Consider the following 112,485-nt stretch of genomic DNA (forward strand, 5'->3'; position numbering starts at 1 on the left):
TAGTGAAACGATGCATCGCCGATGGTAGTGTGGAGCTTCTCCATGTGAGAGTAGGTCATCGTCAAGATTAAATTCCGAAACCCCTATCTGCGTATGCAGGTAGGGGTTTTGTCTTTATATGGCCGAAAAAACAGGTCAAATAAAAAGGGCTTGTCTCGTATCGAGGCAAGCCCTTTTCGTATGGCGCGAAGTAATCAGTCGCCGGTGTACTCACAGCCGCTGGTACAGGTCTCGTGGATACGAACCTTGCTCAGCTCCGGCAGCAGCGGTTTGACCTGTTCCCAGATCCATTTGGCGATCACTTCACTGGTCGGGTTTTCCAGGCCAGGAATGTCGTTGAGGTAGTTGTGATCCAGCTGCTCATAAAGCGGCTTGAAGATGGCCTTGATTTCGGAGAAATCGCGAATCCAGCCGGTATGAGGATCCAGCTGGCCGGTGAGGTGCAGGGCGACCTTGAAGGAGTGGCCATGCAGACGACCGCATTTGTGACCGGCGGGGACGTTCGGCAGGCGGTGTGCCGATTCAAACGTAAACTCTTTGAAGATTTCCAAGGTATCTATAACTCTGAGAACCAATGCTGGCGCGCAGTTTACCAGCAAGGTCACTTCAGTGGTTGCAGATGGTCGCCCAACCTGCCGGTCTCCACCAGCTCGAGAAACGCGTCACCCAGCCGTTGGCTCTCGCTCATTGCTGTGTGCCAGTAACGCTGGCGACTGGAAGCATCGCCCATGAAACGTTTGAAGTCGCTGCGGTCTGGCAGCTTGCCGTATGGCAGGCGCGCCAGGTATTGCGCTGATGGAGCGAGCAGCAGGACGTCTTGTAGTCGGTCAGCGTCGCCGCGTCGCCATGGCAATGCCTTGTCGAACCAGCCCGGGATCACCTTGTCGGTGAAGTGCGGGTACAGAACGATGTCTTCGCCGCTGTAGGGCAGGTCGAGGTGATAGTCGAGCAGGCCGCCGTCGCGATAGGTTCCTGGCCCTGCGCCCGGGATGTCCCGTACACCTTCCATGACCATCGGGATCGAGCCCGACGCCAGTAATGCATGGCGCAGGTTGCTGCTGGCCAGCGGCAGATAACGTGACGGGAAATCTATCAGCGGCTGCAACGGCGGCGCGCTGCGGGCGTCGTGCAGGATGATGCGTTCGAAGTGTCGCGCCAGCCGTGGTCGGCCGATCAGGTTGTCGGCGATCACCGAGGGCAAGCCGATACCCAGCCGCCCGCGATGGTCATCGGCAAGTAAGCCGTGGCTCTTCACCACAACGATATTGAGCCGGTAAAGCGGGTTATCGAGGATGCTGGCATCACGGCCCTCCAGCAGGTCGTCGAGCATGCGCTGGCAGCTCAGGCTGACTTCGCCTTGAGTCACGCCCTTGGCGAAGTCCTGGGCCGTATAGAGGTCGCCGAGTCGGCGGAGGGCCTGGGCCGGGTCGGGCAGACAGGCGCTGGCGAAGCGCCAGGAACCGATCGAGGCGCCAATCAGCGCGCGCTCGCGTGGCGCACTTGGCAGCCACTGACCGAACAACGCCAGATCCAGCCCCTGTATGCCCAGTGCCTTTGGCCCGCCAGCAGCGCCGGGCAGCACACCGACGTCAGCGGGCGCCAGGCCGCGTTGACGGATGCGGGCAAGGGCACGTTTACCGGCCTTCAGGGTCAGCGCGGGGTATTTGATCTGGATGGCGGTCATGCGGGCCTCACTGTGTCGAGGGTGCGAGTATAGAGAATCGCTGCGACCTTGCGCGCCAAGACGGTGCGTCCAAGCGGCGCTATCATGTCGCCAGCTATTTTCAGGTTCAATTAAGTTCGACTGGGTAACATTTCCCACGTACCCAACCGAACCTCAATGGAGAAATACGATGAAGACCCTGACTGCCCTGTTCGCAACCGCTGCCCTGGCCTTGAGCGCAAACGCGGCGATGGCCAAGGATGTGCGCACCGACGAAGTGGTGAAACTGGTCCAGACCAAGCAGATCCAGTCGCTGGACGAACTCAACCAGAAAGCGCTCGCCAAGCACCCCGGCGCCACGATCAAAGACACCGAGCTGGAAGATGTCTACGGCCGTTACGTCTACAAGGTCGAACTGCGTGATGCGCAGAACGTCGAGTGGGATGTGGATCTGGACGCCAAGACCGGTGAAGTGCTCAAGGATGTCCAGGACCGCTGATGATCCGGCTTTCGCAAACGGCACGCTGGACACTGCTTGCGCTACTGGCCTTCTGCTCGCTGGCCATGGCCCGCGACCTTGACCAGGATGAAGCCCTGCAGTTGCGTCGAGAAGGGGTGATCCTCCCGCTCGAGCAACTGCTGCAATCGGCCCTGGGACGCTATCCCGGGGCGCGTTTGCTGGAGGCGGAGCTGGAAGAGGACGACGATGAATACGTCTACGAGGTCGAGTTGCTGACTGTCGAAGGCGTGGTGCGGGAAATCAAGTTGCATGCCGCCAGCGGTGTCCTGCTCAAAGATGAGGAAGATGATTGATGCGTTTGCTACTGGTCGAGGACAACGTCTCGCTGGCTGACGAACTGACCGACAGCCTGCAACGCCAAGGCTACGCGGTGGACTGGCTGGCCGATGGCCGTGACGCGGTGTATCAGGGCAGCAGTGAGCCCTATGACCTGATCGTGCTCGACCTCGGCCTGCCCGGCATCCCCGGTCTTGAAGTGCTGAAGCAATGGCGCGCCGGTGGCCTGGTGATACCGGTGCTGATCCTCACCGCGCGCGGCTCGTGGGCCGACCGCATCGAAGGGCTCAAGGCCGGCGCCGATGACTACCTGAGCAAGCCATTCCACCCCGAAGAGCTGCAATTGCGTATCCAGTCGTTGCTACGCCGAGCGCGAGGCCTGGCCAATCAGCCGACCCTGGAAGCCTCCGGCCTGCATCTGGACGAAGGGCGCCAGTGTGTGACCCGTGAAGGCGAGGACGTGCAACTGACCGCCGCTGAATTTCGCCTGTTGCGCTACTTTATGCTGCACCCGCAGCAGATCCTTTCGAAAAGCCATTTGGCCGAACACCTGTACAACGGCGAAACCGAACGTGATTCCAATGTCCTCGAAGTTCATGTCAACCACTTGCGTCGCAAGCTGGGCCGCGGCGTGATCGAAACCCACCGGGGCCAGGGCTACCGCTTCGGTGGGGTGGCGTGAGGTCCATTCAGTCGCGCCTCAGCCTCGGCCTGGCCGGGGTGCTGATCGTCGTGGGCTTGGCCCTGGCTCAGGTCAGCCTCTGGCTGTTCGAGGTGGGCTTGCAGCGTTATCTCGAGGCCGGGCTGCGTAAGGAAAGCGAGAACCTGCTGGTCGCCCTGGTCCATGGTCACGACGGTGTCGAGCTGGATCAGCAGCGGATTTCCGCCGCCTACAACCGGCAATTCTCTGGCTATTACTTCCGCATCGATTTCGACGGAAAGACCTGGCGCTCCCGCTCGCTGTGGGATATGGAGATGCCCAAACCGGAGACACCCGGGCTGCACGACGGCTTCGAACTCGGCCCGCGAGGCCAGCAGTTGCTGGTGTTGCGGGCTGACTACCGGCGTCAAGGTCAGGCGATGTCCATCAGCGTCGCCCAGGATTACACGCCGATGCGCGACAGCTTCCGGCGATTGCAACAGATCGGCCTCGGCCTCGGGCTGTTGGCCCTGATGCTGGTGTTGGTGTTGCAGCGCGTCATCGTCAAGCGCTCGCTGAATCCGCTCGAGCGTGCCCGCGAGCAGATCGCGCAGTTGCAGCAGGGCAAGCGCTCGCAACTGGACACAGAGGTGCCAAGCGAACTCGAGCCGCTAGTGGCGCAGGTCAACCACCTGCTGGCCCATACCGAAGACAGCCTGCGCCGTTCCCGCAACGCGCTGGGCAATCTCGGGCACGCCTTGAAGACGCCGCTCGCCGTGTTGCTCAGCCTCGCTGCCAGTGAGCGCCTGCGGGAAGTGCCGGGGTTGTCCGCGCAGATGCGCGAGCAACTGGAGCAGATCCAGCAGCGTTTGAGCCGCGAACTGAACCGCGCCCGGCTGGCCGGCGATGCGTTGCCGGGCGCGCATTTCGATTGCGATGCGGAACTGCCCGGCCTGCTGTCCACGCTGGGAATGATCCATGGCGACGGGCTGTCGATCCGGCAGGATGTGCCAGCCGGCCTGTCGTTGCCGTGGGACCGTGAAGACCTGCTGGAGCTGCTCGGCAACCTGCTGGACAACGCCTGCAAATGGGCGGACAGCGAAGTCTGCCTGAGCATCAGCCAGACGCCGGATCACTACCGGCTGTGTATCGATGACGACGGCCCGGGTATTCCCGAGGACGCTCGGCAGGGCGTGCTGGAGCGCGGTGCGCGGCTGGATGAGCAGATCGATGGCCACGGCCTCGGCCTGGGCATCGTGCGCGACATCGTCGAAGCCTGGCATGGCCGGATGGACCTGGAGGGGAGTGCGCTTGGCGGGTTGCGGGTGCGTATCGAGCTGCCGCGCCGGGCCGGGCGCTGAGCCCTGCCGGCGCGGCATACAGATCAAACCTGGAAGTGGTCCATCAGGCTTTGCTGCTGGTTGGCCAGGCTGTTCAGTGACTGGCTGACCCGGGCCGATTCATCGGCCTGATGAGACAGCGACTCGGTGACGTCACGGATGGTCGCGACGTTGCTGCTGATCTCCTCGGCCACCGCGCTCTGTTCTTCAGCGGCACTGGCGATCTGCAGGTTCATGTCAGTGATGACCGTCACCGCTTCGCCAATCTGCCGAAGCGCGCTCACCGCCTGACCGACCTGCTCGACACTTCCCTGGGCCTGGCGATGGCTGCTGTCCATCGCACCGACCACTTCGCGGGTACCGGCCTGCAACTGCTCGATCACATGGCGGGTTTCTTCCACCGATTCCTGAGTGCGCTGCGCGAGGTTGCGGACCTCGTCGGCGACCACCGCGAAGCCGCGCCCGGCCTCGCCGGCGCGGGCCGCCTCGATGGCGGCGTTGAGCGCGAGGAGGTTGGTCTGTTCGGCGATCGAGCGGATCACTTCCAGTACCGAACCGATCTTCTCGCTGTTTTCCGCCAGGCCTTCGACCTGATTCATCGCGGTACTCATGTTGGCGGCCAGGGCGTCGATGCTGCTGGTGGTCTGGTTGATCACCGCCAGGCCCTGGCGGGTGGCCTGATCGACGTCGCGGGCGGCTTGCGCGGCCTGCGCGGCGCTGCGGGCCACGTCATGGGCGGTGGCGCTCATTTCGTGGGAGGCGGTGGCCACCTGATCGACCTGGCGGTATTGCTGTTCCATGCCAGCGCTGGTCTGGCTGGCGATTGCCGAAGATTGGTCGGCGGTGCTGCGCGCGGCGTGCACCGAGCGTTTCACTTCAGCGATGGTCGGTTGCAGCTTGTCCAGGAAGCGGTTGAACCAGCCGGCCAGTTCACCGAGTTCGTCCTGCTTGTTGTAGGCCAGGCGGCTGGCCAGGTCGCCGTCGCCGCTGGCGATTTCGCGCAGGCGGTGGGCGACGTGGAGGATCGGCCGGGTCACGCCGCGGGCCATCAGCCAGATCAACAGCAGGCCGACCACCGCGGCCAGCACGCCAAGCGCCAGTTCGATCAGCGTGCCGTTGGTGTTGCGTTGGTCGAGTTCCTGCTTGAGGGTTTCGGCGGGGCCGATCAGTGCGCTTTCCGGCACGTCCAGCAGCACGCCCCAGGGCTTGGCGCCCGGGGTGGGGGCGAAGGAGGCGAGGATTTTCAAGCGGCCGTCGTTCTGAATGCTGTGCAGCACCGTGCCGTCGGCCATCAGGCGTACCAGTTCGGCGCCGTTGCGGCTGTCGATCTGTTCGTAGCGCTGGGCCAGCTTGCTGGCGTCCGGGCTGTAGCCGGCCAGCAGGCCTGCGGGGCTGAGGATGCCGATCTGGGTCTGGCCGCCGTAGAGGTTGGCGCTGGCCTGTTTGCTCATGGCTTGCAGGCTGTTCAGGTTGATGTCGATGGAGAGGGTGGCGATCACCTTCTCGGCGACGATCAGCGGGAACACGATGCTGGTCATCAGCACCTGCTGGCCGTCGATTTCGTAGAAATACGGTTCGGTCACGCAGGTCTTGCGGGTGGTGCGCGGGCACACCGACCAGGTGTTGGCCGGCTCGCCGCTCGGGCCGATGGTGGTGTCGGCCATGTCACGCTCGGGCAGTGCCATGGAGGTCAGCTTGCCCGGGGTCGGTTGCGACCAGTACAGGGCGAAGCGGCCAGTTTCGTTGCCGCCGATGGCCTCCTGGCCGGCGAACAGTTCGTCCTTGCCATCCAGCGCGTTGGGCTCGAACACCAGCGACAGGCCGAGCAGGTCGGGGTTGGCCTGCAGCGCCGAGCGCACCTGGCGGGTCATGTCTTCGCGCAGGTCGAAGGCGTCGAGGAAGCGCTTTTCCGCCTGTTCGCGCAGGAACAACACCTGGCGCGAGAAGCCGGCGCCATATTGATAAGCGTCCATGAACTGGCGGCGGATGTTCAGTGCCTGGACTTCGCCCTGGGACTCGATACGGCCCTGGGCCGCCTCGGTGAGCATGTGCATGCTGCTGGCCTTGACCAGCTCCGTTGTATGTTCCATGCGGTACAACGAAAGACCCACCAGCAGTGTGACGATGCCCGCGAGGCACAATCCGGCCAGCGAGGTGATCTTCCATTGAATGGAAAGTTGTCTGAACAACATCGGCGAAATCCTTTGGACCAAAAGAGATAGACACTGCCGACTGTAACGGCAATGTGTGAACTTTCTTTATTCAAACGTTCAATTGAAATGCGCCGTTTTCGTTCATTCAGGCGACCCTCGCACCAGGATGAGGCGCCGCGCTTTGACATCCGGGGGGGCCTCCGTCAGAGTGTGCGCCTTCCAAAAACATACCGTCATTCGGTCAGTGCCTGAGGGCAAAACTGTCGCCGACGTACCCGCTTTTTGTCCGTTTCAAGAGGTTCACAGAATGAATGCAGTCATTGCCGCGGTCGGCATCATGCTGATACTGAGTCTGTCCCGCGTGCATGTGGTCATTGCCCTGATCGTCGGCGCGCTGGTCGGCGGCCTGGTGGGCGGGCTGGGTATCGAGGCCACGCTCAAGGCCTTCAACGGTGGCCTTGGCGGCGGCGCTACCGTGGCGCTGTCCTACGCCTTGCTCGGCGCTTTCGCCGTGGCTATCGCCAAATCCGGCCTGGCCCACGCCCTGGCCGATCGCGCCCTGGCGATGTTCCACGGGCAGAGCGAAGGCAACGGTGCCCGGGTGAAGTGGCTGCTGGTCGGGCTGATGCTGGTGGTGGCGATTTCCTCGCAGAACCTTCTGCCAATCCACATCGCCTTTATTCCGTTGCTGGTGCCGCCACTGCTCTATGTGCTGACGCGCCTGCAGATCGATCGCCGGCTGGTGGCATGTGTCATCACCTTCGGCCTGATCACGCCGTACATGTTCCTGCCGGTGGGCTTCGGCAATATCTTCCTCAACGAAATCCTGCTGGCCAATGTGGCCCGCAGCGGCGTGGACGTCAGTGGCGTCAATGTCACCCATGCCATGGCGATTCCGGCGGCGGGCATGCTCGCTGGCCTGCTGATCGCAGTGTTTTTCAGCTACCGCAAGAAGCGCGTCTACGACCTGGAAAAGATCGAGCAGGTGGAGCAGGTGGCGGTCAGCTACAACCCGCTGACCCTGCTGGTAGCGGGCTGTGCCATCGCCGCGGCGTTCATCATTCAGTTGTGGCTGGACTCAATGATCATCGGCGCCATGGCCGGGTTCCTGATTTTCTCGGCCTCCGGCATCGTGCGCTGGAAGGACACCGACGACCTGTTCACCGAAGGCATGAAAATGATGGCGATGATCGGCTTCATCATGATTGCCGCGTCCGGTTTCGCCGAGGTGATGAAGGCGACCGGCGAGGTGAAGACGCTGGTGGAGGCGTCCGCGGCGTGGATCGACCACAGCAAGGGTGTCGGCGCGTTGCTGATGCTGCTGGTGGGCCTGCTGGTGACCATGGGCATCGGTTCGTCGTTCTCCACCGTGCCGATTCTCGCGGCGATCTTCGTGCCGCTGTGCGTGCAACTGGGCTTCGATCCGATCGCCATCGTGTGCATCGTCGGCACCGCTGGCGCCTTGGGTGATGCCGGCTCGCCCGCGTCCGACTCGACCCTCGGCCCGACCTCGGGGCTGAACGTCGACGGCCAGCACCATCACATCTGGGACACGGTGGTACCGACCTTCATCCATTACAACCTGCCATTGCTGGCGGCGGGATGGGTGGCGGCGATGGTCTTGTAAGCAGGATGCGGAACAGGGCGGGGCGCGAGGCTCAGCCCTTTTTCGGCGGCGGGGAGATGCGGTTGAGGACGGTGTTGCCGTCCTTGTCCTGGGTCAGGTAGACCGGCAGTACCTTGGGCAGGCTGCGCACCAGACGGTTGACGTCGTTGGTGTTGTAGATGCCGCTGATGCGCACGTTGCCGGTGCTGGCATCGGCCAGGCGCAGCGGGCTTTCCAGGTAGCGGTTGATCAGCGGCAGGGCCTGGTCGAGGGTGAGGTTGTCGATCACCAGCTTGCCGCTGCGCCACGACAGGCTGGAGTCGTTGGCGTAGGTCTGGTTCAGGCTCGGTTCAAGATCGCCGGTGGTATAGCTGGCCTGCATGCCCGGGCCGAGGCGGTAGCCGCTGCCGGGCTTGAAGCTCTCGCTACTGACCAGCACCGAACCTTCCACCAGTGTCACCTTGACCTGGTCACGGTATTTCCAGACGTTGAACTGGGTGCCGGTCACCTGCGTCTGGCCGTTGCCGGCGCGGACGATGAACGGGTGGCCGGTGTCGTGATGGACCTTGAAGAACGCCTCGCCCTTGACCAGGGTCACCCGGCGCTCGTCCTTGTAATGGGTGTAGCGCAGTGAGGTGCCGAGGTTCAGTTCGACTTCGCTGCCGTCGCCCAGGGTGACGGTCCTGCGGGCGTCGGTGGTTTTTTCCGACTGGTAGTCGTTGGGCAACCAGCCTTGTTCCCAGCCGATCCAGGCGCCGACCGGCAGCGCCAGCAGGGTGATCACTGCTGCCGACGCGTAGTGACGCATGCGCTGGGGCTGTGGTCTGGGCTTGATCGGCAGGTGCAGAATCTGTGCGGGGGTGGCTCGCGGCAGGTGATCGGCAGTGACCCAGATCTCCTGCATGGCTTCGTATTCCTGCAGGTGAAGCGGGTTGGCGGCCAGCCATTGTTCGAATTCGGCGAGTTCTTGCGCGGTGCAGTCCTCAGCGTGCAAGCGCATGCACCAATGCGCGGCGGCATCGGTGATGGCATTCAATTCGGCGTCGCTGGGGCTGACCTGATTCATTGATACTCCCGGTTTTGCGCAATTCTAACCCCGCCGGGTAGGCGGGGAGAACCGAGATCATGGCGAATCACTATCAGTTGTGAGATTTATTCGCAGGAAATCACCTACAAAAACGATTTTCTCCGCACAAACCGACCAACGGTCGCAAGACTACGGCAAGCCGCCACTTGCCGTAGTGCGTGCAGTTCAGAACTGTTCGGCGGCCAGTTGGAACAGGCTGTCGCTACCCGCCTGAATGCTCGCCTGCAACGACAGAACCCGTGGCAGCAAACGCTCGAAGTAGAACGTCGCCGTGGCCAGCTTGGCGCCATAGAAGTCCGGCTCGTCGGCGTGATGCGCGCGGGCGGTAGCGGCCATGCGCGACCACATGTAGGCGTAGGCGACGTAACCGAACAAATGCAGGTACTCCATCGACGCCGCACCCACGGCATTGGCGTCCTGGCTGGCCTGCTCGCGCACCCACTGGCTGGTGCTTTCCAGCCGCTCCAGGGCGCCCAGCACCTGCGCGGCGAACGGCGGTTCGCTTTCGCAGAAGGTACGGATTTCTGCCGCCAGCAACGCCAGCGACTGGCCGCCGTCGGCCACCACCTTGCGCCCCAGCAGGTCCAGCGCCTGGATGCCGTTGGTGCCTTCGTAGATCTGCGCGATACGCACATCCCGCACCAGTTGCTCCTGGCCCCACTCGCGGATGTAGCCGTGGCCGCCGAAGACCTGCTGGCCGAGCACGCAGCTCTCAAGACCGGTGTCGGTGAAGAACGCCTTGGCCACTGGCGTCAGCAGTGCGACGAGGCGTTGCGCCGCCTCGCGCTCGGCGGCGTCTTCGGTGTACTTGGCGGTGTCCAGTTGCTGGCCGACGTACGTGGCGAAGGCGCGGCCACCTTCGGTCAGGGCGCGCATGCTCAGCAGCATGCGGCGCACATCGGGGTGGACGATGATCGGGTCGGCGATCTTGTCCTTCGCCTGCGGGCCGGTGGCGGCGCGGCTTTGCAGGCGATCGCGGGCATAGCGCGCGGCATTCTGGTACGAGGCCTCGGCGCAGCCGATGCCCTGGATGCCGATGGACAGACGCTCGTAATTCATCATGGTGAACATCGCCGCCAGGCCACGGTTCGGCTCGCCGACCAGGTAGCCGACGGCGCCGTCGAAGTTCATCACGCAGGTGGCCGATGCCTTGATGCCCATCTTGTGCTCGACCGAGCCGCAACTGACCGCGTTGTCCACGCCCAGGCTGCCGTCGTCGGCGACGATGCGCTTGGGCACCAGGAACAATGAGATGCCCTTCGGTCCGGCGGGGGCGTCCGGCAGTTTGGCCAGCACCAGGTGGATGATGTTGTCGGTGAGGTCCTGGTCGCCGCCGGTGATGAAAATCTTGGTGCCGCTGATGGCGTAGCTGCCGTCGATCAGCGGCTCCGCCTTGCTGCGGATGATCCCCAGGTCGGTGCCGGCGTGGGGTTCGGTCAGGCACATGGTGCCGGCCCACTCGCCGCTGTACAGCCGCGGCAGGTACAGGGCGCGCAGTTCGTCGCTGGCGTGGGCGTCGATCGCCAGGCAGCAGCCGGCACTCAGCGCCGAATACAGGCTGAAGCTGCAGTTGGCGGCGTAGAGCATTTCCTCGAACTGCACCGCGAGCATCTTCGGCATGCCCATGCCGCCGTGCTCCGGGTTGCCGGCGAGGCCGACCCAGCCGCCTTCGCGGTAGGTCTGCCAGGCCTGCTTGAAGCCCGCGGGCGTGGTGACCTGGCCCGCCTCGAAGCCGACCCCCTGTTCGTCGCCGCTGCGGTTGAGCGGGGCGATCAGTTGGCCGGTGATTTTCGCCGCCTCTTCAAGGATCGCGTCGGCGGTCTCGCCATCGACACTGGCCGCCAGCGCGGGCAGCCGTGCCCATTGGGCCGGGCCCTGGAACACCTCGTGGAGGACGAAACGCATGTCGCGCAGCGGGGCATTGAATTCAGGCATCGTGGTTCTCGTTGGAATGAGTAAGAGGGATCAGAGCGCCTTGGCCCAGTCGCGCAACAGGTACTTCTGGATCTTGCCGGTGGAGGTCTTCGGCAGCTCGCGGAACACCACCGTCTTGGGCAGCTTGAAGCCGGCCAGGTGTTCGCGGCAGAAGGCGATGATCTCGGCCTCGCGGGTGTCTTCGCAGCCGGCCTTGAGGGTGATGTAGGCGCACGGCGTCTCGCCCCATTTTTCGTCCGGCCGGGCCACTACTGCGGCTTCCAGCACCGCGGGATGACGGTAGAGGACGTCTTCGACTTCGATGGTGGAGATGTTCTCGCCGCCGGAAATGATGATGTCCTTGAGTCGGTCCTTGATCTCGACGTAGCCGTCCGGGTGGCAGACGGCGAGGTCGCCGGTGTGGAACCAGCCGCCGCGGAAGGCTTCGGCGGTGGCTTCGGGGTTCTTAAGGTAGCCCTTCATCACCGTGTTGCCGCGCATGAAGATCTCGCCCAGGGTGTTGCCGTCGCGGGCCACCGGTTCGAGGGTTTGCGGATCGGCGACCATCAGGCCTTCGAGGGTGGCGTAGCGCACGCCCTGGCGTGACTTGATCCGCGCCCGTTCCTGCAGCGGCTTTTCATCCCATTCGGCATGCCAGGCGCAGACGGTCACCGGGCCATACACCTCGGTCAGCCCATAGACGTGGGTGACCTTGATGCCCATTTCTTCCACGGCGCCGATGACTTTGGCCGGCGGCGCGGCGCCGGCGACCATGGCGTTGACCGGGTGATCGATCGCCGCCTTGGCCGAGTCAGGCATGTTGATCAGCGCATTGAGAACGATCGGCGCGCCGCACAGGTGAGTGACCTGGTGTTCGCGGATCAGCGTAAGAATCTTCTGCGGATCGACCCGGCGCAGGAACACATGCGTGCCGGCCAGCGCGGTGACGGTCCACGGGTAGCACCAGCCATTGCAGTGGAACATCGGCAGGGTCCACAGGTAGACCGGATGGTTGCCCATCGCCCAGGTCATCTGGTTGCCCAGCGAGTTGAGGTAGGCGCCGCGGTGGTGATAGACCACGCCCTTGGGGTTGCCGGTGGTGCCGGAGGTGTAGTTCAGCGAGATCGCCTGCCACTCGTCCTCGGGCCAGTGCCAGGCGAACGCCGGGTCGCCCTCGGCGAGAAACGCCTCGTAGTCCAGTTCGCTGACGGCGCTGCCTTCGCCGTATTCCGGGTCATCGACATCGATCACCAACGGCGGATGAGCCATGAGTTTCAGCGCGGCGCTGATGACCTTGTGGAATTCGCGGTCGGTGATCAGCACCTTGGCTTCGCCGTGTTCGAGCATGAAGGCGATGGCCTCGGCGTCGAGGCGAACATTGAGGGCGTTGAGCACCGCGCCGATCATCGGCACGCCGAAGTGCGCTTCGAGCATGGCCGGGATGTTCGGCAGCATGACCGCCACCGTATCGCCCTGACCGATGCCGCGGCCCGCCAGGGCACTGGCCAGGCGGCGGCTGCGCTGGTAGGTTTCCTGCCAGTTGCGGCGGATCGAACCGTGGATCACGGCGGGGTACTGGCCGTAGACCGCGGCGGTACGTTCGATGAAGCTCAGGGGGGTGAGGGCGACGTGGTTGACGGGGGCGGGCTGCAGGCCCTGAGAGAAGATCGACATGGAAAGCATGGTCCTGTGCAGGAGGCAGCCGCGTCGGGACGCATGCTGAAACCTCCGATGGCTGATTGTTAGCTCTGATCAGGTTTCATGGAGCAGATTCACGGGGACTGCTCCGGTGGTGCATTTTTACGCTGTTCGCCATGTTACCTGGAAGATAGACTATAGCAATATGGTACAAATACTATAAAAATCCCGGAGCAGACGCTTTGATCGCCATCCCCTCGGCCTTGCTCGACAAGGACCCGCAGCCCAGTTTGCTTCTTGATGCCGGTGCCACCCTGCGCGCGGCCAACCCCGCCATGCTCGAACAGCTCAACGGCTGGCCACCGCAGAGCCTGGCCGTGTTGCTGCCGGCTAATCATGCCGCGCTGGTCAGTGCCTGCCTCAGTCAGCAGCGGGCGATCAGCGATGTCGAGAGCCAGGCCGGCGAGCGCATTCTGCTCTGGACCTTTATCCCCGCCAGCGCCGATCTGGTTATTGCCCGGTGCCGCGACGCCACCGTCGAACGCCGTGCCGAACGCGAGGCCAGCCAGGCCCGCCGCCTGTACCGGCTGATCACCGAGAACACCACCGACCTGATTTCCCGGCACACGCCCGACGGCTGCTTTCTCGACGCGTCGCCGGCGTCTTATCGCCTGCTCGGCTACTGGCCGGAAGAGCTGCGCGGGGTTGCGGTGCAGTCGCTGTTCCATCCCCAGGACCGCCAGCAATTCCTGCAACAAGCGGCGCAGGCGCTGGAGAAAGACGGCTACCAGACCATGACCTGCCGGGTGCGCCACCGCGATGGCCGCGACCTGTGGTTCGAGATCGCCAGCCGGGCGATCCGCGAAACCTACACCGGCGCGGTGGTGGAAATCGTCAGCGTCTCGCGGGACATCAGCGTGCGCATCGAGGCGCAGGAAAACCGCAGGCGGCTGGCTGAAGTTGTCGAGGCCAACACCGACCTGGTGCTGTTCACCGACCCGGACGGGCGCCTGACCTACCTCAATCGTTCGGCGCGGCGCGCCCTCGGCTTGATGGACGTGGACGCGGTGCCGCTGCTGCGCCAACTGCTCGACGAAGACGCCCAGCAGCGCCTGGATGACGAAGGCTGGCTGTGCGCCGAGCGCGACGGTGTCTGGCAGTGCGAGGCGCGGCTGGCGCCATACGACGGTGGCGCGGCGTTTCCGGTGTCGCTGGTGTTGCTGGCGCACAGCGCCGCTGGCGGCGAGCGCTATTACTCGCTGGTCGCCCGCGACATGACCGAGCGCGAGCTGCGCGAAACCCAGCAACGTCGCCACCAGGACGAACTGGCCCACACCGCGCGGCTGGTGACCCTCGGCGAACTGGCCTCGGGTATCGCCCACGAGATCAACCAGCCGCTGGCGTCGGTGCTCAACTACGCCGCCGCCAGCCAGCGCTACCTGCATGCGCTGGACCGTGATCCGCAGGCGGCGGGCCGGGTTGCCCAGGGTTTGCAGCGTATCAGCGAACAGGCAACCCACGCCGCCGAAGTGATCAAGCGCCTGCGCGCCTTCCTGCGCAAGGAGCCGCGGCGCCTGCAGGCGCTGTCGGTCGCGCAGGTGGCGCGCGAGGCGGTGCGCCTGTGTGCCTGGGAAGCCAATCACGCGCAGGTGACGATCGAGCAGCGAATGACGGACAATCTGCCGCCGGTCTACGCCGACCGGGTGCTGCTGGAGCAGGTGCTGCTCAATCTGCTGCGCAACGCCATCGACGCCAACCGCGAGAAACAGCCGGGCCAGCCGTCGCGGATCGTGCTCAGCGGTAAGCAGGAGGGCGGTTGGCTGCTGATCGAGGTGATCGATCAGGGACCGGGCGTGGCGCAGGACCGGCTGGACGGGATCTTCACCCCGTTCACCACCAGCAAGCCCGAAGGGCTGGGCCTCGGCCTGAGCATGAGCCGCAGCATCGTCGAAGGCTTTGGCGGCACCTTGCAGGCCGGCCCGAGCGAGGGCGGCGGATTGATTTTGAGCTGTCGGCTGGCGCCGGCGGCAAGTGTTTGAACAAGGGGATTTTCATGCAGGATCCGAAGGTCTATGTGGTCGACGACGACCAGGGCATGCTCGACTCCACGGTCTGGCTGCTCGAATCCGTCGGCCTCAAGGCGCTGCCCTTCACCAGTGGCCAGGCGTTTCTCGATGCCTGCGAGGGCGACTTGCCGGCCTGCGTGCTGCTCGACGTGCGCATGCCCGGCATGGGCGGGTTGAGTGTTCAGGAAGCGCTGCGCGCGCGTGGCGTTGACCTGCCGGTGATCTTCGTCAGTGGCCACGCCGACGTGCCCATCGTGGTGCGGGCATTCAAGGCCGGCGCCTGCGATTTCATCGAAAAGCCCTACAACGACCAGTTGCTGCTGGACAGCGTCCAGGAAGCCTTGGGCCGGTCATCGAAAGTTCAGGTGGGAAGCCGCCAGCGTGACACGGTGCAGGCGCGGATCGACAGCCTCACCCCGCGCGAGCGGGACGTGTTCCTGCCGCTGGTGCAGGGCTACACCAACCGCGAGATTGCCGAGCAACTCGAGGTCAGCGTGAAAACCGTGGATTTGTACCGGTCGCGGGTGATGAAGCGAATGCAGGCCGAGCATCTGCCCGATCTGGTGGGGATGGCGATTGCCTGTTCGCTGGTGGATCCGTTGCAGTTGCGGTGAGACATCAGGGCCTCATCGCGGTTTTGCCGCGATAAGGCCCGAATAGTCAGAAACGATCTTCAGCTCAAGGCCGGCGACCCAGCAGCAACCCCACCACCAGCCCGAAGCCCGCCGAAATCGCCACGGTCTGCCACGGATGGCCGCCAATGTAGGTCTCGGTGGCGTCCACCACCGGCTTGACCTGATCGCGCACGCTGCCTACCGCGTTACTTGCCTGCTTGAGTTTGAGCTGCAATTGCGCGCGCAGGGTCTCGGCTTCTTCGCCGACCAGCGCAGCGCTCTCGTTGAGCAGCTTTTCCGATTCTTCGATCAGTGCCTGCAAGTCACTGAACGCTTGATCCTTGATTTGCTCGCTTTCGCTGTGCAGGGTGCTTTTCCTCGCCATGAATACTTCCTCGGGTAAGTGATGGACCTACTGAATGGAGTGTCCGTCTGTACGGAAAGTTGCAGTGGTTTGCCGGGCGTCGGCGGCTACAGTGTAAGATAGCGGCCATTTTCACGCGGCAGGAATTACCCCATGAGTTTCAATCTGGCCAACAAGAGCTTCGCCGAGCGGGCGGAGATCGAGGATGAGAAAGCGCGGCTGTTCGAGCTGTGGCAGACCAACCTGGCCAAGGCCAAGGGCGAAGCGGCCCGCATGATTGGCGAGAAGCCGCGGCGCAAGGGCAAGTGGGCCGAGTGGGTGCGCGCGGAGCTGGACAGCATGACGCCGCCGGAATTCGCCAACATGGTGCGCAGCGAGATCAACAAGCTGATGGCCGCGGCCAGCGCCGGGAAGTCCTGATCCAGGCCACATGCCTCAGGCTATTCAGCACTCTTGAGACCGGGCGCGCCCTGCGATCGGTCTCGACACCCCTCCTGACATCCGACAAAAAAGCCAGACCGCCTCGCTCAGGATTGAAATTCGGACACATTATGAAAGATACTGTTTCTCATTAACGTCCGATAACTTCTCCCACCGGCGATCCTCCTTCCCATGCTGACGTCTCCCGTGTCCGGGCTGCTGGCCAGTTTCCAGGAACACTACGATGAGCTGCTGCAGTTCCTGACCCGGCGCATGAACGACCGCCAGCGCGCGGCCGATGTCGCCCAGGAAACCTACCTCAAGTTGGTGAAGATCGAGCAGCAGGCGCTGCCGGTGCTGCATGCGCGCAGTTTCATTTTCCGCGTCGCCGGCAATCTGGCGATCGACACCTTGCGCCGCGAGCAGCGTCAGGAAAGCAACCTCGGCGACAGCGACGCCGCCGCGCAAATGGCTTGTCCGGCACCGGCGCCCGAAGCGGCGCTGCTGGCCCGAGAGCGTCTGGAAATCCTCGATGAAGCCTTGTTGCAACTGTCGGAAAACGCCCGTCAGGCGCTGTTGCTCAATCGCGTCGAGGGCCTGACCCAGGCGCAGATTGCACAACGACTGGGCGTTTCCGAGAGCATGGTGGCAAAATACATCGGCCAGGCCCTGCGCCATTGCCGGGACTGGCTCAAGCACAACCATGACTGAAGCCTCCATGTCCGAACCGCAGCCACTGACCGACCTTTCCGACGATGCCATCGACTGGCAGGTCCTGTTGCATTCGGGCAACGCCAGCCAGGCCGACCGTGAGCGCTACCAGCGCTGGCGCGGGCTCAGCGCCGAGCATCTGGCCGCCGCCGAAGAGGCCGAAGCGCTGTGGGGCGATCTCGGTCACACCCAGGCCGCGGCGCAACTGCCAAAGGCCCCCCGTCGTCGCCACTGGGGTTCGGCCATCGCCGCCTCGCTGCTGGCGGCGATGCTCGGCTACGGTGGCTGGCAGCAGGCCCCGGCGCTGCTGGCCGATTACCACACCAGCACCGGCGAGCGGCGCACCATCACCCTGGAAGATGGCTCGAAGGTCACCCTCAACAGTGCCAGCGCGCTGTCGGTGAATTTCAGCGGCGAGCGCCGCACGGTGTCGCTCAAGGCGGGCGAGGCGTTGTTCGAACCGGCCGCGGACCCGCGCCCCTTCGTGGTAGACAGCGGCGCCGAGGCGGTGCAGGGCAGCGACGCGGTGTTCAGCGTGCGGCGGCAGGGTAGCGGCAACAGTGTGGTGGTCAGCCGTGGCGAAGCGCAGGTTGGCGAGCGGCGCGTGGCGGTCAGTCCTGACGCCCAGGCCCAGACCGCCTGGCAACGCGGCAAGCTGATCTTCAATGGCCGGCCGCTGCGCGAAGTGATCGCTGAACTTGAGCGCTACCAGCACGGGCGCATCCTGATCTCCGACAGCCAGGTGGGCGCGCTGCAGGTCAGCGGCGTGTTCGACCTCAATGATCCCCATGCGCTGCTGCGCACCCTCGAACAGCGCTATGCGCTGAAGGTCACCTACCTGCCGTGGTTGGCCGTGCTCTACTGATTTTTTCCGGGCGAAAATAATTTCGGAAAGTCACTGCAAGTTCTTCGACGCCAGATCGTCGTAGTGGGACTGATCAGCAATCCGTTCTCATTTACGTTTACCTGTCTGGAAGAAAACAGTGAAAGGTCCGTTCAACTCCGCCGCGCGTTCCACCGACTATTTCAAGCATGCCGTGCTGGCATCCTCCGTTGCCGCCGCGTTGCTCGGCGCCGTTGCCGTGCAGGCCGCCGAAGCCGTCGTCCCGGTACAGGCCGCCGCTTCGCAGGCCCGCCAGGTCAGCCTCGACCTGCCAGCGCAAAGCCTCGACCAGACCCTGACCCGCTTCGCCGACCAGGCCGATTTGCACCTGCTGTTCACCACCAGCGATGTCGCCGGGCTGTCCAGCTCCGGGCTGCGCGGCACCTTCAGCATCGAAGACGCGTTGCAGCGGCTGCTGGCCGGCAGCGGCATGAGCTGGCAATTCAGCGACGCGCGCACGGTGATCCTGCGCAAGGGCGAACCGCAGGCCAGCGTCAGCCTCAAGCCGATCGAAGTCAGCGTCGCCTCGCGTACCAGCACTTCCATCAGTGAAATCCCTGGCACTGTCTGGGTGGTCGACCAGGAGCAACTGAAAGAACAGATCAGCAGCGGCGTGAGCCTCAAGGAAGCCATCGGCAAGCTGGTGCCGGGCCTCGACCTGGCGCCGGAAGGGCGGACCAACTACGGCCAGAACATGCGCGGTCGCAACGTGCTGGTGATGATCGACGGCGTCAGCCAGAACAGCTCCCGCGGCCTGTCGCGGCAGTTCGACAGTATCTCGCCGTTCAACGTCCAGCGCGTCGAAGTGCTGTCTGGCGCCAGCGCCATTTATGGCGGCGGCGCCACCGGCGGCATCATCAACATCGTCACCAAGAAAGGTGAGCCGGGACCGGCGCGCTTCGAAACCCAGGTCGGTGCCAGCAGCGGCTTCAACAACAGCGATGACCTGTCGACCCGCGTCGCCCAGTCCATCAGCGGCGGCAACGAGCGCATCAACGGCCGCCTGGGCGTTTCCGCCGAGCAGAACGAAGCCTTCTACGACGGCGCCGGCAACCAGATCTTCATCGACAACACCCAGACCGACCTGCAATACAACCGCACCATCGACGTGATGGGCAGCCTTGGCCTGCAGTTCAACGAGCAGCAGGGCCTCGACGTGCTCGCCCAGTACTACGACTCGGGCAATCACGGCAGCACCGGGATCTTCTTTCCCCACCTGAACTACAACGCCCCGTCGGACCTGGAAAACGCCGAACTGCGCAGCGGCTACTCCACCGACCTGGAGCCGCGCACCAAGCGCCTGTTGCTCAACGCCAACTACCACCACGCCGACGTGTTCGGCCAGGACTTCTACCTGCAGGCGTCGTACCGCAAGGAAGACGACAACTTCTACCCGTTTCCCTACTACAACTCGGGCACCCCGACGGGTTCCCGTGGCGTGTACTTCGCCGCATCGCAACAGAACTTCGAAGTCAGCAGCCTGAAGGCGCTGTTCGCCAAGCAATGGGACAGCCTCAAGCTGACCTATGGTGTTGACCTCGACCGCGAACGTTTCAACGCCGAGCAGACCACCTTCGACGCCCGCACGTCGTCGAGCAGTGGCGGCCTGGACCTGAACGAGGCGAGCAAGGCGGCGCGGTATCCCAGCTACCGCGTCGACGGTATTTCCGCCTACGCGCAACTGGACTGGCACCTCACCGATAACCTGACCCTGTCCGGCGGCGCCCGGCGCCAGCAGATGGACGTGGATGTCAGCGACTTCAAGGGTGTTCCCGGCGGCAGCAACGATTATCAGGTCAGCCTGTATAACCTGGGCGCCATCTACGACTTCAAGAACGGTCATCAGGTCTGGACCAACTACGGCGAAGGCTTCGACCTGCCGGACCCGGCCAAGTACTACGGCAAGGCCGGCATGAGCGTCGAGGACAACCCGCTGGCGGGGATCAAGAGCCGCCAGGTGGAAATGGGCTGGCGCTATGCCGACCTCGACTGGGATGCCCAGGCGGCGGTGTATTACATCTGGTCGGACAAGATCATCAACGTCGACTCGAAGACCCTGACCATCAACGTCGATGAGAAGAAGAGCCGCGACTTCGGCTTCGAAGGCGCGCTGACCCGCCACTTCGAAAGCGGCTGGGAAGCCGGCACCACCCTGCACCTGGTGCGCTCGGAAGAAGAAGACGCCAGCGGCGACTGGATCAAGCGCGACGCGCGCTACGCCTCGCTGTCCAAGTCCACCGCCTTCGTTGGCTGGAAGGGCGATGGCCGCAGCGCGCGCCTGCAAGCGAACAAAGCCTTCACCCTCAAGGACGACGCCGACCACACGATCAGCGGTTACACCACCCTCGACCTGCTGGGCAGTCAGGACACCGGTTTCGGCACCTTCAGCGCCGGCATCCAGAACCTGCTGGACAAGCAGTACAGCACCGTCTGGGGCCAGCGCGCGACGCTGTTCTACTCGCCGACCTACGGCCCGGCCTACCTCTACGACTACCAGGGCCGCGGTCGCACCTACACCCTGACTTGGTCGCTGGCCTACTGATCCGGCCATGGCACCCGGTGAACGCGCCGGGTGCCATCAGGGCAATCGTTCCCCCTGTAACAATATGAATTACCTCCGTGAGGTTTGCGGCTTTGTCGCGAACCTCTCGGGCCGTAGGCTATCCAACGCTTGGTGATGCCCACGTGCGGAGGTGATTGTGTTCGAACGCGCCCATTCCATCCTGATCGGTACCGCGCTGATCTTCTCGATCAGCGGCCCGCTGCTGGCCGCCACTGCTGACAACCCGCAAAACAGCCCGATCCACCGGGCCAACCCCAACAGCCGCCAAGGCACGGTGCCGGCCACGCCGCCCATGCCCGGACCTTCCACCGCGCCCAATCCTCGTCCGCCGACCCTCGAAAACCGCGGCATCGGCAACGGCGACAACCTGCGGCGCGAACAACAGACGCCGCGTCTGGAACCCTCCCGTCCGCCCCGCGATTCACAGCGCGCGCCGTGATCGCCCCTCGAAAGGAATCCCGCATGACTTCACGTTCCTGGCTGCTCGCCCTGGGTGCCGCCGTTCTCTTGCCGCTCGGCGCCCAGGCCGCGCCCGAACGTACCTTCCCCAGCGAAGACGGCACCCTCAAGGTCAACACCCTGGCCGAAGGCCTCAAGCATCCGTGGGCCCTGGCCTTCCTGCCGGGAACCCAGGGCATCCTGGTCACCGAACGCCAGGGCAACCTGCGGGTGATCGGCGCGGAAGGGCGGGTCGGCCCACCGCTGAGCGGTGTGCCGGAGGTCTGGGCGCAAGGGCAGGGCGGCTTGCTCGATGTCGTGCTGTCGCCCACCTTCGACAAGGACCGGCTGGTTTACCTGTCTTATGCCGAAGGCGGTGGCGAAGGCGGTACGGCAGGCACTGCGGTGGGCCGCGGACGGCTGTCCAGCGACCTCGCCCGGATCGAGGATTTCAACGTGATCTTCCGCCAGGAGCCGAAGCTCTCGACCGGCAACCATTTCGGTTCGCGACTGGTGTTCGACCGTAACGGCTACCTGTTCATCGCGCTGGGCGAGAACAACCAGCGGGCCACCTCGCAAGACCTCGACAAACTACAGGGCAAGGTGGTGCGCATCCTGCCCGATGGCGAGATTCCCAAGGACAACCCCTTCGTCGGGCAGAAAAACGTGCGGCCGGCGATCTGGTCCTATGGCCATCGCAACCAGCAGGGCGCGGCGCTCAACCCCTGGACCGGGCAGCTCTGGACCCACGAGCACGGCCCGCGTGGCGGCGACGAAATCAACATCCCCAAGCCCGGCAAGAACTACGGCTGGCCGCTGGCGACCCATGGCATCAACTACTCGCTGCTGCCGATTCCCGAGGCCAAGGGCAAGGAAGTGGAGGGGACCTTTCCGCCACACCACGTCTGGGAGAAATCCCCGGCCATCAGCGGCATGGCCTTCTATGACAACGAGCGCTTCAAGGCCTGGGACCACAGCCTGTTCATCGGCGCGCTGGCGGCGCAGGAGGTGATTCGCCTGCAACTGAACGGCGACAAGATCGTTCACGAAGAACGGATGCTCGGACAGTTGAATGCCCGGGTCCGCGATGTGCGGGTCGGACCGGACGGGTTTCTGTATGTGCTGACAGACGAGGAAGACGGGCAGTTGTTGAAGGTCGGGCTGGCCGAGTAATTCGCGGCCGTTTGTGCGGGCCTCATCGCCGACTATGCCGGTGATGAGGCCCCTGAAAATCCCTACACAATCCGCGTCATCCCTGATGTACCCTGTGCCCTTTTTCCCACCGAGGGCCTGCATGTCCAGCGTCAACACCCCATTGGCCCTTTACCAGCAGGCCATCACTGCCCAAGGTTTCGTCGCCGACCCCGCCCAGCAACAGGCCGCCGCAGCCCTGCAGGCCTGCTTCGAGGCGGTCGAACGCGGTGAGCCGGCCAATGGCGTCTACCTCTGGGGCCCGGTCGGGCGCGGCAAGACCTGGCTGATGGACCAGTTCCATCGCTGCCTGACCATTCCCGCCCGGCGTCAGCACTTTCACCATTTCATGCGTTGGGTTCACCAGCGTCTGTTCCAGCTCAACGGCACCGCCGACCCGTTGCAGGCCCTGGCCTTTTCCCTGGCCGAAGAAATCCGCGTGCTGTGTTTCGATGAGTTGTTCGTCAACGATATCGGCGACGCAATCATCCTTGGCCGCCTGTTCCAGGTGCTGTTCGAGGCTGGCGTGGTGGTGGTCGCCACCTCCAACCAGCCGCCACGGCAGCTTTATGCCGATGGCTTCAACCGCGAGCGTTTCCTGCCGGCGATCGAGGCGATCGAGCGCTGCATGACCGTGGTGCCGGTTCACGGCGAGCAGGACCACCGCCTGCACCCCGGCGCGCTGCATCAGCGTTATTGGGTTCGCGATCCGGCGGCGCTGGCCAATGTGTTCGCGCAATTGAGCGGTGACGCACCGGCGACCAGCGAAGACCTGGAAGTCGGTTATCGCACCCTGCAGGTGGTGCGCCGCAGTGACAAGGTGCTGTGGTGCGATTACCCGCAACTCTGCGAGCAACCGTTGGCGGCCATGGAGTTCATGGCCCTGTGCGAGCGTTTCGACGCCATCCTGCTGGGCGGCGTGCCGGCCCTTGGCGCGCCGACGCGGCCGGGGAAGATCGCCCGGGGCACCGAGGACGCCGCCGAACGGGTCGTGGCAGGGGACCGCGAACTGCCGCAACTGTCGGTGCAGGACGACGGCGCCCGGCGCTTCATCGCCCTGGTCGATGAGTGTTACGACCAGCGCGTGGCCCTGTATCTCGAAGCCGACGTCCCGCTGGAAGTTCTCTACACGCAAGGGTATCTGGAGTTCCCGTTCCGCCGGACCCTCAGCCGGTTGCAGGAAATGCAACTGCAGCGCTTCTGCTGAGGATTTGCGCAGGGCCTGTCACAGGCTCTGCCAGCCAAGGGTGATGACCACCAGCACCAGATAGCGCCCGCCTTTTGCCAGGGTCACCAGCAATACGAAGCGCCAGAACGGCTCGCGCATGATGCCGGCGATCAAGGTCAGTGGGTCGCCGATCACCGGCATCCAGCTCAACAGCAGCGACCACTGCCCATGGCGACGGTAACGCTGCTGGGCCTTTTCCAGTTGCGCGGCAGAGAAGGGGAACCAGCGTTTGTCGCGCCAGCGCTCGATGGCCCGCCCCAGCAGCCAGTTGACGATCGAACCCAGCACATTGCCCACCGTCGCCACCAGCCACAGGCTTGCCACGGCGGCCGGGTCGTGGAGCAGCAACCCGACCAGCACCGCCTCGGACTGCAACGGCAGCAAGGTGGCGGCGCCAAACGCCGCCAGAAACAGACCCCAGTAACTCAACACGGCATGGCCACAATCATCGTTCGACAGGCCTCGTAGGATATTTCCCGGATATCGCCGCGGCCAGCGAGGAAATCTTTGCTGACATGATCGTTCATAAAATAGAACGCTAAAGCGAATTTTCGCTATCTAGTGCCAATAAGGTTCTGAATTTAATCTTCTCCCATCAACGCAAACGCAGCCGAGCGGCCTCAGTATCGGGGCACGGGCCAACTAATCGTCAGGGAATGTTGCATATGAACAACGCCGATCAAGACAACCGCAACGTGGTAACACTGGTGATCCAGCACAAGGCCCGCGCCGACGCGCTCGCCCAGTACGAGGCCTGGCTCAAGCGCGCGGTCAGCGTCGCCCGCCAGCAGCCGGGTCACCTGGACGTCAATGTGATCCGTCCCGACGCCGATGGGCGCCACTTCACCACGGTCGTGCGCTTTGCCCAGGCGAGCCAGTTGCAGGCGTGGGTCAACTCCGCCGAGCGCCAGGCGATGATCGATGAGGTCATGCCGCTGCTGGAAGACGGCGACAACACCCAGGTCCATGACGACCCCGAATTCTGGTTCACCCCGCCCAGCGCCGGCGCGCCACAACCGCCGCGCTGGAAACAGGCACTGCTGACGTACCTGGTGATCTGCCCGATGACCTTTCTGATCCCGGCGCTGCTGGCGCCGCTGTTCGCGCAGTTCCCGCTGCTCGGTGGGCGGATCATCGGCAACATGATTGGCAACCTGTTCGTCATTTTGCCGGTGGTATTTTTCATCATGCCCTGGCTGACCCGTCGCACCGCCGCCTGGCTGCGCGCCTGAACGTTTCCCACACCCCGTACTCAAGACTCTGACCACCCTGTTTCCCGGAGATACCCCTATGAGCACCCTCGTTACCCGTGATGGCACCGCGATTTATTACAAAGACTGGGGCAGCGGCAAGCCCGTGCTGTTCAGCCACGGCTGGCCGCTGGATGCCGACATGTGGGATGTACAGATGGAGTTCCTGGCCAGCCGCGGCTACCGCGCCATCGCTTTCGACCGCCGTGGTTTCGGTCGCTCCAGCCAGCCGTGGAACGGTTACGACTACGACACCTTCGCTGACGATATCGCCCAATTGATCGAGCACCTCGACCTGCGCGACGTCACCCTGGTGGGCTTCTCCATGGGCGGCGGCGATGTCACCCGCTACATCGCCCGGCATGGCAGCGAGCGGGTCGCCGGCCTGGTATTGCTCGGCGCGGTGACCCCGCTGTTCATCAAGACCGCCGACAACCCCGATGGCGTCGACAAATCGGTGTTCGACGGCATCAAGGCCGGCCTGCGCGCCGACCGCGCCCAGTTCATCGCCGACTTCGCCACGCCGTTCTATGGCATCAACCATGGGCAGCAGGTGTCGCAGGGCGTGCAGGCCCAGACGCTGAACATCGCGTTGATGGCGTCGCTCAAGAGCACGCTGGATTGCGTGACGGCATTCTCGGAAACCGACTTCCGCCCCGACATGGCGAAGATCGACGTACCGACGCTGGTGATCCACGGTGACGACGACCAGATCGTGCCGTTCGAAACCACCGGCAAGAAGGCTGCGGAGATGATTCGCGGGGCGGAACTGACGGTGTACAGCGGTGCGCCGCACGGGTTCGCGGTGACCCATGCGCAGCAGTTGAATGACGATTTGCTGGCGTTTTTGTCGCGGTAAGTCGGGTTTGCGGCCACAAGGCCAAAATACTTCGAGGCGAGGATCGGGCGAGGGCTACCCGGTCCTCGCCTCGATCGTTTTGGCGCCCTTCAGATTGAGCGCCATCACTACCTTGTGGGAGTGGATTCATCCACATTCGCGGTGACCTGACGCTCTGTATTGTCTGCGAGATGTGTAGATACTCATGCAGCGATGCGTCGCTCAGTCGGCGCTCGATCCCATCAATACCGAAAATTCTCAGGCATCCCCCACTCACGCCATATCGCTCTGCGCAAACTCCTCCGCCAAATGGTCAATCAGCGAGCGCACCGACGGCAGCAGCCCACGTCGCGACGGGAAGATGGCGTGGACGATCCCGCAACGTGGCTGCCACTCCGGCAACAACTCCACCAGCCGCCCCTCGGCCAGGTCTTCACGCACCGCGACCCGCGGCAAATGCGCGATGCCCACCCCCGCAACCACGAAGTGGCGCAAGGCGAACAAGTCGTCGGTAACCATCCGTGGTTTGTGCGGGATCACCAGGCTGGTGCTCATATCCTCGCCCTGGAACAACTCCCACTGGTATTCGCGCTGGGCGCTGCCCCAGTGAACGCTGGGCAACTGGCTGAGCATCTGCGGATCGAAACCCTTCGGCAGACGTTCAAGCAGCGCCGGCTGGCCGACCAGGCACTGGGTGCTGTTGCTCAGCACCTTCATCACCATGTCGGTGTTTTCCAGCGGCGGGAAGCGCACCCGCAGCGCGACGTCGACGCCTTCGTGAAGCAGGTCGACGCGGCGGTTGGTGCTCTCGATGAACAGTTCCACCCGTGGGTACTTGAGCATGTAGCGGGTCAGCATCGGGCCGACCCAGGAGTTGAGCAGGGTGGTGGGGCAACTGATTCGCACCAGGCCGCGGGGTTCGCTGAGGTTGCGCGCGATGACTTCCGCCGCGCCTTCGGCCTCGACCCGCATGGCCGTGCAACGGCGGTAATACTCCTGGCCGATTTCGGTCAGCGAGCAATGGCGGCTGGTGCGGTGCAAAAGGCGAACGCCCAGCCGCTCTTCAAGGTCGGCGATGCGCCGGCTGAGTTTCGACTTGGGCATGTCCAGCGCCCGCCCGGCCGGGGCGAAGCCGCCGTGTTCGACCACTTGGGTGAAGTAATAGAGGGAGTTGAGGTCTTCCAAGGATCGTTCTCCGGCTGGAACGCTAGTGGAAAACCGGGGAGTCTATCTCAGCAAAGGTGATCTTTCAGGCCCGGTTCAATCCACATCCGCCTCGAACAGCCGCTCCAGGTCCAGCCGCGCCTCCTGGGCGGTCTGCATCACCTTGGCCTTGTCGTCGCGGACCCGCCCCTGGACGCTGAGCACTTCCTCGTCATGCCGGGTAAAGCGCTGGATGCGATCAGCCGCCTGCGCCTCGCTCAAACCCAGCCCCACCAGCGTCAGCCGGCTCATTTCCAGGCTGGAGTGGAACGTCTCGCGGATCGGTTCGGCGCCCACGTCCACCAGCTTGTGCACATGCTGGCGGTTACGCGCCCGGGCGATGACCTTGAGGTGCGGATACAACTGCTTGACCCGTGCGGCGGTTCGGGTGGTGATCTCCGGGTCGTCGGTGGTGATGACGAAGTATTCGGCCTCGCCGACCTTGGCCGCATGCAGCACTTCGGGGCGCTGCGGGTCGCCGTAGAACACCGGCGCCTGTTCGAACATGCGCGTCATTTCGATGGCATCCACCGACGTTTCCAGGGCAACGAAGGGAATCTTCTGTGCGCGCAAGATACGCGCGATGATCTGGCCCATGCGGCCCATGCCGACAATCACTACCCGTGGTGCATCGGTGGCGATGTCCTTGTACTGCTCCGGCACTTCGCGGGGCGCCTGCGGGCGTTTGCCGAGGCGGGCGCAGCCCAGCAGCAACAGCGGGGTGATGGCCATGGACAAGGTGATGGTCATCAGCAGCAGGTCGAAGGTCTGGGCGTCGAACAGGCCCTGGTCGCGGCCCAGCTTGAACACCACGAAGGCGAACTCGCCGCCCGCCGCCAGCACCACGCCGAGGCGCAGGGCGCTGACGTTGCTGAGCCCACCGGCAAGGCGCCCGACCAGCATCAACAACGGTAACTTCACCCCCACCAGCAACAGGGTCAGGCCAAGCACTACCAGCGGCATCTGCACCAGCAGGCTGAGGTTGGCGCCCATGCCGACGCTGATGAAGAACAGCCCCAGCAGCAGGCCCTTGAACGGTTCGATCTGCGATTCCAGCTCATGCCGGTATTCCGAATCGGCGAGCAACAGCCCGGCGAGAAACGCGCCGAGCGCCATGGAAATTCCTGCTTCTTCCATCAGCCAGGCGGTGCCGATGACCACCAGCAGCGCGGTGGCGGTGGACACTTCCGGCAAGCCGGTGCGCGCCACAGTGCGGAACAGCGGGCGCAGCAGGTAACGACCGCCGACGATGACAATCGCGATGCTGCCGAACACTTTCAAACCGTGTTCGAGGCTGTCGCCGTGGCTGGTGTCCGGGCCGCTGGCGGCCAGCAATGGCACCAGGGCGATCAGCGGAATCGCGGCGATGTCCTGGAACAACAGGATGGCAAACGCCAACCGGCCATGAGGCGCGTTGAGCTGTTTGCTTTCGGCCAGGCTTTGCAGACCGAAGGCGGTGGACGACAGCGCCAGGCCCAGGCCAAGCACCAGCGCGGCCGGTAGCGACTGGGCAAAGCCGAACAGGGCGATGGCGCCGATCACCGCGCCGGTCAGCAGCACCTGCGCCAGGCCGACGCCGAACACCGACTTGCGCATCAGCCACAGCCGACGCGGCGACAGCTCCAGGCCAATGATGAACAGGAGCAGGACCACGCCCAGCTCGGAAATGTGCGCGACGCTTTGTGTGTCGCGAATCAGCCCCAGCGCCTGCGGGCCAATGACCACGCCGGCCAGCAGGTAGCCGAGCACGGCGCCGAGTTGCAGGCGCTTGGCCAGGGGGACGGTGATGACTGCGGCGACGAGAAAAATCACTGCGGTTTGCAGCAGGCTGCCTTCGTGTGGCATCGCTCGGACTCCATGAGCTGCATGAGGCAGCGTTTAAAAAGAGCCTGCATTTTGGCGTCGGGCTCAGGGTCGGACAATCTGTCTGAATGGCGACAGATCGTCCACCTGAGAGGGATAGTAAGCGGCTTGTGGCTTACTTGTACTGCGCGACCACTTCGTCCTTGCCGTCGGTGGTCAGGCCGATCACCTGGTAGGCGTCCTTGTGGTCGCCCATTTCCATGCCGGGCGAGCCCATCGGCATGCCCGGCACGGCCAGGCCGCGCAGGTCAGGGCGCTTGGCCAGGACCGAAATCTGCTCCGCCGGCACATGGCCTTCGACGAACTTGCCGTCGATCACGCCGGTGTGGCACGAAGCCAGGCGCGGCGCCACGCCGAGGCGCTGCTTGACCGCGCTCATGTTCGGCTCGACATGGTCGTTGACGGTGTAGCCGTTGTCGCGCAGGTGGGTGATCCATTCCTTGCAGCAGCCGCAGTTGGGATCGCGGTAGACATCGATGGTCTGGCCGGCCTGGGCCAGGGTGCTCATGGCCAGCAGGCCGAGGGCGGCGAGGTTGTTTTTCAGCATGGGTTGTCTCCTTGGAATTCTGTGTGCTTGAGGGCGGCGGGGGCTAAAACCTGAACCTCACCCCAGCCAGCCAGCGTGTCTGTCCGACATCCCCGTCTTCATCCCGGGTCATCTCGGCCGTGTCGCCATACACCCGGTTGAACGACACCCCGACATAGGGCGCAAACCACGGCGTGATTTCGTAGCGCAGGCGCAGCCCGACCTCGCTGTCCGACAGCCCGGAACCCTGGGTGCGGCCCGGGTCATCGCGGCCGTGAAGGTTCACTTCCACGTTCGGCTCAAGCCGCCAGCGTTGGGTCAGGAGAATAGCGTACGCGGCCTCCAGGCGCAGCGCGGTCTGATGTCGCTCGCCCGCGTACAGCGTGGCTTCCAGCTCCATGCCGTAGAGCGGCGTGCCCTGGATGCCGAGGGCGGCCCAGGTTTGCCCGCTGCCCGGCTTGAAGTCCTGGCGCAGGCCAGCGACCACTTCCCACCACGGGCTGACCGCATGGCCCCACAGCGCCTGCAGTTCGGCCTTGTGGGTCTTGCCCTGTTCGCGCTCGCCCTCCGTGCGCAGCCAGAGCCGGTCGATATCGCCGCCGACCCAGGCGTTGGCATTCCAGTTCAGCGCGTTGCTGTTCTCGACGTCCTGATATTCGAGTTGCTCGACGGTCACCGCCCAGTTGATCTGCCGGTCATGCACCTGATGGCCCGGCAGTGGCGGGAAGGCGGCCTGGCGATCGGCGTCGGTGATGGGCTTCAGTGGCGTGCGCGGCTGATCGACGTTGGACGGCGGGCTGCCGTGGTCCATGCCGCCGTGATTCATCGCGCCATGATTCATGCTGCCGTGATCCATGCCCGCGTGGTTCATCGCCGCTGCCCGCAGTTCTTCACTGCCCAGCAGCAACACCAGGGCCATGCCGCCGAGCAGCGGCCGGTTGAGTCGTTCATTCATCGACGCGCACCTCGCGGAACATGCCGGTCTCCATGTGATAGAGCAGGTGGCAGTGGTAGGCCCAGCGGCCCAGGGCATCGGCGCTGACCCGGTAGCTGCGGCGGCTGCCCGGCGGCATGTCGATGGTGTGCTTGCGCACCTGGAACCGGCCGTGTTCGTCCTCCAGATCGCTCCACAGCCCGTGCAGGTGAATCGGGTGGGCCATCATGGTGTCGTTGACCAGGGTGATGCGCAGGCGCTCGCCGTACTTCAGGCGCAAGGGCTCGGCGTCGGAGAAACGCACGCCGTCGAACGACCAGGCGAAGCGCTCCATGTGCCCGGTCAGGTGCAGTTCTATTTCCCGGCCCGGCTCGCGGCCATCGGGGTCGGCGAAGGTGCTTCTCAGGTCGGCATAGGTCAGCACCCGGCGCCCGTTGTCGCGCAGGCCGAGGCCGGGATCGGCGAGGTTGGCGCGCGGGGTCATGGTCTGCATGTCCACCAGCGGGTTGTTGGTTTCCGACGCGGGGTGCTGCTGCATGCCGGGCATGTTGCCGTGGTCCATGCCGCTCATCTGGCTGTGGTCCATGCCGCCCATGCCCGCCATGGCACCGTGGTCCATGCCCATGTCGGCCATGCGCAGTCGCGGGCGCGGATCGGTCGCTGGAACCTCGGCCTGTAGCCCCGGCGCTCGGGCCAGGGTGCCGCGGGCGTAGCCGCTGCGGTCCATGCTCTGGGCCAACAGGGTGTAGGCCGGCTGGTCGCCGACGCTGACCAGCACGTCATAGGTTTCCGCCACCGCCAGGCGCAGTTCGTCTACGGTTACCGGTTGCACCGGCTGGCCGTCGGCGGCGATCACGGTGAGCTTCAGTCCGGGGATGCGGAAGTCGAAATAGGTCATCGCCGAGCCGTTGATCAAGCGCAGGCGCAGGGTTTCGCCGGGCTGGAACAGGCAGGTGAAATTGCCCTCGGGCGCCTGGCCGTTGAGCAGGTAGGTGTAGGTGGCGGCGCTGATGTCGGCGATATCGGTCGGGGTCATGTGCATCTGCGCCCATTCCGTGCGTTCGGCCAGGGTCGCGCGCCAGCCGTCGCGAGCAACATCGTGAACGAAGTCGCCCAGGGTGCGCTGCTGTCGGTTGAAGTAGTCGGACTGCTTCTTCAAGGTCGTCAGCAGCTCGGCGGGTGGCTGGTCACTCCAGTCGCTGAGCAGCAGCACGCAGTCGCGCTGATAGACATGCGGTTCCGGCTCTTTCGGCTCGATGACGATGGCGCCATAGACGCCGGCCTGCTCCTGCAGCCCTGAATGGCTGTGGTACCAGTAGGTGCCGTGCTGCTCCAGGGTGAAGCGGTAGAGGTAATCGCCACCGGGTTCGATACCGGCGAAACTCAGGCCGGGCACGCCGTCCATGTTGGCGGGCAGGATGATGCCGTGCCAGTGCAGCGACGTGGGTTCGGCGAGGCGGTTGCGCACCCGCAGGGTCACGGTGTCGCCCTCGCGCCAGCGCAACACCGGGCCGGGCAGGCTGTCGTTGATGGTCAGCGCGGTGCGCGGCTTGCCGGTGAAGTTCACGGCCGTCTGGCCGATGAACAGCTCGAAGTGCTGGCCGGCCAGTTCGCCGCTGTTGCGCTCGCTGGCCCAGGCGTGCGGGCGCCAGAGGCCGAGGCCGCCAACGGCGCCGGCTGCGGCCAGGCCCTTGACGAAGGTGCGTCGGGTCGGAAGGTGGGGCATGGGGTCGTCTGTCCATCAGCAAAGATGGGCTGACCTTAGTCGCAGGGTGCTGTCAGAAAACTGAGGTTTGAATTACAGATTTGTCAGCGAGAAAATAGCGGGCTTCACGCGCGGGTTTTTTGCGCCACAGGATTTGAATGGTCGGTTGTACCAGGAGTAGCAATGGACAAAGTCATCATCATCACCGGTGCCAGTCGTGGCATCGGCGCCGCCACCGCGCTGCTGGCGGCGCGTCAGGGTTATCGGATCTGCATCAACTACCTCGCCGACGATGAAGCGGCGCACCGCGTGCTGGCCCAGGTACGCGAACTGGGCGCCGAGGCGATTGCCGTGCGTGCCGACGCCAGCGTCGAGGACGAAGTGATCCACCTGTTCCAGCGGGTCGACCATGAGCTTGGGCGGGTCACCGCGCTGGTCAACAACGCCGGCACCATCGGCCAGAAGAGCCGGGTCGAGGAAATGTCCGAGTTCCGTCTGCTGAAGCTGATGAAGACCAACGTGGTCGGGCCGATGCTCTGCGCCAAACATGCGCTGGCGCGCATGTCGACCCGCCACGGCGGCAGCGGCGGCAGCATCGTCAACGTCTCCTCGGTGGCCGCGCGACTGGGCTCGCCCAACGAATACGTCGACTACGCCGCCTCGAAGGGCGCGCTGGACACCTTCACCCTTGGCCTGGCCAAGGAAGTGGCAGGCGAGGGCGTGCGGGTCAACGCCGTGCGTCCGGGCTACATCTTCACCGACTTCCACGCCCTGAGCGGCGACCCGGACCGCGTCAGCAAGCTGGAACCCGGCATTCCCATGGGCCGCGGCGGTCAGGCCGAGGAAGTGGCCGAAGCGATCCTGTGGCTGCTGTCGGACAAGGCGTCGTATTCGACGGGGAGCTTCATTGATCTGGGCGGCGGGCGCTAAGCGCGCTCGTCACCCAGCATCTGACCCACCCGCTCCACCAGCATCTCCAGGCTGAACGGCTTGATCATCACGCTCATCCCCGCGCCCAGCGGGCCGTCGCTGAGGGCGGCGCTCTCGTCGTAGCCGGTGATGAACAGCACCGGCAGGTCCGGGTGCAGAAGGCGTGCTTTTTCGGCCAGTTGACGGCCATTGAGGCCGCCGGGCAGGCCGATATCGCTGAGCAGCAGGTCCGGCCGCGGGCCGTGTTCGAGGGCGGGCAGGGCGGCGACGGCGGTTTCGAACGACTCGACCCGGTAACCGGAGTCTTCGAGGATTTCAGCGATCACCATGCTTAGCGCGGTCTGGTCTTCCACCAGGACGATCCGCCGACCGCTGTCGCGCTCGCTGAGTGTTTCATCGGCTTCGGCAACGCCGGGCGCTGGCGCCTGGTGATGGCGTGGCAGGAACAGTTCGACCCGGGTGCCGGAGCCAGGCGTTGAGGAGATCCGCAATTGTCCGCCGGACTGGCGCACGAAACCGTAGGCCATCGACAGCCCCAGCCCGGTGCCCTGGCCCAGCGGTTTGGTGGTGAAGAACGGGTCGATCGCCCGCTCGACCACCTCTGGCTGCATGCCCTGGCCGTTGTCTTCGACGCTCAGGCACAGGTAATCGCCGGGGGTGAGGTCCAGGGCGCGGGCCTGTTCGTCGTCGAGGCTCAGGTTGTCGCTGCCGATATCGATGCTGCCGCCGGCGGGCAGGGCGTCGCGGGCGTTGATGCAGAGGTTGAGCAGGGCGCTTTCCAGTTGCGGCGGGTCGATCAGGGTCGGCCACAGGTGGGCGGCGAAGTGGCAGCGGACGTCGATGGACGGCCCGACGCTGCGACCGATCAGGTCTTGCATGCCGCTGACCAGCCCGCCGACATCGGTCGCCTGCGGTTGCAGGGTCTGCCGGCGAGAGAACGCCAGCAGGCGGTGCACCAGCGACGCGGCACGCTGCGCCGAGCTGCTGACGGCATCCAGCAGCGGCGTGAGGTCTTCGTAACGGTGCTGATGGAGGCGTTGGCGCAGCAATTCCTGGGCGCCGAGGATGCCGCCGAGCAGGTTGTTGAAGTCATGGGCGATGCCGCCCGTGAGCTGGCCGACCGCCTCCATCTTCTGCGCCTGGCGCAGGGCTTCCTCGGCGCTGAGCAGGCGTTGCTGTTCTTCGATGCGCGCGCTGATGTCGTAGGCAAACAGGTACGCGCCCTGTTGCAGGCCTTCGCTGTCATACAGGGTGTTGAAGCGCAGTTCATAGTGGCGGCGCCGCTCGCCGACACCGAAGGCCGCGTTCTCGATAAAGACTTCCCCGGCCAGGGCGCGGCGCCACAGCGACAGGCCCAGCTCGCAGTCGGCGGGATAGCGGCCCAATGTCTGCTCGACGGTATCGCCGACGTTGGGCACATGGTCGTAGAGAAAGTGAAAGTCTTTCAGCGACTGGTGATTGATCGCCAGCCAGCGCAGGTCGTTGTCCACCACCTGGACACAGGCCACGCTGTTGTCCACCAGCATGGCGAACAGCTCGCGCTCGGCCACGGCGCCGAGAATGCGCTGCTCCAGTTCTTCGTTGAGGTGCACCAGGGCCTGTTCGGCGTGGCGTCGTGCCGTCACGTCCTTGAACAGCACGGCGACCTGACGACGCTCGGCCGGCTCGATACGAAAGGTGCTGACCGAGAGAATACGGCCGGTGGCTACCAGTTCCTGCTCGAACTGCAGCGGTCGACCGGTGCGCAACACTTCCCCGTAGCGGGCGACCCACTCGTCGGCTTCGTCGGGCACCATTTCCCGCAGTTTCTGACCGACCACGTCGGGAATTCCGGTGTGCCGGGCGTAGGCCGCGTTGGCCGAGACATGGACGTAGTCACTGAGCGGGCCATGTGGGCCGTCGAAAAATTCGATGACACAGAACCCGTCGTCCATGGTGTCGAACAGAAAGCGATAGAACGCCTCGTTCAGCGGTTGCTGCTGCACCCGTTGCTGCTCCAGCACGGCATTGCGTTCCTGGAGTTCGCGCAGTTGCTGGCGCAGGGCGTTCAATTCGCTGGCGGGCATGAAGTCTTCCGGAGGTGAACCATGGCGGAACTTTAGCCTGACGGGCGGGGCGGCGGCTAGAACGAGCGCACGATCCGTCCGAGTGTTTCCATGGCTTTTTCCGATTGATCGCTCCACGGACTGCCGTAGTTGAGGCGGATGCAGTTGCGAAAGCGCCGGGTCGGCGAAAAGATCGGCCCGGGTGCGATGCTGATGCCCTGGGCCAGGGCCATCTGGAACAGCTTCAGCGAGTCCATGCGCTCGGGCAGTTCCAGCCAGAGGAAGTAGCCGCCCGATGGCTGGCTGACCCGCACTTGCGCCGGAAAGTGCCGGGCGATGGCGGCGAGCATGGCGTTTTTCTGTTCTTCCAGCGCATAGCGCAGGCGCCGCAGGTGACGGTCGTAGCCGCCATGCTGGAGGTAGTCGGCGATGGCAGCCTGGGCCGGCATCGAGGCGCACAGCGAGGTCATCAGTTTCAGACGCTCGATTTTCTGTGCGAAGCGTCCGGCCGCGACCCAGCCGATGCGGTAGCCGGGCGCCAGACTCTTGGAGAAGGAGCTGCAGTGCATCACCAGCCCTTCCGTGTCGAACGCCTTCGCCGGTTTGGGCGCTTGCTGGGCGTAATACAGCTCGGCGTAGACATCGTCCTCGATCAGCGGCACCTGATGCTGGCGCAGCAGCTCCACCAGCGCCTGTTTGTTGTCTTCCGGCATGCTCGCGCCGACCGGGTTCTGGAAGTTGGTCATGCACCAGACCGCCTTTACCGGGTGGCGCTCCAGGGTCTGTGCCAGCACCCCGAGGTCGATGCCGTCACGCGGGTGCACGGGAATTTCCACGGCCTTGAGCTTGAGCCGTTCCAGCACCTGCAGGCAGGCATAGAAGGCCGGCGCCTCGATGGCCACCAGATCGCCTGGCTCGGTGACGGCCTGCAAACACAGGTTCAGGGCTTCCAGCGCGCCGTTGGTGATCAGCAGTTCTTCCATCGGCAACATCAGCCCGCCGACCATGTAGCGCAGGGCAATTTGCCGGCGCAGGTGCGGGTTGCCCGGCGATAGGTCGGTGACCACCATGCGGGGGTCCATGTCGCGACTCGCGCTGGCCAGCGAGCGGGCCAGGCGCGGCAGCGGGAACAGCGCCGGGCTGGGGAAAGCCGAGCCGAACGGCACGGTGTGCGGGTCCTTGATCGATTCGAGAATGGAAAACACCAGCTCGCTGACGTCGACCTCGGTGGACTCGTTGGCCGACTCGCTGATCTGCGGCTCGCTGAACGGCCGCGGAGCATGGGCGTTGACGAAGTAGCCCGAGCGCGGCCGGGCGCGGATCAGCCCGCGCCGCTCCAGCAGGTAATAGGCCTGGAACACCGTGGACGGGCTGACCCCGTGGGTCTGGCTGGCGTAGCGCACCGACGGCACCCGCTGGCCGGGGCCGAGGACCCCGGAGTAGATCAGTTCAGCAATGTCGTCGGCGAATTTCTCGTAGCGTTTCATCATGGCTCTGCACGGTCGGACTGCAACGCAGTGTATGTGATCAGCGGTTCAGCGGCGCGACGAAACGGCTGCGGGCAACGCTGCGGATGTTCGGCTCGTCGCTGTCCACCAGTTCGAAGTCCAGCTCCAGCGAACTGCTCGCGGGACGGTCGCTCAGCATCGCCACCGACACCGGCAACTCGGCCATTTCTCCGGCGGGGATGCTGAAGTGGGTCTTGCCGTGCAGTTCGAAGCCCTCGGCGTCGAGCAGGCGCAGGTCGTAGTTCTGCGGTTGCAGGGTCTTGTTGATGACCTTGAGGATGTAGATGTTCTCGATCTGGCCGAGGGCGTTCTCGCGGAACAGGCCACGGTCCTTGATCACGTCCATCGACACCATCGGCCGCTCGTGCAGGGCGATCGCCAGCGCGCCGATCATCACCACCAGCACCGTGACATAACCCAGCAGGCGCGGGCGCAGCCAATGGGTGTGGCCACCTTGCAGGCTGTGCTCGGACTTGTAGCCGATCAGTCCGCGGGGGTAGTTCATCTTGTCCATGATGCTGTCGCAGGCGTCGATGCACGCTGCGCAGCCGATGCATTCCATTTGCAGGCCGTCGCGGATGTCGATGCCGGTCGGGCAGACCTGGACGCACATGGTGCAGTCGATGCAGTCACCGAGGCCACTGGCCTTGTGGTCCACGTCCTTTTTACGCGGTCCGCGGGACTCGCCGCGGCGCGGGTCGTAGGCCACGGCCAGGGTGTCCTTGTCGAACATCACGCTCTGGAACCGGGCGTACGGGCACATGTGCATGCACACGGCTTCGCGCATCCAGCCGGCGTTGATGTAGGTGGCGCCGGTGAAGAACAGAATCCAGAACAGGCTGACGCCACCCGCCTGCAGGGTGAACAGCTCTTCGGCCAGGGGGCGGATCGGCGTGAAGTAACCGACGAAGGTCAGGCCGGTCATTACGCTGATGGCGACCCACAGGGTGTGCTTGGTGGCGCGCCGGGCCAGCTTGTTGACGCCCCACGGCGCCTTGTCCAGCTTCATGCGCTGGTTGCGGTCGCCTTCGGTGACCTTCTCGCACCACATGAACAGCCAGGTCCAGGTGCTCTGCGGGCAGGTGTAACCGCACCAGACGCGGCCGGCGAACACGGTGATGGCAAACAGGCCGAAGGCGCAGATGATCAGCAGGGCCGAGAGCAGGATGAAATCCTGCGGCCAGAAGGTCGCACCGAAGATATGGAACTTGCTATCCGCCAGGTCCCAGAGCACGGCCTGGCGGCCGTCCCAGGTCAGCCAGGCGGTGGCGAAGAACAGCAGGAAAAGGAAACCCGCGCCACCCAGGCGCAGGTTGCGGTACAGACCGGTGAAGCTGCGGGTGTAGATGTGTCCGTCGCTGCTGTTGGCGGCCTTCTTCTTGTGGGTTGGCTCGGCAATTTCAACGATCTGGACGGGAATATGTTCGCTCATGGTTCGTCGCTCATCAGGCCTCGATCAGGCCAGAGCACTATGGCGACCCATCTGTTTGCATAACAGGCTCAGGTATTTCTATAAAAACCGTATCAGATCGTCTTCGAAACGGCTCCGGGCCTTAGATTATCGAGCCCGGAACGCTACTTTTCAGATGCCTGCGACCATCCACCGCACCCGCTACAGTCAGCGCATCGGCCTCGGCTTCGGTGATGGGCACACGCTTGCCGGCCAGTTCGGCGACCGACATGCGCAGGTCTTCATCGGTGGTGACCTGTACTTCGCTGGCGGCGCCTTCGATATTCAGGTCTTCGCCGATCAGGGTGCAGCGTTGGGTCTGTTCGTTGATTTCTACAGGCATGACGGTGTCCTCGGTAGGCGCGAGCGTGCTCGCGAACGGGCTGCAACGGCCCTTACTGTAGTGACCCCGCCCAGTGTCCGGTTACTGGCCCCGACCGATCAGCGGTCATATCGCACTTTGCCGAGCCCGCCGTTGTCCATCCCATAACTTCCCTGACGATGGACACGGCCATGGACGCTTGGTGGCATGAGGTGTGGGTGACGCTGGTGGCGGAATTCGCCGACATTACTGATGCCAAGCAACTGACGCAGGTTTCGGTGCGCCTGGTGATGGCGGCGCTGTTGGGCGCGGTGCTGGGTTTCGAGCGAGAGATGAAGGGCAAGGCCGCCGGGGTGCGCACCCATATGCTGGTGGCGATCGGCGCGGCGCTGTTCGTGCTGGTGCCGCGCATGGCCGGGGCCGACGATGCGGCGTTGAGCCGGGTGGTGCAGGGCATCGTTGCGGGGATCGGCTTTCTCGGTGCCGGGACCATTCTCAAAGGCCACGATCAGGACGCCAGCCATGTGAAGGGCCTTACGACCGCAGCCGGCCTGTGGATGACCGCCGCGATCGGCGTGGCCGCCGGTATGGGACGCGAAGCCACGGCGCTGGTCAGCACGCTGCTGGCGCTGGCGGTACTGGGAGTGATGCCGCTGGTGGTGAATCGCCTGGAAGGCAAGGACGAGGAACGCGAGGAGAAAAACTGAAAGGCCGGAATGCACTGAGGGGAGCCGAAGCTCCCCTCAAAGATTGTTGCGTGCTCTTTTTTTGTTATTGGAGGGCGGCCTATTGTTGTTTTTGGCAGCCGTTGCCTCTTTGGTGCATGTGCGATCCCCATTCGGGATCAAGAGCAAACGTATTTTTTTGAGCGCTGATAGACCTTCATCATTGCTGATCCAACCGTGACGGGCGCTACCTTGAGGTAGTTTTATTGTTCTCTGTCTGGTTGCGGGGCACGCCCCCGAAAAGCCATCCTCTCCAAAAAAATCAGTTAGCTTCGCCTCTACCGTTTTGTTCTTGTTGTTCGAGAGCCGTTACGTCTTATTTTTATTGGGTTTGCCGCATTTCTTATTGTTGTTGTACGGAAGATATAGCAGGTGCCGTGCCAACTTTTTAAAACCTAATAAAATCAATAGTTTATGGATTTCAGGGGAAAAGCTGGCACGGGGAATTCTGCTGATTTGTTTCCGTGTTACCCGGAATTTCCCTGTGAAGTGTGAATGCGGTAACACTTTGTGTCAGTGAGGGCGGTGTTACCGCCGGGCCTCAGCCGGCGTTACGGGCGCGCGCCACACGGGAGCCATTGGCGCGGCCCAGCACCGCGCTGATGCGCTGGCCGGCATTGATGAGTTTTTCCAGGTCGATACCGGTCTCGATGCCCAGGCCCTGGAGCATGTACAGCACGTCTTCGCTGGCGACGTTGCCGCTGGCGCCCTTGGCGTAGGGGCAGCCACCGAGGCCCGCGACCGAGCTGTCGAATACGTTGATCCCTTCCAGCAGGCTGGCATAGACATTGGCCAGGGCCTGGCCATAGGTGTCGTGGAAGTGCCCGGCCAGTTGCGGGCGCGGCACCTGGGCGCCGACCACGTTGAACAGGTGACGGGTCGCGCCGGGCGTGCCGGTGCCGATGGTGTCACCGAGCGAGACCTCGTAGCAGCCCATCTCGTACAACTCGCGGGCGACCGCGGCGACCTGGCTGGCGTCCACCTGGCCTTCATACGGGCAGCCCAGCACGCAGGACACATAGCCGCGCACGCGCACACCGTGCTGGCGCGCACCCTCCATGATCGGCGCGAAACGTTGCAGGCTCTCGCTGATGGAGCAGTTGATATTGCGCTGGGAGAACGCCTCCGACGCTGCGGCGAACACCGCCACTTCCTTGACCCCGGCGGCGAGCGCGTCCTCGAAACCGCGCAGGTTCGGCGCCAGGGCCGCATAGGTGACACCGGGCTTGTGCTGGATCCCGGCGAAGACCTCGGCCGACCCGGCCATCTGCGGCACCCATTTCGGCGAGACGAAACTGCCGACTTCGACGTAGGACAGGCCAGCGGCGGTCAGGTCGTCGACCAGCCGGACCTTGTCCGCGACGCTGATGGGTTGGGCTTCATTCTGCAGACCGTCGCGAGGACCGACTTCGACCAGACGAACTGTGGCGGGCAATGGCATGGCTTCGGGTTTCCTGTGTGGGCTCAGTGGCCGTTCTTCTGATTGTTCAGGGTGTTGGTCAGCGCCAGCATGCAGCGCTCTTCGGCGGTGTCGAGTTCCAGTTGCATCTGCTGGATGTCGAGCAGTTGCTGTTCAAGTTGGGCGCGGCGCTCGGCGATCTTGGCCAGCATGCTGTTGAGCTGCTTGGTGTTGCCGCCGGAGGGATCGTAGAGCTCGATCAGCTCGCGGCATTCGGCGAGGGAGAAACCGATGCGCTTGCCGCGCAGGATGAGCTTCAGGCTGACCTTGTCGCGGGCCGAATAGATACGCTCCAGACCGCGGCGCTCGGGGCTGAGCAGCCCCTGTTCCTCGTAGAAACGGATCGCCCGGGTGGTGATGTCCAGCTCGCGGGACAGGTCGGAGATGCTGTAGGTCTGGCTGCTCATTGCGCGGGGCTCGATGATGAAGGCAATGGGCCTAACCTATAGGCAGGTTTACGTTTACGTCAAGGTCGGCGTAGGAGCGAGCTTGCTCGCGAATGGCCGTTACCCCTGCATCCGCGCAATCACCTGCCACAACCGTGGATCCTCGAAATCCGCCACCACCAGTTGCGCCCCGGCCTCCAGCAACGCCTCGGGCCGCTGGCTGGTGGACAAGCCCACGGTAAAGATCCCCGCGCCGCTCGCCGCCTTCACCCCCGGCAACGAATCCTCGAACGCCAGCGAATGCGCGGCCCGTGCATCCAGCCTGTGCAGACCGGTGAGGTAGGGCAGGGGGTCGGGCTTGGCCCGGGCCAGTTCCTCGGCCACCAGCACATGCTCGAAGCGCCCGGCCAGGCCCAGGGCATTCAGCATGTGCTCGGCATTGGCCCGCGGCGCGTTGGTGACCACCGCCATGCCGATCGCGTTTTTCTGTGCATGCGCCAGCAAGGCCAATAGTCCGGGGGTGGGCTGCAGGGTCGGCGACAGCGAGCGAAAGCGCGCTTCCTTGCGGTCGGCGAAATCCAGATGCTCGCTCAGCGGGCGATCAGGAAACAGGTAGCGGCACAAATCCGCATTGGCCCGACCACTGACATGGGCGTCGAAGTCTTCCTCGGTGAGGGTGCGGCCTTCTTCGCTCAGCAGTTGCTGCATGGCCAGCAGGTGGAGCTTGTCGGTATCGGCGAGGGTGCCATCGAGGTCGAACAGCAGGGCATCGAGCATGGAGAACATCCGTGAATCAGGAGGCGGCCATGATAACCGCAACGGCACGCCGATCAGCGGGGCTGGTCAGCCGGAAACGAAAAGAGTACAAATGTGCTCCATGACGACTCTATCTCCAAAACGCGCTGCCATCCTCACCTTCATCCGCGACCGCATCGCCGATAAAGGGCAGCCCCCCAGCCTCGCGGACATCGCCCAGGCCTTCGGCTTCGCCTCGCGCAGCGTGGCGCGCAAGCATATCCAGGCGCTGTGCGAGGCCGGCCTTATCGAAATCACCCCCAACCAGGCCCGCAGCATCCGCCTCGTCGGCCGGCTGCGCCGTCCCGAAGTGCTGGAAATCCCGGTGCTGGGCCAGGTGGCGGCGGGTCGGCCGATCGGCCCGGACGTGGGCATCCACGAACAACTGATGCTCGACGCCCACCTGTTCAGCCGCACCCCGGATTACCTGCTCAAGGTTCGCGGCGACTCGATGATCGACGACGGCATCCTCGACGGCGACCTGGTTGGTATCTACCGGCAGACCGACCCCCGTGACGGCCAGATCGTCGTCGCCCGACTCGATGGCGAGGTGACCATCAAGCGCTTCGAAAAGGCGGGCGGTCACTACCGATTGCTGCCTCGCAACCCGGCCTATGCGCCGATCGAGGTCGGCCCGGATCGCGACTTCGTCATCGAAGGCGTGTTCTGCGGCCTGGTGAGGCGCGACTGATGGGCGCGGTGGTCAGCCTCGACGGGCTGCTCGACACACGGCGGGTCTGGAAGGGCCGGCCGCTCGCCGAGTCCCACGGCCTGCAGCCCACCGGGCATGCCGCCCTGGATGCGCTGTTGCCGGGCGGCGGCTGGCCACCGGCGGCGCTCAGCGAATTGCTGCTGAGTGAAGAGGGCGCGGGCGAACTGCACCTGCTTTGGCCCAGCCTTGCGCGGTTGAGTTCGGCGGGCGAGCGTATCGTCCTGGTGGCGCCGCCCTTCATTCCCTATCCACCGGCCTGGCAGGCGGCGGGTGTCGATCTGCGTTGGCTGTCGGTGGTTGAGGCGAGCACCGCGGAAAGTCTTTGGGCCGCGGAGCAATGCCTGCGCTCCGGCAGTTGTGGCGCCGTGCTGTGCTGGCCCCGGCGTGCTGACGACCGTGCGCTGCGGCGGTTGCAGGTGGCGGCGGAAACCGGCCAGGCGCTGGCGTTCGCCTGTCGCGATCAGTCGGCGGCGCTCAACCCGTCGCCCGCTGCCTTGCGGATCGCCATCGATGCCAGTCCGGCACGCTGGCGGGTGCTCAAGTGCCGTGGCGGGCTGGCGCCGAATACCCCGATTGCCGCACCCGGCCGTGTGGGCTGACGTGCCATGCTCTGGGCCTGCATTCTCTTGCCACAACTGGCGCTCGACTGCGTGCTGCGCGGACGTGACGACGCCGAGCAGCCGCTGGTGCTGCTCAGCGGCCCGGCCACGCGCCGGGTTCTGCAGGCGGTCAACCCGGCCGCCCGCGCCCTTGGCCTGCGTGCAGGCCAGAGCCTGACTGCCGCGCAGGCCCTGGCCCAGGGCTTCAACATGGTCGAGCACGACGCGGCGGCCACCGAGCAGCAGCAACAACTGCTCGCCGCCTGGGCCTACCGCTTCAGTTCCCAAGTCAGCCTGCATTACCCGCGTGCCGTGTTGCTGGAGGTCGAATCCAGCCTCGGCCTGTTCGGCCCCTGGCCGCAATTCGAGGCGCGCTTGCGGGCGGAACTGACGGCGCTGGGCTTTCGTCACCGGATCGTGCTGGCCAGCAACCCGGTGGCGGCGCGCATGTTGGCCAATGCCTACGACGGTCTGGCCGCGACCGATGCCGAGACGACCCGCGCCGCCCTGGCTGCCATGCCCATTGACCGCCTCGGCCTGCCTGCGGAGGCGGCCACGGCGTTCGGCCGCATGGGCCTGCGCCAGCTCGACCAGGTGCTGGCGCTGCCCCGCGAAACCCTGGCCCGGCGTTTCGCCGCAGCCGTGCAGTTGCACCTTGACCGGCTGCTGGGGCAGCGCGCCATGGCCCTTGACTGTTACCTGCCGCCCGACCGTTTCGAGGCCCGCCTGGAGCTGAATTTCGATGTGGAGTCCAGCCAGGCGCTGCTGTTTCCGCTGCGTCGCCTGATCGGCGATCTGGCGGCCTTTCTCGCCGGGCGCGATGCGGGCGTGCAGCGCTTCAACCTGTTTCTGCAACACGCCGAAGGCCCGGACACCTTGTTGCAGGTCGGCCTGCTCGCCGCCGAACGCGATGCCGGGCGTTTGCTGGAACTGGCCCGCGGCCGTCTTGAGCAACTGAGCCTGAGAGCCCCGGTCCGCACCCTTCGGCTGACCGCCGAAGAGCTGCCGGCGTTCGTGCCCCAGGCCAGCGAACTGTTCTCGGCGCGACCGCAACAGCAGCACAGTTGGGAGCAGTTGCGCGAACGCCTGCGTGCGCGGCTCGGTGACGAAGCCGTGCGCGGCGTCGGGCTGGTGGCCGACCACCGCCCCGAATGCGCCTGGCGCAGCGATGGTCCGGCCTTGTCGCCGGCCAGCGGCAACCAGGCCCCGCGCCCCGGTTGGTTGCTGGCCGAGCCGCGCGCCGTGCCGCCGACGAGCGTGCGCCTGCTGGCCGGGCCGGAGCGCATCGAGTCTGGCTGGTGGGACGGCGGCGATGTGCGGCGCGATTACTACCGGGTCGAAACCGATAGCGGCCTGCGCGGCTGGGCCTACTTTCACAGCGGCGAGCGCGATGTGCTGTGGCTGCAGGGCTGGTTCGCATGAGCATGGGGTATGCCGAGTTGCACTGCCTGTCGAACTTCAGTTTCCAGCGCGGCGCGTCCAGCGCCCAGGAGTTGTGTGGCCGCGCCCGGCAACAGGGTTATCAGGCCCTGGCGATCACCGACGAGTGCACCCTCGCCGGTATCGTCCGCGCCTGGCAGGCGGCGCATGAGGTGGGGCTGCCGCTGATCGTCGGCAGCGAAATGCGCGTCGAGAACGGCCCGAAGCTGGTGCTGCTGGTGGAGAACCTGCGGGGTTACCAGCACCTGTGCGGCCTGATCACCCGGGCCCGGCGACGGGCGGAGAAGGGCAGCTATCGGTTGCTGCGCGAGGATTTCGACAATCCTCCGGAAGGCCTGCTGGCGTTGTGGGTTCCGGATGACCTCGACGACCCGGAGCCAGGGCACTGGCTGCGCGACGTGTTCGCCGAGCGCCTGTGGCTGACGGTGCAACTGCATCACGGCCACGACGATCGTCAGCGTCTGGAGCGCTTGCTGGCGCTGGCCACGACCCTGGGCATTCCGGCGGTGGCCAGCGGTGATGTGCACATGCACGCTCGCGGTCGACGCGCCTTGCAGGACTGCATGACCGCCATTCGCCATCACACCACCGTCGCGGAAGCCGGGCACCGCCTGTTCGCCAATGGCGAGCGGCACCTGCGCAGCCTGCCGCAACTGGCGGCGCTGTACCCGTTTGCGTTGCTGGAAGAAAGCACGCGGATCGCCGAGCGCTGCCACTTCGACCTCAAGCGTGACCTGAAATACCACTACCCCCACGAAGTCGTGCCCGCCGGCTACAGCGCCAGCGCCTGGTTGCGCGCGCTGTGCGAGCGGGGCATCCCCCGGCGCTGGCCGCAGGGCATCGGTGCCAAGGACCGCGAGGCGCTGGAGCACGAGCTGGAACTGATCACCGACCTCAACTACGCGTCCTATTTCCTGACGGTCCACGACATTGTCCAGTTCGCCCGCGAGCGAGGCATCCTCTGCCAGGGTCGGGGTTCTGCGGCCAACTCGGTGGTGTGTTTCGTGCTGGGTATCACCGAGCTCGACCCGAGCCGGAGCAATCTGCTGTTCGAGCGTTTCCTGTCCCGCGAGCGCAACGAGCCGCCGGATATCGACGTGGACTTCGAGCACGAACGCCGCGAGGAAGTCCTGCAATACGTGTTCAACCGCTATGGTCGCCATCGGGCGGCGTTGACTGCGGTGGTCAGTAGCTACCACGCTGCGGGCGCGGTGCGGGATATCGGCCGGGTGCTGGGCCTGCCACCGGATCAACTGGGTGCCCTGGCCGATTGCTGCGGGCGCTGGAGCGATCGTGTGCCGTCCGCCGAACGCCTGGTCGAAGCCGGTTTCGACCCGGACAGCCCGCTGCTGCACCGGGTGCTGACGCTCACCGGCGAGCTGATGGGTTTTCCTCGGCACCTGTCCCAGCACCCCGGTGGTTTCGTCATCAGCGAGCAACCGCTGGACACCCTGGTGCCGGTGGAAAACGCAGCGATGGAAGGGCGCACGGTGATCCAGTGGGACAAGGACGACCTCGATGCCGTCGGTCTGCTCAAGGTCGATGTGCTGGCCCTCGGCATGCTCAGCGCCTTGCGCCGTTGTTTCGACCTGTACGCCTTGCATCGCGGCCAGCGCCTGACCATTGCCAGCATTCCCGCCGATGACACGCCGACCTACGACATGATCAGCCGCGCCGACACCATCGGCGTGTTCCAGATCGAGTCGCGGGCGCAGATGGCCATGTTGCCGCGATTGAAGCCCAGAAAGTTCTACGACCTGGTGATCCAGGTGGCGATCGTCCGGCCGGGGCCGATCCAGGGCGATATGGTTCATCCCTTTCTGCGGCGACGTAACGACAAGGAGGAAGTGACGTATCCGTCCCTCAAGCTCAAGGCGGTATTCGAGCGCACCTTGGGCGTGCCGCTGTTCCAGGAGCAGGTCATGTCCCTGGCCATCGTCGCCGCCGACTACACCCCCGGCGAAGCCGACGAACTGCGCCGCTCCATGGCCGCCTGGAAGCGCCACGGCGGTCTGGAACCCCACCGCCAGCGGCTGACCGAAGGCATGCTGAGAAACGGCTACGACCTGGCGTTCGCCGAGCGCATCTTTGAGCAGATCAAGGGCTTCGGCAGCTACGGTTTTCCCGAGTCCCACGCCGCCAGCTTTGCCTTGCTGACCTACGCCAGTTGCTGGCTGAAGTGCCATGAGCCGGCGATCTTCGCCTGTGCGTTGATCAACAGTTGGCCGATGGGGTTCTACAGCCCCGACCAGATTCTGCAGGACGCGCGCCGCCACCGGATCGAGACCCGTCCGGTGGATGTGCATCACAGCGATTGGGATTGCGCCCTGGAACCGGGTGAAGACGGTCAGTTGGCGCTGCGCCTGGGCTTGCGCCAGGTACGCGGGTTTCGCCAGGACGATGCCCTGCGTCTGGTGCGGGTGCGGGAAGAACGGGGTTTTCGCGATGTCGCCGACCTGTGCCTGCGCGCCAGCCTCGACGGTCGCGCCCGTGACCTGCTGGCCGATGCCGGTGCCCTCGCGGCGCTGGCCGGGCACCGCTATCAGGCGCGCTGGGAGGTGGCGGCGGTGCAGGCGCAATTGCCGCTGTTCGCCGGCATCGAACCCACCGCCGAAGCGCCCGTCGAGTTACCTGCGCCGAGCATCGGCGAAGACCTGTTCGCCGATTACCAGAGCGTGGGCACCACCTTTGGCCCACACCCGCTGTCGTTGTTGCGTCGACGCCTGACGGGGCTGGGTTGTCGCAGTTCGCAGGGGCTGGAGGGCGTGGCCCATGGTGATGTGATCAGCGTGGCGGGTCTGGTGGTGGGCCGGCAGCGACCGCAGACCGCCAGCGGCGTGACCTTCGTCACCCTGGAAGATGAGTTCGGCATGCTCAATGTGGTGGTCTGGCGCGACCTGGCCGAGCGTCAGCGGCGGGTGCTGGTGGGGGCGCAATTGATGCGGGTGATGGGCAAGCTGGAGTTTGCCGACGGCGTGCGCCATCTGATCGCCCGCCGCCTGGAAGATCTCAGCCCGCTGTTACACGGGCTGGATGTGCGCAGCCGGGACTTTCACTGAGCCTCAGACCATCGCCAGGCGCTGCTTGCGGGTCGGCGCAGGAAACGCCTGGTCGATGGCGTGCAGGTCTTCGGCGCGCAAGGTCAGGTTGGCCGCGGCGGCATTGAGCTGGACATGGCGCGGCTCCACCGCCTTGGGAATGGCGATCACCCCGTCCTGGCGGGTGACCCAGGCCAGGCACACCTGCGCCGGCGTGACGCCATGGGCTTCGGCGATCTGCGTCAGCACCGGGTGGCGCAGCAGGCGGCCTGCCTGGGCCAGCGGGCAGTAGGCCATGACTGGCACCTGCTGCTCGCGGCACCACGGCAGCAGGTCGAACTCGATGCCACGTTGCTCGGGGTTGTACAGCACCTGATTGGTGGCGCAGGTCGGCTGATCGAGTTCACGCATGTCGTCAGTGTCGAAGTTGGACACGCCCCAGCGCCCGATCTTGCCGGCCTCGCGCAACTGCTCGAAGGCTTCGACGGTTTCTTCCAGCGGGTACTGACCGCGCCAGTGCAGCAGATAAAGGTCGATGTGCTCGGTGCCGAGGCGCTGCAGGCTGCGTTCGCAGGCGGCGATGGCGCCTTTGCGGCTGGCGTTGTGCGGGTAGACCTTGCTGACCAGGAATACCTTGTCGCGACGGCCAGCCAGCGCCTGGCCGACCACCTTTTCCGCGCCGCCTTCGGCGTACATCTCCGCGGTGTCGATCAGCGTCAGGCCGAGGTCGATGCCCTGTTGCAGGGCTGCGACTTCACGCGGGCGCTGGCCAGGGTCCTCGCCCATGTACCAGGTGCCTTGGCCGATGATGGGCACCTGTTTGTCGCCGAGCGTTGTGTTGCGCATGGTTGAACATCTCCTTCTTGAGTGTAGTGGGGCCGCACATCACACCAGCGCGGGCTCCTTGATCTGTTCCATCAATACGTCCAGCACCGCCTGCGCCGCCGCCGACAGCTTGTGGTCCGCCAGCAGGATCACCCCGATCCGCCGCTCGATACTTGGTGCCACCAGCGGCACGCATTGCGCCCCCAGCTCGCGCATCTGGCCGATGCACAAGGCTGGCACCGCGCTGACCCCCAACCCATTGGCGACCATCCGGCCAATCGTGGACAACTGATGGCTCTCGAACGCCACCGCCAGCTTGCCGTGGTCCGCCGCCACATGCCGTTCCAGCAGCAGGCGCACCGCCGAAGGACGTTGCAGGGTGATGAAATCTTCCTTGAGCAGCTCTTGCCAGCGCACCTGTGGCTGCTGTGCCAACGGTGAGTCGGTTGGCACCACCGCGACGAAGCGGTCCAGGTAGAGCGGCTTGAACAGCAGCGGTTCGCTGGTTTCCGGCTCGAAGCCGATACCCAACTCGACCCGCCGATGGCGCACCAGTTCCAGCACTTGTTCGTTGATCACGTCATGCACGGTGACGTTGACCCGCGGGTAACGCTCGCGAAACACCTTCAACACCGGCGGCAGCAGGTTACCGGCGAAGGCCGGCATGGCGGCGATGGACACCCGCCCCAGTTGCAGGGTGAAGCGCTGGCGCAGCAGCTCTTCGGTGTTGTCCCAGTCGGCCAGCAGTTGCCGGGCCAACGGCAGCAGGACTTCGCCCTCCGGGGTCAGGCTGACGCTGCGCGTGGTGCGGCTGAGCAGGGTGCCGCCCAGGTGTTCTTCCAGGCTCTTGATGGTCAGGCTCAGGGCTGGCTGCGACAGGTGCAGGTGCTCGCCGGCCTGGGCAAAGCTCTGGTAAGTGGCGACGGCGACGAAGGCACGCAATTGCTTGACGTTCATGGAATTGTTTTAAAAACCAAATCAATCGATGAGAAAAACAAAATTAACAAATCAGTCGCCAGGGGAGAAGATGCCGACAGACGCTTCCCGACACGCTGTCGGGCTCTTACAACGACAAAAGGCGGATCAGCATGGCCGGACTGGACAAGCGCGTAGCAACCTATGAACAGGCCCTCGAAGGCCTGACCGACAACATGACGGTACTGGCGGGTGGTTTTGGCCTGTGCGGCATCCCGGAAAACCTCATCGCTGAAATCAAGCGCCGCGGCGTCAGCGGCCTGACCGTGGTTTCGAACAACTGCGGCGTTGATGGTTTCGGTCTGGGCGTGCTGCTGGAAGACCGCCAGATCCGCAAGATGATCGCCTCCTACGTTGGCGAAAACGCCGAGTTCGAGCGCCAGTTGCTCAGCGGCGAGCTGGAGGTGGAACTCACCCCGCAAGGCACCCTGGCCGAGAAAATGCGCGCTGGCGGCGCCGGTATTCCGGCCTTCTACACCGCCACCGGCTACGGTACGCCGGTTGCCGACGGCAAGGAAGTGCGCCAGTTCAACGGACGCAACTACATCCTCGAAGAAGCCATCACCGGTGATTTCGCCATCGTCAAAGGCTGGAAAGCCGACCACTACGGCAACGTGGTCTATCGCAACACCGCACAGAACTTCAATCCGCTGGCGGCCACCGCCGGCAAGATCACCGTGGTCGAGGTCGAGGAAATCGTCGAGCCGGGCGTGCTGCTGCCGAGCGAGATCCATACCCCGGGCATCTACGTCGACCGGGTCATTGTCGGCACGTTCGAAAAGCGCATCGAAAAACGCACGGTCAAAGCCTGACCCGTCCTTGCACAGAACAACAAAGAGATCCTGACCATGGCACTTACCCGCGAACAAATGGCCCAGCGCGTCGCCCGCGAACTCAAGGACGGCTACTACGTCAACCTCGGCATCGGCATCCCGACCCTGGTGGCCAACTATGTCCCGGCTGATATCGACGTGATGCTGCAGTCGGAAAACGGCCTGTTGGGCATGGGCGAATTCCCTACCGAAAGCCAGCTCGATGCCGACATGATCAACGCCGGCAAGCAGACCGTGACCGCCCGGCGTGGCGCGTCGATCTTCAACTCCGCCGAGTCCTTCGCCATGATCCGTGGCGGCCATGTCGACCTGACCGTGCTTGGCGCGTTCGAGGTGGATGTGGAAGGCAACATCGCCTCGTGGATGATCCCCGGCAAGCTGGTCAAGGGCATGGGCGGGGCGATGGACCTGGTGGCTGGCGCCGACAACATCATCGTCACCATGACCCACGCTTCCAAGGACGGCGAGTCCAAGCTGCTGCCGCGTTGCAGTCTGCCGCTGACCGGTGCCGGCTGCATCCGCAAGGTGCTGACCGACCTGGCTTACCTGGAGATCGAGAACGGCACGTTCATCCTGCGCGAGACGGCGCCGGGGGTGAGTGTCGAGGAAATCATCGAGAAGACTGCGGGCAAGCTGATCGTGGCGGATGATGTGAAGGAAATGACCTTCTGATTTTGTAGGGACTTTCGGGCCTCATCGCTGGCAAGCCAGCTTCCACAACTACAGCGCTGTTCTGACGATCTGCGATGCCCGTGGGAGCTGGCTTGCCAGCGATGAGGCCCAAAGGCCAGCGAATACACACCGGGTTGTAAATGCACTCGCGGGGCCGGCCCGGGACAAGGAACCACGCACTCCTTGCCCCGAACCGACCCCGCGATTGTTTTTCTACGCCTTCACATCCCGCTCATCCTGCGCCACCACCGCCTGGCACAACTCGATCATCTGTTCGCGCATCCAGCGGTTGGCCGGGTCCTGGTCGGTGCTTTCGTGCCAGTACAAATGGGTTTCCAGCGGCGGCACGTCATTCACCGGCAGGCTCGCGTAGTTGAGGCTGTGCCGGCGGGCGAAGCGCTCGGGCACGGTCATGACCATGTCGGTCTGCTGCAAGACCTGCGACGCCATCAGGTAATGCTGCGAACGCAGCGCGATCCGCCGTTGCAGGCCCATCTTGCCCAGCGCCAGGTCGACATAACCCAGGCCGTTGCGGCGGCTGGAAATGTGGATGTGGGTCAGGCTCATGTACTCGTCGAGGCTGATCTTGTCCTTGGCCATCGGGTGGCCCTGGCGCATGGCGCACACGTATTGGTCCTGGATCAACTTGACGTGGCGCACCTGCGGGTCGGTGTTGAGCGGCGCATCGACGGCGAAATCCAGGCGGCCAGCGGCCAGTTCCTTGGTGGTTTCGCGGCGTTTGCACAGGAAACTCTCGATCACCACCGCCGGCGCCAGGCGCCGCAAGCGCTGGAACAGCGGCGGCAGAACCACCGCCTCGGTGAGGTCGGTCATGCTGATGCGGAAGGTCTTGTTGGCCTGCAGCGGATTGAAGATGCGGCTTTCCTGCACCGACACCCGCAGCAGCGACAGCGCGTTGCGCACCGGACCGATGATGTTCTGCGCCATGGGCGTCGGCACCATGCCCTGGGCAGTGCGCACGAACAGCGGGTCATTGAAGGTTTCGCGCAGGCGGGCGAGGGCGTTGGATACCGCCGGCTGGGTGATGCCGACGATCTGCCCGGCGCGGGTCAGGTTGGCTTCGGTGTAGATGGCATCGAAAACGATGAACAGATTGAGGTCGACCTTGCTCAAGTTCATGGCACTGCTCTTGTTGGCGTTATGGGGTCGATCATATATCGGTTATGAATGTTTATACACGCCGAAAATAGACTAGGTGGATTTTGCCCGGTGATCTAGCATCGATTCCAGATCCCTTTCACGAAGAAGGTACTGCTCATGGATTTCGCCTACTCACCCAAGGTCCAGGCCCTGCGCGAACGTGTCACCGCGTTTATGGACGCCTATGTCTATCCCGCTGAACCGGTGTTCGAGCAACAGGTCGCCGAGGGCGATCGCTGGCAACCGACCGCGATCATGGAAGAACTGAAGAACAAGGCCAAGGCCGAGGGCCTGTGGAACCTGTTCCTGCCCGAGTCGGAACTGGGCGCCGGGCTGACCAACCTGGAGTACGCGCCGCTGGCGGAAATCATGGGCCGTTCGTTGCTGGGGCCGGAGCCGTTCAACTGCTCGGCGCCGGACACCGGCAATATGGAAGTGCTGGTGCGCTACGGCAGCGCCGAGCAGAAACGCCAGTGGCTGGAGCCGCTGCTGCGCGGTGATATTCGCTCGGCCTTCGCCATGACCGAGCCGGACGTCGCGTCGTCCGACGCCACCAACATGGCCGCCCGCGCGGTGCGCGACGGCGACGAGTGGGTCATCAGCGGTCGCAAGTGGTGGACCTCCGGCGCCTGCGATCCGCGCTGCAAAGTGATGATCTTCATGGGCCTGAGCAATCCGGAAAACCCGCGTCACCAGCAGCACTCGATGATTCTCGTGCCGACCGACGCGCCCGGCGTGACGATCGTCCGTCCGCTGCCGGTGTTCGGCTACGACGACGCGCCGCACGGCCACGCCGAAGTGCTGTTCGAGAACGTGCGTGTTCCGTATGACAACGTGATCCTCGGCGAGGGCCGTGGTTTCGAAATCGCCCAGGGCCGCCTTGGCCCGGGCCGTATCCACCACTGCATGCGTTCGATCGGCATGGCCGAGCGGGCGCTGGAACTGATGTGCAAGCGCTCGGTGGAGCGCACCGCTTTCGGCCGGCCACTGGCGCGGTTGGGCGGCAACGTCGACAAGATCGCCGATTCGCGGATGGAGATCGACATGGCCCGCCTGCTGACCCTGAAAGCGGCGTACATGATGGACCACGCGGGCAACAAGGTGGCCCGTAGCGAAATCGCCCAGATCAAGGTGGTGGCGCCGAACGTGGCGTTGAGGGTCATCGACCGGGCGATCCAGATTCACGGTGGTGCCGGGGTTTCCGCCGACTTCCCGCTGGCCTACATGTACGCCATGCAGCGCACCCTGCGCCTGGCCGACGGCCCGGATGAAGTACACCGGGCGGCGATCGGCAAGTACGAGATCGGCAAGTATGTGCCGAAGGAAATGCTGCGCGGCAGTCACTGATACGTTCAGCAAGTACTTGTCGCTCTGTTGGCCTTATCGCTGGCAAGCCAGCTTCCACACAGTCCAAAGCCTGTGGGCGCTGGCTTGCCAGCGATGAGGCCATATGTTCAATGCTCTTTCTGCGGCTCCTTCTCATCCCGCGTCTTGAACAGCGACAGCACCACCCCGCCCGCCAGCAGCCCGAACGTCACCCCCAGCGACAACAACGCCGGAATCTTGCCGATGAACCCGTGCAGGAAAATCTTGCCGCCAATGAAGATCAGCACCAGCGCCAACGCGTACTTCAGGTAGACAAACCGGTGCATCAACGCCGCCAGGGCGAAATACAACGCGCGTAGCCCGAGGATCGCGAAGATGTTCGAGGTGTAGACGATGAACGGGTCCTGGGTGATGGAGAAGATCGCCGGCACGCTATCTACGGCGAACACCAGGTCGGCCAGTTCGATCAGCACCAGGGCAAGAAACAGCGGCGTGGCGTAGCGGATCGCCTTCGATTGCCCCGCCGGAACCAGGCGCACGAAGAAGCGTGCACCGTGCAACTGGTCGGTGACCCGCACATGCTTGCGGATGAATTTGATGAAGGGGTTGTTAGCCAGGTCCGGGTGCGACTCCTGGCGGCTGAACAGCATCTTCACCCCGGTAATCAGCAGGAACGCGCCGAACATATAGAGAATCCAGTCGAACTCCTTCACCAGCGCGCTGCCGACGCCGATCATGATCGCCCGCAACACCACCACACCGAGAATGCCCCAGAACAGCACGCGGTGCTGGTAACGCCGGGGAATGCCGAAGAAGCCGAAGATCATCGCCATGACGAACACGTTGTCCATCGACAGCGACTGTTCCACCAACATCCCGGTGTAGAACTCCAGGGCACTCTGGGCGCCCAATTCGTACCAGATCCAGCCGCCGAACATCACGCCCACGCTGAAATAGCCGGCATACAGCAGCAGGCTTTCACGCATTTCGATTTCGTGCTGGTCGCGGTGCAGCACCCCGAGGTCGAAGACCAGCAGGGCGATGACGATCACGATAAAGGCCAGCCAGAGCAGGCTGCTGGTGCCGAGGAATTCGGCGCTGAAAAAATCTTGCAGAGCTGTCATGAGCCCCTCCCGATGTCGTAGTTGGCAAGCAACTGTGACTCCGACATGGCGGTTGGCGACCGTCAGAGGGGCCCGGCGTCACATGCTCCAGCCTAGTTGCCGGACACGGGGCGGGGCGGGCGAGAGCGTTACAAGGTCTTACAAGACTTTAAGAAATTTCCTTCAGCGCACCGTTCTTTCAATACACCCAGGCTTCAACCCGGCGATTGCGGATGCGGCCCTGGGTATCGGTGTTCGCCGCGACCGGCAATTCGGCGCCGAGGCCGATGACGTCGCGCAGGGTGACCTCGTGCCTGGCCAGTTCGCGGCGCACCGCCATTGCCCGCAGGCGCGACAACAGGTCGGCGCGACGGGCGTCGTCCTTGGCGTCGCCGAAACCCACCAGCACCACTTTGCCGTCGAGCTTGCGGTTCTGTCGCAGGTAGTCCGCCAGCCGCTCGATATCCCGCAGGGCCTTGTTGTCCAGGGTCGCGCTGCCTTCCTGGAAACGGAAATTGACCGACAGCCGCCGCGCCTCGCTGAGCAGGTGGCGATAGCGCGGCGGCAGGTCGGCCTGGGGTGGTTCGCTGAGCGGGCGCACCTGCTGGGCGACGAAGCCGTTGCTGGCGACGATGGCCTGGCCGCGCGGGCTTTGGGTGAAGTCCAGCAGCGCCTTGGCCAGGGGATTGCGTTGCGTCGGCGGCAGGTAGAAATACAGCCGCCGCGACAACGGATAGTCCTCGCTGGCGATCTGCTCGGCGCTCGGCAGCATGGCCCGCGAGGCCCCGTCGGCAACCGCCAGCACCCGCGCGCCGTGGACGGTGGTCAGGCTGCTGAAACCGATGGCCTGGCGGTCGTGGCGCACCGCTTCGGCCAACTGCTCGCCGGACTCGAAGCGCCGGGCGCTGCTGGCGAGGCGCTGGTGATGCGGGTCGAGCACCAGCGTCTTGAAGGTTTCCCAAGTGCCGGAGCGGTCGTCGCGGGCATACAACTGGATCGGCCCGCCGCCGACGCCGAGTTCTTCCCAGGTGGCGATGCGCCCGGAAAAGACCCCGGCCAGTTGCTCGGTGGTCAGTTGCGGAAGCGGGTTGTCCGGGTGGACCAGCACCGCCACGCCGTCCAGAGCGATGACCTGCTCGGCGTCGGCGCCGGTCAGGTTGCCCAGGGCCTGGAGTTCCGCCTGTTCGCTGTCCTTGATCGGGCGTGAGGCGGCGGCGAGGTCGGCGCTGCCGTTTTTCAGTGCGATAAAACCGGTGCTGCTGCCGTGGGCGGCGATCTCCACCCGCTGCACCTGGCCGTTGTCGTCGCGGCCCAGCACGCGCACTTCATTGGCGACGTCCGATGGCAGGGTCTCGACATTGCGCAGGCCACGTTCTTCCAGCAGGCCACGCACCAGCGCAGGCGCCAGCACCGCGCCGATGGTGTTGGAGCCCTGGATGCGCAGGGTGTCGGCGGCGGCAAGGGGCGCGAGCAGAATAAGGAGAAGGGCACAGGGGCGGATCATTGCCGGCGGAGACTCTGGAAACGAAGGTTTCGGCAGATTAAGACAGGCAGGTGACCGAAAGATGACAGGTGCGGCGGAGGCTGATCGCGAGCAGATGGCCCTTGTGGGGGACCGCAAAGCGGTCCCCGGATCGATCAGCTCAATTCAAGCCAGATCGGCGCGTGGTCGGAAGGCTTTTCCATCCCGCGCAACTCATAATCCACACCTGCCGCCTTGACCCGCGGCAACAGCGCATGGGAGGTCAGGATCAGGTCGATGCGCAGGCCGCGCTTGGGCTGGTCTTCGAAGCCGCGGCTGCGGTAGTCGAACCAACTGAACTGGTCCACCACTTCCGGGTGCAGGTGGCGGAAGCTGTCGGTCAGGCCCCAGTTCTTCAGGCGGGCCATCCACTCGCGCTCTTCGGGCAGGAAGCTGCACTTGCCGGTCTTCAGCCAGCGCTTGGCGTTGTCGGCGCCGATGCCGATGTCGCAGTCTTCCGGCGAGATGTTCACGTCGCCCATCACCACTACCGGCTGGTCGTTCTTGAACTGGGTTTCCAGCAGTGCCTGCAGGTCGCTGTAGAAGCGCTGCTTGGCCGGGAACTTGGTGGGGTGATCGCGGCTTTCACCTTGTGGGAAGTAGCCGTTCATGATGGTGATCGGGTTGCCATTGTCGTCGGCGAACGTGCCCCAGATGAAACGGCGCTGGGCGTCTTCTTCGTCGGTCGAGAAGCCCTTGAACAGGCTCAGTGGCGGCTTGCGCGAGAGCAGGGCGACGCCGTAATGGCCTTTCTGGCCATGGAAATGGACGTGGTAACCGAGGGCCTGGACGTCCGCCAGTGGGAACTGTTCGTCCGACACCTTGGTTTCCTGCAGGCCGATGACATCGGGCTGGTGCTTGTCGATCAACGCCGCCAATTGATGGGGCCGGGCGCGCAGGCCGTTGATGTTGAACGAGACGATCTTCATGGAAACAGGGTCCTGGGTAAAAGGCTGGATGCTAGCCGACATCGGCCTGGCCGGCCAGCGATGATGCCGTTGAAGCGGCTGTCTATACTCCAGCCCAACCAAGAAGGAACGTTGGCGCCGCCCGCATCTCAAAGAGCCATGCCCAACTGCCATCAGGAGAACCGTGACCATGCCTGAATCGACCCCCGCGCCGGCCGAAGTCCGTCTACTCGACAGTGGCTACAGCCGCGAGGCACGTTCGCTGCTCTACCACGCCTACCGCCACGAACCCACCTACGGTTACCTGTTTGAAGCCGAACGCGCCGGCTTCGACCAGCGCGTGCGGGCGCTGGTCCGCGAGCGGGTGCGTCAGCACTTCTATCAGGAGTTGCCGGCAATTGGCCTGCTGGTGGACGACCGCTTGATCGGCATCGCCCTGATCTCGCCGCCGGTACGCCGCCTGGGCGTCACCGACAGTTGGGCCTGGCGCATGCGCATGGTGTTGAGCGCCGGCTTCCGTTGCACCCGCCGCTACCTCGATTATCGCGCCGCGCTCATGGCCTGCCTGCCCGGCGACGCCGTGCATGTGCTGCCGCTGCTGGGCATTCATCCGCAGTTCCAGGGCAAGCACTACGGCGAGCAATTGCTGACGGCGGTCCACGACTGGTGCGCCGAGGATGAAAATTCCCACGGCGTGGTGCTGGATACCGGCAATGAGCATTACCTGGCGTTCTACCAGCGCCAGGGCTACCAGGAAATTGGCGAAATCGCTGTGGGACCGATCCGCGAGCATGTGTTTTTTCACCCGGGACCACAGCGGGTCGCACAGGAAAGTGCCTGACGCAGGCCCGACCCAGACGCCTTTCGGGTTCCAGCCATTCGCCAGGCTCTGGTAGCATCCGCGCCTATGACGTATTCAGGACGCTTCACCTGCGGTTTGATCCTGTGCCTGGCCAGCAGCTTCGCGGCGGCGGCACAGAGTGAGCTGGTTATCCGCATCAAACCCGCCAATAACGACCTCAAGGCCAATGTCGAGGGCTATATCGGTAGCCTCGGCGAGCGCGATGAAGAGGCGCTGCTGCGCTTCAGCCGCGGGGCCGAGGAACAGGCCCGCAAGGCCGCCCAGGCCCTGGGTTACTACCAGGCGCAGATCGACAGCGAGGTGCTGCCGCCGCGCGACGATGACAAGGGCCCGCGCCTGCGTTTGAACATCGAGCCGGGCGAGCCGATCCGCCTGCGCGACGTCAGCGTGCGCATCGAAGGCCCGGCCAGCCAGCTCAAATCCTTCCGGGTCCCCGACAGCCGTGCCCTGCGCAGCGGCGAAGTGCTCAATCACGGTCACTACGAAGACGCCAAGCGGCTGATCCAGAACCAGGCGTCGCGCTACGGTTTCTTCAAGGGCCACTTCGTGCGCAACCGCCTGGCGGTGGACCCGGCTGCCGGGGTCGCGGATATCGAACTGGTCTACGACAGCGGCCCGCGCTACAGCCTGGGCCGTGTGCAGTTCGACGGCGATTCACCGTTCGACGAAGAGCTGCTGCAACGCATGGTGCCGTTCAAGGAAGGCACGCCCTACGACTCCGAGTTGATCGCTGAACTGAACAACGCGCTGCAATCGAGCGGCTACTTCGAAGGCGTGCGGGTCGATGCCGCGCCGACCGCAGCAGTGGGCCAGAGCATTCCGGTGGATGTCCAGGTGCAGACCCGCAAACCGCGGACCATGAGCCTGGGCCTCGGCTTCTCGACCGACGTCGGTCCGCGTGGCAAGGCCGGCTGGACGCGCCACTGGGTCAACCCGCAAGGCCACAGCTACGGCATCGAAACCGAATTGTCGGCGCCGCGGCAGAACGTCGGCCTGTGGTACGACGTGCCCCTCGACCCGCCGCTCACCGACAAGCTGCGCTATGCCGGCGGTTATCAATATGAAGAGATCGCCGGCACCGACACCCTCAGCAAGCTGCTGACCGTCGGCCCGGAATGGCACAGCAAGTTGCCCAGCGGCTGGCAGCGGGTGATTTCGTTGAAATGGCAGCGCGAAGAATATCGCCTCGGCGACGACTCCGGCCTCAGCACCCTGTTGATGCCCGGCGTCAGCTACAGCTACCTGCGCAGCGACAACCGTATCGATCCGCACAATGGCTATCGCCTGCAATTCGATGTGCGGGTGGCCAAGGAAGGGTTGCTCTCGGACACCAACCTGGTCAACGGCACCGTGCTGGTCAAGGGCCTGACCACGCTGGCGCAGAACCACCGTTTCCTCGGCCGCGTGCAGTTCGGCGGCAGCGCCACCAACGGCTACAAATCGGTGCCGCCATCGCTGCGCTTCTTCGCCGGTGGCGACCAGAGCGTGCGCGGCTACGACTACCAGACCCTGTCACCGGAGAATGGCGACGGCGACCGCATCGGTGGCCGCTACATGGTTGCCGGCAGCGCCGAGTACCAGTACCAGATCGCCGACAAATGGCGGCTGGCGACCTTCGTCGACCAGGGCAACTCCTTCAACAATCTCGACTTCCCCAGCCTCAAGACCGGCGTCGGCTTCGGCGTGCGCTGGGTTTCGCCGGTGGGCCCACTGCGCCTGGACCTGGCCAAGGCGCTGGATGACGACGGCGGTATTCGTTTGCACTTCTCGATGGGGCCGGAGCTGTGAAGCAGGTATCGAAATGGATCGCGATCAGCCTGTTCGCGCTGCTGGTCTTGCTGCTTCTGGCGCTGGGGCTGGTACTCGGCACCCAGGCCGGCAGCCGTTGGGCACTGGGCCTGGTGCCCGGGCTTGAGGTGGACGGTTTTCAGGGCACCCTCGCCGGGCAGTGGCAGGCGGAGAAGCTGGTCTGGCAGTCGGGTGGCGACCGGGTCGAACTGGTCGCGCCGCTGCTGGAGTGGACGCCCGGTTGCTTGCTGCGGCGCACCCTGTGCGTGGACAAACTGCACGCGGCGCAGGTCGAACTGACCTTCGCGCCCACCGAAACGGACCCTGACAGCGGGCCGTTGAAACTTCCCGAACTCGACCTGCCGCTGGCCATTGAACTGGGCGAAGTGCAGGTCGGCACCCTGCGTCTGGACGGCGCCGAACAGTTGAGCGGCCTGACCCTGGCGGCGCACTGGACCCGTGAAGGGCTGAAGATCGACAGCCTCGACCTCAAGCGCGAAGACCTGCACCTGACCCTTCAGGGTCTGCTGCAACCCGGCGGCGACTGGCCGTTGCAGGCCGAAGGGCAGTTGCAATTGCCGGCAGTGGACGGCCAGGCCTGGAACCTGGCGTTGCAGGTCAAGGGCGAACTGCAGAAGAGCCTGGACCTGCAAGCCGACAGCAGCGGCTATCTGCAAGGTCGCCTCAGCGGCCAGTTGCAGCCGCTGGCCGACAACTTGCCGGCGCAAGTGCGCCTGAGCGCCACCGGCTTCAAGGCGCTGGGCAGCCTGCCGGACACCCTGCGTTTCGAGCAGTTGGAACTCACCGCCCACGGCGACCTCAAGGCCGGCTATCAACTGATCGGTGCGGGCAACCTGGCGGCGGAGCAGGGGCCGATCAACCTGGCCCTGCGCGGACGGGTCGATGCCAAGGGCGCCGAAGTGGCGGCCCTCGACCTGACCGCCACCCCGGCGCAACGCCTGGGTCTGACCGCCAGCGCCAACTGGGAACAGGCCCTGACGGCCACCGCCGCTCTCGATTGGCAGGACTTTCCCTGGCTGCGGCTCTACCCGCTGGAGCAACCGCCGCAAGTGCAGTTGCACCGGCTCAAGGCCCAGGTGCAGTACCGCGATGGCAACTACGAAGGTGATTTCAACGGCGACCTCGACGGCCCGGCTGGCGCGTTCAAAGTCAGCAGTCCGTTCAAGGGCGACCTCGGCAAGATCAGCCTGCCGCAGCTCGCACTGGAAGCAGGCCAGGGCAAGGCTGCCGGCAGTGTCAGCGTCGCGTTCGCCGATGGCGTGGCGTGGGATGCGGCGCTGGATCTCTCGGACCTGAACCCTGCGTATTGGCTGGCGGAGATGCCCGGCACCCTGGGCGGACCGCTGCGTAGCAAAGGCGAGTTGAAGAACGAAAAACTCAGCCTCAATGCCGACCTCGACCTCAAGGGCCGACTGCGTGGCCAACCGGCGGTGTTGCAGCTCAAGGCCGAAGGCGCGGGCGAGCAGTGGACCTTGGGAACCCTGCAATTACGCCTGGGTGACAACCAGGTCATTGGCAGTGGCAGCCTGCAACAGCGCCTCGCCGGACAGATCGACCTCAACCTCCCGCGCCTCGGCCAGCTTTGGCCGCAACTGCAAGGACAGATCAAGGGCCGCGTCGATGTGGCGGGCACCCTCAAGGCGCCGCAAGGTCAGTTGAAGCTGCAAGGGCAGCAACTGGCCCAGGCAGAAAACCGCCTGCAGACCTTGAGTCTCGACGCCCGCCTCGACAGCAACCAGAAAGCCCTGATCGACCTCAGCGCCAGCGGCATTCGCGCCGGCGAGACGGCGCTCGGCACGTTGACCGCCAAGGGCCAGGGCGACATCCGCCAACAGCAGTTGCAACTGGCGCTGGACGGGCCGCAGCTCAAGCTCGACCTGGGCCTGGATGGCCAACTGGACAAGGGCAACTGGCGCGGTCGCCTGGCCTCTGGCGAGATTCGCGCCGGGGGCCAGGACTGGCGCCTGCAAGCGCCGGCGAAACTGCAGCGGCTGGCCAACGGGCAGATCGATTTCGGCACCCATTGCTGGCGGTCCGGGCAGGCCAGCCTGTGTGGCGACGAGCAGCGCCTGGCGCCGGATCCGCGGATTCGCTACCACCTCAAGCAATTCCCCCTCGACAGCCTGGCGCAATGGCTGCCCAAGGACTTCGCCTGGCAGGGCCAGCTCAACGCCGATATCAATCTCGATCTGCCAGCCAGCGGGCCGAAAGGCACGGTGCAGGTGGATGCCAGTGGCGGCACCCTGCGTATCCGCGAGAAGGGACAGTGGGTTGATTTCCCGTACCAGAGCCTGCGTCTGGACAGCACGTTGGGCCCACGTCGGGTCGATACCCGCCTGGATTTTCGCGGTGGACGCCTGGGTGAGTTGAGCCTGTCGGCGCGCATCGATCCGCTGGCGCGCAACAAGCCGCTGAGCGGCGAGTTCCGTTTGAGCGGTCTGGATCTGGCGGTGGCGCGGCCGTTTGTGCCGATGGTCGAGCGACTCGCCGGGCAACTGAATGGCAGCGGGCAGATTTCCGGCACGCTGCTGGCGCCGTTGGTCAACGGCAATCTGGTGTTGTCGGGGGGCGAGGTCGGCGGGGCGGAATTGCCGATCAGCCTGCGCGAGCTGACGGTGCGGGCGTTGATCGCGGGCGAGCAGGTTCAACTCACGGGCGACTGGCGCAGTGGCGAAGCCGGGCAAGGCCGGCTGAGTGGCGAGATCGGCTGGGGCCGGGCCCTGGCGGTGGACCTGGCGCTGCAGGGGCAGCGTCTGCCGGTCAACGTCGAACCTTACGCCGCCCTCGAAGTGGCGCCTGACCTCAAGATCAGCCTGCAGGGCGAGCGGCTGGCGATCAGCGGCAAGGTGCTGGTGCCCAAGGGCAAGATCACGGTGCGCGATCTGCCGCCGTCCACCGTCAAGGTCTCCGAGGACACGGTGATCGTTGGTCATCAGACCGAGGAAGGTAAAGCGCCGATGGCCGTGGCGATGGACATCGATGTCCAGGTGGGCCAGGAAAAACTCTCGTTCAGCGGCTTCGGCCTGACCGCCAATCTGCTCGGTCATGTGCATATCGGCGACAACCTCGATACCCGAGGCGAACTGAGCCTGTCCGATGGCCGCTACCGCGCCTATGGCCAGCGCCTGACCATCCGCCGCGCGCGTCTGCTGTTCGCGGGGCCGATCGACCAGCCGTATCTGGATATCGAAGCGATCCGCAAGACCGATGACGTGATTGCCGGGATCCGCCTCAGCGGCAGCGCCGAACAACCCACCACCCAAGTGTTCTCCGAGCCGGCCATGAGCCAGGAACAGGCCTTGTCGTATCTGGTGTTGGGGCGTCCGCTGAGTACCACCGGCGAAGACAACAACATGCTGGCGCAAGCGGCATTGGGACTGGGCCTGGCGGGGAGTGCGGGAATCACCGGCAGTCTGGCGTCGAGCCTGGGCATCGATGACTTCCAGCTCGACACCGAAGGCAGCGGCAACACCACCAGCGTGGTGGCCAGCGGCAACCTGACCGAAAAACTGAGCCTGCGCTACGGCGTGGGGGTGTTCGAACCGGCCAACACCATCGCCTTGCGCTACATGCTCAGCAAGCGTTTGTACCTGGAAGCGGCCAGCGGCGTGGCCAGCTCCCTGGATCTGTTCTACAAGCGGGACTTCTGAGGCGGCGGGTCAACGCACGGTGGCGGCGTCGATGAACTCGTTGCTGGAAGGCGGGCGGTCGTCGGGCAGGGCGGCCCGGCGCGAGGGCGAGATGAGGTGGGTGTATTCCTCGATCAGCCGGTTCAGTGCCTCCGGTGGCTCACAGGCGTGGAACTGCATGCGGATCTGCACCTCGTCGGGGTCGCGGGCCTCGCCCTGTCGTTTGGTCTGTTGCCCGACCTTGACGAAAAAACGCTGATGGCGGGCTTCCGGGCACTGGTCCGCGGCCGGCCGGGTGTTCTGGATCTTCACTGACAGGTCGACCTGCATCCGCTCCAGCGCCAGCCCGCGCGGCGCGACCAGGGCGATCAAGGGGATCTTCAGGCTGTGCTGGTCGTCCACCGCCACTTCCACCATCTTCGCTTTCATCGGTGTGCCCAGGGCTTCGGGGTCGTAGTCGAAAAACTGGTCGAACAACCTGATGTATTGCTGGGCGATCAGGCTGGTGGTGGCGGACGCGGCTTCTTGCAGGCCGCGCGTGATGTCGCACAGGTCACTCGATGCGATCGGTTCCTTGGGGGGCGTTTGATCCACGGGCAGCATTCCTCAGCGGGATGAAAGGATGCCCCGCCGGTGAGGGCGGGGCGGTCGGGGCGAGGTGTTCAGGCCGTCTGCTGGTCCGGCGCCGGCAGTTTGTTGTCGTCGGGCAGCGCCTCGGGGCTGCGGGCTTCGGTGTTGGGCAGGGTGATGGGTTTGGTGGCGGCGTCGGTGAGGAAGTCGATGACCCGCATCAGCGCCTCCGGCGGGTCCTGGCGCCGGACTTTGGTGCTGACGGCGTAGCGGGCGCGGGTGTCGGTCTTGCGGGTCTGCGTGGACTTGTGGCTGACCTGGCCGCGTACGTCCACCTTGAACGGCCCCCAACCCAGTGAGGCGCCAAACTCGGCAGAGCCGGCGGTTTCACTGGTGTTTTCCGCTTGCTGGCTGACGGTCAGTTCGAAGTCGATGGTGCCTTCTTCCACCACGATGTTCGGGTGGGCGACGGCGGCCAGCAGCGGGATCTGCATCTTGCGCGACACGGTGCCTTTGTAGACGCCTTGCTCATCAGTGAGGGCTTCGTCGTAGTCGAACTGGATGGCGACGGCCTTGCCGTCCTTGATGCAGACCCCCATGAGGAAGTCCGCGTAGGATTTGCTGGCGGTGACCTGGGCCTGGATCATGGCTTGCAGCGGGCCGGAGATCATGCGGTCGAGGGGGAGTGCGTTGATTACAGAGCCGATGAGGCCGCTGTCGAGAGTTGCCATTCAAGAGTTCCTTTTCTCGAAGTGCGCGGGATTGCGCGGGTTGCCGGCAACCTGCCGGCAGGTTGTGGATCAGCGCTGGTGTGCGTCCTGTCGGCGGATGTTGCCGATCTGACGCAGGCTCAGGCCGTACTTGTTCGCCAGCACGCTGCGGGACAGGCCGTTGGAGCTTTCCTCCTGTATCTGCTGGTTGCGCAGCTGGCGGTTGAAGTGATCGCACTTGGGGATTTCCAGCGCCATGCCGCCGTAGCGCTTGATCAGCGCTTCAAGGGCGTCGACCGGGAGAATTTCCGCCAGCGAGGTGCGTTCGAGGTGCTTGGGAATGTACTTGGGGCGCCCGCCGTAAATGCTGGTGAGGCGGTAGGCATGTTCGATGCCGATACAGTCAATGAGCATTTGCAGTGATTGCGGAAGTTGCCCGATGTCGATTCGCTTCAGTTCACAGGATTGCATGATGACTTCCTTGTTGTTGGCGTGGTGAGCAAAGGGCCACCGTGTCGGGCCATGCAGGGCTTGAATATCCGTGCCAAGCGAAGAGCGATCGAGCACTGGACTGGGCAGGTGGCGTGAGGTCGATTCTCGATCAGCCGAACGGGGGTCGCTAGGTATCAAGCAGGTCAGCGACGGTAGCCAACGAGTCAAAGAACTGTAAGTTTCATGATCGCCGGTGGTAGGCAGAACCTCTGCTTCGCGATTCCAGCCGTTGTGGTTCGGCGTCACCGCCGCGCAACACGCCACATGTGTTGGCAAAGCTCACTCAGGGACAAGGTTGGCTGACAAGCAGGCTGACCTGACCCATATGCGGCGCCATGGAGGCCTCATGGAGCTGCGGCAGGGTGCGCCAGTCGACCCACAGGCAGATGGCGCTGAGCGGGGTGCCGCTGAGCATGCCCACCACTTGCGGCTGGAAGTCGCGGCGATAGCGCACCTGGGTGGATTTTGCGGCGTCGGCGCTGTCGGCCTGGCGCAGGGTGGTCTTCACCAGCTCGGCGACCTGCGGTTGGGGGAGGGTGAAGTGGGCCATCTCGCCCGGGCTCAGGTGGCCGGCGGCGCGGGTGCGTTGCCAGAGTTGCTGCCACTGGCTGCTGCCGGCGCCATGGGCCAGGGTGGCACCGAGGGACAGCAAGGCGGATTCGGGGAGTTTTTCAGTGTTCAGCGCGTGGGCACCGAGGCTGGTGGCCAGCGTGAGGCTGCCAAGCAGAAGGCGGATGGACATGGGAGGGTCGGCTCGCTGGAGAGGGCGCAGTGCCCGGAGCCACGCATGCTTTCAGGTACGGGGGGTGTAAAAAACCGGGAAAACATCCTCGGGGCGAAAGCGGCGTTGTATCATGGCGCCCGGCCAGTTCCGGGCCGTCACCACAGTTTGTCGCAAGGATTTACCAATGACTCAACGGCAACGCCTCAAATACTCGATCCTGATGACCCTGATCCTGCTGGGCGCCATGCTGGGGATGTCCTGGCTGCAGAAACAAGGCGTGATCACCGAGCAGTTGTTCCAGTACCTGGCCATGGGCCTGGCGGTGATCTTCGTGGTCATCAACGGCATCATGCGCCGCAAGGTCAAACCCTGACGGAAGTCGAGCAGGGCGGCCGGCTTGCGCCGGCCGGTCGCTCAGCGGTTTTGTTCCAGGACGGCGCGGGCCTGGGGGTTGAGGCTGTAGCACTTGTCGCTGCCCATGTTGATCACGCCTTCCACGCACAGGCGCTTGAGCACCTCGCGCACACTGAGGAAGGACAGCGGAATATCCAGCTTCTCCAGTTGGCTGTGGATGCCGCGCACGCCGATGCTGCGACCGTCACGGTCAGCCATGTGCAAGGCGTCGATGACCTTGAGCCGGATCAGGCTGGTGCGCAGGCCGAAGACCCGCAGCAGTTCGCGGATCTGCTCGTTGCCAGCGCGTTCCTCGGTTTCCGGGGCTTCGCTCTTGACCTGTAGCGGGGCGTTGACCTTGCGTCTGTAACGCAGCGGTTGAACCGGTTGTTGTTGGTTGTACATTCGAAAAAACTCCCTTTCCAGAGCCTGTCTGTCCTGCGTTCAAAAATGACGCTCTCACCCTATAAGACGAATGAGCGCGGCAAATCTGCAACTTTTCGGAAAAAAAATTCCGCGTTCCTACCTGTAACGAAGCAAAGCCCCCTTTACCGTAAATTTTTCATGTGAGCTTCGTTCATTCAGGATGCCCCTTGATCCTGATCCGGCTGGAGTTCGCGTGATCACCTTTGCATCCCTCCCCAAACTTTGCCTGGCCACACTGCTCGTCGGCCTCGGTCTTTCGGCCCAGGCCCGGGATGTCCCGGACGACATCCACGCGGAAATCCGTCGCACCACCTTCGGTGTGCCGCACATTCTCGCCAGCGACGACCGCAGCCTGGGCTACGGCATCGGCTACGCCTACGGGCAGGACAACCTCTGCCTGCTGGCCAATGAAGTGCTGACGGTCAATGGCCAGCGCTCGCGCTACTTCGGGCCGCAACAGCGCACCCTCGAACAGCGGGAAAACCTCACCAGCGACCTGTTTTTCACCTGGCTCAACACGCCGACCTCCGTGTCGGCGTTCTGGCAGGCGCAGCCGGCGCCGATCCAGGCATTGCTGGAGGGTTACGCCAAGGGCTTCAACCGCGCGCTCGCCGAGCGCACCGCCCAGGGCCTGCCGGAGGAATGCCGGCAGGCGCAATGGTTGCGGCCGATCACGGCCTTCGATCTGGTCAAGCTGACCCGGCGCTTGCTGGTGGAAGGTGGGGTCGGCCAGTTCGCGGAAGCGGTGGTGGGGGCGAAGCCGCCGACGGTTGCGGCGCAGCGTGGCACCCACGAATTCCACCTGGCCATGGAACGTCAGCAGCGCTTTGCCCTTGAGCGCGGCAGCAACGCCGTGGCCGTTGGCCGTGAGCGTTCGGCCACGGGGCGCGGCATGCTGCTGGCCAACCCGCATTTCCCTTGGGGCGGCGGCATGCGTTTCTACCAGATGCACCTGACCGTGCCCGGCCAGCTCGATGTGATGGGCGCCGCGCTGCCGGGGCTGCCGGTCATCAATATCGGTTTCAACCAGCACCTGGCCTGGACCCACACCGTCGATGCCTCGCGCCACTTCACCCTGCACCGCCTGCAACTGGACCCGAAGGACCCGACTCGTTACCTGCTGGATGGGCAATCGTTGCCGCTGGACCGGCAGCAACTGAGCGTCACCGTCAAAGGCGCGGATGGCCAGTTGAGCACGGTGACCCGCGAATTGTTCAGCAGCCGTTTCGGCCCCGTGGTCCAGTGGCCCGGCCGCCTGGACTGGACCTCGCAGGTTGCCTTCAGCCTGCGGGATGCCAACCTCGATAACACCCGCGTGCTGCAGCAATGGCACGCGATCAACCAGGCGGACAGCCTGGCCGCGTTGCAGGACTCGGTGCAGCGTTTGCAGGGTATTCCGTGGGTCAACACGCTGGCCACCGATGCGGCCGGGCAGACCCTGTACATGAATTTCTCGGTTGTGCCCTACGTCGATACCGAATTGCTGGGCCGCTGCAGCGATCCGGCGGCCGGGCTGGAAATGATCGTCCTCGATGGTTCGCGCAGCGCGTGCAACTGGAAGGTCGATGCTCGCGCGGCGCAGCCGGGGATTTTCCCGGCGCAGATGCAACCGCACCTGAGCCGCGCGGACTTCGTCCAGCACTCCAACGACACCGCCTGGCTGGCCAACCCGGCTGAGCCGCTGACCGGCTTCTCGCCGCTGATCAGCCGCGACAGCCTGCCGCTCGGGCCGCGCAGCCGTTTCGCCCTGACCCGTCTGGAGCAGCCCGGCAAGCTCGACGCGCAAGACCTCAAGCAGATGGTCATGGACGACCAGGTCTATCTGGCCGACGTGCTGTTGCCTGATTTGCTGAAGTGGTGTGCCGGCGAGCGCGATGACGCTTCGTTGAAAGCCGTCTGCGACAGCCTGGCGGGTTGGGACCGGCGCGCCAATCTGGAGAGCGGGCTGGGCCTGGTGCATTTCCAGTCGATCATGCAGGCATTGCAGAAACAGGGCGGGTTCTGGCGCGTGCCGTTCAACCCGGCCGATCCTTGGTACACCCCGCGTGGCCTGGCTTACGAGCGTGCCGATGTCGCGGCGAAACTGCGAGACGCACTCCGCGCCTCGGCGCAGCAAGTGGCCCAGGCCGGGCTCGCTGACGAACGTCAATGGGGGCAGATTCAGCAGGCCGCCGACGGCACACCGATCCATGGCGGCCCGGCCAACCTCGGCGTGTACAACGCGATCCAGAGTGTCGAAGTGGCGCCGGGCAAACGCCTGGTGGTCAGCGGCACCAGCTACCTGCAACTGGTGACTTTCGACGACAAGGGCCCGAAAGCCCAGGGCTTGCTGGTGTTCTCCCAGTCCAGCGAGGCCGCTTCGCCCCATGGCAGTGACCAGACCCGCGCGTTTTCGGCCAAGCAGTGGTACCCGACGCCGTTCACCGAAGCGCAGATCAAGGCTGATCCGCAGTACCGCTCCCTGGTGATCCGCGCTACGGACAGCGCCGACATGGCGGCCCAGCGCTAACCGCAAAGCGCGGTCAGTTGCTGACGTCGCGCATCAGCAGGGCGTAGGCCAGTTCTGCCTGCTCCGGCACGGGCAGGTAGACCGTGTGGCCGTCACCGGGCGCGACCTCGATCGGCTTGCCCTGGCGGTCACGCAGGTCGGCCAGGTCGAAGTGGAAGTTGCCACCCGGGGTCATCAGTTCCAGGTGGTCGCCGAGGGCGAAGCGGTTCTTCACCTGGACTTCCGCCAGACCGTTGACCCGCTCGCCGGTCAGTTCGCCAACGAACTGCTGACGGTCCGACACCGAGTTGCCGCGCTGGTAATTCTGGTACTCGTCATGCACGTGGCGGCGCAGGAAACCTTCGGTGTAGCCGCGCTGGGCCAGTGATTCCAGATCCAGCATCAGCGAGCGGTCGAATTCGCGGCCGGCCACCGCGTCGTCGATGGCCTGGCGATACACCTGGGTGGTGCGGGCGCAGTAGAAGTGCGACTTGGTCCGGCCCTCGATCTTCAGCGAATGCACGCCCATGCGAGTCAGCCGCTCGACGTGCTGCACCGCGCGCAAGTCCTTGGCGTTCATGATGTAGGTGCCGTGTTCGTCTTCGAACGCCGGCATGTCCTCGCCCGGACGGTTGCTCTCCTGCAAAACGAACACCTGCTCGGTGGGCGCGCCGATACCCAGGGTCGGGTCGACTTCGCGGACGATGTCCCCGGTTTCGTTCTCGGTGGCCTCCGTCGCGGTGTATTTCCAGCGGCAGGCGTTGGTGCAACTGCCCTGGTTGGCGTCGCGGCGGTTCATGTAGCCCGACAGCAGGCAACGGCCGGAGTAGGCCATGCACAGCGCGCCGTGGACGAACACTTCCAGCTCCATTTCCGGCACGTGCTGACGGATTTCCCCGATCTCTTCCAGAGACAACTCCCGCGACAGGATCACCCGGGTCAGACCCATGCTTTTCCAGAACCTCACGCTGGCCCAGTTCACCGTGTTGGCTTGCACCGAGAGGTGAATCGGCATCTGCGGGAAGTGCTCGCGGACCAGCATGATCAGCCCGGGATCGGACATGATCAGCGCGTCCGGGGCCATGGCGATCACCGGCTCCAGGTCCTTGAGGAAGGTCTTCAGCTTGGCGTTGTGCGGGGCGATGTTGACCACCACGTAGAACTGCTTGCCCTGGGCCTGGGCTTCCTTGATGCCGAGGGCGAGGTTCGCATGGTCGAACTCGTTGTTGCGCACCCGCAGGCTGTAGCGCGGCTGGCCGGCATAGACCGCATCGGCACCATAGGCAAAGGCGTAGCGCATGTTCTTCAGGGTGCCGGCGGGGGCGAGCAGTTCGGGTTTGGTCAGGTTGGTCATGATCAGGTCGGGGCAAAAGGCGCGGATGCTACCCCAACGCCTCTTCGGATTTATTGATCTGGAGCAACGGCACTTTCTCCTTGGCGCCGCGCACTAATGCTCAGAGTGCTAAAGGAGTGGACATGAACGAAACGGCCGTACAACGAAAAACCCTTATCGGGTTACTGGTGCTGGTGACCCTGGCCTTTATCTGGATTCTCCTGCCGTATTACGGCGCGGTGTTCTGGGCGGTGATCCTCGGCATTCTCTTCGCGCCGATGCAGCGCCGGCTGCTGCTGCGCTTCAATCAGCGGCGCAATGTGGCGGCGGCGCTGACCTTGTTGACCTGCCTGCTGATCGCGGTGTTGCCGATGATCATCGTCAGTGGCCTGCTGGTGCAGGAAGGCTCGTCGCTGTACAAGCGCATCGAAAGCGGTGAGCTGGATATCGCCGCGAATGTCGAGCGGTTCAAGGACATGCTGCCGCATGTCGCCCAGCGCACGCTGGAACGCATGGGCATGGGCGACCTGGAAGGGCTGCGGGACAAGACCGCCAAGGGCGCGCTGCAGGGCAGTCAGTTCTTCGCCAGCCAGGCTTACAGTTTTGGTCAGAGCACTTTCGAACTGATGGTGAGCCTCGGAGTGATGCTCTACCTGCTGTTTTTCTTCCTGCGTGATGGCGCCGAGCTGGTACGCAAGATTCGCCAGGCCATCCCGTTGGCCGAGCAGCAGAAGCGCCGTCTGCAACTGAAGTTCAACCGGGTGGTGCGGGCGACGGTCAAGGGCAACCTGCTGGTGGCCATAGCCCAAGGAGCGCTGGGTGGCCTGATTTTCTGGGTGCTGGATGTGCCGAGTCCGTTGCTCTGGGCGGTGCTGATGGCGTTTCTGTCGCTGTTGCCGGCAGTGGGGGCGGGGATCGTCTGGGCGCCGGTGGCGGTGTATTTCCTGCTCAGCGGCGCGGTCTGGCAAGGGGTGGTGCTGACGGTGTTTGGCGTCGGGGTGATCGGGTTGGTGGACAATCTGTTGCGCCCGTTGCTGGTGGGCAAGGACACGCGGATGCCCGACTATCTGGTGCTGGTATCGACGCTCGGCGGCCTGGCGGTGTTTGGTCTCAACGGGTTTGTGATCGGGCCGTTGATTGCGGCGCTGTTTGTGTCCAGTTGGGGTATTTACAGCGAGACCCGGCCTCAGGTGCAGTTGCCGCCTTGAGGCCGTGAGCCGGATTTTTCAGCGGAAACTGTAGGAGATACCCGCGTAGACGCCGAATCCTTCGCCCGGCACCGAGCGCGCCACATCGGCGCCTCTGTCGTTGTAGCCCGGAACAACGATTGCCGCGTAACGCTTGTTGGTCAGGTTGCGCAGGTCCAGCCAGGTCTGCCAGTCCTGTTTCGGCGCGTTGTAGCCGAGGGTGGCGCCGAGCAGGGCGTAGGCGTCGGCGTTGTAGCTGTTGGCGTAGTCAACCTGGACCTTCGATGCCATCTGGGTATTCAGCCCGGCATAGAATCCGCTCGGCAGGTCGAAGCGCAGCTCGGCCTGGTAGTAATGCATCGGGATGCCGGGCAGACGGTTGTCGCCGAAGACCTTGTCGTCGCGGTAGTGGAAGTCGCTGAAGGTGTAGGCTTGGCGCAGCGAGAGTTTGCCGACCGCGGCGCGTTCCCAGAGCGGGCTGTCGAGGGAGGCCTCGACGCCTTGGTGGGTGGTCGGGCTGGCGTTGAATTCGCCGACGATTGCCGCGGTTGCCTGGGTTGCCGCCTGGGTTTCCACGGCCAGCAATTCGTGACGCACCTTGGCGTAGTACCACGCCAGGTCCCAGCGCCCGAGATCCGAGTCGCCACGGGCACCCAGTTCCAGCGTGGTAGCGGTCTGGTTCTGCATTTCGATCGGCTGGGTCTGGGTCGGGGCGCTCCAGATCAGCGACCACGGGTGCGGCGGTTCCACTGAGCGGCTCAGGTTGCCGTACAGTTGCAGCGCCGGGCTCAGGTCGTAGCGCAGGCCGAGACGCGGCGCGTAGTCCCAGTCATGTTGGCTGACCTTGCCGCCGGAAACCGGGAAGGTGACGTCGCTCTCGCGACGGGTGTAGATCGCGGCCAGGCCGCTGGTCAGCCACAGATCGGGGATCAGCTCCAGTTCGTTGCCCACATGCAGGACGGTGTCCGAACCCTGGTAGGTGAAATCGCGGGTTTTCGCACCGAATACGCCGTTCAGCCGCGTGTATTGCGAGGCGCCGCTGTTGGGCAGGTGCTTGGTGGTGCGCCAGCCAATAGTGGTTTTGCTCTCGTGCCCAAACAGGGTGTGGCGCCGCTGATAGTTCAGGGTGCCGCTGACATCGGTGTAGGCGACCTTCAGACGCATCGGGCCTTCACGCAGATCCATCGGATAGTCGTGATAGACAAGGCCTGCTTCCAGTTGCGAATCGTCATCGAGATAGAAGGTGGTCTTGTTGCCCAGCCAGGTACTGCCCGGCTGCGGACGGCTGTCGTCGCGGGTCAGGTACGCCGGGTTGGCGGCGCGGGGGTGGTGCTTGATCTGGTCCTGGGTCACGCGTCCGGCCAGCTCGTTATCGGTTTCCCGGTAGCGCAGGTAAAAGCGCGTTTCCAAATTGGGGTTGAAGCGATAACCGACGTTCGCGGCGATGCCTTTGCTGCTGCCGCTGCTGTGGTCCTGATAGCCGTCGTACTCCGAGTCGGTGAGGGCGACGTAATAGTCGAGGTCGCCCAGCACCTGGCCGGAACTGATCTGGCGCTTCATGTAGCCGCGGCTGCCAGCTTCGTAACGCAGTTGCAGTGGCGCGGCATCATGGCCGGTGCGGGTCACGTAGTTGATCGCGCCACCCAGGGCGAGGGCGCCATGGTCGAAACCGTTGGCCCCGCGCAACACTTCGGCGCGGCTCAGCCAGAGCGGTTCGAACAACTCGTAGGGCGTGCCGCCCGGGCCGGTCAGTGGCAGGCCGTCGAACATCACGTAAGTGCCGGAGCCGTGGGCGCCCGGTGCGCGGTTGATCCCTGAGCCGCGGATCGACAGCTTGATGCCGTCGTTGCCGGCGGACTGGGCGAACACCCCGGGCTGGTAGGCCAGCACATCCTGGTTGCTGGCGACCCGACCTTGTTCGACCCGGCTCATGTCCACCAGATTGGTCCCGCCCGGCACTTCCCGCAGGCGCTCCTGCGCGGCGTGCAACTCGTCCTGTTGTTTTTCCTGGATCACCACCTGGCCCAGTTCGACGGTATCAGCGGCCTGGACGGCGGTGCCGCCAGCGAGGCTCAGGCCAAGCAGGTACAGGGAGGAATGCAGGGACAAGGGGGAAGGCATCTTACAGCTCCAACGGATTTGGTCTGGCAGGCAATGTGAGATCAGACGAACGAAAGCCCTGTGAAATCACCACAATCTTCCGCTCTCGAGGCAGGACTTTCCCTCGCTGATATGTAGTCGCGTTGGCTACAGGTTGTGCGACTGGTCCGACACGGCGTCACCTTCGTATCGTTCGGGCATCGTCAATCGGCCCGCGAGATCAGGGCCACGTGCACGGAGAGAGACATGCCATCCGACCCTGTAACCCCGGCCCTGGCGGCCGCCGATCCACCGTCGTTGACCAAGCGAGAAGGGGAAGTGCTGTTCTGGTGTTCCTACGGAAAAACCTCGTGGGAAATTTCCAAAATTCTTGAATGCAAGGAATCGACCGTGAACTTTCATGTCGGCAACGTGCTGCGCAAGCTGTCCGTGCATTCGAGGGTGGCGGCAGTGATCAAGGCGCTGCGCTACGGCATCCTCAATCATCAGTCGGACCTTTCGTGAGCCAGGGAGTGGAAATGCAATCCAATGATTCCTGTCTCGCGGCCCACGCGGACAATCATCGTTATCTGGTGGCCAGCGATCCGTTCTGGCCAACCATCGATCTGCGCTTGATCCGCGAGCAGTTGCAACTGCCCGCAGACATCGGCCACGCCCGCCTCGAAGTGGCGGCGCGGGTGGCTGCGTCGAGCGTGGTGAAGGAGTTTCTGTCGTGGCGCCAGGCCCTGCGCGGACGCGGCTACAAGACGCTGCTCGACCTGCCGGGTGATGGCAAGCGGCCCACCCTGGCGCAGCTTTACTGGCGGGCGGTGGCGGAAGCGACCCGGTTCGAGCTGGGCAAGCAGGTTACGGTCGTCGAATGCCCGCGCCGCCGCCTCAAGGCAGCAAAAGGGGCGCGCGATGAGTGATCCGACCTCGGCCAATCTTTCCAGTCTTTTCGTTGGGCTCGGGCTGGCCTCGGCCCTGCCGACGGTGGACGGTGACGTGGTGTTTGGCGCGCTGCTTGGCGCCTGGCTGGTCGCCAGTACCCGGGGTCTGCTGAAGGCCTGGCAGCGCATGGGCTCGCTGTTTCTGTCGGCGGGGGTTGGCTACCTCTTCACCCCGCTGATGCGCTCGATCGCGCCGTTTCTCTCTGGCGGTGAGGCCGCGTTCATCGGTGCGGTGGTGGTGATTCCGATTGTCATCAAAGTGATGATCTGGATCGACGGCGCGGACCTCCGCGAGATTATCCAGCGCTTGCGGGGTGGGAGTTGAGCGCGGCGGCTAGCTGTTGCGTTGCGGTAGCAGGCCGGCGATCTCCTCGACCTGCCGTTCCAGCTCGCGCAGGCGCTGCTTCTCCTGAATGGCCAGGGTGATGGCGTGCAGGTCGCTCGGTTCGAGCAGGCGCAACTGGGCGATCAGCTGGGTCTCCCACTCCGGGTCGATCGAGGTGTTTATCGCGTATTGGGCAGCGGTACGAAATTTCGGACCTTCGCCGACCAACAGCCAATCGAGGCAAACGCCATGTTTTTCGGCAAGGTCTACGCATATCGCGTAAGGGATGCTGTCGCGGCCTTTCCAGCTGCTGACGGTTTGCGGGCTTACGCCAAGTGCGGATGACAGGCCTGAATCGGTGGTTGACTGGGTCACGAGCTTCATTCTGGCAAGAACCGCAGCAAATCCATTAATACTCATAACGAGTAATCCTGTGGGGTGCTGATATAATGTTCGGCAAAAAAATATGCAAATCGCATTCTCTCTCTTTGCAACATCGAGCACTACTCGTTTGGGGAAATTAAATGTCGGAAGTTTCCATCATGAGAATAGGAAATTTCTCTGCTTGGGCGTTTTGAGCTTACAGGAGATTGGAATAGGAATGAATTACCGTCAGAACAGCGGAGTGTGCTGCCTCACATCGAGGGGGCTGCTGTGAGTACTTACAAGCTCGTATGCCCGCATTGCAAAAGCCGCATGCGTATCCGCACCAGCGAGGGCCGGCACATTTTCCTGCGGGTAGCCTACTTGCAGTGCACCACGGAAGCCTGCGGCTGGTCGGTACGGGCCGAATTCGAAATGACGCACGAGCTGTCCCCCAGCGGCATGCCCAACCCGGAGGTGCATCTGCCGCGTGCCGACAGTGAGTTGCGACGCGCGGCTTTCCCTGCACCCATGCCGGAAGGGACGGGCCAGGAGGGCATGAGCCTGTGATGCAGGTCGATTGACGGGGAAGGGATCTTCGTCGAAGGGGCACGCGGTCCCTGTCAGCCGGTGTCTGGCTGAAGCAGGATCTGGCGTGACGTTGCCAGGGAAGGAGGCAATCGTAATGTCGTGGAAAAAAAAACACCCCGCCGAAGCGGGGTGTTTGTCTTTCCGGGGCTATCAGCCGACCAGTTGCAGGCCGGCGTGTTGCACCAGGTCCAGCAGCGGCTGCGGATAGACGCCGAGGACGAAGGCCAGGATCGCGATGGCCAGCAGCATGACGCCGCCGGTGCGCTGTTCCCAGTTCAGCGGTGCATCGTGACGACGCAGGTTCGGCTCGATCAGGAACAGGGTGACCATGACGCGCAGGTAATAGAACACGCCGATGGCGCTACCGATTACCAGGGCACCGACCAGCCACCACAGTTGCGACTCGACGCCGGTAGCGATGATGTAGAACTTGCCGATGAAGCCTGCGGTCAGCGGGATACCGGCCAGCGACAGCATCATCACGGTCAGCACTGCGGTCAGGTACGGACGGCGCCAGAACAGGCCGCGGTACTCGTACAGGGCGTCCGCGTCACGGCCGTTGTACGGCGAGGACATCAGGGTGATCACGCCGAAGGCGCCGAGGCTGGTGATCACGTAGGTGACCAGGTAGACGCCGATGGCTTCCACCGCCAGGCCCTTGCTGGCCACCAGGGCGATCAGCAGGTAACCGAAGTGGGCGATCGACGAGTAACCGAGCAGACGCTTGAGGTTGCTCTGGGTCAGGGCCAGCAGGTTACCGACCAGAATCGAGGCGACCGCGATCACCGACAGTACGGTGGTCAGCACGCCGCTGCTGGCAGCAGGGGAGAGCATGAACAGACGCACCACGACAGCGAACACGGCAACCTTCGACGCGGTGGCCAGGAAGGCCGCGACTGGTGCCGGAGCCCCTTCGTAGACGTCCGGGGTCCACAGGTGGAACGGCACCAGCGACAGCTTGAATGCCAGACCGACCAGCATCATGCCCAGGCCCAGTTGCGCGAGCAGGCTCGGCATGTTGGTGGCGGCCAGCGCCTTGCCGATGCCGTCAAAGCTCAGGCTGCCGGCATCGCTGTACAGCAGCGCCATACCGAACAACAGGAACGCGGAGCCTGCGGCCGAGAGCACCATGTACTTGATGCCGGCTTCCAGCGAGCGCTTGTTGAAGAAGGCATAGGCGACCAGGCCGTAGACCGGCACCGACAGCAGTTCTAGGCCGATGAACAGGCCCGCCAGGTGTTGCGCGCTGACCAGAACCAGACCGCCGAGCGCTGCCATGAGGATCAGCAGGTAAAGCTCTTCGCGGTTGCCCGGGTAGCCTTTGCCGCCATCACCCAGATAAGCGTGGGCGAGGGTGACGCAGGCCAGGGTGGCGATGAGGATCAGCGCCATGTACAGGCAGGCGAACTTGTCGATGGTCAGCAGCGGGGTGACCGCCAGAGGAACGATCTTCAGGACCGGCAGGATCGACAGCAGGGCCAGGTTAAGGCCCACGGTCGACAGCAGGAAGGTTTGCGAGTGATTGCGGCGCCAGGCGATTGCCAGCATCACCACGACAACGGTGATGGTGGTAATCAGCAGCGGCGCAAGCGCGATAAAGTGTTGAATCGTCAGGTCCATAGCGCTCTTACCGGGCCGAAGCGAGTTGAGTGAAAGCGGTACCGAGCCACTGCTGCACACCGCTCATGGTGGCGGCAGAAGTGTCGAGGAACGGTTGCGGGTACACGCCCAGCAGGATCAGCAGGCCAGCCAGGCCCAGCACCATGATCAGTTCGCGGTTGTCCATGCCGGCCAGGACCTCGTCGGATTTCGACGGGCCGAAGTAGGCGCGGTGGATCATGATCAGCGAGTAGACCGAGCCGAACACCAGGCCGGAGGTGGCGATGACGGTGACCCACGGGGCACTGACGAAGCTGCCGATCAGGATCAGGAACTCACCGACGAAGTTACCGGTGCCCGGCAGACCCAGCGACGCTGCCGCGAAGAACAGGCTGATGGCCGGCAGGTAGGCGATGCGGTGCCACAGGCCACCCATCTGGCGCATGTCACGGGTGTGCAGGCGCTCGTACAGTTGACCGCTGAGGATAAACAGCGCGGCAGCCGAAACACCGTGGGCCAGCATCTGGATCACCGCGCCTTGCAGGGCTTGCTGGCTGCCGGAGTAGATACCGATCAGCACGAAGCCCATGTGCGAAACGCTGGAGAAGGCGATCAGACGCTTGATGTCAGTCTGGGCGAACGCCAGGAAGGCACCGTAGAAGATCCCGATCAGACCCAGGGTCATGGCGATCGGCGCGAACTCGGCCGAGGCGTTCGGGAACAGCGGCAGGGCGAAACGCAGCAGGCCGTAGGCCGCGGTCTTCAGCAGGATACCGGCCAGGTCCACGGAACCGGCGGTCGGCGCCTGGGCGTGAGCGTCAGGCAGCCAGGAGTGGAACGGCACCACCGGCAGCTTGACCGCGAAGGCGATGAAGAAGCCGAGCATCAGCAGGTATTCGGTGCCGGCCGGCAGGTCGGCTTTCAGCAACTGGGTGTAATCGAAGGTGATCACCCCGGTGTTGTTGAAGTTGACCAGTACCAGACCGAGGATCGCCACCAGCATGATCAGGCCGCTGGCCTGGGTGAAGATGAAGAACTTGGTTGCTGCGTAGATCCGGGTCTTCTTGCCGTCGGAGGAGCTGTGACCCCAGAGCGCGATGAGGAAATACATCGGCACCAGCATCATTTCCCAGAAGAAGAAGAACAGGAACAGGTCCAGGGCCAGGAACACCCCGACCACGCCGCCGAGGATCCACATCAGGTTGAGGTGGAAGAAGCCGACGTGGCGCTGGATCTCTTTCCACGAGCAGAGCACCGAGAGCACACCGAGCAGGCCGGTGAGCAGGATCATCAGCAGCGACAGGCCGTCGAGGGCCAGGTGCAGGCTGATGCCGAAGCGCTCGATCCACAGCACTTTGAATTCAACCGCCCACTGCGGCGCGGCGCCGGGAGCGGGGGCGAGGGTGTAGTCCCCGTTGGCCCACAGCCAGAGGCCAATACCAAGCAGGAGGGACATGGTCAGCAGCGCGATCCAGCGCGGCAGGGTGGCGCCGAAGCGCTCACCCAGCCAGCACAGCAGGCCGCCGATAAAGGGGATCAGGATCAGCCAAGGCAAAATCATGACGGGCTCAATTCCTTTCGCAAAGTCGCAAGGTTCATATCAGACCGCAGCCATCAAAACGGCGCCGAGTACAAGGACGGCACCCACGGCGATCGAAGCGGTGTACCAGCGCAGCTGACCGGTTTCGGTTTTGCTCATGGCGGCGTGACCGCCCCGAGCCATACGCGGAATCAGGCCAATGCCGCGGTCAACCGGATCCTTGCGCAGGATGTGGCTGATCAACAGGTAAGGTTTGACGAACAGCTTGTCGTAGATCCAGTCGAAGCCCCAGGCGGCGAACCACCAGGCCGAGAGGACGCGGCCGATGCCGCTGTTGGCGATGGCGGTGACCAGGCGACGCTTGCCCAGGAACAGCACCGCGGCCAGCAGGATACCCGCGATGGCGATGGCGCCCGAGGCGATTTCCAGGCTGTGCTTGGCTTCGCCGCCGGCATGGCCAGCGCTTTCCGGCAGAACGCCGGCCAGCGGTGGATGGATCCAGGCACCGACGAAGGTCGACAGGACGATCAGCACGCTCAGCGGCAGCCAGTGCGAAATGCCGTGGCCGGCATGGGCTTCGGTCTTGGCTTCGCCGTGGAAGGCGATGAAGATCAGGCGGAAGGTGTACAGCGAGGTCATGAACGCACCCACCAGGCCAGCGTACAGCAGACCGGTGTTACCGCTGGCGAAGGCTTCCCAGAGGATCTCGTCCTTGGAGTAGAAGCCAACGGTGATCAGCGGCAAGGCAGCCAGCGCAGCGCCACCGACCACGAAGCTGGTGTAGGCCAGAGGCAGTTTCTTCCACAGGCCGCCCATCTTGAAGATGTTCTGCTCGTGGTGGCAGGCAACGATCACCGCACCCGAGGCGAGGAACAGCAGGGCCTTGAAGAAGGCGTGGGTCATCAGGTGGAAGATCGCCGCGTCCCAGGCACCGACGCCCAGGGCCAGGAACATGTAGCCGATCTGGCTCATGGTGGAGTAGGCGAGGATACGTTTGATGTCGGTCTGGACCAGCGCGGCGAAACCGGCCAGGACCAGGGTCACACCGCCGACCACGCCAACCAGGTGCAGTACATCCGGCGCCAGGGCGAACAGGCCGTGGGTACGGGCGATCAGGTAGACGCCTGCGGTCACCATGGTCGCGGCGTGGATCAGTGCCGAAACCGGGGTAGGACCGGCCATCGCGTCCGCCAGCCAGGTCTGCAGCGGCAGTTGCGCGGATTTACCGACGGCACCACCGAGCAGCATCAGGGTCGCCAGGACCATCCAGGTGTCGCCCGCCTGGAACTTCTGCGGCGCGAGCACCAGCAGTTCCTGCACGTTCAGGGTGCCGAGCTGCTGGAACAGGATGAACAGGCCGATGGCCATGAACACGTCGCCGATACGGGTGACGATGAACGCCTTGAGTGCCGCGTTACCGTTGTTGCGGTTGCTGTAGTAGAAACCGATCAACAGGTACGAGCACAGGCCCACGCCTTCCCAACCGAAGTAGATGAACAGCAGGTTGTCGCCCAGGATCAGGAACAACATGCTGGCAATGAACAGGTTGGTGTAGGAGAAGAAGCGCGAGTAACCCGCTTCACCGCGCATGTACCAGGAGGCGAACAGGTGGATCAGGAAGCCGACGCCGACCACCACGCCCAGCATGGTGACCGACAGGCCATCCAGGTGCAGGGTGAAGGTAGGTGCGAAGCCGTCAACCGACATCCACTGCCACAGCAGTTGGCTGTACACGCCGCCTTCCGGTGGCGCGACGTTGAATTGCCAGATCACCCAGGCTGCGACGATCGCCGACAGACCGACCGAGCCGACACCGATCAGCGCCGACAGGTTCTCCGAGAAACGACCACGGGAGAACGACAGCAGCAGGAAGCCGATCAGGGGGAATACGAAAGTCAGAAAGAGAAGATTCATCCGCGCATCTCACTGGCTGCATCGATATCGAGAGTGTGGAAGCGGCGATACAGCTGCAGCAGGATCGCCAGGCCGATACTGGCTTCGGCGGCTGCCAGGCTGATCACCAGGATGAACATGATCTGTCCATCCGGCTGCGCCCAGCGGGCGCCAGCGACGATGAAGGCCAGTGCCGAGGCGTTCATCATGATTTCCAGACTCATCAGCACGAAGAGAATGTTGCGGCGGACCATCAGGCCGACCAGACCGAGGCAGAACAGAATGCCGGCGACGGCCAGGCCGTGTTCGAGTGGGATAGCAGGCATGTGATTACTCCTTCGCCTCGTTGCGGCCGAGGTGGAAAGCCGTTACCGCTGCGGCGAGCAGCAGCATGGAGGCCAGTTCCACTACCAGCAGGTAAGGACCAAACAGGCTGATGCCGACCGCCTTGGCGTCGACGGTGGTGTGGCCGATGGCGGCACCGCTCTGGTGGCTGAACAACACGTACAGCAGTTCGAGTAGCAGCAGCGTGCCGAGCACCACGGGGCCGGTCCAGATGCCGGGCTTGAGCCAGCCACGTTCCTGGGCGACCGACGCCGGGCCGAGGTTGAGCATCATCACCACGAAGACGAACAGCACCATAATGGCGCCAGCGTAGGCGATCACTTCCAGCGCGCCGGCAAACGGAGCGCCGAGGGCGAAGAAGGTCATCGCCACGGAGATCAGCGAAATGATCAGGTAGAGCAGGGCGTGCACGGGGTTGGTGTTGGTGATCACCCGAAGGGTGGACACCACAGCGACACCGGATGCGAAATAGAAAGCGAATTCCATCTTTCTTCCTTAAGGGAGCAAGCTCTTCACGTTGATCGGCTCGGCTTCGTTCTGCGCGGAGCCTTTCGGCTTGCCGGCAACCGCCATACCTGCAACACGGTAGAAGTTGTAATCAGGGTTCTTGCCTGGTCCGGCGATCAGCAGATCTTCCTTCTCGTACACCAGGTCCTGACGTTTGAACTCGGCCATTTCGAAATCCGGCGTGAGCTGGATCGCGGTGGTCGGGCAGGCTTCCTCGCAGAGGCCGCAGAAAATGCAGCGCGAGAAGTTGATGCGGAAGAACTCCGGATACCAGCGTCCGTCTTCCGTTTCGGCTTTCTGCAGCGAGATGCAACCGACCGGGCAGGCCACGGCACACAGGTTGCACGCTACGCAGCGCTCTTCGCCATCGGGGTCGCGGGTCAGCACGATACGGCCACGGTAGCGTGGCGGCAGGTAGACCGCTTCTTCCGGGTATTGCAGGGTGTCGCGTTTGCGGAACCCGTGGGAGAACACCATTACCAGGCTGCGCAGCTGGGTGCCGGTGCCCTTAACGATGTCGCCAATATATTTGAACATGGGTCAAATCCTCACTGGGCCGCAACAGCTGGCGTGTTGAGCAACACGAGCGCAGCGGTCACCAGCAAATTGATCAAGGTCAGCGGCAGGCAGAACTTCCAGCTGAAGTCCATCACCTGGTCATAGCGTGGGCGCGGGATGGAGGCGCGCAGCAGGATGAACAGCATGATGAAGAAGCCGGTTTTCAGGGCGAACCAGATGAACGGGATCTGCGGCAGGATGCCGAACGGACCGTGCCAGCCACCGAAGAACAGGGTTACCAGCAGCGCCGAGATCAGGATGATGCCGATGTACTCACCCACGAAGAACATGCCCCATTTCATGCCGGCGTATTCAATGTGGTAACCGTCGGCCAGTTCCTGTTCCGCTTCCGGCTGGTCGAACGGGTGACGGTGAGTCACGGCGACGCCAGCGATGAAGAAGGTACAGAAGCCGAAGAACTGCGGAATGATGAACCACAGGTTCTGCGCCTGGTAGTCGACGATGTCGCGCATGTTGAACGAGCCGACCTGGGCCACGATGCCCATCAGCGCCAGGCCCATGAACACTTCATAGGACACGGTCTGGGCCGAGGCGCGCAGGCTGCCGAGCAAGGCGTACTTGTTGTTCGACGACCAGCCGGCGAACAGTACGGCGTACACCGACAGACCGGCCATGGCGAAGAAGAACAGCAGGCCGATGTTCAGGTCCGCGACACCCCAGGTCGGGGTGATCGGGATGATCGCGAAGGCAATCAGCAGCGCGCTCATGGCCACGACCGGCGCCAGGGTGAAGATCATCTTGTCGACGAAGGGCGGATTCCAGTCTTCCTTGAAGAACATCTTCAGCATGTCGGCAGCGATCTGGAACATGCCGAACGGGCCGACGCGGTTCGGACCGTAGCGGTCCTGCCACCAGCCCAGCAGGCGCCGCTCGACGAAGCTGAGCAGCGCACCGCAGACCACCACCGCCAGCAAGACCACGACGGCCTTGACGACGGTAATGATCACATCGATCACTTCGGGGGTGAACCAGGTCATTGTGCTGCCTCCTGCAGGCCTTCGACGGATGCACCGAAGATGGCTGGCGGGATACCGGCCAGGCCTTTCGGCAGCGCAACCAGGCCAACGCCCAGTTCTTCATTGATGCGCAGCGGCAGACGCAGGGTCTGACCCGCGACGTTCAGGCTGAGCAGGGCGCCTTCGTTGACACCCAGGCGGTCGGCTTCGGCCTTGGCCAGTGCGACGTAGGCTTGCGGGATGCGCTCTTGCACCGGTGCTGCACGGGACGAACTCTCCTCGCTGCCGAACAGGTGGTAGAACGGCACGACCTGCCAGGTGCCGCGGGCCGGGGCGAAGGCGCCCGGAACGCTGGCGAACCAGTTCAGGCGATCACCCTGGGACTCGATCAGGCGAGTGCCCGGGTCACCGGCGCGCAGGTGGCCACCGACTTCGTCCTGGAACTTGTTCCAGGCTTGCGGCGAGTTCCAGCCCGGCGACCAGGCGAACGGCACTTGCGAGCGCGGTTCGGCGGAGCCCGAGTAACCTTCCATGGAGAAGGCGAAGGCGGTGTCCTTGTCCTGCGGGGTACGCGGTTCGTGCACGCTGATGTTGGCGCGCATGGCGGTACGACCGGAGTAGCGCAGCGGTTCGCGGGCGAGCTTCATGCCCTTGATGCGGAACGCGGCGGACGGTGCGGCGTTGACGATGCCGGCCAGTTGCGGGGTGACACTGGCGCAGGCGCTGGTGACGTGGTCCAGTTGGGTCCAGTCCACCGGCTGGTTCAGCAGGGTCGCACGCAGGGCGTGCATCCAGCGCCAGCCTTCGTGAACCAGGATGCTGCTGTCCAGATAGGTCGGATCGAAGACCTGGAAGAAGCGCTGGGCACGGCCTTCCTGGCTGACCAGAGTACCGTCGCCTTCGGCGAAGGAGGCGGCTGGCAGCACCAGGTGGGCGCGGTCGGTGGTCGGGGTCTTGGAGTGATCGGCAACGATGATCACTTTGGCAGCGGCGAACGCGGCGTCGACCTTGGCGGCCGGGACGCGGCTGTACAGGTCGTTTTCCAGCACGACGATGGCGTCGGCCTTGCCCGAGATCACCGCGTCCAGCGCGGCATCCACCGAGTCACCACCGAACATGGCCATGCCGATGCTGTTGGCTTCCGGCACCACCAGGCTCAGGGAGCCGGCCTTGTCCCGCAGCTTGAGGGCCTTGGCGATGTTGGCGGCAGCTTCGATCAGCGCCTTGGAACCCAGCGAACCACCGGAAACGATCAGCGGACGCTTGGCGGCGACCAGGGCATCGGCGATGCGCTTGGCCAGTTCCAGTGCGTCGGCGTCCAGGCCTTCGACGGCCGGGGCGCTTGGATCGATGGCGTGGGCCACGGCGAAGCCGAGGCGCGCCAGGTCGGCGGGCGCTGCGTGAACGCATTCTTCGGCGACGTCATCCAGCTTGGTTTCGGCCAGGCTGGCGATGAACAGCGGGTACAGGGCGTGCTGGCCGATGTTCTTCACCGCGGCGTCGAGCCATGGCTGGACTTTCATCGACTCGGCCATGGCCTCAGCCTTGCCCTTGGTAGCCTGACGCACGGACAGGGCGACGCGGGCAGCGGTCTGGGTCAGGTCTTCACCGAGGACGAACACGGCGTCGTGGTCTTCGATCTCGCGCAGGGTCGGCACTGGCAGCGGGCTGTCGTTGAGCACTTGCAGAACCAGGCGCACGCGCTCCAGTTCAGCGGCTTCCATACCCGAATAGAAGTACTCGGCACCGACCAGCTCGCGCAGGCCGTAGTTGCTTTCCAGGCTGGCGCGTGGCGAGCCGATACCGACGATGGTGCGGCCGCGCAGCAGATCGGCGGCCTGGTCGAGGGCAGCGTCCACGCTCAGCTTGGAGCCGTCGGCCAGCAGTGGCTGACGTGGGCGGTCGGTGCGGTTGACGTAGCCATAGCCGAAGCGGCCACGGTCGCAGAGGAAGTACTGGTTGACCGAACCGTTGAAGCGGTTCTCGATCCGGCGCAGTTCGCCGTAACGCTCGCCCGGGCTGATGTTGCAACCGCTGGAGCAGCCATGGCAGATGCTCGGGGCGAACTGCATGTCCCATTTGCGGTTGTAGCGCTCGGAGTGGGTCTTGTCGGTGAATACACCGGTAGGGCAGACCTCGGTCAGGTTGCCGGAGAATTCGCTCTCCAGGGTGCCGTCTTCGACACGGCCGAAGTACACGTTGTCGTGCGCGCCATAGACGCCCAGATCGGTGCCGCCGGCGTAGTCCTTGTAGTAACGCACGCAGCGATAGCAGGCGATGCAGCGGTTCATCTCGTGAGCGATGAACGGGCCGAGTTCCTGGTTCTGGTGGGTACGCTTGGTGAAACGGTAGCGGCGCTCGTTGTGGCCGGTCATGACCGTCATGTCTTGCAGGTGGCAGTGACCGCCTTCCTCGCAGACCGGGCAGTCGTGCGGGTGGTTGGTCATCAGCCATTCGACGACGCTGGCGCGGAACGCCTTGGACTCATCGTCTTCGATGGAAATCCAGGTGCCGTCGGTGGCGGGGGTCATGCAGGACATGACGATACGACCACGGGTGTCGTTCTCGTCGTTGTACTGCTTGACCGCACATTGCCGGCAGGCGCCGACGCTGCCGAGCGCCGGGTGCCAGCAGAAATAAGGGATGTCGAGGCCGAGCGACAGACAAGCCTGTAACAGGTTGTCCGCACCGTTGACTTCGAGCGCTTTGCCGTCTACGTGGATAGTGGCCATGGTTCAAAGTTCTTCGTTGGCCCGCGTGTGCGGGCGTGGCTAATGGAAATCGGTGTGCCCGCGGCTCGCGCGACAATGGTCGGGCGAGCCTGCGAGGCTGGCGGATGGCACGGACCATCCGCGTTTCATCTTGTTATGCGCCAACCACGATCGGGGCCGGGATTGGCTTGGCCAGGTTCGGGCTCAGGGCGGCGCTGCCAGGGGCGGCGACACCGGCCTCGAACTCGTGGCGGAAGTATTTGATGGCACTGCCCAGCGGCTCGACGGCGCCCGGTGCGTGGGCGCAGAAGGTGCGGCCAGGGCCGAGGAAGTTGACCAGGCCCAGCAGGGTCTCGATATCGCTCTGCTGGCCCTGGCCCTTCTCGAGGGCGCGCAGCATCTTCACGCTCCATGGCAGGCCGTCGCGGCACGGAGTGCACCAGCCGCAGGATTCGCGGGCGAAGAACTCTTCCATGTTGCGCAGCAGCGAGACCATGTTGACGCTGTCGTCCACCGCCATGGCCAGGCCAGTACCCATCCGGGTGCCCACCTTGGCGATGCCGCCGGCATACATCTGCGCGTCCAGGTGCTCGGGAAGCAGGAAGCCGGTACCGGCGCCGCCTGGCTGCCAGCACTTGAGCTTGAAGCCATCGCGCATGCCACCGGCGTAGTCTTCGAACAGCTCGCGGGCGGTGACGCCGAATGGCAGTTCCCACAGACCCGGGTTCTTCACCTTGCCGGAGAAGCCCATCAGCTTGGTGCCGTGGTCTTCGCTGCCTTCGCGTGCCAGCGACTTGTACCAGTCAACGCCGTTGCCAACGATGGCCGGCACGTTGCACAGGGTTTCGACGTTGTTCACGCAAGTCGGCTTGCCCCAGACGCCAACGGCGGCAGGGAAGGGCGGCTTGGAGCGCGGGTTGGCGCGACGGCCTTCCAGCGAGTTGATCAGCGCGGTCTCTTCGCCACAGATGTAGCGACCGGCGCCGGTGTGGACGAACAGCTCGAAATCGAAGCCGCTGCCGAGGATGTTCTTGCCCAGCAGGCCAGCGGCCTTGGCTTCATCGATGGCGCGGTTCAGGTTGCGTGCGGCGGTGGTGTATTCGCCGCGCAGGAAGATGTAGCCACGGTAGGCCTTGAGGGCGCGGGCGCTGATCAGCATGCCCTCGACCAGCAGATGGGGCTGTTGCTCCATCAGCATGCGGTCCTTCCAGGTGTTCGGCTCCATTTCATCCGCGTTGCACAGCAGGTAGCGGATGTTCATGGATTCGTCTTTGGGCATCAGGCCCCATTTGACGCCGGTGGGGAAGCCCGCACCGCCACGGCCTTTCAGGCCGGCATCTTTCACGGTCTGGACGATATCGTCCTGGGACATCTGCGCCAGTGCCTTGCGGGCAGCGGCATAGCCGTTCTTGGCCTGGTACTCGTCGAGCCAGACCGGCTCGCCGTCGTCACGCAGGCGCCAGGTCAGTGGGTGGGTCTCGGCGCTGCGCGCGATGCGGTTGGCCGGGCCGAAGGAAGTGATGGTCATGCGTAGCCCTCCAGCAGTTTGGCTACACCGGTCGGCTGTACGTCGCCGAAGGTGTCGTCATCGATCATCAGGGCCGGGGCCTTGTCGCAGTTGCCCAGGCAGCACACCGGCAGCAGGGTGAAACGACCGTCCGGGGTAGTCTGGCCGAGGCCGATGCCCAGTTCGCTCTGAATCTGGCCGACCACGGACTCGTGGCCACCGATGTAGCAGACCATGCTGTCGCAGACGCGGATGATGTGGCGTCCGACCGGCTGGCGGAAGATCTGGCTGTAGAAGGTGGCCACGCCTTCGACGTCGCTGGCCGGGATGCCGAGGATTTCGCCGATGGCATAGATGGCGCCGTCCGGCACCCAGCCACGTTGCTTCTGGACGATCTTCAGGGCTTCGATGGACGCCGCGCGCGGGTCCTCGTAGTGATGCATTTCGTGCTCGATGGCCGAGCGCTCGGTTTCGCTCAGGGCGAAACGGTCAGTCTGGATAAGCGTGCTGTTCATGCTTAGCGGTCCACGTCAGCCATAACGAAGTCGATACTGCCCAGGTACGCGATCAGGTCCGCGACCATGCTGCCGCGGATCACCGACGGGATCTGCTGCAGGTGCGGATAGCTCGGGGTACGAATCCGGGTGCGGTAGCTCATGGTGCCGCCATCGCTCGTCAGGTAATAACTGTTGATGCCCTTGGTCGCCTCGATCATCTGGAAGGACTCGTTGGCCGGCATGACCGGGCCCCACGAAACCTGCAGGAAGTGGGTGATCAGGGTTTCGATGTGCTGCAGGGTGCGCTCTTTCGGCGGCGGCGTGGTCAGCGGGTGATCCGCCTTGTACGGGCCTTCCGGCATGTTGCGCATGCACTGGTCGATGATGCGGATACTCTGGCGCATCTCTTCGACACGGACCATGCAGCGATCGTAGGCATCGCCGTTGTGGGCCAGCGGTACTTCGAACTCGAAGTTTTCGTAGCCGGAGTAAGGACGGGCCTTGCGCAGGTCGAAGTCCAGGCCGGTGGAACGCAGGCCGGCGCCGGTGACGCCCCATTCCAGCGCTTCCTTGGTGTTGTACTGGGCAACACCGATGGTACGGCCTTTGAGGATACTGTTCTGCAGGGCAGCCTTGGTGTACTCGTCGAGGCGCTTTGGCAGCCATTCGACGAAGTCTTTCACCAGTTTGTCCCAGCCGCGCGGCAGGTCATGGGCGACGCCACCGATGCGGTACCAGGCCGGGTGCAGACGGAAACCGGTGATGGCTTCGATCACGGTGTAGGCGCGCTGGCGGTCGGTGAAGGTGAAGAACACCGGGGTCATGGCGCCGACGTCCTGGATATAGGTACCCAGGAACAGCAGGTGGCTGGTGATCCGGAAGAACTCGGCCAGCATGATGCGGATGGTGTCGACCTTTTGCGGCACCTGGATGCCCGCCAGCTTCTCGACGGCCAATACGTACGGCAGGTTGTTCATCACCCCGCCGAGGTAGTCGATACGGTCGGTGTAGGGAATGAAGCTGTGCCAGGACTGGCGCTCGGCCATCTTCTCGGCACCACGGTGGTGGTAGCCGATGTCCGGTACGCAGTCGACGATCTCTTCACCGTCCAGTTGCAGGACGATACGGAACGCACCGTGGGCGGACGGGTGGTTGGGGCCGAGGTTGAGGAACATGTAGTCCTCGTTCGCGCCCTGACGTTTCATGCCCCAGGCTTCCGGGTTGAAGCGCGCGGCTTCTTCCTCGAGCTGCTGCTTGGCCAGGTTAAGGGTGAACGGGTCGAACTCGGTGGCGCGGGCAGGGAAGTCCTTGCGCAGCGGGTGACCTTCCCAGGTCGGCGGCATCATGATGCGGGTCAGGTGCGGGTGGCCGGCAAAGTCGATGCCGAACATGTCCCAGACTTCACGCTCGTACCAGTTGGCGTTTGGCCAGATGCCGGTCACGGTCGGAAGGTTCAGGTCATTTTCGTTCAGCGCGACCTTGATCATCACGTCGCTGTTTCGTTCTACCGAGAGCAGGTGGTAGAAAACGCTGAAGTCGGCGCCAGGCAGGCCGCGACGCTGGGTACGCAGGCGCTCGTCCACGCCGTGCAGGTCATACAGCATGCTGTACGGCTTGGGCACGTTGCGCAGGAAGGTGAGTACTTCGATCAGTTTGGCGCGGGCAACCCACAGCACCGGCATGCCGGTACGGGTCTCCTGGGCGGTGAACGCCTCGGGGCCAAAACGATTGTTCAGTTCGACGACCACATCCTGGTCGTCAGCCTTGTAAGGCGGAATATAAATAGCGGTGTCCGCGGTCATGGTCTCGGTCGCTTTCGGTCAACGTAGAGAATGAAGCCAGGCCGCCTGGTCTTGTGAACAGGCAGCGGTTCGCTGGATCAGACTTCGTCGGGGCTGCGCAGGTTGGTGACCTGCATGCGCTGTTCACGACGCAGCTCTTTCTGCGCTGGCATTTCGGCGCGATACACGCCTTGGTCGCCAACGACCCAGGAAAGAGGGCGACGCTCCTTGCCAATCGATTCCTGCAACAGCATCAAGCCTTGCAGGAATGCTTCAGGGCGAGGCGGGCAGCCAGGCACGTAGACATCCACGGGGAGGAACTTGTCGACCCCCTGAACGACCGAGTAAATGTCGTACATGCCACCGGAGTTGGCACACGAACCCATGGAAATGACCCATTTCGGCTCGAGCATCTGCTCGTAAAGACGCTGGATGATGGGTGCCATCTTGATGAAGCAGGTGCCAGCGATGACCATGAAGTCGGCCTGGCGCGGTGATGCCCGGATAACTTCAGCGCCGAAACGGGCGATGTCGTGCGGCGCGGTAAACGCCGTGGTCATCTCCACGTAGCAGCAGGACAGGCCGAAGTTGTAGGGCCACAGGGAGTTCTTGCGACCCCAGTTGACCGCACCACTGAGCACATCTTCGAGCTTGCCCATGAAGATGTTCTTGTGGACCTGGTCCTCTAGCAGCGAATCGGAGACGGTTTCCCGGTCTCCGATTGGATACTGCTCGTTGGGCGCATCCGGATCGATTCTGGTGAGATTGTATTGCATTGCCAAAGCCTCATTGTTTCAGCTTCGCTTGCCGCTTGCGACGACCCACGGGAGCCCAATCGAGCGCCCCGACCCGCCAAAGGTAGACAAGACCTGCCAACAGAATTGCTATGAAAACGAGAGCTTCGACGAATCCGGTCCAGCCGCTTTCGCGAATCGACACAGACCATGCAAAGAGAAAGAGGGCTTCGATATCGAAGATCACGAACAGCATCGCGACCAGATAGAATTTTGCCGAAAGGCGCAGGCGGGCACCGCCAGTGGGCAGCATGCCGGATTCGAAGGGTTCGTTCTTGCTACGGCCCCATGCCTTGCTACCGAGCAGGCTGGACAGACCGAGCATGAAGGCGCAGAGGCCGACGACACCCAAAAGGAAAATGGCAAAGCCCCAGTTGTGGGCGATGAGTCCAGTCGAATCGGGCATGCTGAAAATCCTTAACAGAGCACGTAGTCTCTGAGCTTGAAAAGAAGTAGAGCAGTGACGATATGTCGCAGCGAAATCTATCGCGCTGATTTTATGGGTAAACCTGGTGCAAGTAAAATTTCTGCTGCAAATTTATTCGTAGCATTAAGAACAAAAATCTTTCCCGACTCGCTGCAGGCCCCGTAATACGGGGATTGTCCCTTGTTTCGTTAATTATGTTTCTTTCACGGCGTAATGAATTGCAAGTTTCGTAATGATAATTAATATCATTTGAAGGTCTGTTGTTATTCCTACTGTTCAAGTCAACTACAAAGTTCATCGACTGTTTGCCTGCAAGTTATTGGTATCCCTTGTTCTAGACGCTTTTTCCGACCGGGGTCGGGGCTTGGGTCAACGCTTCGCTGGATTGTGCCGATTGCGCGTGTTGCGCCGACAGTGCAATGGCCCACTGGCCAAGCCAGTAGAACAGGATGATCAGGTACGGCGCGGCGGCGAAGGCGCTGACGAAGCGATCGATGCCGATCAGGCTGTCCGACAGCACGAAGCTCATGGCGCCAAACGCTGCGATGCCGCCACAGGCCAGCGCCCGCCAAAGCATGGCACTGATGGTCAGGGCGTAGAGCGCTACCGGGATGAGCAGCCCGCCCAGGCCGTGATAGGCCAGCAGGCCGAACAAACCTGCGCCGCAGAGGGCCGCCAGCAGCAGGGCGCCGAAGGCCGGCGCGCGGGTTCTGTGGAGATAGGCCCAGAGGTAGGCGAGGTGCGCGCAGAGAAACGCCGCCAGGCCTGCAACGAACAGATCGCCCGGCCACGCCAGGGCTATGTCGCCGATGATCGAGAAGCCCAGGCCGAGCATGATTCGCTGGCGATAGGGTGTGGCTGGCGCGGTGGTCAACCAGAGCAGCAGTATCAGTACCGGAATCGGCTTGGCCGCCAGGGCGAGCCAGAGGTCGGCGTTAGACACTGCATATAAATAGAAGGCGCCGCTGAGCAGCGCGAGGGCGCAAAGGGTCACGGAGCGGGGCATGGCCGGTCCTTGTTGTTGGCGTGCGTCCAAGCATAGTCGAAGGATCGCTGGGCATCCGGTTGCCGGATACGCAAAGAACAAGGCCCGGAACCCCATCACAGGTCCCGGGCCTTGCGTGTTACCCGAACATCAACAGCCGATCAGATCAGTGGAACTGCTCTTCTTCGGTGGAACCGGTCAGCGCGGTAACCGAAGACTTGCCACCCTGGATCACAGTGGTCATGTCGTCGAAGTAGCCGGTGCCCACTTCCTGCTGGTGCGCAACGAAGGTGTAGCCTTTCGATGCGTCAGCGAATTCCTGCTCTTGCAGCTTCACGTAGGCGGTCATGTCGTTGCGGGCGTAGTCGTGCGCCAGGTTGAACATGCCGTGCCACATGTTGTGGATGCCGGCCAGGGTGATGAACTGGTGCTTGTAGCCCATTGCCGACAGTTCGCGCTGGAACTTGGCGATGGTTGCGTCGTCCAGGTTCTTCTTCCAGTTGAAGGAAGGCGAGCAGTTGTAGGACAGGATCTGGTCCGGGTATTCCTTCTTGATCGCTTCGGCGAAGCGACGAGCCTCGTCCAGGTCTGGCTTGGCGGTTTCGCACCAGATCAGGTCGGCGTAAGGCGCATAGGCCAGGCCGCGAGCGATGGCTTGGTCCAGGCCGGCACGTACTTTGTAGAAGCCTTCCTGGGTACGCTCGCCGATCACGAACGGTTGGTCGTACGGGTCGCAGTCGCTGGTCAGCAGGTCGGCGGCGTTGGCGTCGGTACGGGCCAGGATGATGGTCGGTACGCCGGCAACGTCGGCCGCCAGACGGGCAGCGCTCAGCTTTTGAACGGCTTCCTGGGTCGGAACCAGAACCTTGCCGCCCATGTGGCCGCATTTCTTCACGGAAGCCAGTTGGTCTTCGAAGTGAACGCCGGCAGCGCCTGCTTCGATCATGTTCTTCATCAGTTCGTAGGCGTTCAGTACGCCGCCGAAACCGGCTTCAGCGTCAGCCACGATTGGTGCGAAGTAATCGATGTAGCCGTCATCGCCTGGGTTCTTGCCGGCTTTCCACTGGATCTGGTCGGCGCGACGGAACGAGTTGTTGATGCGCTTGACCACGGTTGGAACCGAATCCACCGGGTACAGCGACTGGTCTGGGTACATGGACTCGGCCGAGTTGTTATCGGCAGCCACTTGCCAGCCGGACAGGTAGATAGCCTGGATGCCGGCCTTGACCTGTTGAACAGCCTGGCCGCCGGTCAGGGCGCCCATGCAGTTGACGAAATCTTTTTCAGGGCGGAAGGACGGGTGGGCGCCCTTGGTGACCAGATTCCACAGTTTTTCCGCACCCATGCGGGCCAGGGTGTGCTCTGGCTGAACGGAACCACGCAGACGGACGACATCGGCAGCGGTGTAGGTACGGGTCACGCCTTTCCAGCGCGGGTTCTCGGCCCAGTCTTTTTCGAGGGCTGCAATTTGCTGTTCGCGTGTCAGTGCCATGGAAATAAGCCTCGTCGCATAGGTCTTGTGAAAAATGTTCGCTCTGTCGGCTGCGCTGTTGATACAGGGGCAGCACCGAATGCTCGCTGGTCAGAGGACGCTGGCGACTCAGTCTAGTCTGGCGAAGTTACGACGTTGAACGATGGTGCTCGAAAAGGGGAAGTGAGCAGGTGCTGGCGGACTGTCGGGCAGGTTGGCTCGTGGTTGCCGTGCTACGTCGATCAGGTTTTGCCATGTACCGTTGATGCGCTTCCGTCCCTCGGGACAACTTCGTTCCAGTCGCAATCTCGTCAAACCGCCTTGTGGGCTGTACAGACACGGACTCGGCTCAGGTGGGTAGGTTAGAGCGCGATCCGAAGGCCCTTGCCAGGGCCCCTGATTAGCGGGAGCGGGGCCATCATGCCTCTGCGATTTGAGGTCGTCAAATGTTTTGTAGTGGTTTTTTCACTCCACTACATCTTTGGTCTAATACGACTCATCAGTCAGTTTCAAGGCCGTTGGTCGAGGCCTTGATTTCCGTGGCTTCAGTCCAATGCGTCGACTTTTACCCGCAAAGTCATGTTTTCACCCCGTTGAGTCGAGTAGCTCAGGGCCGAGGCAGAGCGGTCGGCCTGACTTTGAGCATTTACACCCGCCAACGTGATCCACTCGCCCAGCTTGCCGGTGACCTTCGTGTCGGTACTTTGTACTTTCACTACATCCGGGCGTTCCTGGCTCATCCGGTCATTGTTGGTGCTGATGTTCAGGTGAACGGTGTCGCCGGAGACGCTGGCGGTGACGTAGAAGCCTTGCGTGACGTTGCGGTACTCGGTCTGGCTTTGTACGCGACCGTAATTGTCGGTCTGCGTGCTGGTGATGGGGATGCTCTGGCCGACCTGGATCAGTGCGGGGGTGCCTTCGCTGGCCTGGATCTGCTGCAGTCCGCCTTCGCGGTTGGCGGTGCCATAGCGGATGATCCGCGCATTGCCGCGGTTGTCCTGGAAATTGCTGTCGTTGTTGTCGACGCTGATCAGCAGGCGTTTCGGCGCGGTGTCCAGATCGCGAAGAAGGGTGCGAAGTTCGTCGATCTTGCCGGGTTCGGCTTTGACGATCAGCTTGTTCTCGAAACTGCTGACGGTGCCGTCCTTGCCGAGAAAGGCTTGCGCGGCGGGCAGCATTTCCGCGCTGGTGCGGTGGTTCAGGGGCAGGACTTCGGTGGCAGCCAGCGCATTCAGGCTGAGCGACAGAAGCAGGGAGGCGAGCAGGGGGCGTAGCGGCATGTCCATGATCTCCGCGGGTGGAGTGGACATGATGGCAAAGTTTCCGGGGGTTGTGTGCGGGTCCATCGCGCCGAACTGTCGCGATGGACCCGTGAGTTACACCGCTTTCGAATCGCGAACCATGTCGACGTGAGGAATCCCCGCTTCCAGGAACTCTTCACTGACCACGCGGAAACCCAGGCGCTCATAGAACGTCGTGGCATGGACCTGGGCGGTCAGCATCTGCTGGCTCAGGTCGCGGTCCTGCGCTTCGACGATGGCGGCTTGCATCAGCGCGTCGCCGACTTTCAGTCCGCGCCAGTCCTTGAGCACCGACACGCGACCGATCTGCCCGTCCAGCAGCAGGCGGGCGGTGCCGATGGCGTAGTCGTCTTCGACGGCGAGGAAATGGATGGCATCGTTGTCGTCCGAATCCCATTCCAGCTCTGGCGGAACGTTCTGCTCGGCAATGAACACGGCTTCGCGAATCCTGCGGATATCAGCGTTGTCCTTGTTCCAGTCGGCAAGCCGCACCTTGATCTTATTCATTGGCAAACCCCAGGCTTCCTTGCTTGATCAGCTCGCAGATCAGTTCCAGGCTGGCTTCGTCACCGAGCCATTGCGCCAGGTTCTCGGCGTGCAGGGCGTCGGCCGAGCAGATCAGCTTCAGCAGCTCGCGCAATTCGCCCGGCAGCAGGCGGCTCTGGCCGCTGGCGAACAGCAGCAGGTTGTCGTCGACTTCCGACCAGGCCATGCGTGCGCTTGGGTTGCGGATAATGATCGCGCCCTGTTCCAGGCTGTCGATCAGTTCTTCTTCGCTCAGCGCTTCGCCGGCGACCATTTCCGGGTAGCGCGGTTCGGTCATGAACTGGCCGAACCAGGTCAGCAGCAGGCGCTCGTCGCCCATGTGCTCGTTGAGCAGGCTCTTCAGGCGACCGAGTGCGTCGTGCTGGATCTGATGCGGGTCGCTGACTGGCTGGGCATCGGCGTCGCTGTAGCGTTCTTCGTCGGTCAGGAACTGGCTGAGGAAGTCGGTGAAGTGAGTCAGCACTTCAGCGGCGCTCGGGGCGCGGAAGCCTACCGAGTACGTCAGGCAGTTGTCTTCGGCGACGCCGTAGTGGGCCAGGCGCGGCGGCAGGTAAAGCATGTCACCCGGCTCAAGGCTCCATTCGTCGCTTTGCTCGAAGTCGGCGAGGATGCGCAGGTCGGGGTGTTCCAGCAGCGGGCTGTCGCTGTTGCACATCTGTCCGACTTTCCAGTTGCGCTTGCCGTGCCCTTGCAGCAGGAACACATCGTAGTTGTCGAAGTGCGGGCCGACGCTGCCGCCAGGCGTGGCGAAGCTGATCATCACATCGTCGATGCGCCAGCTCGGCAGGAAGCGGAAGTGCTCCAGCAGCTCGGCGACTTCCGGGACGAACTGGTCGACGGATTGCACGAGCAGGGTCCAGTCGCGCTCGGGCAGGGTGCCGAAGGTTTCTTCGGTAAACGGGCCGCGGCGCAGTTCCCACGGGGTCTCGCCATGCTCGATGACAATGCGCGATTCGACTTCTTCTTCCAGTGCGAGGCCGGCCAGTTCGTCAGCGTCGATCGGGCTTTCGAAGTCGGTGAACGCCTGGCGCACCAGCAGCGGTTTCTTCTGCCAGTAATCGCGCATGAATTCGCGAGCAGTCAAACCGCCCAACAGTTGCAGTGGAGTATCAGAATTCATGGTTAACCTATTGAAAAAAAGTAAATTTCTTTCAGCAATAAAAACGCCCGGCTCGGCCGGGCGTTAAAACGCGGGAAATGGATCAGATGCGTTTGGCTTGCGCCGCAGCGTTGCCGATGTAGTTGGCAGGGGTCAGCTTCTTCAGCTCTTCGCGAGCTTCGGCTGGCATGTCCAGGCCATCGATGAAGGTCAGCAGCGCCTCTGGGCTGATGCCTTTGCCACGGGTCAGCTCTTTGAGCTTCTCGTAGGGGTTCTCGATGTTGTAGCGGCGCATCACGGTCTGGATCGGCTCGGCCAGGACTTCCCAGCAGGCGTCCAGGTCTTCGGCGATGCGTGCGGTGTTGATCTCCAGCTTGCTGATGCCTTTGAGACTGGCCTCGTAGGCGATCACGCTGTGGGCAAAGCCGACACCGAGGTTGCGCAGTACGGTGGAGTCGGTCAGGTCGCGCTGCCAGCGGGAAATTGGCAGTTTGCTGGCCAGGTGCTGGAACAGCGCGTTGGCGATGCCCAGGTTGCCTTCGGAGTTCTCGAAGTCGATTGGGTTGACCTTGTGCGGCATGGTCGAGGAGCCGATTTCACCTGCGATGGTCTTCTGTTTGAAGTAGCCCAGCGAGATGTAGCCCCAGATGTCACGGTCGAAGTCGATCAGGATGGTGTTGAAGCGCGCGATGGCGTCGAACAGCTCGGCGATGTAGTCGTGCGGCTCGATCTGGGTGGTGTAAGGGTTGAACACCAGGCCCAGCTCGTCTTCGATGAAGGCGCGGGCGTTGGCTTCCCAGTCGATCTGCGGGTAGGCCGACAGGTGGGCGTTGTAGTTGCCCACGGCGCCGTTGATCTTGCCCATCAGCGGGACGGCGGCAACTTGCGCGATCTGCCGCTCGAGGCGGTAGACGACGTTGGCCAGCTCTTTGCCCAGGGTGGTCGGCGAGGCCGGTTGGCCGTGGGTGCGCGACAGCATCGGCACGTCGGCGAAGCGGTGGGCCAGTTCACGCAGGGATTCGGCGATCTGGCGCATCAGCGGCAGCAGCACGGTATCGCGGCCTTCGCGCAGCATCAGGGCGTGGGACAGGTTGTTGATGTCCTCGCTGGTGCAGGCGAAGTGGATGAACTCGCTGACCTTGGCCAGTTCCGGCAGCTTGGCCGCCTGCTCTTTGAGCAGGTATTCGATGGCCTTGACGTCGTGGTTGGTGGTGCGCTCGATCTCTTTGACGCGCTCGGCGTGCTCAAGGGCGAACTCATCGGCCAGGCCATTGAGTACGGCGTTGGCTTCGGCGGAGAACGCTGGAACCTCGGCGATTTGCGGGTGGGCGGCCAGGCGCTGCAACCAGCGAACTTCGACCAGGGCGCGGAAACGGACCAGGCCGTATTCGCTGAAAATGGGGCGCAGGGCCTGGGTTTTGCCGGCGTAGCGGCCGTCTACAGGGGAAACCGCAGTGAGCGAGGAGAGCTGCATGGGGTGTTCTCGGACAGTCAGGCTTTGAAAAGGGCGCATATCATACATGAAAAATGCCCCCGGGTCGGGTGGCTGACAAAAGGTATTGCCGGCCGGATCGTGTATTTCGCTGGGTCGGCGCGGGCTTCGCGCCGACCTTTTACGTCTTAGCCGCGCAGCATCGGGTACAGCTCGCTGAGCAGCTTGCGCCGGCTGAAAACCAGCTGCCAGCGATGGCCGCCAAGCTGACGCCAGAGGCGCGCGGCGCGAATGCCGGCGAGCAGCAGGGCGCGAATTTTCGACGCATTGTTCGGTTGTTGCAGGTGGCGCATGTCGCCATGCACCTGGATGCGTTGGCGCAGGGTACTCAACGTATCCTGATACAGCGCGCCGCTGGAGGCGATGACGTTTTCGTGAACCAGGCCGAAATGCTCGGCCTGGGACTGGATCTGCGGCAAGCGGTTGCCGATGGTTTCCAGCATGTCGCCGCGCTTGGCCAGTTGCCGCTCCAGGCCGAGCATCGACAGGGCATAGCGCAGCGGTTCGCGCTGCAGGCTGCCGGGATCGCGTTCCAGGGCGCTGGCGAGGGCGCGGTAGCCATCGCGCAGATTGATGTCATCGCCGCCGAACACCTCCAGGGTGTCCTTCGGGTCGCGCACCAGCAGGCTGCCGAGCATGCAGCCGATATTGGCCTCGCTGGCCGAACCGGTGCGGGCGATGCGGTCAACCAGCACTGCGGCCTGGAAAACTCCGCCAAGGGCGATCAGTTGCTCCTGGGTCGGGCTCATCCGCGGGCGCTCCACGGCTCGGCGGTTTCGATCACGCCGCCGCCGAGGCAGATTTCGCCGTCGTAGAACACCACGGACTGGCCGGGCGTCACGGCGCGCTGAGGTTCGTCGAACACGGCGCGGTAGCCGTTCTCGGTGCGCTCCAGAGTGCAGTCCTGATCGCTCTGGCGGTAACGGACCTTGGCGGTCAGGCGGCGTGGCGCGGACAGATCGATCGGATTGACCCAGAAGATTTCCGAGGCGAGCAGGGCGCGGGAGAACAGCCATGGGTGTTCATTGCCTTGGCCGACCACCAGCACGTTGCGGCCGAGGTCTTTTTCCAGCACGTACCAAGGCTCGTCGCCGGCATCTTTCAGGCCGCCGATGCCGAGACCCTGGCGCTGGCCGATGGTGTGGTACATCAGGCCGTGGTGCTGGCCGATGACTTCGCCGTCGGTGGTCTGGATCTCGCCGGGCTGGGCCGGCAGGTACTGCTTGAGGAAGTCGCTGAAACGACGTTCGCCGATAAAGCAGATGCCGGTGGAATCTTTCTTCTTGGCCGTGGCCAGGCCGTGTTTTTCGGCAATTGCACGGACTTCGGGTTTTTCCAGTTCGCCGACCGGGAACAGGGTGCGGGCGATCTGCTCGCCGCCGACGGCGTGGAGGAAGTAGCTCTGGTCCTTGTTCGGGTCAAGGCCCTTGAGCAGTTCGGTGCGTCCGTCGATGTCGCGGCGGCGCACGTAGTGGCCGGTGGCGATCAGGTCGGCGCCGAGGGCCAGGGCGTAGTCCAGAAAGGCTTTGAACTTGATTTCGCGGTTGCAGAGGATGTCCGGGTTCGGCGTGCGGCCGGCCTTGTATTCCTCAAGGAAGTGCTCGAAGACGTTGTCCCAGTACTCTGCGGCGAAGTTGGCGGTGTGCAGCTTGATGCCGATGCGGTCGCACACGGCCTGGGCGTCGGCCAGGTCTTCGCGGGCGGTGCAGTACTCGGTGCCGTCGTCCTCTTCCCAGTTCTTCATGAACAGGCCTTCCACCTGGTAGCCCTGCTCCATCAGCAGGAGGGCGGAAACGGAAGAGTCCACGCCGCCGGACATGCCGACGATGACGCGTGCCTTTTGGAGAGCTGGTTCGGACATAGGTATGGGTGCGTATCTGGAAAAAGACGACGATTCTATCAGGCTGCGTCCTTCAAGGCGAAAACCTGCTCAGTTGCGGATCAGCTCAAGGCTGTGCAAAGGCCCCGCCAGGTAGTCCTCGATGCAGCGCGGGACCAGCTCGCTGCGCCAGCGCTCGGGGTCCGCGGCCAGTTCTTCCGGGGTCATCCACACTGCGCGGACGATATCGCTGTCCAGGGCGCGATCGGCATGGTGCTTGACAGGGCGGGCGGCGAAGCAGATTCGCTGGTAGGTCACGCCGTTGCTGGGGGCGGTATAGAGGTAGATGCCGACCAGTCCGGTCAGCTCGACGTCCCAGGCGGTCTCTTCGAGGGTTTCGCGCAGGGCGGCTTCAAGCAGGGTTTCGTTGGCTTCGAGGTGGCCGGCGGGCTGGTTGAACACGTGCTTGCCGGCCTTGAATTCTTCGACCAGCAGGAAGCGGCCCTGGTCTTCGACGATGGTGGCGACGGTGATATGGGGTTGCCAGGTCATGAAAGGTTCCTGTGTGGCGAGCGCAGAAAGCAGAAGCCCCGGTGCGTGGCCGGGGCTTCCGATGTTACGTCAAGCGAACCTTAGAGTGCGGCAATCGCGCTGTTCAGGGTCTGGCTTGGGCGCATCACCTTGCTGGTCAGCTCGGCGTCGGGGAAGTAGTAGCCACCGATTTCGACGGGCTTGCCTTGAACGGCGTTGAGCTCGGCGACGATGGTCGCTTCGTTCTCAGCCAGGGCTTTGGCCAGCGGGGCGAAGCGTGCCTGCAGTGCGGCATCTTCAGTCTGTGCAGCCAGTGCCTGGGCCCAGTACAGGGTCAGGTAGAAGTGGCTGCCGCGGTTGTCGATGCTGCCGACCTTGCGCGCAGGGGACTTGTTGCTGTCCAGGAACTGGCCGGTGGCCTGGTCCAGGGTGGCAGCCAGTACCTTGGCTTTCGGGTTGGCGTAGGTGTTGCCCAGGTGTTCCAGGGAAGCAGCCAGTGCCAGGAATTCGCCCAGCGAGTCCCAGCGCAGGAAGTTCTCTTCGACCAGTTGCTGTACGTGTTTCGGAGCCGAACCACCGGCGCCGGTTTCGAACAGGCCGCCGTTGTTCATCAGCGGAACGATCGACAGCATCTTGGCGCTGGTGCCCAGTTCCATGATCGGGAACAGGTCGGTCAGGTAGTCGCGCAGCACGTTACCGGTCACCGAGATGGTGTCCTGGCCGGCGCGGATACGCTGCAGCGAAACCTTCATTGCCTCGACCGGCGACAGGACACGGATGTCCAGGCCAGCGGTGTCGTGGTCTTTCAGGTACTTCTGGACTTTCTCGATCAGCACGCCGTCGTGGGCGCGTTGCGGGTCGAGCCAGAACAGCGCCGGGGTGTTGCTGGCGCGAGCGCGGTTGACGGCGAGCTTGACCCAATCCTGGATCGGCGCGTCCTTGGTCTGGCACATGCGGAAGATGTCGCCGGCTTCGACGTCCTGTTGCAGCAGCAGGTTACCCTGGCCGTCCAGTACGCGGATGACGCCATCGGCCTTGGCCTGGAAGGTCTTGTCGTGAGAACCGTACTCTTCGGCTTTCTGCGCCATCAGGCCGACGTTCGGTACGCTGCCCATGGTGGTCGGGTCGAAGGCGCCGTGTTTCTTGCAGTCTTCGATCACGGCCTGGTAGATGGTCGCGTAGCAGCGGTCAGGAATGACAGCCTTGGTGTCTTGCAGCTGGCCTTCGGTGTTCCACATCTTGCCCGAGTCACGGATCATCGCCGGCATCGAGGCGTCGACGATAACGTCGCTCGGCACGTGCAGGTTGGTGATGCCCTTGTCGGAGTTGACCATGGCCAGCGCAGGGCGGATGGCATAGACAGCCTGGATGTCGGCTTCGATCTGCGCCTGCTGCTCGGCTGGCAGGTTCTTGATGCGGGCGTACAGGTCGCCGATGCCGTTGTTCAGGTTGAAGCCGATCTGCTCAAGGATGGCGGCGTTCTTGTTCAGCGCGTCCGCGTAGTACTCGGCAACGATCTGGCCGAACATGATTGGGTCGGAGACTTTCATCATGGTGGCTTTCAGGTGAACCGACAGCAGCACGCCCTGAGCCTTGGCGTCTTCGATTTCAGCGGCGATGAAGGCGCGCAGGGCCTTGGTGCTCAGTACGGCGCAATCGATGATTTCGCCGGCCTTGACCGAGGTTTTTTCTTTCAGGACGGTGGTGGAACCGTCTTTGCTCAGCAATTCGATACGCAGGCTGTCATCGGCTTCGATGAGGGCGGCTTTTTCGCTGCCGTAGAAGTCGCCGTTGCTCATGTGAGCGACATGGGACTTCGAGTCAGCGGCCCAGGCACCCATCTTGTGCGGGTGTTTGCGGGCGTAGTTCTTGACCGACAGTGGTGCGCGGCGGTCAGAGTTGCCCTCACGCAGAACCGGGTTCACGGCGCTGCCCTTGATGCGGTCGTAGCGTGCCTTGGCTTCTTTCTCAGCGTCGTTGGCCGGTGCTTCCGGGTAGTCCGGAATGTTGAAGCCCTTGGCTTGCAGCTCCTTGATCGCGGCCTTCAGTTGTGGCACCGAGGCGCTGATGTTCGGCAGCTTGATGATGTTGGCTTCCGGGGTCGTCGCCAGTTGTCCCAGTTCCGCCAGATGGTCGGCCACTTGCTTTTCGGCGCCGAGTTGTTCTGGGAAGGCGGAGAGGAGGCGGGCAGCGAGAGAGATGTCCCGGGTTTCTACTGCGATGTCGGCAGTAGCGGTGAAGGCTTCGACGATGGGGAGCAGCGAGTAGGTGGCGAGTGCCGGGGCTTCGTCGGTGAAGGTGTAGATGATCTTGGATCGGGTGGACATATTCGGGTTAACTCTCTGTTTTGCTGAGCGTGCTCGGGATCTCGGTAGGGCGCGCAGGGTAAGCGCTTCGCTCAGACACATCCATGAGCGGAAAGTCGAGGATCCAGGGCTGTGATGGTGGATTGCATCAGTCGAGTGTCAAACGGCTGAACCGCGGTAACAGCTCAGTCTTGTCGGGGCAGCGGGACCTGTAGCGGACATCTCGCCCCCAAGTGACCCTTGAGTCACCGGCGCAGTATACCAATTCCTTGGTCCTAATCATCAAGACGAAGATGTCGGATGACCATTTATAGACGAAAGATGTAGAGCTTTTTTCGGCTTTGTGACGGTTTTGTGGGCAAGGTTTCCGTTCGCCGTCAACTGGGTTAGGCTCTGGGGATTGCATGAAGACTACAAACCAAAAAAAGCGGAGTGCAGCATGGGATACCAGAAAATCGAGGTTCCGGCAGTCGGCGACAAAATCACCGTCAACGCAGACCATTCTCTCAATGTTCCAGACAATCCGATCATCCCGTTCATTGAAGGCGACGGTATCGGGGTAGACGTTTCCCCAGTCATGATCAAGGTGGTCGACGCTGCGGTCGAGAAGGCTTACGGCGGCAAGCGCAAGATTTCCTGGATGGAAGTCTACGCCGGCGAAAAGGCCACCCAGGTCTATGACCAGGACACCTGGCTGCCCCAGGAAACCCTCGACGCGGTGAAGGATTACGTGGTTTCCATCAAGGGCCCGCTGACCACGCCGGTCGGTGGCGGCATCCGCTCGCTGAACGTAGCGCTGCGCCAGCAACTTGACCTGTATGTCTGTCTGCGTCCTGTCGTCTGGTTCGACGGTGTCCCGAGCCCTGTGAAGAAGCCGGGCGACGTCGACATGGTGATCTTCCGCGAGAACTCTGAAGACATCTACGCCGGTATCGAATGGAAAGCCGGTTCGCCTGAGGCCAACAAGGTCATCAAATTCCTCAAGGAAGAAATGGGTGTCACCAAGATCCGTTTCGACCAGGATTGCGGCATCGGCATCAAGCCGGTCTCCAAGGAAGGCACCCAGCGCCTGGTGCGCAAAGCCCTGCAATACGTCGTGGACAACGACCGCAAGTCGCTGACCATCGTCCATAAAGGCAACATCATGAAGTTCACCGAAGGTGCCTTCAAGGATTGGGGCTACGAGGTGGCGAAGAACGAATTCGGCGCCGAGCTGCTCGATGGCGGCCCGTGGATGAAGTTCAAGAACCCGAACACCGGCCGTGAAGTGATAGTCAAGGACGCCATTGCCGACGCCATGCTGCAGCAGATCCTGCTGCGTCCGGCCGAGTACGACGTGATCGCGACCCTCAACCTCAACGGTGACTACCTGTCCGACGCCCTGGCGGCCGAGGTCGGTGGTATCGGCATTGCGCCGGGTGCCAACCTGTCCGACACCGTGGCGATGTTCGAAGCCACCCACGGCACCGCGCCGAAATACGCGGGCAAGGACCAGGTGAACCCGGGTTCGGTGATCCTCTCCGCTGAAATGATGCTGCGCCACCTCGGCTGGACCGAAGCGGCCGACCTGATCATCAAGGGCACCAACGGCGCCATCCGGGCCAAGACGGTGACTTATGACTTCGAACGTCTGATGGAAGGCGCGACCCTGGTTTCGTCGTCGGGCTTCGGTGAAGCGCTGATCAAGCACATGTAAGCGGCATGAAAAACCGGCCAGCCCCGTATGACGAGGTTGGCCGGTTTTTTTTCGCCGCGTTGAAGGTCAGGCGTCGGCGGTGATCGGGTTTGTGGTCTTGACCTCTGTCGTGCTGGTGCTGTCACCGATGTTCACGGCATGAAGTCCCTTGGGGCCCTGGATGATGTCGAAAGTCACGGCTTGTCCGGCTTTCAGTGTTTTATAACCGTCCATCTTGATTGCCGAATAGTGAGCGAACAGATCCTCGGTCTTGCCTTCTTCATTGATGAAGCCATAGCCCTTGGCATTGTTGAACCACTTGACTTTACCGCTTGCCATCCTCATATCCCTCTGCAAAGGACTCCATCACTGGAGTATCATCCACTCCATCCGCATATAACCTGCGAAAATTCTGGTTGACTGCGCGGACCTTTATTGACCACGGTGGGTTCTTATTGGTTGTAACACCGTTTTGCTGATAGTCAAGGTCAGGCGACGGCCGTTGCCTGGCGTCGGTTCAAGCGGTCAACCCTCAACCCTAACCTGTCGAAATGATGAAATTCTTTCCATGCATGCACATAGCCAGATTCGACTAACATTCAATCAGGATCGCCCGCAATCGCATGAGGACGATGGTGCTGGCCTGGCCGTACAGGAAGCCAAGCCGGCGCTGCAGGCGCCACCGATGTACAAGGTGGTTTTGTTCAACGATGACTACACGCCGATGGATTTCGTCGTCGAAGTGCTCGAGGTGTTTTTTAACCTGAACCGCGAGCTGGCGACCAAGGTCATGCTGGCCGTCCACACCGAGGGACGGGCAGTGTGCGGATTGTTTACCCGTGACATCGCCGAGACCAAGGCCATGCAGGTCAACCAATACGCAAGGGAAAGCCAGCATCCGCTACTCTGTGAAATCGAGAAGGACGGTTAATCGCCGACCACTTGGGTATGAGGTGAAGCTATGTTAAACCGCGAGCTCGAAGTCACCCTCAATCTGGCCTTCAAGGAGGCCCGTTCCAAGCGTCATGAGTTCATGACGGTTGAACACCTTCTGCTGGCATTGCTGGATAACGAGGCCGCCGCGACTGTTTTGCGCGCGTGCGGTGCGAATCTCGACAAACTCAAACACGATCTGCAGGAGTTCATCGACTCCACCACGCCACTGATCCCCGTCCATGACGAGGACCGTGAAACCCAGCCAACCCTGGGCTTCCAGCGTGTGCTGCAGCGTGCCGTCTTCCATGTACAGAGCTCGGGCAAGCGTGAAGTGACCGGCGCCAACGTACTGGTGGCCATTTTCAGTGAGCAGGAAAGCCAGGCGGTATTCCTTCTCAAGCAACAAAGCGTGGCTCGCATCGATGTAGTCAACTACATCGCGCACGGCATTTCCAAAGTGCCCGGCCACGGCGAACACCCCGAAGGCGAGCAGGAAATGCAGGACGAAGACGGCGGCGAAACCTCGTCGTCGAGTAATCCCCTGGATGCCTACGCCAGCAACCTCAACGAACTCGCTCGTCAGGGCCGTATCGATCCGCTGGTCGGGCGTGAGAGCGAAGTCGAGCGCGTGGCACAGATTCTCGCGCGTCGGCGCAAGAACAACCCGCTGCTGGTGGGCGAGGCCGGTGTCGGCAAGACGGCGATCGCCGAAGGCCTGGCCAAGCGCATCGTCGACGGCCAGGTGCCTGATCTGCTGTCCCAGAGCGTGGTCTATTCGCTAGACCTCGGCGCTTTGCTGGCCGGCACCAAGTACCGCGGCGACTTCGAGAAGCGCTTCAAGGCGCTCCTGGGTGAACTGCGCAAACGTCCGCAGGCAATTTTGTTCATCGATGAAATCCACACCATCATCGGTGCCGGCGCGGCATCCGGCGGTGTCATGGATGCCTCCAACCTGCTCAAGCCGCTGTTGTCCTCTGGCGACATCCGCTGCATCGGTTCCACGACCTTCCAGGAGTTCCGTGGCATCTTCGAGAAGGACCGTGCCTTGGCGCGGCGCTTCCAGAAGGTCGATGTCAGCGAGCCGTCGGTCGAAGACACCGTGGGCATCCTGCGCGGGCTGAAGGGGCGTTTCGAGTCCCACCACAGCATCGAGTACAGCGACGAGGCCCTGCGTGCAGCGGCCGAGTTGGCAGCGCGCTACATCAATGACCGGCACATGCCGGACAAAGCCATTGATGTGATCGACGAGGCGGGTGCCTATCAGCGTCTGCAGCCGGTCGAGGCTCGGGTCAAGCGCATCGAGGTGCAGCAGGTCGAAGACATCGTGGCGAAGATCGCCCGTATTCCGCCGAAGCATGTCAGCAGCTCCGACAAGGAACTGCTGCGCAACCTGGAGCGCGACCTGAAACTGACCGTGTTCGGTCAGGATGCGGCGATCGATTCGCTGGCCACTGCTATCAAGCTCTCTCGTGCGGGTCTGAAAGCGCCTGACAAGCCTGTCGGTTCCTTCCTGTTCTCCGGTCCGACCGGGGTGGGCAAGACCGAGGTGGCACGGCAACTGGCCAAGGCGCTGGGTGTCGAGCTGGTTCGCTTCGACATGTCGGAGTACATGGAACGGCATACCGTGTCGCGCCTGATCGGTGCGCCTCCGGGCTATGTCGGCTTCGACCAGGGTGGTCTGCTGACCGAAGCCATCACCAAGCAGCCGCATTGCGTGCTGTTGCTCGACGAGATCGAAAAGGCGCATCCGGAAGTCTTCAACCTGCTGCTGCAGGTCATGGACCACGGCACCTTGACGGACAACAACGGGCGCAAGGCGGACTTCCGCAACGTGATCGTCATCATGACCACCAACGCCGGCGCCGAAACTGCGGCGCGTGCTTCCATCGGTTTCACGCATCAGGACCACTCGTCCGATGCGATGGAAGTGATCAAGAAGAGCTTCACGCCGGAGTTCCGCAACCGTCTGGACACCATCATCCAGTTTGGTCGCCTGACTCACGAGACGATCAAGAGCGTGGTGGACAAGTTCCTCACCGAGCTGCAGGCGCAACTGGAGGACAAGCGTGTCCTGCTGGAAGTGTCCGATGCAGCACGCAACTGGCTGGCGGTTGGCGGCTACGATGCGCAGATGGGGGCTCGTCCAATGGCGCGGCTTATCCAGGACAAGATCAAGCGGCCACTGGCCGAGGAAATCCTGTTTGGGGAACTGGCCGACCATGGCGGTGTGGTGCACATCGACATCCGCGACGGCGAACTGGTCTTCGATTTCGAGACCACGGCCGAAATGGCCTGATGGCTTGCTCGCGGGGGTTCGCCCCCGCAGCAGGTTCACTGCTTTGTTCGACACGAAAAAAAGCCCGGCGATTGCCGGGCTTTTTTCGTATCGACTTTAGCGGGCGCGGTAGGTGATGCGGCCTTTGCTGAGGTCGTAAGGCGTCAGCTCGACGCGGACCTTGTCACCAGTAAGGATACGAATGTAGTTCTTGCGCATCTTTCCGGAGATGTGCGCGGTTACGACGTGCCCGTTTTCCAACTCCACGCGGAACATGGTGTTGGGCAGGGTGTCGACGACAGTGCCTTCCATTTCGAAGCTGTCTTCTTTCGACATGCAGTAAAGCCCTCGGTGTTCAGTTATGGCCCGGCACAGAAGTACCCAGCTACAAAAAGTGGCGTGCATTGTGCCCGAAAAATGGAGGTCAAGCCAAGGTTTTCAGTTCAGGGTGACCCAGCGCTGGTTGATCAGCAGTTCAATAGGGCGGTATTGGGTCTTGTAGTTCATTTTTTTGCAGTTCTTGATCCAGTAGCCAAGGTAAACGGCATCGAGACCAAGGCGCAGGGTTTCGCCGATCTGCCACAGGATGGCATAACGGCCGAGGCTGCGGCGTTCTTCTGTAGGTTCGTAGAAGGTGTAGACCGCCGAAAGTCCGTTGGGCAGCAGGTCGGTCACCGCGATAGCGACCAGTTTGCCGTCCAGGCGGAACTCGTAGAAACGGGAGAATGGCAGGTCCCGGACCAGAAAGGTCGAGAACTGGTCGCGACTGGGAGGGTACATGTCACCGTCAGCATGGCGCTGCTCGATGTAGCGTCGGTAGAGGTCGAAGTACTCTTCGTTGAACGAAGGGCGGGCGGGGCTCACCACCAGGTCGGCGTTGCGCTTGATGATGCGTTTCTGCTGGCGATTGGGGGTAAAGCGCGCAGCCGGGATGCGTGCCGGTACGCAGGCATTGCAATTCTGGCAATGGGGCCGGTACAGGTGGTCGCCGCTGCGGCGAAAGCCCATTTCCGACAGGTCCGCGTAGACGTTGGCGTCCATCGGCTGGCTCGGATCGAGAAACAGCGTGGTGGCTTGCTCGTCAGGCAGGTAGCTGCAGGCATGGGGTTGAGTGGCATAGAACTTCAACCGCGCCAACTCAGTCATGATCAACCCCTCGGCAGGTGTTTTTTCTAAGTGTAAGCCAGCTCTGAAAACTCGCCTAGCAAACGGCTCGCTGGCAGATCCAGGTGGCGCGATTGGGCTGGTCCAGGTACTGGCGCAGATAATCGGCGAAGGTCGCACGGGCGATGGCGCGTGCGCCAAGGCTGTGCAGGTGCTCGGTCGGCATCTGGCAGTCGATGAGAACGAACCCCGCCTCGCGCAAGTGCTCGACCAGTGTCACGAAGCCGACCTTGGACGCGTTGTCGGCCCGACTGAACATGGATTCGCCGAAGAACAACCGGCCCATCGCCAGGCCATAGAGGCCGCCCACCAGTTCGCTGTCCTGGCGCACCTCCACGGAGTGCGCGAGGCCCTGGCGATGCAACTCGACATAAGCCGCCTGCATGTTGTCGGTGATCCAGGTGCCGTCGGCGTAGCTGCGCGGCGCGGCGCAGGCCTGGATTACTGCGCTGAAGTCCTGATCGAAACTGACCTCATAGCGCGCCTGGCGCATGAACTTGCGCAGCGAGCGGGACACGTGCAACTCGTCGGGAAACAGCACGGTGCGAGGGTCCGGCGACCACCAGAGGATCGGCTGGCCATCCTGATACCAGGGAAAGCAGCCGTGACGATAGGCTTGCACCAGGCGTTCGGGGCGCAGGTCGCCGCCGGCGGCGAGCAGGCCGTTGGGTTCCCGCAGGGCTTTTTCCAGAGGTGGAAAGTCCAGGGTGTTGCGGTTGAGCCAGGTCAGCATCGTTATTCGGTCACGCCGCCGAGGGAAGAGGAGGGCGCCCAGCATGACCCGAAAAAGCCCCGCGGGACAAGCCTGCCGGCGCTTGGCGGAATCCGCGCGGTAGAGGCTTTTGTCCGGCGCAACTGATGGCGAATTGCTTCTTGCGCAACTTAACCAGGGGGCAGTTGTCCCAACTACGCAAAAACCCCGCATAAGCCTTTGTCACAAAAGAAAATGCGTGCTCAAATTGTTGCATGGGAAATTGACCCGCCTGACTGTTCGATCCGCCGAGCCGCGATAGCGATAGGTCGGCAGTAATGTTAAAAGTAGTGATTTGTTGACCGCGCCCGTTGGTCAATCACGGTTGGACGCGCAAAAAGCGCAGGAATAGACCAGTTTTGAAGAAACCCACAGCAACACCCAATCCCGAGCCGCTCTGGCGCCAGCAGTTGCATTACAGGCTCAAGGAAGGTGCCCTGATTGCCATGGGCGCCTTGTGCCTTTACCTGTGGATGGCTTTGCTGACCTACGACCAGGCCGACCCGGGCTTCAGCCATACCAGCAACGTCGATCAGGTGCAGAATGCCGCAGGCCGTGCAGGCGCCTTCTTTGCCGACGTCCTGTTCATGGTGCTGGGTTATTTCGCCTACATCTTCCCGCTGCTGCTGGCGATCAAGACCTGGCAGATCTTCCGCGAGCGCCACCAGCCCTGGCAGTGGAGCGGCTGGCTGTTCTCCTGGCGGCTGATCGGCCTGGTGTTCCTGGTGCTGTCCGGCGCCGCGCTGGCGCACATTCATTTCCATTCCGCCCCCAGCCTGCCGGCCTCGGCGGGCGGTGCGCTGGGCGAAAGCCTCGGTGACCTGGCCAAGAACGCGCTGAACGTGCAGGGCAGCACCCTGATGTTCATCGCCCTGTTCCTGTTTGGCCTGACGGTATTCACCGACCTGTCGTGGTTCAAGGTGATGGACATCACCGGCAAGATCACCCTCGATCTCTTCGAGTTGATCCAGGGCGCCGCCAATCGCTGGTGGACTGCCCGCAACGAACGCAAGCAACTGGTTGCGCAACTGCGCGAGGTCGACGAGCAGGTCCATGACGTGGTTGCCCCCACCGTCCCCGATCGCCGCGAGCAGGTAAAAGCCCGCGAACGCATCATTGAGCGCGATCAGGCCCTTACCAAACATGTGGCCGAGCGCGAGCAGAAAGCCCCGCCAATCATCATGCCGGCCGCAGCTCCGGCGCCGGAACCGAGCAAGCGCGTGCAGAAAGAGAAGCAGGCGCCGTTGTTCGTCGACAGCGCCGTCGAAGGCACGCTGCCGCCGATCTCCATTCTCGATCCCGCCGAGAAGAAGCAGGTCAACCGCTCGCCCGAATCCCTGGCGGCCGTCGGCCATCTGCTGGAAATCAAGCTGAAGGAATTCGGTGTCGAAGTCTCGGTGGATTCGATCCATCCGGGCCCTGTGATCACCCGTTACGAAATCCAGCCGGCGGCCGGGGTCAAGGTCAGCCGTATCGCTAACCTCGCCAAGGACCTTGCGCGCTCGCTGGCGGTAACCAGTGTGCGGGTGGTCGAGGTGATTCCCGGCAAGACCACCGTCGGTATCGAAATCCCCAACGAAGACCGGCAGATCGTGCGCTTCTCCGAAGTGCTGTCGTCGCCGCAGTACGACGAGGCCAAGTCGCCGGTCACCATGGCCCTGGGGCACGACATCGGCGGCAAGCCGGTGATCACTGACCTGGCGAAGATGCCGCACCTGCTGGTAGCCGGTACCACCGGTTCCGGTAAGTCGGTCGGTGTGAACGCGATGATCCTGTCGATCTTGTTCAAGTCGGGCCCGGAAGACGCCAAGCTGATCATGATCGACCCGAAGATGCTCGAACTGTCGATCTACGAAGGCATTCCGCACCTGCTGTGCCCGGTGGTCACCGACATGAAGGACGCCGCCAACGCCCTGCGCTGGAGCGTTGCCGAGATGGAACGGCGCTACAAGCTGATGGCGGCCATGGGCGTGCGTAACCTCGCGGGCTTCAACCGCAAGGTGAAGGACGCCGAGGAAGCCGGCGAGCCGATCTACGACCCGATGTTCCGCCGCGAGAGCATGGACGACGTGCCGCCGCTGCTGAAGACGCTGCCGACCATCGTGGTGGTGGTGGACGAGTTCGCCGACATGATGATGATCGTCGGCAAGAAGGTCGAAGAGCTGATCGCCCGGATCGCACAGAAGGCGCGTGCTGCTGGTATCCACCTGATTCTCGCGACCCAGCGGCCGTCGGTGGACGTCATCACCGGTCTGATCAAGGCCAACATCCCGACCCGCATGGCGTTCCAGGTCTCCAGCAAGATCGACTCGCGGACCATCATCGACCAGGGTGGCGCCGAGCAACTGCTCGGTCACGGTGACATGCTCTACATGCCGCCCGGCACCAGCCTGCCGATTCGCGTGCACGGCGCCTTCGTCTCCGACGACGAGGTGCATCGCGTGGTTGAAGCCTGGAAACTGCGTGGCGCGCCGGACTACAACGAAGACATTCTCAGCGGCGTCGAAGAGGCCGGCAGCGGCTTCGATGGCGGCGGCGGTGGCGATGGCAGCGACGACGCCGAGACCGATGCGCTCTACGACGAAGCCGTGCAGTTCGTTCTGGAGAGCCGCCGCGCGTCGATTTCCGCAGTACAGCGCAAGCTGAAGATCGGCTACAACCGCGCCGCGCGGATGATCGAGGCGATGGAAATGGCCGGTGTGGTCACCGCCATGAACACCAACGGCTCACGTGAAGTCCTCGCACCGGGACCTTCGCGGGACTGATACCCCATTCAGCCGGCGGGCAGCGATGCCCGCCGGTTCATTCATTCTGCAACGAGGATTGCCATGCGCCTGATTCGCATGATGTTGATTTCCGCTTTGAGCCTGTCCAGCGTTTCGGCCTTTGCCGCCGAGGCGGATGTGGCTCGCCTGAGCCAGTTGTTGAACAACTCGAAGACCATCGAAGCCCGTTTCTCCCAGCTGACCCTCGATGCCGGCGGCACCCAGTTGCAGGAAACCGCCGGGCAGATGGTGGTCCAGCGTCCGGGCCTGTTCTACTGGCACACCGACGCGCCGCAGGAGCAGGTGGTGGTCTCCGATGGCAAGAACGTTACCCTGTGGGACCCGGACCTGGAGCAGGCCACCGTCAAGAAACTGGACGAGCGCCTGACCCAGACCCCGGCCCTGTTGCTTTCCGGTGATATTTCCAAGATCAGCCAGAGCTTCGATATCACCTCGAAGGAGCAGGGCGACGTCATGGATTTCACCCTCAAGCCGAAAACCAAGGACAGCCTGTTCGATTCCCTGCGCCTGTCCTTCCGTCGCGGCCTGGTGAATGACATGCAACTGGTCGACACCACCGGCTCGCGTACCAATATCCTGTTCAACGGCGTCAAGGCCAACGAGCCGGTGCCGGCCAGCAAGTTCAAGTTCGACATCCCCGCTGGCGCGGATGTGATCAAAGAGTAAGAGGTCGTACAGCCGTCCATGGACCTGTTTCGCAGTGAACCGGTATCCCAGCCCTTGGCCGCGCGCATGCGCGCGCTCAATCTGGATGAATACGTCGGTCAGCAGCACCTGCTGGCGCGCGGCAAGCCGCTGCGCGAGGCACTGGAGCAGGGCGCGCTGCATTCGATGATTTTCTGGGGCCCGCCCGGCGTCGGCAAGACGACCCTGGCGCGGTTGCTGGCGCAGTTCTGCGATGCGCATTTCGAAA

General features: G+C 63.5%; 101 protein-coding genes and 2 pseudogenes (1 of these 103 only partly in view). 41 read left to right on the forward strand and 62 right to left on the reverse strand.

Features of this window, described 5'->3' with window-relative positions:
* Positions 1–194: 194 nt before the first annotated feature.
* Together queD and NTD88_RS07945 are read right to left on the reverse strand one after the other, a co-directional pair.
* Positions 195–551, reverse strand: coding sequence for a 6-carboxytetrahydropterin synthase QueD (queD, locus tag NTD88_RS07940; protein WP_262154169.1), 357 nt, complete (start codon positions 549–551; stop codon positions 195–197).
* A 50-nt stretch (positions 552–601) separates the two neighbouring features.
* Positions 602–1,684 carry a patatin-like phospholipase family protein gene (locus tag NTD88_RS07945; protein ID WP_262154127.1) on the reverse strand — a complete coding sequence of 361 codons (1,083 nt, stop codon included), beginning with the start codon at positions 1,682–1,684 and terminating at the stop codon, positions 602–604.
* A gap of 169 nt (positions 1,685–1,853) precedes the next feature.
* Here NTD88_RS07945 and NTD88_RS07950 point away from each other — a divergent pair, with 169 nt between their 5' ends.
* Genes NTD88_RS07950 through NTD88_RS07965 form a run of 4 tightly spaced genes read left to right on the forward strand, consistent with a single transcriptional unit; the run spans position 1,854 to position 4,460 of the window.
* Positions 1,854–2,162 carry a PepSY domain-containing protein gene (locus tag NTD88_RS07950; RefSeq protein ID WP_262154128.1) on the forward strand — a complete coding sequence of 103 codons (309 nt, stop codon included), beginning with the start codon at positions 1,854–1,856 and terminating at the stop codon, positions 2,160–2,162.
* The gene (locus NTD88_RS07955) at positions 2,162–2,476 is read left to right on the forward strand and encodes a PepSY domain-containing protein (RefSeq protein WP_262154129.1); all 315 of its coding nucleotides are present in this window, start codon (positions 2,162–2,164) and stop codon (positions 2,474–2,476) included. Before NTD88_RS07950 ends, NTD88_RS07955 begins: the two co-directional genes overlap by 1 nt.
* Positions 2,476–3,141, forward strand: a complete 666-nt coding sequence (locus NTD88_RS07960) for a response regulator transcription factor (protein WP_095157140.1) — start codon at positions 2,476–2,478, stop codon at positions 3,139–3,141. Before NTD88_RS07955 ends, NTD88_RS07960 begins: the two co-directional genes overlap by 1 nt.
* A complete protein-coding gene (locus NTD88_RS07965; RefSeq protein WP_262154130.1) occupies positions 3,138–4,460 on the forward strand; it encodes a sensor histidine kinase in 1,323 nt (440 codons plus the stop codon). Before NTD88_RS07960 ends, NTD88_RS07965 begins: the two co-directional genes overlap by 4 nt.
* A gap of 23 nt (positions 4,461–4,483) precedes the next feature.
* Here the strand turns inward: NTD88_RS07965 and NTD88_RS29160 are convergent, their stop codons facing one another.
* Both NTD88_RS29160 and NTD88_RS29165 read right to left on the reverse strand, forming a co-directional pair.
* Complete coding sequence (locus NTD88_RS29160; RefSeq protein ID WP_371864307.1) at positions 4,484–5,239, reverse strand: methyl-accepting chemotaxis protein; 756 nt, start codon at positions 5,237–5,239, stop codon at positions 4,484–4,486.
* A gap of 102 nt (positions 5,240–5,341) precedes the next feature.
* Positions 5,342–6,631 (reverse strand): annotated as a pseudogene (locus NTD88_RS29165) (HAMP domain-containing protein); the annotation flags it as partial.
* A gap of 268 nt (positions 6,632–6,899) precedes the next feature.
* Here NTD88_RS29165 and NTD88_RS07975 point away from each other — a divergent pair.
* Positions 6,900–8,219 (forward strand): Na+/H+ antiporter family protein, encoded by a 1,320-nt coding sequence (locus NTD88_RS07975; RefSeq protein WP_262154131.1) that lies wholly within the window; start codon positions 6,900–6,902, stop codon positions 8,217–8,219.
* 31 nt (positions 8,220–8,250) lie between these two features.
* Here the strand turns inward: NTD88_RS07975 and NTD88_RS07980 are convergent, their stop codons facing one another.
* The 3 genes from NTD88_RS07980 to NTD88_RS07990 form a co-directional block, all read right to left on the reverse strand.
* Positions 8,251–9,264, reverse strand: a complete 1,014-nt coding sequence (locus NTD88_RS07980; RefSeq protein WP_095157144.1) for a FecR family protein — start codon at positions 9,262–9,264, stop codon at positions 8,251–8,253.
* 186 nt (positions 9,265–9,450) lie between these two features.
* Positions 9,451–11,220, reverse strand: coding sequence for an acyl-CoA dehydrogenase C-terminal domain-containing protein (locus NTD88_RS07985; protein WP_262154132.1), 1,770 nt, complete (start codon positions 11,218–11,220; stop codon positions 9,451–9,453).
* A 30-nt stretch (positions 11,221–11,250) separates the two neighbouring features.
* Entirely contained in the window at positions 11,251–12,873 is a 1,623-nt protein-coding gene (locus tag NTD88_RS07990) for an acyl-CoA synthetase (protein WP_095157146.1), read from the reverse strand.
* A gap of 206 nt (positions 12,874–13,079) precedes the next feature.
* Between NTD88_RS07990 and NTD88_RS07995 the strand changes: the two genes are divergently transcribed.
* Together NTD88_RS07995 and NTD88_RS08000 are read left to right on the forward strand one after the other, a co-directional pair.
* Positions 13,080–14,876, forward strand: a complete 1,797-nt coding sequence (locus NTD88_RS07995) for a PAS domain S-box protein (RefSeq protein WP_262154133.1) — start codon at positions 13,080–13,082, stop codon at positions 14,874–14,876.
* A gap of 14 nt (positions 14,877–14,890) precedes the next feature.
* A complete protein-coding gene (locus NTD88_RS08000; RefSeq protein WP_095157148.1) occupies positions 14,891–15,517 on the forward strand; it encodes a response regulator transcription factor in 627 nt (208 codons plus the stop codon).
* Between the two features lie 64 nt (positions 15,518–15,581).
* On the opposite strand, the gene NTD88_RS08005 is transcribed toward NTD88_RS08000, so the two are convergent.
* Positions 15,582–15,902 (reverse strand): YqjD family protein, encoded by a 321-nt coding sequence (locus NTD88_RS08005; RefSeq protein WP_095157149.1) that lies wholly within the window; start codon positions 15,900–15,902, stop codon positions 15,582–15,584.
* A gap of 132 nt (positions 15,903–16,034) precedes the next feature.
* On the opposite strand from NTD88_RS08005, the gene NTD88_RS08010 reads away from it, so the two are divergent.
* The 7 genes and pseudogenes from NTD88_RS08010 (at position 16,035) to zapE (ending at position 23,294) form a co-directional block, all read left to right on the forward strand.
* The gene (locus NTD88_RS08010; protein WP_095157150.1) at positions 16,035–16,301 is read left to right on the forward strand and encodes a hypothetical protein; all 267 of its coding nucleotides are present in this window, start codon (positions 16,035–16,037) and stop codon (positions 16,299–16,301) included.
* A 192-nt stretch (positions 16,302–16,493) separates the two neighbouring features.
* Positions 16,494–17,000 (forward strand): annotated as a pseudogene (locus NTD88_RS08015) (RNA polymerase sigma factor); the annotation flags it as partial.
* A gap of 4 nt (positions 17,001–17,004) precedes the next feature.
* Positions 17,005–17,877 (forward strand): FecR family protein, encoded by an 873-nt coding sequence (locus NTD88_RS08020; RefSeq protein ID WP_315975145.1) that lies wholly within the window; start codon positions 17,005–17,007, stop codon positions 17,875–17,877.
* Between the two features lie 118 nt (positions 17,878–17,995).
* On the forward strand, positions 17,996–20,437 hold the full coding sequence (locus tag NTD88_RS08025; RefSeq protein WP_262154135.1) for a TonB-dependent siderophore receptor: 2,442 nt from the start codon (positions 17,996–17,998) through the stop codon (positions 20,435–20,437).
* 178 nt (positions 20,438–20,615) lie between these two features.
* Positions 20,616–20,897: a hypothetical protein gene (locus tag NTD88_RS08030; RefSeq protein WP_410017268.1), complete on the forward strand. Its 282-nt coding sequence runs from the start codon at positions 20,616–20,618 to the stop codon at positions 20,895–20,897.
* A gap of 23 nt (positions 20,898–20,920) precedes the next feature.
* Positions 20,921–22,069 (forward strand): PQQ-dependent sugar dehydrogenase, encoded by a 1,149-nt coding sequence (locus NTD88_RS08035; protein ID WP_262154136.1) that lies wholly within the window; start codon positions 20,921–20,923, stop codon positions 22,067–22,069.
* Positions 22,070–22,154: 85 nt separating this feature from the next.
* A complete protein-coding gene (zapE, locus tag NTD88_RS08040; protein ID WP_256587804.1) occupies positions 22,155–23,294 on the forward strand; it encodes a cell division protein ZapE in 1,140 nt (379 codons plus the stop codon).
* Between the two features lie 18 nt (positions 23,295–23,312).
* Here zapE and NTD88_RS08045 read toward each other — a convergent pair whose 3' ends face one another.
* On the reverse strand, positions 23,313–23,747 hold the full coding sequence (locus tag NTD88_RS08045; protein WP_095157204.1) for a YqaA family protein: 435 nt from the start codon (positions 23,745–23,747) through the stop codon (positions 23,313–23,315).
* 233 nt (positions 23,748–23,980) lie between these two features.
* Between NTD88_RS08045 and NTD88_RS08050 the strand changes: the two genes are divergently transcribed.
* Both NTD88_RS08050 and NTD88_RS08055 read left to right on the forward strand, forming a co-directional pair.
* A complete protein-coding gene (locus tag NTD88_RS08050; RefSeq protein ID WP_262154137.1) occupies positions 23,981–24,547 on the forward strand; it encodes an antibiotic biosynthesis monooxygenase in 567 nt (188 codons plus the stop codon).
* Positions 24,548–24,605: 58 nt separating this feature from the next.
* Positions 24,606–25,424 (forward strand): alpha/beta fold hydrolase, encoded by an 819-nt coding sequence (locus NTD88_RS08055; protein ID WP_262154138.1) that lies wholly within the window; start codon positions 24,606–24,608, stop codon positions 25,422–25,424.
* 252 nt (positions 25,425–25,676) lie between these two features.
* Here NTD88_RS08055 and NTD88_RS08060 read toward each other — a convergent pair whose 3' ends face one another.
* From NTD88_RS08060 to NTD88_RS08080, 5 genes are all read right to left on the reverse strand, one after another.
* Complete coding sequence (locus tag NTD88_RS08060) at positions 25,677–26,588, reverse strand: LysR substrate-binding domain-containing protein (RefSeq protein WP_095157207.1); 912 nt, start codon at positions 26,586–26,588, stop codon at positions 25,677–25,679.
* Between the two features lie 75 nt (positions 26,589–26,663).
* A complete protein-coding gene (locus NTD88_RS08065; RefSeq protein ID WP_175649542.1) occupies positions 26,664–28,451 on the reverse strand; it encodes a monovalent cation:proton antiporter-2 (CPA2) family protein in 1,788 nt (595 codons plus the stop codon).
* Positions 28,452–28,584: 133 nt separating this feature from the next.
* The gene (locus tag NTD88_RS08070) at positions 28,585–29,016 is read right to left on the reverse strand and encodes a DUF411 domain-containing protein (protein ID WP_110972254.1); all 432 of its coding nucleotides are present in this window, start codon (positions 29,014–29,016) and stop codon (positions 28,585–28,587) included.
* A 43-nt stretch (positions 29,017–29,059) separates the two neighbouring features.
* Positions 29,060–29,950, reverse strand: coding sequence for a copper resistance protein B (locus NTD88_RS08075; RefSeq protein WP_095157210.1), 891 nt, complete (start codon positions 29,948–29,950; stop codon positions 29,060–29,062).
* Positions 29,943–31,655 (reverse strand): copper resistance system multicopper oxidase, encoded by a 1,713-nt coding sequence (locus NTD88_RS08080; RefSeq protein ID WP_262154139.1) that lies wholly within the window; start codon positions 31,653–31,655, stop codon positions 29,943–29,945. Before NTD88_RS08080 ends, NTD88_RS08075 begins: the two co-directional genes overlap by 8 nt.
* 162 nt (positions 31,656–31,817) lie before the next feature.
* On the opposite strand from NTD88_RS08080, the gene NTD88_RS08085 reads away from it, so the two are divergent.
* Entirely contained in the window at positions 31,818–32,564 is a 747-nt protein-coding gene (locus NTD88_RS08085; protein WP_095157212.1) for an SDR family oxidoreductase, read from the forward strand.
* Here the strand turns inward: NTD88_RS08085 and NTD88_RS08090 are convergent.
* The 4 genes from NTD88_RS08090 to NTD88_RS08105 all read right to left on the reverse strand — a co-directional run bounded on the left by NTD88_RS08090 (position 32,561) and on the right by NTD88_RS08105 (position 37,910).
* Positions 32,561–34,630 (reverse strand): PAS domain-containing sensor histidine kinase, encoded by a 2,070-nt coding sequence (locus NTD88_RS08090; RefSeq protein WP_262154140.1) that lies wholly within the window; start codon positions 34,628–34,630, stop codon positions 32,561–32,563. The genes NTD88_RS08085 and NTD88_RS08090 overlap by 4 nt on opposite strands.
* 56 nt (positions 34,631–34,686) lie before the next feature.
* The gene (gene mapR, locus NTD88_RS08095) at positions 34,687–36,096 is read right to left on the reverse strand and encodes a GntR family transcriptional regulator MpaR (RefSeq protein WP_095157214.1); all 1,410 of its coding nucleotides are present in this window, start codon (positions 36,094–36,096) and stop codon (positions 34,687–34,689) included.
* A 40-nt stretch (positions 36,097–36,136) separates the two neighbouring features.
* A complete protein-coding gene (gene ccoG / locus NTD88_RS08100; RefSeq protein WP_262154141.1) occupies positions 36,137–37,549 on the reverse strand; it encodes a cytochrome c oxidase accessory protein CcoG in 1,413 nt (470 codons plus the stop codon).
* Positions 37,550–37,670: 121 nt separating this feature from the next.
* On the reverse strand, positions 37,671–37,910 hold the full coding sequence (locus tag NTD88_RS08105; RefSeq protein ID WP_095157216.1) for a DUF3203 family protein: 240 nt from the start codon (positions 37,908–37,910) through the stop codon (positions 37,671–37,673).
* Between the two features lie 170 nt (positions 37,911–38,080).
* Here NTD88_RS08105 and NTD88_RS08110 point away from each other — a divergent pair, with 170 nt between their 5' ends.
* Positions 38,081–38,596: an MgtC/SapB family protein gene (locus NTD88_RS08110; protein WP_095157217.1), complete on the forward strand. Its 516-nt coding sequence runs from the start codon at positions 38,081–38,083 to the stop codon at positions 38,594–38,596.
* Between the two features lie 559 nt (positions 38,597–39,155).
* Here the strand turns inward: NTD88_RS08110 and NTD88_RS08115 are convergent.
* From NTD88_RS08115 to NTD88_RS08125, 3 genes are all read right to left on the reverse strand, one after another.
* The gene (locus NTD88_RS08115; protein ID WP_262154142.1) at positions 39,156–40,055 is read right to left on the reverse strand and encodes a hydroxymethylglutaryl-CoA lyase; all 900 of its coding nucleotides are present in this window, start codon (positions 40,053–40,055) and stop codon (positions 39,156–39,158) included.
* Between the two features lie 23 nt (positions 40,056–40,078).
* The gene (locus tag NTD88_RS08120; protein ID WP_095157219.1) at positions 40,079–40,480 is read right to left on the reverse strand and encodes a MerR family transcriptional regulator; all 402 of its coding nucleotides are present in this window, start codon (positions 40,478–40,480) and stop codon (positions 40,079–40,081) included.
* Positions 40,481–40,579: 99 nt separating this feature from the next.
* Positions 40,580–41,236 (reverse strand): HAD family hydrolase, encoded by a 657-nt coding sequence (locus NTD88_RS08125; RefSeq protein WP_262127536.1) that lies wholly within the window; start codon positions 41,234–41,236, stop codon positions 40,580–40,582.
* 91 nt (positions 41,237–41,327) lie between these two features.
* Between NTD88_RS08125 and lexA the strand changes: the two genes are divergently transcribed.
* Genes lexA through NTD88_RS08145 form a run of 4 tightly spaced genes read left to right on the forward strand, consistent with a single transcriptional unit; the run spans position 41,328 to position 47,064 of the window.
* Positions 41,328–41,945 (forward strand): transcriptional repressor LexA, encoded by a 618-nt coding sequence (gene lexA / locus NTD88_RS08130; protein ID WP_177454448.1) that lies wholly within the window; start codon positions 41,328–41,330, stop codon positions 41,943–41,945.
* A complete protein-coding gene (gene imuA / locus NTD88_RS08135) occupies positions 41,945–42,565 on the forward strand; it encodes a translesion DNA synthesis-associated protein ImuA (RefSeq protein WP_095157221.1) in 621 nt (206 codons plus the stop codon). The genes lexA and imuA overlap by 1 nt, the downstream gene beginning before the upstream one ends.
* A gap of 6 nt (positions 42,566–42,571) precedes the next feature.
* A complete protein-coding gene (locus NTD88_RS08140) occupies positions 42,572–43,987 on the forward strand; it encodes a Y-family DNA polymerase (RefSeq protein ID WP_262154143.1) in 1,416 nt (471 codons plus the stop codon).
* The gene (locus NTD88_RS08145) at positions 43,963–47,064 is read left to right on the forward strand and encodes an error-prone DNA polymerase (protein ID WP_262154144.1); all 3,102 of its coding nucleotides are present in this window, start codon (positions 43,963–43,965) and stop codon (positions 47,062–47,064) included. The genes NTD88_RS08140 and NTD88_RS08145 overlap by 25 nt, the downstream gene beginning before the upstream one ends.
* A 3-nt stretch (positions 47,065–47,067) precedes the next feature.
* On the opposite strand, the gene NTD88_RS08150 is transcribed toward NTD88_RS08145, so the two are convergent.
* Positions 47,068–47,889 carry an aldo/keto reductase gene (locus NTD88_RS08150; protein ID WP_262154145.1) on the reverse strand — a complete coding sequence of 274 codons (822 nt, stop codon included), beginning with the start codon at positions 47,887–47,889 and terminating at the stop codon, positions 47,068–47,070.
* Positions 47,890–47,928: 39 nt separating this feature from the next.
* Complete coding sequence (locus tag NTD88_RS08155) at positions 47,929–48,825, reverse strand: LysR family transcriptional regulator (protein ID WP_095157225.1); 897 nt, start codon at positions 48,823–48,825, stop codon at positions 47,929–47,931.
* A gap of 131 nt (positions 48,826–48,956) precedes the next feature.
* On the opposite strand from NTD88_RS08155, the gene NTD88_RS08160 reads away from it, so the two are divergent.
* Together NTD88_RS08160 and NTD88_RS08165 are read left to right on the forward strand one after the other, a co-directional pair.
* Complete coding sequence (locus NTD88_RS08160; RefSeq protein WP_095157226.1) at positions 48,957–49,655, forward strand: CoA transferase subunit A; 699 nt, start codon at positions 48,957–48,959, stop codon at positions 49,653–49,655.
* A gap of 36 nt (positions 49,656–49,691) precedes the next feature.
* Complete coding sequence (locus NTD88_RS08165; protein ID WP_095157227.1) at positions 49,692–50,348, forward strand: CoA transferase subunit B; 657 nt, start codon at positions 49,692–49,694, stop codon at positions 50,346–50,348.
* Between the two features lie 213 nt (positions 50,349–50,561).
* Here the strand turns inward: NTD88_RS08165 and NTD88_RS08170 are convergent, their stop codons facing one another.
* The gene (locus NTD88_RS08170) at positions 50,562–51,488 is read right to left on the reverse strand and encodes a LysR family transcriptional regulator (protein WP_262154146.1); all 927 of its coding nucleotides are present in this window, start codon (positions 51,486–51,488) and stop codon (positions 50,562–50,564) included.
* Between the two features lie 138 nt (positions 51,489–51,626).
* On the opposite strand from NTD88_RS08170, the gene NTD88_RS08175 reads away from it, so the two are divergent.
* Complete coding sequence (locus NTD88_RS08175; protein ID WP_262154147.1) at positions 51,627–52,856, forward strand: acyl-CoA dehydrogenase; 1,230 nt, start codon at positions 51,627–51,629, stop codon at positions 52,854–52,856.
* A gap of 107 nt (positions 52,857–52,963) precedes the next feature.
* Here the strand turns inward: NTD88_RS08175 and NTD88_RS08180 are convergent, their stop codons facing one another.
* From NTD88_RS08180 to xthA, 3 genes are all read right to left on the reverse strand, one after another.
* A complete protein-coding gene (locus tag NTD88_RS08180; RefSeq protein ID WP_262154148.1) occupies positions 52,964–53,959 on the reverse strand; it encodes a TerC family protein in 996 nt (331 codons plus the stop codon).
* 178 nt (positions 53,960–54,137) lie between these two features.
* Positions 54,138–55,442 (reverse strand): phosphate ABC transporter substrate-binding/OmpA family protein, encoded by a 1,305-nt coding sequence (locus NTD88_RS08185; RefSeq protein WP_262154149.1) that lies wholly within the window; start codon positions 55,440–55,442, stop codon positions 54,138–54,140.
* 134 nt (positions 55,443–55,576) lie between these two features.
* Positions 55,577–56,389 carry an exodeoxyribonuclease III gene (gene xthA, locus NTD88_RS08190; protein ID WP_262154150.1) on the reverse strand — a complete coding sequence of 271 codons (813 nt, stop codon included), beginning with the start codon at positions 56,387–56,389 and terminating at the stop codon, positions 55,577–55,579.
* 169 nt (positions 56,390–56,558) lie between these two features.
* Between xthA and NTD88_RS08195 the strand changes: the two genes are divergently transcribed.
* The 3 genes from NTD88_RS08195 (at position 56,559) to NTD88_RS08205 (ending at position 62,689) form a co-directional block, all read left to right on the forward strand.
* Positions 56,559–57,209 (forward strand): GNAT family N-acetyltransferase, encoded by a 651-nt coding sequence (locus tag NTD88_RS08195; RefSeq protein ID WP_095157233.1) that lies wholly within the window; start codon positions 56,559–56,561, stop codon positions 57,207–57,209.
* Positions 57,210–57,275: 66 nt separating this feature from the next.
* Entirely contained in the window at positions 57,276–59,018 is a 1,743-nt protein-coding gene (locus NTD88_RS08200) for an autotransporter assembly complex protein TamA (RefSeq protein WP_262127618.1), read from the forward strand.
* Entirely contained in the window at positions 59,015–62,689 is a 3,675-nt protein-coding gene (locus NTD88_RS08205; RefSeq protein WP_262154151.1) for a translocation/assembly module TamB domain-containing protein, read from the forward strand. The genes NTD88_RS08200 and NTD88_RS08205 overlap by 4 nt, the downstream gene beginning before the upstream one ends.
* Before the next feature lie 9 nt (positions 62,690–62,698).
* Here the strand turns inward: NTD88_RS08205 and NTD88_RS08210 are convergent, their stop codons facing one another.
* From NTD88_RS08210 to NTD88_RS08225, 4 genes are all read right to left on the reverse strand, one after another.
* The gene (locus NTD88_RS08210) at positions 62,699–63,235 is read right to left on the reverse strand and encodes a DUF2589 domain-containing protein (protein ID WP_256587811.1); all 537 of its coding nucleotides are present in this window, start codon (positions 63,233–63,235) and stop codon (positions 62,699–62,701) included.
* A gap of 95 nt (positions 63,236–63,330) precedes the next feature.
* Complete coding sequence (locus NTD88_RS08215; RefSeq protein ID WP_262154152.1) at positions 63,331–63,969, reverse strand: DUF2589 domain-containing protein; 639 nt, start codon at positions 63,967–63,969, stop codon at positions 63,331–63,333.
* A 69-nt stretch (positions 63,970–64,038) separates the two neighbouring features.
* Entirely contained in the window at positions 64,039–64,419 is a 381-nt protein-coding gene (locus NTD88_RS08220; RefSeq protein WP_095157238.1) for a Mor transcription activator family protein, read from the reverse strand.
* 304 nt (positions 64,420–64,723) lie between these two features.
* A complete protein-coding gene (locus tag NTD88_RS08225; protein ID WP_262154153.1) occupies positions 64,724–65,182 on the reverse strand; it encodes a hypothetical protein in 459 nt (152 codons plus the stop codon).
* Positions 65,183–65,348: 166 nt separating this feature from the next.
* On the opposite strand from NTD88_RS08225, the gene NTD88_RS08230 reads away from it, so the two are divergent.
* Entirely contained in the window at positions 65,349–65,537 is a 189-nt protein-coding gene (locus NTD88_RS08230; protein ID WP_095157240.1) for a hypothetical protein, read from the forward strand.
* 41 nt (positions 65,538–65,578) lie between these two features.
* Here NTD88_RS08230 and NTD88_RS08235 read toward each other — a convergent pair whose 3' ends face one another.
* Complete coding sequence (locus NTD88_RS08235; RefSeq protein ID WP_095157241.1) at positions 65,579–65,962, reverse strand: fe2+ zn2+ uptake regulation protein; 384 nt, start codon at positions 65,960–65,962, stop codon at positions 65,579–65,581.
* Between the two features lie 214 nt (positions 65,963–66,176).
* On the opposite strand from NTD88_RS08235, the gene NTD88_RS08240 reads away from it, so the two are divergent.
* Positions 66,177–68,492, forward strand: coding sequence for an acylase (locus tag NTD88_RS08240; RefSeq protein WP_371864302.1), 2,316 nt, complete (start codon positions 66,177–66,179; stop codon positions 68,490–68,492).
* 13 nt (positions 68,493–68,505) lie between these two features.
* Here the strand turns inward: NTD88_RS08240 and yegQ are convergent, their stop codons facing one another.
* On the reverse strand, positions 68,506–69,825 hold the full coding sequence (yegQ, locus tag NTD88_RS08245) for a tRNA 5-hydroxyuridine modification protein YegQ (protein ID WP_262154154.1): 1,320 nt from the start codon (positions 69,823–69,825) through the stop codon (positions 68,506–68,508).
* 122 nt (positions 69,826–69,947) lie between these two features.
* Between yegQ and NTD88_RS08250 the strand changes: the two genes are divergently transcribed.
* Complete coding sequence (locus tag NTD88_RS08250; protein ID WP_095157244.1) at positions 69,948–71,012, forward strand: AI-2E family transporter; 1,065 nt, start codon at positions 69,948–69,950, stop codon at positions 71,010–71,012.
* Between the two features lie 18 nt (positions 71,013–71,030).
* Here the strand turns inward: NTD88_RS08250 and NTD88_RS08255 are convergent, their stop codons facing one another.
* The gene (locus NTD88_RS08255) at positions 71,031–73,112 is read right to left on the reverse strand and encodes a TonB-dependent receptor family protein (protein WP_262154155.1); all 2,082 of its coding nucleotides are present in this window, start codon (positions 73,110–73,112) and stop codon (positions 71,031–71,033) included.
* Positions 73,113–73,337: 225 nt separating this feature from the next.
* Between NTD88_RS08255 and NTD88_RS08260 the strand changes: the two genes are divergently transcribed.
* The 3 genes from NTD88_RS08260 to NTD88_RS08270 are packed head-to-tail and all read left to right on the forward strand — an operon-like array spanning position 73,338 to position 74,345.
* The gene (locus NTD88_RS08260; protein ID WP_095157246.1) at positions 73,338–73,595 is read left to right on the forward strand and encodes a helix-turn-helix domain-containing protein; all 258 of its coding nucleotides are present in this window, start codon (positions 73,338–73,340) and stop codon (positions 73,593–73,595) included.
* Between the two features lie 14 nt (positions 73,596–73,609).
* Positions 73,610–73,999: a head completion/stabilization protein gene (locus tag NTD88_RS08265; RefSeq protein ID WP_262154156.1), complete on the forward strand. Its 390-nt coding sequence runs from the start codon at positions 73,610–73,612 to the stop codon at positions 73,997–73,999.
* Positions 73,992–74,345: a putative holin gene (locus tag NTD88_RS08270; RefSeq protein WP_095157248.1), complete on the forward strand. Its 354-nt coding sequence runs from the start codon at positions 73,992–73,994 to the stop codon at positions 74,343–74,345. The genes NTD88_RS08265 and NTD88_RS08270 overlap by 8 nt, the downstream gene beginning before the upstream one ends.
* A gap of 9 nt (positions 74,346–74,354) precedes the next feature.
* Here NTD88_RS08270 and NTD88_RS08275 read toward each other — a convergent pair whose 3' ends face one another.
* Positions 74,355–74,765, reverse strand: coding sequence for a helix-turn-helix domain-containing protein (locus NTD88_RS08275; protein ID WP_095157249.1), 411 nt, complete (start codon positions 74,763–74,765; stop codon positions 74,355–74,357).
* Between the two features lie 234 nt (positions 74,766–74,999).
* On the opposite strand from NTD88_RS08275, the gene NTD88_RS08280 reads away from it, so the two are divergent.
* Positions 75,000–75,278, forward strand: a complete 279-nt coding sequence (locus NTD88_RS08280) for an ogr/Delta-like zinc finger family protein (RefSeq protein ID WP_095157250.1) — start codon at positions 75,000–75,002, stop codon at positions 75,276–75,278.
* Positions 75,279–75,449: 171 nt separating this feature from the next.
* Here the strand turns inward: NTD88_RS08280 and nuoN are convergent, their stop codons facing one another.
* The 23 genes from nuoN to NTD88_RS08395 all read right to left on the reverse strand — a co-directional run bounded on the left by nuoN (position 75,450) and on the right by NTD88_RS08395 (position 102,006).
* Positions 75,450–76,919, reverse strand: a complete 1,470-nt coding sequence (nuoN, locus tag NTD88_RS08285; protein WP_095157251.1) for an NADH-quinone oxidoreductase subunit NuoN — start codon at positions 76,917–76,919, stop codon at positions 75,450–75,452.
* 7 nt (positions 76,920–76,926) lie between these two features.
* Complete coding sequence (gene nuoM, locus NTD88_RS08290) at positions 76,927–78,459, reverse strand: NADH-quinone oxidoreductase subunit M (RefSeq protein WP_095157252.1); 1,533 nt, start codon at positions 78,457–78,459, stop codon at positions 76,927–76,929.
* Positions 78,460–78,498: 39 nt separating this feature from the next.
* Complete coding sequence (nuoL, locus tag NTD88_RS08295) at positions 78,499–80,352, reverse strand: NADH-quinone oxidoreductase subunit L (protein ID WP_095157253.1); 1,854 nt, start codon at positions 80,350–80,352, stop codon at positions 78,499–78,501.
* Positions 80,349–80,657, reverse strand: a complete 309-nt coding sequence (gene nuoK / locus NTD88_RS08300; protein WP_042125487.1) for an NADH-quinone oxidoreductase subunit NuoK — start codon at positions 80,655–80,657, stop codon at positions 80,349–80,351. Before nuoK ends, nuoL begins: the two co-directional genes overlap by 4 nt.
* Positions 80,658–80,661: 4 nt before the next feature.
* Complete coding sequence (gene nuoJ, locus NTD88_RS08305; protein ID WP_095157254.1) at positions 80,662–81,162, reverse strand: NADH-quinone oxidoreductase subunit J; 501 nt, start codon at positions 81,160–81,162, stop codon at positions 80,662–80,664.
* A 9-nt stretch (positions 81,163–81,171) separates the two neighbouring features.
* Complete coding sequence (nuoI, locus tag NTD88_RS08310) at positions 81,172–81,720, reverse strand: NADH-quinone oxidoreductase subunit NuoI (protein WP_095157255.1); 549 nt, start codon at positions 81,718–81,720, stop codon at positions 81,172–81,174.
* 11 nt (positions 81,721–81,731) lie between these two features.
* Positions 81,732–82,739, reverse strand: coding sequence for an NADH-quinone oxidoreductase subunit NuoH (nuoH, locus tag NTD88_RS08315; protein ID WP_095157257.1), 1,008 nt, complete (start codon positions 82,737–82,739; stop codon positions 81,732–81,734).
* On the reverse strand, positions 82,736–85,450 hold the full coding sequence (gene nuoG, locus NTD88_RS08320; RefSeq protein ID WP_262154157.1) for an NADH-quinone oxidoreductase subunit NuoG: 2,715 nt from the start codon (positions 85,448–85,450) through the stop codon (positions 82,736–82,738). The genes nuoH and nuoG overlap by 4 nt, the downstream gene beginning before the upstream one ends.
* A gap of 133 nt (positions 85,451–85,583) precedes the next feature.
* Positions 85,584–86,957 carry an NADH-quinone oxidoreductase subunit NuoF gene (gene nuoF, locus NTD88_RS08325; protein WP_110973222.1) on the reverse strand — a complete coding sequence of 458 codons (1,374 nt, stop codon included), beginning with the start codon at positions 86,955–86,957 and terminating at the stop codon, positions 85,584–85,586.
* Positions 86,954–87,451: an NADH-quinone oxidoreductase subunit NuoE gene (nuoE, locus tag NTD88_RS08330; protein WP_095157263.1), complete on the reverse strand. Its 498-nt coding sequence runs from the start codon at positions 87,449–87,451 to the stop codon at positions 86,954–86,956. Before nuoE ends, nuoF begins: the two co-directional genes overlap by 4 nt.
* A 2-nt stretch (positions 87,452–87,453) precedes the next feature.
* Positions 87,454–89,235: an NADH-quinone oxidoreductase subunit C/D gene (nuoC, locus tag NTD88_RS08335; protein ID WP_095157265.1), complete on the reverse strand. Its 1,782-nt coding sequence runs from the start codon at positions 89,233–89,235 to the stop codon at positions 87,454–87,456.
* A 77-nt stretch (positions 89,236–89,312) separates the two neighbouring features.
* Positions 89,313–89,990, reverse strand: coding sequence for an NADH-quinone oxidoreductase subunit B (locus tag NTD88_RS08340; RefSeq protein ID WP_095157267.1), 678 nt, complete (start codon positions 89,988–89,990; stop codon positions 89,313–89,315).
* A 10-nt stretch (positions 89,991–90,000) separates the two neighbouring features.
* On the reverse strand, positions 90,001–90,414 hold the full coding sequence (locus tag NTD88_RS08345; protein ID WP_095157269.1) for an NADH-quinone oxidoreductase subunit A: 414 nt from the start codon (positions 90,412–90,414) through the stop codon (positions 90,001–90,003).
* Between the two features lie 355 nt (positions 90,415–90,769).
* Positions 90,770–91,441: a lysoplasmalogenase gene (locus NTD88_RS08350; protein WP_262154158.1), complete on the reverse strand. Its 672-nt coding sequence runs from the start codon at positions 91,439–91,441 to the stop codon at positions 90,770–90,772.
* Between the two features lie 145 nt (positions 91,442–91,586).
* Entirely contained in the window at positions 91,587–92,912 is a 1,326-nt protein-coding gene (gene aceA, locus NTD88_RS08355) for an isocitrate lyase (RefSeq protein ID WP_095157271.1), read from the reverse strand.
* A gap of 524 nt (positions 92,913–93,436) precedes the next feature.
* Positions 93,437–94,201 (reverse strand): secretin N-terminal domain-containing protein, encoded by a 765-nt coding sequence (locus NTD88_RS08360; RefSeq protein WP_262154159.1) that lies wholly within the window; start codon positions 94,199–94,201, stop codon positions 93,437–93,439.
* A gap of 66 nt (positions 94,202–94,267) precedes the next feature.
* The gene (locus NTD88_RS08365; RefSeq protein WP_262154160.1) at positions 94,268–94,699 is read right to left on the reverse strand and encodes a GNAT family N-acetyltransferase; all 432 of its coding nucleotides are present in this window, start codon (positions 94,697–94,699) and stop codon (positions 94,268–94,270) included.
* Entirely contained in the window at positions 94,692–95,858 is a 1,167-nt protein-coding gene (locus NTD88_RS08370) for a cupin domain-containing protein (protein ID WP_095157274.1), read from the reverse strand. Before NTD88_RS08370 ends, NTD88_RS08365 begins: the two co-directional genes overlap by 8 nt.
* An 82-nt stretch (positions 95,859–95,940) precedes the next feature.
* The gene (gene purB / locus NTD88_RS08375; RefSeq protein ID WP_095157276.1) at positions 95,941–97,311 is read right to left on the reverse strand and encodes an adenylosuccinate lyase; all 1,371 of its coding nucleotides are present in this window, start codon (positions 97,309–97,311) and stop codon (positions 95,941–95,943) included.
* 146 nt (positions 97,312–97,457) lie between these two features.
* Positions 97,458–98,078 carry a high frequency lysogenization protein HflD gene (gene hflD / locus NTD88_RS08380; protein WP_095157278.1) on the reverse strand — a complete coding sequence of 207 codons (621 nt, stop codon included), beginning with the start codon at positions 98,076–98,078 and terminating at the stop codon, positions 97,458–97,460.
* Complete coding sequence (gene mnmA, locus NTD88_RS08385; RefSeq protein WP_095157280.1) at positions 98,075–99,190, reverse strand: tRNA 2-thiouridine(34) synthase MnmA; 1,116 nt, start codon at positions 99,188–99,190, stop codon at positions 98,075–98,077. The genes hflD and mnmA overlap by 4 nt, the downstream gene beginning before the upstream one ends.
* A gap of 69 nt (positions 99,191–99,259) precedes the next feature.
* On the reverse strand, positions 99,260–99,700 hold the full coding sequence (locus NTD88_RS08390) for an NUDIX hydrolase (RefSeq protein WP_095157282.1): 441 nt from the start codon (positions 99,698–99,700) through the stop codon (positions 99,260–99,262).
* Between the two features lie 80 nt (positions 99,701–99,780).
* Positions 99,781–102,006 carry an NADP-dependent isocitrate dehydrogenase gene (locus tag NTD88_RS08395; RefSeq protein ID WP_095157284.1) on the reverse strand — a complete coding sequence of 742 codons (2,226 nt, stop codon included), beginning with the start codon at positions 102,004–102,006 and terminating at the stop codon, positions 99,781–99,783.
* Between the two features lie 418 nt (positions 102,007–102,424).
* Here NTD88_RS08395 and icd point away from each other — a divergent pair, with 418 nt between their 5' ends.
* Positions 102,425–103,681: an NADP-dependent isocitrate dehydrogenase gene (gene icd, locus NTD88_RS08400; RefSeq protein WP_095157286.1), complete on the forward strand. Its 1,257-nt coding sequence runs from the start codon at positions 102,425–102,427 to the stop codon at positions 103,679–103,681.
* Between the two features lie 66 nt (positions 103,682–103,747).
* Here icd and cspD read toward each other — a convergent pair whose 3' ends face one another.
* Positions 103,748–103,999 carry a cold shock domain-containing protein CspD gene (gene cspD, locus NTD88_RS08405; RefSeq protein WP_095157288.1) on the reverse strand — a complete coding sequence of 84 codons (252 nt, stop codon included), beginning with the start codon at positions 103,997–103,999 and terminating at the stop codon, positions 103,748–103,750.
* A 229-nt stretch (positions 104,000–104,228) separates the two neighbouring features.
* Between cspD and clpS the strand changes: the two genes are divergently transcribed.
* Complete coding sequence (gene clpS, locus NTD88_RS08410) at positions 104,229–104,591, forward strand: ATP-dependent Clp protease adapter ClpS (protein WP_045188377.1); 363 nt, start codon at positions 104,229–104,231, stop codon at positions 104,589–104,591.
* A 30-nt stretch (positions 104,592–104,621) separates the two neighbouring features.
* Positions 104,622–106,892, forward strand: coding sequence for an ATP-dependent Clp protease ATP-binding subunit ClpA (gene clpA, locus NTD88_RS08415; protein WP_095157290.1), 2,271 nt, complete (start codon positions 104,622–104,624; stop codon positions 106,890–106,892).
* Positions 106,893–106,988: 96 nt separating this feature from the next.
* Here the strand turns inward: clpA and infA are convergent, their stop codons facing one another.
* From infA to aat, 3 genes are all read right to left on the reverse strand, one after another.
* Entirely contained in the window at positions 106,989–107,207 is a 219-nt protein-coding gene (gene infA, locus NTD88_RS08420; RefSeq protein ID WP_002553999.1) for a translation initiation factor IF-1, read from the reverse strand.
* A gap of 102 nt (positions 107,208–107,309) precedes the next feature.
* The gene (locus tag NTD88_RS08425; RefSeq protein ID WP_110972431.1) at positions 107,310–108,017 is read right to left on the reverse strand and encodes an arginyltransferase; all 708 of its coding nucleotides are present in this window, start codon (positions 108,015–108,017) and stop codon (positions 107,310–107,312) included.
* A 55-nt stretch (positions 108,018–108,072) separates the two neighbouring features.
* Positions 108,073–108,768 (reverse strand): leucyl/phenylalanyl-tRNA--protein transferase, encoded by a 696-nt coding sequence (aat, locus tag NTD88_RS08430; protein ID WP_095157294.1) that lies wholly within the window; start codon positions 108,766–108,768, stop codon positions 108,073–108,075.
* A gap of 377 nt (positions 108,769–109,145) precedes the next feature.
* Between aat and ftsK the strand changes: the two genes are divergently transcribed.
* The 3 genes from ftsK to NTD88_RS08445 form a co-directional block, all read left to right on the forward strand.
* Complete coding sequence (ftsK, locus tag NTD88_RS08435) at positions 109,146–111,551, forward strand: DNA translocase FtsK (protein ID WP_262154162.1); 2,406 nt, start codon at positions 109,146–109,148, stop codon at positions 111,549–111,551.
* Positions 111,552–111,614: 63 nt separating this feature from the next.
* Positions 111,615–112,238, forward strand: coding sequence for an outer membrane lipoprotein chaperone LolA (gene lolA / locus NTD88_RS08440; protein WP_262154163.1), 624 nt, complete (start codon positions 111,615–111,617; stop codon positions 112,236–112,238).
* A gap of 18 nt (positions 112,239–112,256) precedes the next feature.
* Positions 112,257–112,485: the 5' portion of a replication-associated recombination protein A gene (locus tag NTD88_RS08445; RefSeq protein WP_095157300.1), read on the forward strand. 1,097 nt of this gene lie beyond the right edge of the window; the window shows 229 of its 1,326 coding nt (coding positions 1–229); its start codon is at positions 112,257–112,259; its stop codon lies off the right edge, out of view.

The sequence above is a fragment of the Pseudomonas sp. 20P_3.2_Bac5 genome (assembly GCF_025466035.1).
Lineage (GTDB): Bacteria > Pseudomonadota > Gammaproteobacteria > Pseudomonadales > Pseudomonadaceae > Aquipseudomonas.

What these genes read in the sequence shown, in the direction of transcription:
- NTD88_RS07945 (WP_262154127.1), bottom strand. Translation starts at nt 1,684, where the DNA reads ATGACCGCCATCCAGATCAAATACCCCGCGCTGACCCTGAAGGCCGGT.
- NTD88_RS07950 (WP_262154128.1), top strand. Translation starts at nt 1,854, where the DNA reads ATGAAGACCCTGACTGCCCTGTTCGCAACCGCTGCCCTGGCCTTGAGC.
- NTD88_RS07955 (WP_262154129.1), top strand. Translation starts at nt 2,162, where the DNA reads ATGATCCGGCTTTCGCAAACGGCACGCTGGACACTGCTTGCGCTACTG.
- NTD88_RS07960 (WP_095157140.1), top strand. Translation starts at nt 2,476, where the DNA reads ATGCGTTTGCTACTGGTCGAGGACAACGTCTCGCTGGCTGACGAACTG.
- NTD88_RS29160 (WP_371864307.1), bottom strand. Translation starts at nt 5,239, where the DNA reads ATGGAACAGCAATACCGCCAGGTCGATCAGGTGGCCACCGCCTCCCAC.
- NTD88_RS07975 (WP_262154131.1), top strand. Translation starts at nt 6,900, where the DNA reads ATGAATGCAGTCATTGCCGCGGTCGGCATCATGCTGATACTGAGTCTG.
- NTD88_RS07980 (WP_095157144.1), bottom strand. Translation starts at nt 9,264, where the DNA reads ATGAATCAGGTCAGCCCCAGCGACGCCGAATTGAATGCCATCACCGAT.
- NTD88_RS07985 (WP_262154132.1), bottom strand. Translation starts at nt 11,220, where the DNA reads ATGCCTGAATTCAATGCCCCGCTGCGCGACATGCGTTTCGTCCTCCAC.
- NTD88_RS07990 (WP_095157146.1), bottom strand. Translation starts at nt 12,873, where the DNA reads ATGTCGATCTTCTCTCAGGGCCTGCAGCCCGCCCCCGTCAACCACGTC.
- NTD88_RS08000 (WP_095157148.1), top strand. Translation starts at nt 14,891, where the DNA reads ATGCAGGATCCGAAGGTCTATGTGGTCGACGACGACCAGGGCATGCTC.
- NTD88_RS08005 (WP_095157149.1), bottom strand. Translation starts at nt 15,902, where the DNA reads ATGGCGAGGAAAAGCACCCTGCACAGCGAAAGCGAGCAAATCAAGGAT.
- NTD88_RS08010 (WP_095157150.1), top strand. Translation starts at nt 16,035, where the DNA reads ATGAGTTTCAATCTGGCCAACAAGAGCTTCGCCGAGCGGGCGGAGATC.
- NTD88_RS08020 (WP_315975145.1), top strand. Translation starts at nt 17,005, where the DNA reads ATGACTGAAGCCTCCATGTCCGAACCGCAGCCACTGACCGACCTTTCC.
- NTD88_RS08035 (WP_262154136.1), top strand. Translation starts at nt 20,921, where the DNA reads ATGACTTCACGTTCCTGGCTGCTCGCCCTGGGTGCCGCCGTTCTCTTG.
- zapE (WP_256587804.1), top strand. Translation starts at nt 22,155, where the DNA reads ATGTACCCTGTGCCCTTTTTCCCACCGAGGGCCTGCATGTCCAGCGTC.
- NTD88_RS08050 (WP_262154137.1), top strand. Translation starts at nt 23,981, where the DNA reads ATGAACAACGCCGATCAAGACAACCGCAACGTGGTAACACTGGTGATC.
- NTD88_RS08055 (WP_262154138.1), top strand. Translation starts at nt 24,606, where the DNA reads ATGAGCACCCTCGTTACCCGTGATGGCACCGCGATTTATTACAAAGAC.
- NTD88_RS08065 (WP_175649542.1), bottom strand. Translation starts at nt 28,451, where the DNA reads ATGCCACACGAAGGCAGCCTGCTGCAAACCGCAGTGATTTTTCTCGTC.
- NTD88_RS08070 (WP_110972254.1), bottom strand. Translation starts at nt 29,016, where the DNA reads ATGCTGAAAAACAACCTCGCCGCCCTCGGCCTGCTGGCCATGAGCACC.
- NTD88_RS08075 (WP_095157210.1), bottom strand. Translation starts at nt 29,950, where the DNA reads ATGAATGAACGACTCAACCGGCCGCTGCTCGGCGGCATGGCCCTGGTG.
- NTD88_RS08080 (WP_262154139.1), bottom strand. Translation starts at nt 31,655, where the DNA reads ATGCCCCACCTTCCGACCCGACGCACCTTCGTCAAGGGCCTGGCCGCA.
- NTD88_RS08085 (WP_095157212.1), top strand. Translation starts at nt 31,818, where the DNA reads ATGGACAAAGTCATCATCATCACCGGTGCCAGTCGTGGCATCGGCGCC.
- NTD88_RS08090 (WP_262154140.1), bottom strand. Translation starts at nt 34,630, where the DNA reads ATGCCCGCCAGCGAATTGAACGCCCTGCGCCAGCAACTGCGCGAACTC.
- mapR (WP_095157214.1), bottom strand. Translation starts at nt 36,096, where the DNA reads ATGAAACGCTACGAGAAATTCGCCGACGACATTGCTGAACTGATCTAC.
- ccoG (WP_262154141.1), bottom strand. Translation starts at nt 37,549, where the DNA reads ATGAGCGAACATATTCCCGTCCAGATCGTTGAAATTGCCGAGCCAACC.
- NTD88_RS08105 (WP_095157216.1), bottom strand. Translation starts at nt 37,910, where the DNA reads ATGCCTGTAGAAATCAACGAACAGACCCAACGCTGCACCCTGATCGGC.
- NTD88_RS08110 (WP_095157217.1), top strand. Translation starts at nt 38,081, where the DNA reads ATGGACGCTTGGTGGCATGAGGTGTGGGTGACGCTGGTGGCGGAATTC.
- NTD88_RS08115 (WP_262154142.1), bottom strand. Translation starts at nt 40,055, where the DNA reads ATGCCATTGCCCGCCACAGTTCGTCTGGTCGAAGTCGGTCCTCGCGAC.
- NTD88_RS08120 (WP_095157219.1), bottom strand. Translation starts at nt 40,480, where the DNA reads ATGAGCAGCCAGACCTACAGCATCTCCGACCTGTCCCGCGAGCTGGAC.
- NTD88_RS08125 (WP_262127536.1), bottom strand. Translation starts at nt 41,236, where the DNA reads ATGCTCGATGCCCTGCTGTTCGACCTCGATGGCACCCTCGCCGATACC.
- lexA (WP_177454448.1), top strand. Translation starts at nt 41,328, where the DNA reads ATGTGCTCCATGACGACTCTATCTCCAAAACGCGCTGCCATCCTCACC.
- imuA (WP_095157221.1), top strand. Translation starts at nt 41,945, where the DNA reads ATGGGCGCGGTGGTCAGCCTCGACGGGCTGCTCGACACACGGCGGGTC.
- NTD88_RS08140 (WP_262154143.1), top strand. Translation starts at nt 42,572, where the DNA reads ATGCTCTGGGCCTGCATTCTCTTGCCACAACTGGCGCTCGACTGCGTG.
- NTD88_RS08150 (WP_262154145.1), bottom strand. Translation starts at nt 47,889, where the DNA reads ATGCGCAACACAACGCTCGGCGACAAACAGGTGCCCATCATCGGCCAA.
- NTD88_RS08155 (WP_095157225.1), bottom strand. Translation starts at nt 48,825, where the DNA reads ATGAACGTCAAGCAATTGCGTGCCTTCGTCGCCGTCGCCACTTACCAG.
- NTD88_RS08160 (WP_095157226.1), top strand. Translation starts at nt 48,957, where the DNA reads ATGGCCGGACTGGACAAGCGCGTAGCAACCTATGAACAGGCCCTCGAA.
- NTD88_RS08165 (WP_095157227.1), top strand. Translation starts at nt 49,692, where the DNA reads ATGGCACTTACCCGCGAACAAATGGCCCAGCGCGTCGCCCGCGAACTC.
- NTD88_RS08170 (WP_262154146.1), bottom strand. Translation starts at nt 51,488, where the DNA reads ATGAACTTGAGCAAGGTCGACCTCAATCTGTTCATCGTTTTCGATGCC.
- NTD88_RS08175 (WP_262154147.1), top strand. Translation starts at nt 51,627, where the DNA reads ATGGATTTCGCCTACTCACCCAAGGTCCAGGCCCTGCGCGAACGTGTC.
- NTD88_RS08180 (WP_262154148.1), bottom strand. Translation starts at nt 53,959, where the DNA reads ATGACAGCTCTGCAAGATTTTTTCAGCGCCGAATTCCTCGGCACCAGC.
- NTD88_RS08185 (WP_262154149.1), bottom strand. Translation starts at nt 55,442, where the DNA reads ATGATCCGCCCCTGTGCCCTTCTCCTTATTCTGCTCGCGCCCCTTGCC.
- xthA (WP_262154150.1), bottom strand. Translation starts at nt 56,389, where the DNA reads ATGAAGATCGTCTCGTTCAACATCAACGGCCTGCGCGCCCGGCCCCAT.
- NTD88_RS08195 (WP_095157233.1), top strand. Translation starts at nt 56,559, where the DNA reads ATGCCTGAATCGACCCCCGCGCCGGCCGAAGTCCGTCTACTCGACAGT.
- NTD88_RS08200 (WP_262127618.1), top strand. Translation starts at nt 57,276, where the DNA reads ATGACGTATTCAGGACGCTTCACCTGCGGTTTGATCCTGTGCCTGGCC.
- NTD88_RS08215 (WP_262154152.1), bottom strand. Translation starts at nt 63,969, where the DNA reads ATGGCAACTCTCGACAGCGGCCTCATCGGCTCTGTAATCAACGCACTC.
- NTD88_RS08220 (WP_095157238.1), bottom strand. Translation starts at nt 64,419, where the DNA reads ATGCAATCCTGTGAACTGAAGCGAATCGACATCGGGCAACTTCCGCAA.
- NTD88_RS08225 (WP_262154153.1), bottom strand. Translation starts at nt 65,182, where the DNA reads ATGTCCATCCGCCTTCTGCTTGGCAGCCTCACGCTGGCCACCAGCCTC.
- NTD88_RS08230 (WP_095157240.1), top strand. Translation starts at nt 65,349, where the DNA reads ATGACTCAACGGCAACGCCTCAAATACTCGATCCTGATGACCCTGATC.
- NTD88_RS08235 (WP_095157241.1), bottom strand. Translation starts at nt 65,962, where the DNA reads ATGTACAACCAACAACAACCGGTTCAACCGCTGCGTTACAGACGCAAG.
- yegQ (WP_262154154.1), bottom strand. Translation starts at nt 69,825, where the DNA reads ATGACCAACCTGACCAAACCCGAACTGCTCGCCCCCGCCGGCACCCTG.
- NTD88_RS08250 (WP_095157244.1), top strand. Translation starts at nt 69,948, where the DNA reads ATGAACGAAACGGCCGTACAACGAAAAACCCTTATCGGGTTACTGGTG.
- NTD88_RS08255 (WP_262154155.1), bottom strand. Translation starts at nt 73,112, where the DNA reads ATGCCTTCCCCCTTGTCCCTGCATTCCTCCCTGTACCTGCTTGGCCTG.
- NTD88_RS08260 (WP_095157246.1), top strand. Translation starts at nt 73,338, where the DNA reads ATGCCATCCGACCCTGTAACCCCGGCCCTGGCGGCCGCCGATCCACCG.
- NTD88_RS08265 (WP_262154156.1), top strand. Translation starts at nt 73,610, where the DNA reads ATGCAATCCAATGATTCCTGTCTCGCGGCCCACGCGGACAATCATCGT.
- NTD88_RS08270 (WP_095157248.1), top strand. Translation starts at nt 73,992, where the DNA reads ATGAGTGATCCGACCTCGGCCAATCTTTCCAGTCTTTTCGTTGGGCTC.
- NTD88_RS08275 (WP_095157249.1), bottom strand. Translation starts at nt 74,765, where the DNA reads ATGAGTATTAATGGATTTGCTGCGGTTCTTGCCAGAATGAAGCTCGTG.
- nuoN (WP_095157251.1), bottom strand. Translation starts at nt 76,919, where the DNA reads ATGGACCTGACGATTCAACACTTTATCGCGCTTGCGCCGCTGCTGATT.
- nuoM (WP_095157252.1), bottom strand. Translation starts at nt 78,459, where the DNA reads ATGATTTTGCCTTGGCTGATCCTGATCCCCTTTATCGGCGGCCTGCTG.
- nuoL (WP_095157253.1), bottom strand. Translation starts at nt 80,352, where the DNA reads ATGAATCTTCTCTTTCTGACTTTCGTATTCCCCCTGATCGGCTTCCTG.
- nuoK (WP_042125487.1), bottom strand. Translation starts at nt 80,657, where the DNA reads ATGCCTGCTATCCCACTCGAACACGGCCTGGCCGTCGCCGGCATTCTG.
- nuoJ (WP_095157254.1), bottom strand. Translation starts at nt 81,162, where the DNA reads ATGGAATTCGCTTTCTATTTCGCATCCGGTGTCGCTGTGGTGTCCACC.
- nuoI (WP_095157255.1), bottom strand. Translation starts at nt 81,720, where the DNA reads ATGTTCAAATATATTGGCGACATCGTTAAGGGCACCGGCACCCAGCTG.
- nuoH (WP_095157257.1), bottom strand. Translation starts at nt 82,739, where the DNA reads ATGACCTGGTTCACCCCCGAAGTGATCGATGTGATCATTACCGTCGTC.
- nuoG (WP_262154157.1), bottom strand. Translation starts at nt 85,450, where the DNA reads ATGGCCACTATCCACGTAGACGGCAAAGCGCTCGAAGTCAACGGTGCG.
- nuoF (WP_110973222.1), bottom strand. Translation starts at nt 86,957, where the DNA reads ATGACCATCACTTCCTTCGGCCCGGCCAACCGCATCGCGCGCAGCGCC.
- nuoE (WP_095157263.1), bottom strand. Translation starts at nt 87,451, where the DNA reads ATGAACAGCACGCTTATCCAGACTGACCGTTTCGCCCTGAGCGAAACC.
- nuoC (WP_095157265.1), bottom strand. Translation starts at nt 89,235, where the DNA reads ATGACCGCGGACACCGCTATTTATATTCCGCCTTACAAGGCTGACGAC.
- NTD88_RS08340 (WP_095157267.1), bottom strand. Translation starts at nt 89,990, where the DNA reads ATGCAATACAATCTCACCAGAATCGATCCGGATGCGCCCAACGAGCAG.
- NTD88_RS08345 (WP_095157269.1), bottom strand. Translation starts at nt 90,414, where the DNA reads ATGCCCGATTCGACTGGACTCATCGCCCACAACTGGGGCTTTGCCATT.
- NTD88_RS08350 (WP_262154158.1), bottom strand. Translation starts at nt 91,441, where the DNA reads ATGCCCCGCTCCGTGACCCTTTGCGCCCTCGCGCTGCTCAGCGGCGCC.
- aceA (WP_095157271.1), bottom strand. Translation starts at nt 92,912, where the DNA reads ATGGCACTGACACGCGAACAGCAAATTGCAGCCCTCGAAAAAGACTGG.
- NTD88_RS08360 (WP_262154159.1), bottom strand. Translation starts at nt 94,201, where the DNA reads ATGTCCACTCCACCCGCGGAGATCATGGACATGCCGCTACGCCCCCTG.
- NTD88_RS08365 (WP_262154160.1), bottom strand. Translation starts at nt 94,699, where the DNA reads ATGAATAAGATCAAGGTGCGGCTTGCCGACTGGAACAAGGACAACGCT.
- NTD88_RS08370 (WP_095157274.1), bottom strand. Translation starts at nt 95,858, where the DNA reads ATGAATTCTGATACTCCACTGCAACTGTTGGGCGGTTTGACTGCTCGC.
- purB (WP_095157276.1), bottom strand. Translation starts at nt 97,311, where the DNA reads ATGCAGCTCTCCTCGCTCACTGCGGTTTCCCCTGTAGACGGCCGCTAC.
- hflD (WP_095157278.1), bottom strand. Translation starts at nt 98,078, where the DNA reads ATGAGCCCGACCCAGGAGCAACTGATCGCCCTTGGCGGAGTTTTCCAG.
- mnmA (WP_095157280.1), bottom strand. Translation starts at nt 99,190, where the DNA reads ATGTCCGAACCAGCTCTCCAAAAGGCACGCGTCATCGTCGGCATGTCC.
- NTD88_RS08390 (WP_095157282.1), bottom strand. Translation starts at nt 99,700, where the DNA reads ATGACCTGGCAACCCCATATCACCGTCGCCACCATCGTCGAAGACCAG.
- NTD88_RS08395 (WP_095157284.1), bottom strand. Translation starts at nt 102,006, where the DNA reads ATGTCCACCCGATCCAAGATCATCTACACCTTCACCGACGAAGCCCCG.
- icd (WP_095157286.1), top strand. Translation starts at nt 102,425, where the DNA reads ATGGGATACCAGAAAATCGAGGTTCCGGCAGTCGGCGACAAAATCACC.
- cspD (WP_095157288.1), bottom strand. Translation starts at nt 103,999, where the DNA reads ATGGCAAGCGGTAAAGTCAAGTGGTTCAACAATGCCAAGGGCTATGGC.
- clpS (WP_045188377.1), top strand. Translation starts at nt 104,229, where the DNA reads ATGCATGCACATAGCCAGATTCGACTAACATTCAATCAGGATCGCCCG.
- clpA (WP_095157290.1), top strand. Translation starts at nt 104,622, where the DNA reads ATGTTAAACCGCGAGCTCGAAGTCACCCTCAATCTGGCCTTCAAGGAG.
- infA (WP_002553999.1), bottom strand. Translation starts at nt 107,207, where the DNA reads ATGTCGAAAGAAGACAGCTTCGAAATGGAAGGCACTGTCGTCGACACC.
- NTD88_RS08425 (WP_110972431.1), bottom strand. Translation starts at nt 108,017, where the DNA reads ATGACTGAGTTGGCGCGGTTGAAGTTCTATGCCACTCAACCCCATGCC.
- aat (WP_095157294.1), bottom strand. Translation starts at nt 108,768, where the DNA reads ATGCTGACCTGGCTCAACCGCAACACCCTGGACTTTCCACCTCTGGAA.
- lolA (WP_262154163.1), top strand. Translation starts at nt 111,615, where the DNA reads ATGCGCCTGATTCGCATGATGTTGATTTCCGCTTTGAGCCTGTCCAGC.